This is a genomic window from Belliella alkalica (assembly GCF_022549785.1).
Taxonomy (GTDB): domain Bacteria; phylum Bacteroidota; class Bacteroidia; order Cytophagales; family Cyclobacteriaceae; genus Belliella; species Belliella alkalica.
Genome location: NZ_JAKZGO010000001.1, coordinates 1 through 115,343, shown reverse-complemented (window position 1 = coordinate 115,343; position 115,343 = coordinate 1). Strand labels below are relative to the sequence as shown.

Annotated in this window: 101 protein-coding genes and 4 tRNA genes (1 of these 105 running past the window's edge); 65 read left to right on the top strand and 40 right to left on the bottom strand. The window is 35.7% G+C overall.

From position 1 onward, the window contains the following. A protein-coding gene (gene gyrB / locus MM213_RS00525; RefSeq protein ID WP_241409331.1) for a DNA topoisomerase (ATP-hydrolyzing) subunit B crosses the window boundary here: on the top strand, positions 1 to 719 show its end. The gene continues 1,243 nt to the left of window position 1, outside the view; the window shows 719 of its 1,962 coding nt (coding positions 1,244-1,962); its start codon lies off the left edge, out of view; it ends in the stop codon at positions 717 to 719. Positions 720 to 885: 166 nt separating this feature from the next. After that, entirely contained in the window at positions 886 to 3,006 is a 2,121-nt protein-coding gene (gene ppk1 / locus MM213_RS00520; protein WP_241409329.1) for a polyphosphate kinase 1, read from the top strand. Positions 3,007 to 3,422: 416 nt separating this feature from the next. Here ppk1 and MM213_RS00515 read toward each other — a convergent pair whose 3' ends face one another. From MM213_RS00515 to MM213_RS00500, 4 genes are all read right to left on the bottom strand, one after another. Then, entirely contained in the window at positions 3,423 to 4,310 is an 888-nt protein-coding gene (locus MM213_RS00515; protein WP_241409327.1) for a Ppx/GppA phosphatase family protein, read from the bottom strand. A gap of 114 nt (positions 4,311 to 4,424) precedes the next feature. Then, positions 4,425 to 4,634, bottom strand: coding sequence for a hypothetical protein (locus tag MM213_RS00510; RefSeq protein WP_241273386.1), 210 nt, complete (start codon positions 4,632 to 4,634; stop codon positions 4,425 to 4,427). A gap of 56 nt (positions 4,635 to 4,690) precedes the next feature. Beyond that, the gene (locus MM213_RS00505; protein WP_241409326.1) at positions 4,691 to 5,671 is read right to left on the bottom strand and encodes a TerC family protein; all 981 of its coding nucleotides are present in this window, start codon (positions 5,669 to 5,671) and stop codon (positions 4,691 to 4,693) included. Positions 5,672 to 5,727: 56 nt separating this feature from the next. Next, entirely contained in the window at positions 5,728 to 6,009 is a 282-nt protein-coding gene (locus tag MM213_RS00500; RefSeq protein ID WP_241409324.1) for a YidH family protein, read from the bottom strand. 186 nt (positions 6,010 to 6,195) lie between these two features. On the opposite strand from MM213_RS00500, the gene MM213_RS00495 reads away from it, so the two are divergent. After that, positions 6,196 to 6,678 (top strand): deoxycytidylate deaminase, encoded by a 483-nt coding sequence (locus MM213_RS00495; RefSeq protein WP_241409322.1) that lies wholly within the window; start codon positions 6,196 to 6,198, stop codon positions 6,676 to 6,678. Here MM213_RS00495 and murB read toward each other — a convergent pair. Then, a complete protein-coding gene (murB, locus tag MM213_RS00490; protein ID WP_255806891.1) occupies positions 6,675 to 7,718 on the bottom strand; it encodes a UDP-N-acetylmuramate dehydrogenase in 1,044 nt (347 codons plus the stop codon). The two genes, MM213_RS00495 and murB, sit on opposite strands and share 4 nt — an antisense overlap. Before the next feature lie 59 nt (positions 7,719 to 7,777). On the opposite strand from murB, the gene MM213_RS00485 reads away from it, so the two are divergent. Next, a complete protein-coding gene (locus MM213_RS00485; protein ID WP_241409318.1) occupies positions 7,778 to 8,725 on the top strand; it encodes a succinylglutamate desuccinylase/aspartoacylase family protein in 948 nt (315 codons plus the stop codon). Here MM213_RS00485 and tamL read toward each other — a convergent pair. Beyond that, positions 8,722 to 11,139 (bottom strand): translocation and assembly module lipoprotein TamL, encoded by a 2,418-nt coding sequence (tamL, locus tag MM213_RS00480; protein ID WP_241409316.1) that lies wholly within the window; start codon positions 11,137 to 11,139, stop codon positions 8,722 to 8,724. The genes MM213_RS00485 and tamL overlap by 4 nt on opposite strands. 17 nt (positions 11,140 to 11,156) lie before the next feature. On the opposite strand from tamL, the gene MM213_RS00475 reads away from it, so the two are divergent. From MM213_RS00475 to MM213_RS00465, 3 genes are all read left to right on the top strand, one after another. Next, positions 11,157 to 11,897 carry a TrmH family RNA methyltransferase gene (locus MM213_RS00475; RefSeq protein ID WP_241409314.1) on the top strand — a complete coding sequence of 247 codons (741 nt, stop codon included), beginning with the start codon at positions 11,157 to 11,159 and terminating at the stop codon, positions 11,895 to 11,897. A 15-nt stretch (positions 11,898 to 11,912) separates the two neighbouring features. Continuing rightward, the gene (locus tag MM213_RS00470) at positions 11,913 to 12,908 is read left to right on the top strand and encodes a bile acid:sodium symporter family protein (RefSeq protein WP_241409312.1); all 996 of its coding nucleotides are present in this window, start codon (positions 11,913 to 11,915) and stop codon (positions 12,906 to 12,908) included. A 237-nt stretch (positions 12,909 to 13,145) separates the two neighbouring features. After that, a complete protein-coding gene (locus MM213_RS00465) occupies positions 13,146 to 13,934 on the top strand; it encodes a PhzF family phenazine biosynthesis protein (RefSeq protein WP_241409311.1) in 789 nt (262 codons plus the stop codon). Positions 13,935 to 14,200: 266 nt separating this feature from the next. Here the strand turns inward: MM213_RS00465 and MM213_RS00460 are convergent, their stop codons facing one another. Then, complete coding sequence (locus MM213_RS00460; protein WP_241409310.1) at positions 14,201 to 15,280, bottom strand: 3-oxoacyl-ACP synthase III family protein; 1,080 nt, start codon at positions 15,278 to 15,280, stop codon at positions 14,201 to 14,203. Between the two features lie 242 nt (positions 15,281 to 15,522). On the opposite strand from MM213_RS00460, the gene MM213_RS00455 reads away from it, so the two are divergent. The 8 genes from MM213_RS00455 to MM213_RS00420 all read left to right on the top strand — a co-directional run bounded on the left by MM213_RS00455 (position 15,523) and on the right by MM213_RS00420 (position 22,259). Further along, complete coding sequence (locus tag MM213_RS00455) at positions 15,523 to 15,855, top strand: arsenosugar biosynthesis-associated peroxidase-like protein (RefSeq protein WP_241273374.1); 333 nt, start codon at positions 15,523 to 15,525, stop codon at positions 15,853 to 15,855. 23 nt (positions 15,856 to 15,878) lie between these two features. After that, a complete protein-coding gene (gene arsS / locus MM213_RS00450; RefSeq protein WP_241409308.1) occupies positions 15,879 to 16,922 on the top strand; it encodes an arsenosugar biosynthesis radical SAM (seleno)protein ArsS in 1,044 nt (347 codons plus the stop codon). A 2-nt stretch (positions 16,923 to 16,924) separates the two neighbouring features. Next, on the top strand, positions 16,925 to 17,545 hold the full coding sequence (locus MM213_RS00445; protein WP_241409304.1) for a TIGR04282 family arsenosugar biosynthesis glycosyltransferase: 621 nt from the start codon (positions 16,925 to 16,927) through the stop codon (positions 17,543 to 17,545). After that, positions 17,542 to 18,513: an arsenosugar biosynthesis arsenite methyltransferase ArsM gene (arsM, locus tag MM213_RS00440; protein ID WP_241409301.1), complete on the top strand. Its 972-nt coding sequence runs from the start codon at positions 17,542 to 17,544 to the stop codon at positions 18,511 to 18,513. Before MM213_RS00445 ends, arsM begins: the two co-directional genes overlap by 4 nt. Positions 18,514 to 18,560: 47 nt before the next feature. After that, the gene (locus tag MM213_RS00435) at positions 18,561 to 19,151 is read left to right on the top strand and encodes a DUF6134 family protein (RefSeq protein ID WP_241409299.1); all 591 of its coding nucleotides are present in this window, start codon (positions 18,561 to 18,563) and stop codon (positions 19,149 to 19,151) included. A gap of 153 nt (positions 19,152 to 19,304) precedes the next feature. Continuing rightward, positions 19,305 to 19,994, top strand: a complete 690-nt coding sequence (locus MM213_RS00430; RefSeq protein WP_241409298.1) for a TIGR04283 family arsenosugar biosynthesis glycosyltransferase — start codon at positions 19,305 to 19,307, stop codon at positions 19,992 to 19,994. Between the two features lie 18 nt (positions 19,995 to 20,012). Next, positions 20,013 to 21,086 carry a VOC family protein gene (locus MM213_RS00425; RefSeq protein WP_241409297.1) on the top strand — a complete coding sequence of 358 codons (1,074 nt, stop codon included), beginning with the start codon at positions 20,013 to 20,015 and terminating at the stop codon, positions 21,084 to 21,086. A gap of 33 nt (positions 21,087 to 21,119) precedes the next feature. Then, a complete protein-coding gene (locus tag MM213_RS00420; protein WP_241409295.1) occupies positions 21,120 to 22,259 on the top strand; it encodes a cysteine desulfurase family protein in 1,140 nt (379 codons plus the stop codon). A gap of 112 nt (positions 22,260 to 22,371) precedes the next feature. On the opposite strand, the gene MM213_RS00415 is transcribed toward MM213_RS00420, so the two are convergent. Then, a complete protein-coding gene (locus MM213_RS00415; RefSeq protein WP_241409294.1) occupies positions 22,372 to 23,592 on the bottom strand; it encodes a serine hydrolase domain-containing protein in 1,221 nt (406 codons plus the stop codon). A gap of 169 nt (positions 23,593 to 23,761) precedes the next feature. On the opposite strand from MM213_RS00415, the gene MM213_RS00410 reads away from it, so the two are divergent. The 4 genes from MM213_RS00410 (at position 23,762) to MM213_RS00395 (ending at position 28,758) form a co-directional block, all read left to right on the top strand. Beyond that, entirely contained in the window at positions 23,762 to 25,003 is a 1,242-nt protein-coding gene (locus MM213_RS00410) for a protoporphyrinogen/coproporphyrinogen oxidase (protein ID WP_241409293.1), read from the top strand. Then, complete coding sequence (locus tag MM213_RS00405; RefSeq protein WP_241409292.1) at positions 25,004 to 26,386, top strand: NmrA family NAD(P)-binding protein; 1,383 nt, start codon at positions 25,004 to 25,006, stop codon at positions 26,384 to 26,386. It begins immediately after the preceding gene. A 71-nt stretch (positions 26,387 to 26,457) separates the two neighbouring features. After that, on the top strand, positions 26,458 to 27,414 hold the full coding sequence (locus MM213_RS00400; protein ID WP_241409290.1) for an aldo/keto reductase: 957 nt from the start codon (positions 26,458 to 26,460) through the stop codon (positions 27,412 to 27,414). A 414-nt stretch (positions 27,415 to 27,828) separates the two neighbouring features. After that, on the top strand, positions 27,829 to 28,758 hold the full coding sequence (locus tag MM213_RS00395; protein WP_241409783.1) for a YihY/virulence factor BrkB family protein: 930 nt from the start codon (positions 27,829 to 27,831) through the stop codon (positions 28,756 to 28,758). A 103-nt stretch (positions 28,759 to 28,861) separates the two neighbouring features. Here the strand turns inward: MM213_RS00395 and MM213_RS00390 are convergent, their stop codons facing one another. Together MM213_RS00390 and hppD are read right to left on the bottom strand one after the other, a co-directional pair. Beyond that, positions 28,862 to 30,595 carry a phospho-sugar mutase gene (locus MM213_RS00390; RefSeq protein WP_241409288.1) on the bottom strand — a complete coding sequence of 578 codons (1,734 nt, stop codon included), beginning with the start codon at positions 30,593 to 30,595 and terminating at the stop codon, positions 28,862 to 28,864. A 409-nt stretch (positions 30,596 to 31,004) separates the two neighbouring features. Continuing rightward, complete coding sequence (hppD, locus tag MM213_RS00385; RefSeq protein ID WP_241409287.1) at positions 31,005 to 32,099, bottom strand: 4-hydroxyphenylpyruvate dioxygenase; 1,095 nt, start codon at positions 32,097 to 32,099, stop codon at positions 31,005 to 31,007. A 576-nt stretch (positions 32,100 to 32,675) separates the two neighbouring features. Between hppD and MM213_RS00380 the strand changes: the two genes are divergently transcribed. The 5 genes from MM213_RS00380 (at position 32,676) to MM213_RS00360 (ending at position 35,767) form a co-directional block, all read left to right on the top strand. Beyond that, positions 32,676 to 33,140 carry a hypothetical protein gene (locus MM213_RS00380; RefSeq protein ID WP_241409286.1) on the top strand — a complete coding sequence of 155 codons (465 nt, stop codon included), beginning with the start codon at positions 32,676 to 32,678 and terminating at the stop codon, positions 33,138 to 33,140. Between the two features lie 361 nt (positions 33,141 to 33,501). Next, complete coding sequence (gene tnpA / locus MM213_RS00375) at positions 33,502 to 33,948, top strand: IS200/IS605 family transposase (protein ID WP_241409284.1); 447 nt, start codon at positions 33,502 to 33,504, stop codon at positions 33,946 to 33,948. 456 nt (positions 33,949 to 34,404) lie between these two features. Continuing rightward, the gene (locus MM213_RS00370) at positions 34,405 to 34,548 is read left to right on the top strand and encodes a DUF8810 domain-containing protein (protein ID WP_241409279.1); all 144 of its coding nucleotides are present in this window, start codon (positions 34,405 to 34,407) and stop codon (positions 34,546 to 34,548) included. Between the two features lie 33 nt (positions 34,549 to 34,581). Continuing rightward, positions 34,582 to 35,196 (top strand): hypothetical protein, encoded by a 615-nt coding sequence (locus MM213_RS00365; RefSeq protein WP_241409278.1) that lies wholly within the window; start codon positions 34,582 to 34,584, stop codon positions 35,194 to 35,196. Between the two features lie 154 nt (positions 35,197 to 35,350). Next, positions 35,351 to 35,767 carry a hypothetical protein gene (locus MM213_RS00360; protein ID WP_241409277.1) on the top strand — a complete coding sequence of 139 codons (417 nt, stop codon included), beginning with the start codon at positions 35,351 to 35,353 and terminating at the stop codon, positions 35,765 to 35,767. A 568-nt stretch (positions 35,768 to 36,335) separates the two neighbouring features. On the opposite strand, the gene MM213_RS00355 is transcribed toward MM213_RS00360, so the two are convergent. Beyond that, entirely contained in the window at positions 36,336 to 37,280 is a 945-nt protein-coding gene (locus MM213_RS00355) for a YihY/virulence factor BrkB family protein (RefSeq protein ID WP_241409275.1), read from the bottom strand. A gap of 170 nt (positions 37,281 to 37,450) precedes the next feature. Between MM213_RS00355 and MM213_RS00350 the strand changes: the two genes are divergently transcribed. Then, a complete protein-coding gene (locus tag MM213_RS00350) occupies positions 37,451 to 38,464 on the top strand; it encodes an LLM class flavin-dependent oxidoreductase (RefSeq protein ID WP_241409273.1) in 1,014 nt (337 codons plus the stop codon). Between the two features lie 255 nt (positions 38,465 to 38,719). Here the strand turns inward: MM213_RS00350 and lhgD are convergent, their stop codons facing one another. Further along, a complete protein-coding gene (lhgD, locus tag MM213_RS00345) occupies positions 38,720 to 39,919 on the bottom strand; it encodes an L-2-hydroxyglutarate dehydrogenase (protein ID WP_241409271.1) in 1,200 nt (399 codons plus the stop codon). Between the two features lie 90 nt (positions 39,920 to 40,009). On the opposite strand from lhgD, the gene MM213_RS00340 reads away from it, so the two are divergent. The 5 genes from MM213_RS00340 (at position 40,010) to rplT (ending at position 44,584) form a co-directional block, all read left to right on the top strand. Continuing rightward, positions 40,010 to 41,209, top strand: coding sequence for a DUF4934 domain-containing protein (locus MM213_RS00340; protein WP_241409269.1), 1,200 nt, complete (start codon positions 40,010 to 40,012; stop codon positions 41,207 to 41,209). 112 nt (positions 41,210 to 41,321) lie between these two features. Further along, positions 41,322 to 43,271: a threonine--tRNA ligase gene (gene thrS / locus MM213_RS00335; protein ID WP_241409268.1), complete on the top strand. Its 1,950-nt coding sequence runs from the start codon at positions 41,322 to 41,324 to the stop codon at positions 43,269 to 43,271. Positions 43,272 to 43,363: 92 nt separating this feature from the next. Continuing rightward, positions 43,364 to 43,915, top strand: coding sequence for a translation initiation factor IF-3 (gene infC / locus MM213_RS00330; protein WP_241273335.1), 552 nt, complete (start codon positions 43,364 to 43,366; stop codon positions 43,913 to 43,915). A 22-nt stretch (positions 43,916 to 43,937) separates the two neighbouring features. After that, on the top strand, positions 43,938 to 44,135 hold the full coding sequence (rpmI, locus tag MM213_RS00325; RefSeq protein WP_241409267.1) for a 50S ribosomal protein L35: 198 nt from the start codon (positions 43,938 to 43,940) through the stop codon (positions 44,133 to 44,135). Positions 44,136 to 44,239: 104 nt separating this feature from the next. Beyond that, a complete protein-coding gene (rplT, locus tag MM213_RS00320; protein WP_241273333.1) occupies positions 44,240 to 44,584 on the top strand; it encodes a 50S ribosomal protein L20 in 345 nt (114 codons plus the stop codon). A 321-nt stretch (positions 44,585 to 44,905) separates the two neighbouring features. Here rplT and MM213_RS00315 read toward each other — a convergent pair whose 3' ends face one another. Both MM213_RS00315 and MM213_RS00310 read right to left on the bottom strand, forming a co-directional pair. Continuing rightward, on the bottom strand, positions 44,906 to 45,163 hold the full coding sequence (locus MM213_RS00315) for a GIY-YIG nuclease family protein (RefSeq protein ID WP_255806889.1): 258 nt from the start codon (positions 45,161 to 45,163) through the stop codon (positions 44,906 to 44,908). Positions 45,164 to 45,217: 54 nt separating this feature from the next. Continuing rightward, positions 45,218 to 45,291: transfer RNA gene (locus MM213_RS00310), tRNA-Met, on the bottom strand. A gap of 189 nt (positions 45,292 to 45,480) precedes the next feature. Between MM213_RS00310 and MM213_RS00305 the strand changes: the two genes are divergently transcribed. From MM213_RS00305 to bshB1, 8 genes are all read left to right on the top strand, one after another. Continuing rightward, complete coding sequence (locus MM213_RS00305; protein ID WP_241409265.1) at positions 45,481 to 45,876, top strand: START-like domain-containing protein; 396 nt, start codon at positions 45,481 to 45,483, stop codon at positions 45,874 to 45,876. Positions 45,877 to 45,957: 81 nt separating this feature from the next. After that, positions 45,958 to 47,826 (top strand): LptF/LptG family permease, encoded by a 1,869-nt coding sequence (locus MM213_RS00300; RefSeq protein WP_241409263.1) that lies wholly within the window; start codon positions 45,958 to 45,960, stop codon positions 47,824 to 47,826. A 44-nt stretch (positions 47,827 to 47,870) separates the two neighbouring features. After that, positions 47,871 to 48,146 (top strand): 30S ribosomal protein S15, encoded by a 276-nt coding sequence (gene rpsO / locus MM213_RS00295; RefSeq protein WP_241409261.1) that lies wholly within the window; start codon positions 47,871 to 47,873, stop codon positions 48,144 to 48,146. A 105-nt stretch (positions 48,147 to 48,251) separates the two neighbouring features. Then, positions 48,252 to 50,387, top strand: coding sequence for a polyribonucleotide nucleotidyltransferase (pnp, locus tag MM213_RS00290; RefSeq protein ID WP_241409259.1), 2,136 nt, complete (start codon positions 48,252 to 48,254; stop codon positions 50,385 to 50,387). 99 nt (positions 50,388 to 50,486) lie between these two features. Then, complete coding sequence (locus tag MM213_RS00285) at positions 50,487 to 51,350, top strand: sigma-70 family RNA polymerase sigma factor (protein WP_014773234.1); 864 nt, start codon at positions 50,487 to 50,489, stop codon at positions 51,348 to 51,350. Positions 51,351 to 51,529: 179 nt separating this feature from the next. Next, a complete protein-coding gene (trxB, locus tag MM213_RS00280; RefSeq protein WP_241409257.1) occupies positions 51,530 to 52,468 on the top strand; it encodes a thioredoxin-disulfide reductase in 939 nt (312 codons plus the stop codon). Between the two features lie 15 nt (positions 52,469 to 52,483). Further along, positions 52,484 to 53,518: a M23 family metallopeptidase gene (locus MM213_RS00275; protein WP_241409256.1), complete on the top strand. Its 1,035-nt coding sequence runs from the start codon at positions 52,484 to 52,486 to the stop codon at positions 53,516 to 53,518. A gap of 50 nt (positions 53,519 to 53,568) precedes the next feature. Continuing rightward, on the top strand, positions 53,569 to 54,285 hold the full coding sequence (gene bshB1, locus MM213_RS00270; protein ID WP_241409255.1) for a bacillithiol biosynthesis deacetylase BshB1: 717 nt from the start codon (positions 53,569 to 53,571) through the stop codon (positions 54,283 to 54,285). 103 nt (positions 54,286 to 54,388) lie between these two features. Here the strand turns inward: bshB1 and pdxH are convergent, their stop codons facing one another. Further along, a complete protein-coding gene (pdxH, locus tag MM213_RS00265) occupies positions 54,389 to 55,024 on the bottom strand; it encodes a pyridoxamine 5'-phosphate oxidase (protein WP_241409253.1) in 636 nt (211 codons plus the stop codon). Between the two features lie 153 nt (positions 55,025 to 55,177). On the opposite strand from pdxH, the gene MM213_RS00260 reads away from it, so the two are divergent. From MM213_RS00260 to MM213_RS00250, 3 genes are all read left to right on the top strand, one after another. Further along, positions 55,178 to 55,747, top strand: coding sequence for a YqgE/AlgH family protein (locus MM213_RS00260; RefSeq protein WP_241409251.1), 570 nt, complete (start codon positions 55,178 to 55,180; stop codon positions 55,745 to 55,747). A 51-nt stretch (positions 55,748 to 55,798) separates the two neighbouring features. After that, positions 55,799 to 57,715 (top strand): DUF349 domain-containing protein, encoded by a 1,917-nt coding sequence (locus MM213_RS00255; protein ID WP_241409249.1) that lies wholly within the window; start codon positions 55,799 to 55,801, stop codon positions 57,713 to 57,715. A 127-nt stretch (positions 57,716 to 57,842) separates the two neighbouring features. Then, positions 57,843 to 57,915: transfer RNA gene (locus MM213_RS00250), tRNA-Thr, on the top strand. Positions 57,916 to 58,238: 323 nt separating this feature from the next. On the opposite strand, the gene MM213_RS00245 is transcribed toward MM213_RS00250, so the two are convergent. From MM213_RS00245 to MM213_RS00235, 3 genes are all read right to left on the bottom strand, one after another. Then, positions 58,239 to 59,702 (bottom strand): SLC13 family permease, encoded by a 1,464-nt coding sequence (locus tag MM213_RS00245; RefSeq protein WP_241409248.1) that lies wholly within the window; start codon positions 59,700 to 59,702, stop codon positions 58,239 to 58,241. A 154-nt stretch (positions 59,703 to 59,856) separates the two neighbouring features. After that, positions 59,857 to 60,339 carry a hypothetical protein gene (locus MM213_RS00240; protein ID WP_241409247.1) on the bottom strand — a complete coding sequence of 161 codons (483 nt, stop codon included), beginning with the start codon at positions 60,337 to 60,339 and terminating at the stop codon, positions 59,857 to 59,859. Then, a complete protein-coding gene (locus MM213_RS00235) occupies positions 60,336 to 60,794 on the bottom strand; it encodes a cold-shock protein (protein ID WP_241275738.1) in 459 nt (152 codons plus the stop codon). Before MM213_RS00235 ends, MM213_RS00240 begins: the two co-directional genes overlap by 4 nt. A 228-nt stretch (positions 60,795 to 61,022) precedes the next feature. On the opposite strand from MM213_RS00235, the gene MM213_RS00230 reads away from it, so the two are divergent. Both MM213_RS00230 and MM213_RS00225 read left to right on the top strand, forming a co-directional pair. Further along, positions 61,023 to 62,138 (top strand): XdhC family protein, encoded by a 1,116-nt coding sequence (locus tag MM213_RS00230; protein WP_241409246.1) that lies wholly within the window; start codon positions 61,023 to 61,025, stop codon positions 62,136 to 62,138. After that, a complete protein-coding gene (locus tag MM213_RS00225; protein ID WP_241409245.1) occupies positions 62,131 to 62,739 on the top strand; it encodes a nucleotidyltransferase family protein in 609 nt (202 codons plus the stop codon). Before MM213_RS00230 ends, MM213_RS00225 begins: the two co-directional genes overlap by 8 nt. Here MM213_RS00225 and MM213_RS00220 read toward each other — a convergent pair whose 3' ends face one another. Further along, complete coding sequence (locus tag MM213_RS00220; protein ID WP_241409244.1) at positions 62,740 to 63,498, bottom strand: 3-keto-disaccharide hydrolase; 759 nt, start codon at positions 63,496 to 63,498, stop codon at positions 62,740 to 62,742. 177 nt (positions 63,499 to 63,675) lie between these two features. Here MM213_RS00220 and MM213_RS00215 point away from each other — a divergent pair, with 177 nt between their 5' ends. After that, positions 63,676 to 65,880: a B12-binding domain-containing radical SAM protein gene (locus MM213_RS00215; RefSeq protein ID WP_241409243.1), complete on the top strand. Its 2,205-nt coding sequence runs from the start codon at positions 63,676 to 63,678 to the stop codon at positions 65,878 to 65,880. 133 nt (positions 65,881 to 66,013) lie between these two features. Here the strand turns inward: MM213_RS00215 and MM213_RS00210 are convergent. Both MM213_RS00210 and MM213_RS00205 read right to left on the bottom strand, forming a co-directional pair. Further along, positions 66,014 to 66,085, bottom strand: a tRNA-Glu gene (locus MM213_RS00210). Positions 66,086 to 66,113: 28 nt separating this feature from the next. Continuing rightward, positions 66,114 to 66,185 (bottom strand) — tRNA-Glu (locus MM213_RS00205). Between the two features lie 1,058 nt (positions 66,186 to 67,243). Here MM213_RS00205 and gap point away from each other — a divergent pair. After that, positions 67,244 to 68,245 (top strand): type I glyceraldehyde-3-phosphate dehydrogenase, encoded by a 1,002-nt coding sequence (gene gap, locus MM213_RS00200; RefSeq protein ID WP_241409242.1) that lies wholly within the window; start codon positions 67,244 to 67,246, stop codon positions 68,243 to 68,245. Between the two features lie 21 nt (positions 68,246 to 68,266). Here gap and MM213_RS00195 read toward each other — a convergent pair whose 3' ends face one another. The 5 genes from MM213_RS00195 to MM213_RS00175 form a co-directional block, all read right to left on the bottom strand. Then, complete coding sequence (locus MM213_RS00195; protein WP_241409241.1) at positions 68,267 to 68,620, bottom strand: hypothetical protein; 354 nt, start codon at positions 68,618 to 68,620, stop codon at positions 68,267 to 68,269. Further along, positions 68,613 to 69,836 carry a BaiN/RdsA family NAD(P)/FAD-dependent oxidoreductase gene (locus MM213_RS00190; protein WP_241409240.1) on the bottom strand — a complete coding sequence of 408 codons (1,224 nt, stop codon included), beginning with the start codon at positions 69,834 to 69,836 and terminating at the stop codon, positions 68,613 to 68,615. The genes MM213_RS00195 and MM213_RS00190 overlap by 8 nt, the downstream gene beginning before the upstream one ends. 30 nt (positions 69,837 to 69,866) lie before the next feature. Beyond that, positions 69,867 to 71,405 carry a helicase HerA-like domain-containing protein gene (locus tag MM213_RS00185; RefSeq protein WP_241409239.1) on the bottom strand — a complete coding sequence of 513 codons (1,539 nt, stop codon included), beginning with the start codon at positions 71,403 to 71,405 and terminating at the stop codon, positions 69,867 to 69,869. Positions 71,406 to 71,502: 97 nt separating this feature from the next. Then, positions 71,503 to 71,910: a DUF4332 domain-containing protein gene (locus MM213_RS00180; RefSeq protein WP_241409238.1), complete on the bottom strand. Its 408-nt coding sequence runs from the start codon at positions 71,908 to 71,910 to the stop codon at positions 71,503 to 71,505. A 26-nt stretch (positions 71,911 to 71,936) separates the two neighbouring features. Next, positions 71,937 to 72,389, bottom strand: coding sequence for a hypothetical protein (locus tag MM213_RS00175; protein WP_241409237.1), 453 nt, complete (start codon positions 72,387 to 72,389; stop codon positions 71,937 to 71,939). 314 nt (positions 72,390 to 72,703) lie between these two features. On the opposite strand from MM213_RS00175, the gene MM213_RS00170 reads away from it, so the two are divergent. Beyond that, positions 72,704 to 73,450, top strand: coding sequence for an outer membrane protein assembly factor BamD (locus MM213_RS00170; RefSeq protein ID WP_241409236.1), 747 nt, complete (start codon positions 72,704 to 72,706; stop codon positions 73,448 to 73,450). 235 nt (positions 73,451 to 73,685) lie between these two features. On the opposite strand, the gene MM213_RS00165 is transcribed toward MM213_RS00170, so the two are convergent. Continuing rightward, positions 73,686 to 74,285 carry a tetratricopeptide repeat protein gene (locus tag MM213_RS00165; protein WP_241409235.1) on the bottom strand — a complete coding sequence of 200 codons (600 nt, stop codon included), beginning with the start codon at positions 74,283 to 74,285 and terminating at the stop codon, positions 73,686 to 73,688. 21 nt (positions 74,286 to 74,306) lie between these two features. Continuing rightward, positions 74,307 to 75,122, bottom strand: a complete 816-nt coding sequence (locus MM213_RS00160; RefSeq protein ID WP_241409234.1) for a 2,3,4,5-tetrahydropyridine-2,6-dicarboxylate N-succinyltransferase — start codon at positions 75,120 to 75,122, stop codon at positions 74,307 to 74,309. A 35-nt stretch (positions 75,123 to 75,157) separates the two neighbouring features. Between MM213_RS00160 and MM213_RS00155 the strand changes: the two genes are divergently transcribed. After that, positions 75,158 to 76,282, top strand: coding sequence for a glycosyltransferase (locus tag MM213_RS00155; protein ID WP_241409233.1), 1,125 nt, complete (start codon positions 75,158 to 75,160; stop codon positions 76,280 to 76,282). A 109-nt stretch (positions 76,283 to 76,391) separates the two neighbouring features. Here MM213_RS00155 and MM213_RS00150 read toward each other — a convergent pair whose 3' ends face one another. Further along, the gene (locus tag MM213_RS00150) at positions 76,392 to 76,874 is read right to left on the bottom strand and encodes a hypothetical protein (protein WP_241409232.1); all 483 of its coding nucleotides are present in this window, start codon (positions 76,872 to 76,874) and stop codon (positions 76,392 to 76,394) included. Between the two features lie 585 nt (positions 76,875 to 77,459). Here MM213_RS00150 and MM213_RS00145 point away from each other — a divergent pair. From MM213_RS00145 to MM213_RS00100, 10 genes are all read left to right on the top strand, one after another. Then, complete coding sequence (locus MM213_RS00145; RefSeq protein ID WP_241409231.1) at positions 77,460 to 78,122, top strand: metal-dependent transcriptional regulator; 663 nt, start codon at positions 77,460 to 77,462, stop codon at positions 78,120 to 78,122. A 231-nt stretch (positions 78,123 to 78,353) separates the two neighbouring features. Beyond that, on the top strand, positions 78,354 to 78,803 hold the full coding sequence (locus MM213_RS00140) for a thioredoxin family protein (RefSeq protein WP_241409230.1): 450 nt from the start codon (positions 78,354 to 78,356) through the stop codon (positions 78,801 to 78,803). Positions 78,804 to 78,805: 2 nt separating this feature from the next. Continuing rightward, a complete protein-coding gene (gene mnmE / locus MM213_RS00135; RefSeq protein WP_241409229.1) occupies positions 78,806 to 80,185 on the top strand; it encodes a tRNA uridine-5-carboxymethylaminomethyl(34) synthesis GTPase MnmE in 1,380 nt (459 codons plus the stop codon). 177 nt (positions 80,186 to 80,362) lie between these two features. Further along, a complete protein-coding gene (locus tag MM213_RS00130) occupies positions 80,363 to 81,499 on the top strand; it encodes a tyrosine-type recombinase/integrase (RefSeq protein WP_241409228.1) in 1,137 nt (378 codons plus the stop codon). 8 nt (positions 81,500 to 81,507) lie between these two features. Next, positions 81,508 to 82,362: a hypothetical protein gene (locus MM213_RS00125; protein WP_241409227.1), complete on the top strand. Its 855-nt coding sequence runs from the start codon at positions 81,508 to 81,510 to the stop codon at positions 82,360 to 82,362. 79 nt (positions 82,363 to 82,441) lie between these two features. Then, on the top strand, positions 82,442 to 82,732 hold the full coding sequence (locus tag MM213_RS00120) for a helix-turn-helix transcriptional regulator (RefSeq protein ID WP_241409226.1): 291 nt from the start codon (positions 82,442 to 82,444) through the stop codon (positions 82,730 to 82,732). 352 nt (positions 82,733 to 83,084) lie between these two features. Next, the gene (locus MM213_RS00115; protein ID WP_241409225.1) at positions 83,085 to 83,963 is read left to right on the top strand and encodes a DUF8464 domain-containing protein; all 879 of its coding nucleotides are present in this window, start codon (positions 83,085 to 83,087) and stop codon (positions 83,961 to 83,963) included. A gap of 96 nt (positions 83,964 to 84,059) precedes the next feature. Beyond that, a complete protein-coding gene (gene mobC / locus MM213_RS00110; protein WP_255806888.1) occupies positions 84,060 to 84,404 on the top strand; it encodes a plasmid mobilization relaxosome protein MobC in 345 nt (114 codons plus the stop codon). Then, a complete protein-coding gene (locus MM213_RS00105; RefSeq protein ID WP_241409223.1) occupies positions 84,394 to 85,575 on the top strand; it encodes a relaxase/mobilization nuclease domain-containing protein in 1,182 nt (393 codons plus the stop codon). The genes mobC and MM213_RS00105 overlap by 11 nt, the downstream gene beginning before the upstream one ends. A 716-nt stretch (positions 85,576 to 86,291) precedes the next feature. Next, positions 86,292 to 86,762, top strand: coding sequence for a JAB domain-containing protein (locus MM213_RS00100; RefSeq protein WP_241409222.1), 471 nt, complete (start codon positions 86,292 to 86,294; stop codon positions 86,760 to 86,762). A 478-nt stretch (positions 86,763 to 87,240) separates the two neighbouring features. Here the strand turns inward: MM213_RS00100 and MM213_RS00095 are convergent, their stop codons facing one another. The 7 genes from MM213_RS00095 to MM213_RS00065 form a co-directional block, all read right to left on the bottom strand. Then, positions 87,241 to 87,723 (bottom strand): hypothetical protein, encoded by a 483-nt coding sequence (locus MM213_RS00095; protein ID WP_241409221.1) that lies wholly within the window; start codon positions 87,721 to 87,723, stop codon positions 87,241 to 87,243. Between the two features lie 5 nt (positions 87,724 to 87,728). Then, positions 87,729 to 92,249 carry a DUF6443 domain-containing protein gene (locus tag MM213_RS00090; protein ID WP_241409220.1) on the bottom strand — a complete coding sequence of 1,507 codons (4,521 nt, stop codon included), beginning with the start codon at positions 92,247 to 92,249 and terminating at the stop codon, positions 87,729 to 87,731. A gap of 2 nt (positions 92,250 to 92,251) precedes the next feature. Continuing rightward, positions 92,252 to 92,710 carry a lipocalin family protein gene (locus tag MM213_RS00085; RefSeq protein ID WP_241409219.1) on the bottom strand — a complete coding sequence of 153 codons (459 nt, stop codon included), beginning with the start codon at positions 92,708 to 92,710 and terminating at the stop codon, positions 92,252 to 92,254. 103 nt (positions 92,711 to 92,813) lie between these two features. Then, positions 92,814 to 96,389: a hypothetical protein gene (locus MM213_RS00080; RefSeq protein WP_241409218.1), complete on the bottom strand. Its 3,576-nt coding sequence runs from the start codon at positions 96,387 to 96,389 to the stop codon at positions 92,814 to 92,816. Between the two features lie 223 nt (positions 96,390 to 96,612). Then, positions 96,613 to 97,746 carry a hypothetical protein gene (locus MM213_RS00075; protein WP_241409217.1) on the bottom strand — a complete coding sequence of 378 codons (1,134 nt, stop codon included), beginning with the start codon at positions 97,744 to 97,746 and terminating at the stop codon, positions 96,613 to 96,615. 588 nt (positions 97,747 to 98,334) lie between these two features. After that, positions 98,335 to 98,805 (bottom strand): JAB domain-containing protein, encoded by a 471-nt coding sequence (locus MM213_RS00070; RefSeq protein ID WP_241298240.1) that lies wholly within the window; start codon positions 98,803 to 98,805, stop codon positions 98,335 to 98,337. A gap of 497 nt (positions 98,806 to 99,302) precedes the next feature. Continuing rightward, on the bottom strand, positions 99,303 to 99,983 hold the full coding sequence (locus MM213_RS00065; protein ID WP_241298238.1) for a Crp/Fnr family transcriptional regulator: 681 nt from the start codon (positions 99,981 to 99,983) through the stop codon (positions 99,303 to 99,305). Between the two features lie 144 nt (positions 99,984 to 100,127). Between MM213_RS00065 and MM213_RS00060 the strand changes: the two genes are divergently transcribed. The 5 genes from MM213_RS00060 (at position 100,128) to MM213_RS00040 (ending at position 103,510) form a co-directional block, all read left to right on the top strand. Then, positions 100,128 to 100,748, top strand: a complete 621-nt coding sequence (locus MM213_RS00060; protein ID WP_241298236.1) for a hypothetical protein — start codon at positions 100,128 to 100,130, stop codon at positions 100,746 to 100,748. Next, on the top strand, positions 100,745 to 101,359 hold the full coding sequence (locus MM213_RS00055; RefSeq protein ID WP_241298234.1) for a hypothetical protein: 615 nt from the start codon (positions 100,745 to 100,747) through the stop codon (positions 101,357 to 101,359). Before MM213_RS00060 ends, MM213_RS00055 begins: the two co-directional genes overlap by 4 nt. A 50-nt stretch (positions 101,360 to 101,409) precedes the next feature. Then, a complete protein-coding gene (locus tag MM213_RS00050) occupies positions 101,410 to 102,024 on the top strand; it encodes a hypothetical protein (RefSeq protein ID WP_241298232.1) in 615 nt (204 codons plus the stop codon). A gap of 528 nt (positions 102,025 to 102,552) precedes the next feature. After that, a complete protein-coding gene (locus tag MM213_RS00045; RefSeq protein WP_241298230.1) occupies positions 102,553 to 102,966 on the top strand; it encodes a MauE/DoxX family redox-associated membrane protein in 414 nt (137 codons plus the stop codon). 274 nt (positions 102,967 to 103,240) lie between these two features. Beyond that, a complete protein-coding gene (locus MM213_RS00040; protein ID WP_241298228.1) occupies positions 103,241 to 103,510 on the top strand; it encodes a DUF6520 family protein in 270 nt (89 codons plus the stop codon). Between the two features lie 42 nt (positions 103,511 to 103,552). Here MM213_RS00040 and MM213_RS00035 read toward each other — a convergent pair whose 3' ends face one another. The 4 genes from MM213_RS00035 to MM213_RS00020 all read right to left on the bottom strand — a co-directional run bounded on the left by MM213_RS00035 (position 103,553) and on the right by MM213_RS00020 (position 110,782). Next, positions 103,553 to 104,920, bottom strand: a complete 1,368-nt coding sequence (locus tag MM213_RS00035; protein WP_241298226.1) for a RagB/SusD family nutrient uptake outer membrane protein — start codon at positions 104,918 to 104,920, stop codon at positions 103,553 to 103,555. 43 nt (positions 104,921 to 104,963) lie between these two features. Then, positions 104,964 to 108,185, bottom strand: coding sequence for a SusC/RagA family TonB-linked outer membrane protein (locus MM213_RS00030; protein WP_241298224.1), 3,222 nt, complete (start codon positions 108,183 to 108,185; stop codon positions 104,964 to 104,966). Positions 108,186 to 108,200: 15 nt separating this feature from the next. Further along, a complete protein-coding gene (locus MM213_RS00025) occupies positions 108,201 to 109,493 on the bottom strand; it encodes a TlpA family protein disulfide reductase (RefSeq protein WP_241298222.1) in 1,293 nt (430 codons plus the stop codon). 1,082 nt (positions 109,494 to 110,575) lie between these two features. Then, entirely contained in the window at positions 110,576 to 110,782 is a 207-nt protein-coding gene (locus tag MM213_RS00020; RefSeq protein ID WP_241298220.1) for a hypothetical protein, read from the bottom strand. Between the two features lie 426 nt (positions 110,783 to 111,208). On the opposite strand from MM213_RS00020, the gene MM213_RS00015 reads away from it, so the two are divergent. The 3 genes from MM213_RS00015 (at position 111,209) to MM213_RS00005 (ending at position 114,677) form a co-directional block, all read left to right on the top strand. Further along, positions 111,209 to 111,469 carry a helix-turn-helix transcriptional regulator gene (locus tag MM213_RS00015; protein ID WP_241298218.1) on the top strand — a complete coding sequence of 87 codons (261 nt, stop codon included), beginning with the start codon at positions 111,209 to 111,211 and terminating at the stop codon, positions 111,467 to 111,469. A 557-nt stretch (positions 111,470 to 112,026) separates the two neighbouring features. Further along, positions 112,027 to 113,268, top strand: a complete 1,242-nt coding sequence (locus MM213_RS00010; protein WP_241298216.1) for a hypothetical protein — start codon at positions 112,027 to 112,029, stop codon at positions 113,266 to 113,268. A gap of 440 nt (positions 113,269 to 113,708) precedes the next feature. Further along, on the top strand, positions 113,709 to 114,677 hold the full coding sequence (locus MM213_RS00005) for a DUF4062 domain-containing protein (RefSeq protein ID WP_241298214.1): 969 nt from the start codon (positions 113,709 to 113,711) through the stop codon (positions 114,675 to 114,677). Positions 114,678 to 115,343: the final 666 nt, after the last annotated feature.

The following is a 115,343-nucleotide window of genomic DNA, read 5'->3' as shown; positions in this document are numbered from 1 at the left end:
CGGGTAAGCTTGCAGATTGTGCAAATTCAGATCCTACAGTATGTGAATTATATCTTGTCGAAGGTGACTCAGCAGGTGGGTCTGCTAAACAAGGTAGAGACAGGGATTTTCAGGCAATTTTGCCATTGAAGGGTAAAATTCTAAATGTTGAAAAAGCTCACGAGCATAAGATTTATGACAATGACGAAATAAAAAATATCCTTACTGCACTTGGAGTAAAGTTCGGAACTGTCAATGGTGATCGTGAACTTGATTTGACAAACTTAAGATATCATAAAATCATCATCATGACCGATGCTGACATCGATGGTTCTCATATTAGAACCTTGATTTTGACATTGTTCTTTAGGTATCTAAGATCCCTTATCGAAAATGGATATGTCTACATCGCCCAGCCACCACTTTACTTGTTGAAAAAAGGTAAGGATGAGCGATATGCTTACAATGAAGATGATAGAAAAGTAATCACAAGGGAAATGGTAGGTGATACTGGCAAAGAAGATAGTATCAATCTGCAGAGATACAAAGGTCTTGGAGAAATGAACCCCGAGCAACTTTGGACTACTACCATGGATCCAAACACAAGAACACTCAAACAGGTCACAATTGAATCAGCTGCTGAGGCAGATCATTTGTTCAGTATGTTGATGGGTGACGAGGTTCCTCCTAGGAGAGATTTTATCGAGAAAAATGCGAAATACGCAAAAATCGATACTTAATCTTTTCTTGAAAAAATCAGAAGGGGGCCAAAAGCTCCCTTTTTTTGTTCCAAAACTATTTGTAAAGAATCTAATGTTATTTTTTCATTATACTTTAAGATAGTTTGAGAACTCTTGGAAGGAACATAAAAAAAATAATTAGATTTGGTCAATACGTTTATATAAAATGAATATAGCAGCTAAAGATAAATTTGATGGAGTTATCAACTCCAGTGACTTGGTAAGTAGAGATCTGAGTTGGTTGAAATTCAACGAAAGAGTTTTTGATCAGTCTAAAAAAGAAAACAGATCAATTTTTGAGAAATTAAAATTTTTGGCAATAACAGCCTCTAATTTGGATGAGTTTTTTATGATCAGAGTAGGGTCATTATACAACTACCTTGATTATGACAAAGAGCGAGTTGATTACTCAGGTCTTAGAGAAGAGCCCTTCAAAATGAAACTGATGCTCGAATGCCAGGAATTTCACAAAAAGCAGCAGGAGCATTTTCAAAAGAATCTCTTACCAAACATGTCTGATTCAGGCTTTATCCTGAGTAATGTGAAAAACTTGACAGCAGACGAGCAAGAGTATATCCGATCATATTTCACAAAGGCTATTTATCCTATGCTTACGCCAATGGTGTATGACGGGTATCGAACTTTTCCAATTCTGATGAATAAACTATTGGTATTTGGAGTTGTGACACTTGCACCGGGAGAGAAAAAAGAAAATAGAAAATTGTCATTTGTACAGATTCCTGCCAACATCCCAAGGTTTTTCGAGGTTGAGAGAGAAGATGTTGTAATTTATATTCCAATTGAAGAAGTGATTAGGGAAAACTTAATCTCTTTGTTCCGAAATGTGAATATTGAATCGGTGAATCTATTTAGAATTACCAGAAATGGTGATTTTACACTTGAGGAAAGTGAAGATATGGATGCCAACTTTCTGGAAGAGGTGAAGCGTAAGCTCAACGAAAGGAAGACTGGTAGGGTAGTGCGAATAGAAATCGAAGAAGGCTATAGCAAATGGATGATTAACTTGCTAAAAGAGCGCTGGAATATTCAGGATGATAGTATTTTCAAAGTAGATAAAAGAAGCATGCTTGATTTTACTGGACTTTGGCAAGTGATTGGAAATAGAAGATTCAAAGACCGACTTCCTCAGATGCCTTCTCCAGTACACCCACTTTCTTATCCTGAAGAAGGTACTGAAGATATCTTCCAAGTTTTGAAGAATAGGGATATCTTGCTCCATCATCCGTACAATAACATTGACCCGATTTTAGACCTTGTAGAAAAGGCTGCTGAAGACAATAATGTCATGGCAATCAAGATGACAATCTACAGGTTGGCAAGTGATTCTAGAATCACTAAGGCATTGTTGAGAGCAGCTGAAAATGGCAAGCATGTTTCAGTTTTATTTGAAGTAAAAGCGAGATTTGATGAAGAAAATAACATCAGAGAGGCCAAAAAACTTCAGAAAGCTGGCTGTTTTGTTATTTATGGGATCTCAAATGTGAAAACCCACACCAAACTAATGCTCATTGTAAAGAAGGATGAAAACAAAATCACCCGATATGTGCATTTAGGTACTGGAAATTACAATGAGGACACAGCAAGACTCTATACTGATATAGGATTGTTGACAACCAATGAAATATTGGCAAATGATGTTTCAGAATTCTTTAATGTCATCACAGGACATTCCATGCCTGAGTCTTATGAAAGCTTGATCACTGCGCCTAGAGACATGCGTAATCAGCTGATAGATTTTATTGAACAAGAGTCAGAAAATGCTAGAAATGGACTACCTTCCGGAATTTTCATTAAAGTTAATTCCTTGGAAGATTCAGAGATAATCTATGCACTTTACAGAGCATCCCAATCAGGTGTTCCTGTAAAATTGATCATTAGAGGAATTTGCTGCTTGCGACCGGGAAGGGAAGGTTTAAGTGAAAACATTGAAGTGTTATCGATAGTAGGGGATTTCCTTGAGCATTCTAGAATTTACCATTTTCATAACAATGGCAAAACTAGAACTTATGCAGGAAGTGCAGATATGATGGTGAGAAGTTTCGATAAAAGACTTGAATCACTATTCAAAGTAGATTCACCACTGCTAGAAAAGCAATTGATGAACATAATTTCATTCAACCTAAGGGATAATGTCAATTCATATAGAATGCAAGAAGATGGATCATATGCTCCAAAAATCCCTAATGATAATGAAGATGAGTTTAACATACACAAAGAATTTTTCAACTTAAATGTTGATGAAGTGATGAATGTCAAATTAATTTAAGGTTTGAGCTGTAGCTAAACAAAGTGATTTTAAATCAATTGAAGCGCGCTGATAATTTATCTGCTCATAACTCGTGTGTGAGGTGACGTAAATAAGAATTGTCCGCTTGGGCCGGTCTTTTAATTTAGCTTCTGGCATTATTGTGAATTATAGTAATTTGAAAAATCAAAAAAGGCAGAGAACATACATTTTTGTATTTTCTCTGCCTTTCTGTATTAAAAAATATATACAATAAAAGTTTTAGAAGATTTTATTCTTTGTGATCATTGTACTTAAAGTCAAAATTCTCAACAATAAGATCGCTGAATTTTGTGGCAACTTAATCTTAATAAAACTCTCCTTTTCTAAGTGGAGCTTTTTTGGTTGATTTTCCAATTCCTGCAACTCTGATCACTTTAGACCATCTTCACCATTCATCATTGAGGTTTTTTGATTTTGTTTCTTTCATATAGCACATTCATTAACCCATCTTTTAATCCCACATCTGGTACGATCATTTTTTTGGAGGCTGCTGCTGTCATGGCTGCAAGATATATTTTGCTTGCTGGAATAATGACATCTGCTCTATCTGGGTTTAAATTAAGCTTGTTGATTCTATCTTCATAGGAAAAGGAAGCTAGATATTCTTGAATCTCTTTTATTTTGTCAGCATCAAGATATCTTTTGTTTTTACTTGGTTTTGACATCTCAAATATCTTATTGATATTTCCTCCCGTCCCAATACATGTTATTCTGTCTTTTTTTGAAATGTTTTCATGAATAAATTTATTCATGCTATTCCAAACAGCTGTAGGGATATTGTCATCTAAAGCCCTTACAGAACCAATTTTAAAGGATTTTGATGCAACTTTTACTTTATTGATATAAATATTCAATTCTGTACTTCCCCCACCTACATCTATATGCAGATATGATTTTTCATCAATGTATGACCATAGAGCAAGGTTAATTAATTCAGCCTCTCTGTTGCCATCGATAACCTGAATTTTCAATCCAATATCCTGCCTTACTTCTTCCACGATCTCTTTTCCGTTGGATGATTCCCGCATGGCAGATGTAGCGCAGACCATATAATCATCTACTTCATATAGATCTATCAAAAGCTTAAAAGCTTTCATCAATTTTACAAATTTCCGTCTATTCTTATCACTAATCTTCTGAACGTGAAATACATCCATCCCCAATCTTAAGGGAAAACGTAGATATTCTAACTTTTTGAAGGTGACTTTTCCTTCGTAGTGGGTGACGTTGGTGATTTGTAGTCTTATGGCGTTTGAGCCAATATCTACAGCTGCTAATTTCAAGGCTTAATATTTAGGTAGGTTAAAAGATGGGGACAAATGTCCCCATTATAAGATTAACTTCAACTATAATCTCAACTAAATTAACCAAAAACATTAACAATTGAGCTTAAAATTTTACTTTTTTCGTCCAGCAAGCAAAACGATAATGCCTGCAGCTACACTTATTCCACCGGCATAATTTGGCCAGCTAACATTGTTCTCTTTCTCTTTATTTACCTGAATAGGGCCTGCATCGATGATATTTTCTTCTGTGTTGAAGCTAAATCCTGAAAATACAAACATGGCTATACCGGCTACAATCAAAATTATTCCTAATGCTTTCATATAATTTACTTAGTTTGTTTGGTGAAAAATAAACAATAAGCTTACCAAAAAAGGTTTTACGCTTTTTGTTCTCTATACCTTTTCAATGATGCGAGAATACTAATCAACAAGATTCCAAAAACCACAGAAAGTGATATATAAGATGGAATATGGTACGCTGCAGAAAGTAACATTTTGAATCCAATAAAAGTCAAAATAAATGCTAGGCCATGTTGTAAGTAATGGAAAAGCTCAAAACTATTAGCAAGTAAAAAGTAAAGTGCCCTTAAACCTAATATTGCAAAAATGTTTGAAGTATAGAGAATTATGGGGTCATTGGAAATTGCGAAAATTGCAGGAATAGAATCGACAGCAAACAACAAATCTGTAAATTCAATTACTGCGACTACTACCAATAATTGGGTGGCAAACCGCTTCCCATTTATTCTCACAAAGAAATTGGAACCATGATATTGAGGATCCACCCTAAAGAGCTTATGAATTAATTTTGTACCCAATGATTTTGAAAAATCCTTAGATTCTTCATCCTCCTCATCTTGCTTCCAAGATTTGATGCCCGCATAGATTAGGAATATTCCAAATGCAGTCATTATTACATTTATATTTAACTCAATATCAGATATTTGAAATCTTGGAATGAAAGTCATTTCTATTAAAGTAACTCCAAAGAAAATGAAGATTCCTCTCATGATTATTGCACCCAATATTCCATAAAAAAGTACTTTGTGCTGATACTTTTCCGGAACTTTGAAAAACTTAAAAACCAAGATAAAAACAAAAAGATTGTCAACACTCAATGCTTTTTCTATTAGAAAAGCAGAGTAATATTGTGAGGATTTTTCCAGGCCAAATTCCCAATAAATATAACCTCCAAATAATAAACCTAAACCTATCCAGACGATAGACCAATTGAGGGCTTCTTTGGTACTTACTTTATGTGCTTCACGATTGAAAACATAAAGATCAATTGCCAACAACCCAAAAATAATTACTGCGAAAGCAATTAAAGCATAACCTTCTTCCTGTACAAATTCCAATGTGAAAAGCTTTAAAGAGTAATTTAAAATTGATTTTAGATAAATTGACTATCAATTTACATTCTGATGTAATTTCCTTTCTTCAGCCTTCTTTTTACTTTGAAATAATTGATAAAACCAATTACAACTAGCAAAACGCTCAAAGCAAAAGCTAGATAGCCTAGGTCACTTACATGACTCAAAACCTTCACTTCCATCAATGCAGTACCACTGACCAAAAAGTACAAAGATGTTCGAATATATGAAAGGAGGGTTCTGTCATTTGCTAGGGTAGTTCTTTGCCTGGCTAAATAATCTCTCACAATCATTTGGTCGTCCGTAAGATTTTCTTTTTCCATTTTTGATTTTGATTTCAGGCAAAAGTACAAATATTACTTTCGAATGAAAAGAAGAAGAAAAAATGCTTAAACCTTAATTTTGAAAAAATATCTTCAAAATGCATACAGCAATGCGGTTTTGTTTTATTTTCTTTGTCCTTTGAAAGAAGCGATAATCCTGCTGCAGCGATATAGGAACAAAGAATTATGATACGACCGAACTTTGATGATATTTTTATGGAATTGGCAGTGAATCTTGCCAAAAGATCTCACTGTATCAAAAAACACGTTGGAGCTGTATTGGCAAAAGACACAAGGATCATTTCAATTGGTTATAATGGCCCACCATCAGGTACTCACAATTGTGACGAGGAGTTCCCTATAGAAGGTTGCGCAAGAGATAGTAAAGGAAGTTGCACATTAGCACTTCATGCAGAGCAAAATGCTATTTTGTATGCAGTCAAAAACAATACTTCTGTAGAAGGTTCTACATTATACGTGACTTTAGCGCCATGTTTGGCATGTGCGAGAATTATCTTCTCAATGGGGATAGAAAGGGTGATTTATATGTATTCTTATGCAGAATACAAAGGTTTGCCTTTTGATGAAGGAGTGGAGTTCCTGAGAAAATTTGGGGTTCAAGTGGAAAAATACCAGAAGGTATTTATTGTAGATGATCCCTTAATCTAAAGAAAATTCACTTCTGCATGTAGATCCACATTGAATTTCTGTTTCACAGAATCTTGGATTTTTTTGCTAAGCTCAGCTATTTCTCTTCCATCGCCTCCGCCATAGTTCACAAGAACCAATGGTTGAAGTTTATGAACACCGATATTCCCCTGAGTATAGCCTTTCCAACCCGCTTGTTCTATTAGCCAAGCAGCAGGAACTTTGATTCCTTCTTCATTTGGATATCCAGGAATAGCAGGGTTTTCAATTTTCAGTCGTTCGAATTGAGGAATTGAAATAGTAGGGTTTTTGAAAAAACTTCCCGCATTTCCAATCACTTTGGGATCTGGAAGTTTGCTTTGTCTAATTTTGATAACAGCATCTGAAATTGCCTGAATACTCAGGTCTTTGATGTTCATTTCCTCCAAAGTTTGCGAAATCGCACCATATTCCGTGTGAAATGTAGGTTGCTTTTTTAATTTGAACACAACGTTGGTAATAACATACTTTCCTTTTAGCGTATTTTTAAAAACACTCTCTCTATAGCCAAATTTACAATCCTTCCAGCTAAAGTATTCACGATCAAGCGTTTCTCTATTTATGGCATACAAGCCTTCAAAAACCTCTTTGATTTCTATTCCATAAGCACCAATATTCTGCATTGGTGAAGCACCTACAGTTCCAGGTATCAATGATAAATTTTCTACTCCAGCCCAATTTTTTTGGATACAATGCAAGACGAACTCGTGCCAATTTTCACCTGCTCCAACTTCTATATATACCTCTTCATCAGATTCTTGGATCAACTTTATCCCTTTGATTTCTATTTTTAAGACCAATGCATGTATATCATCTGTCAATAGAATATTACTTCCTCCACCTAAGATAATCAAAGGTGTATTTTGGCTATTAGCATACTTCAAAGCTTCAATAACTTCATTTTCTGAAGATATTTGAGTAAAAAATTTGGCTTTTTTGTCAATGCCAAAGGTATTATATGGTTTTAAAGAAATGTTTTCTTGTATCTTCATGTTTTGAAATTCTACTTGCGAAGTAAGCAAGATTTTGAGTAAATAGGAAATTCAAAATTATAATTCACGATTCTAAATAGATAGTTTTTATGAAAGAAATGGTAATCAATGGAGTAAGGATAAGGCCAGGACAGACTTTGAACATAGAAATAGCAATCGCAAGACTTCCTACTCATACTTTGATTGATTTGCCTATTTTCATCAAAAGAGCCAAGGAAGATGGACCAGTAGTCTTGATTTCTGGAGGGGTTCATGGAGATGAAATCAATGGCATAGTGGCAGTAAAAAGAATGCTAGAGGAAGATTTGATAGCACCGACCAAAGGCACTATTATTTTTATTCCTTTGGTGAATGTTTATGGGTTTTTGAGTAATTCAAGGACCTTTCCTGATGGAAGAGATCTCAACAGAAGTTTTCCAGGAAGTAAAAAAGGGTCTTTGGCTTCCCAAATCGCTTTTATTTTGACTAATGACATTATTCCAATTATCGATTATGGAATTGATTTCCATACAGGTGGACGTATGCTGTCTAATTTCCCTCAAGTAAGGGTTGACTATAGGGATAAGAAAGTATTGGAACTAGCAAAAGCTTTTGGAACGCATTTTATTTTGAATTCTCCACATATCGATAAGTCATTTAGAAAGGAAGCTTATAAAAAGCGTAAACATATTATGGTATATGAAGGAGGTGAATCTATGCGCTTAGATGACTATGCTGTAGAAGAAGCTGTAGCAGGAACAAAAAGGCTATTGGTTTACCTTGGTATGATAGATGCTGATGTAAAGCCAAAAGAGACAATTATGATTTCAGAAAGCTCATGGATGAGGGCAAAAATCTCTGGGATTTTCACATCTACTGTAAAATTGGGCGATGCAGTCAAAAAAGGACAGATTTTGGCTAAAATCTCCGATCCTTATGGAAAAACCAAAGTTCCTGTCAAGTGTACCACTAATGGATTTGTAGTAGGATTGAACAACAACCCTGTAGTAAATGCAGGTGATGCACTCGTACATGTAGGTAAAGTAGAGAACCATTAGAAAGGATATCCAATACCAATATTGAACACTGTCTGACCGCGCTCTCCAAGAAAGCTGTTGAAGAAATTGCCCAATATAAATCTTTGCCCTTCAGGACGCGCAGGATCTACTGCTTTGACCCCCATATCTAATCTCAATACAAGAAAGTCAAAGTCCATTCTCAATCCAAGGCCTGTACCAACAGCCAATTCTTTATAAAATCTATCAAATTTAAAATCAGCACCAGGGCGAGTGGGATCGTCTTGGAAAGTCCAGCTATTTCCAAAGTCAACAAAAAACGCTCCATCAAAATACCCGTAGATTTTACTTCTCCACTCAAACATCCCTTCAAAAAGAATATCTCCAGGCTGCTCAAACCTATAATCAAAAGAACCATCTTCGTTAGTAGGAGGGGTGTATGATCCAGGCCCCAACCTTCTAGGTTGCCAAGCTCTAATCCCTGTGCTTCCACCAGCGAAAAAATACTTTTCATAAGGTAATATTCCATTGCTTATCCCGTAGGGCTTAGCTAGTCCTAAATTTAATCTATATGCAATTGTTTGTTTTGCAGAAATCGGAATGTACCTTCTGAAATCAGATTGAAATTTCAGAAACTGAAAATAGGCTAAGCTTCTATTTTCCACAAAATCTCTGTTGACAAAATTCAAGGTTGTCCCACCACTTTCTACAAAAATTCGCCACAAAGAAGCCCTATTTTTTTGGAATGCTCCATATTGGTTAAAGTTCACAATCACTTGACCGGAAATACTACTTACATAGGATGGTAGAAAGGAATTGATCAGGTTATTTCCTTGATTTTGAAGCCCTTCAAGTATTTCCCTAAAATCATTACTTAAATTTGATCTGATGAAATTAGCATCTAGTAAACTAAAAGAGAATTGCTGTCTCAGGTTTCTAGTATTCCAATTGTAAGCCAAAATTCCGTTAACACTCTCTCTAGTGTATTCTGGTCGATCTACATAATTGTACCCAATCAAAGTCCTTGTTCTAGGATTGTAGCGACCAAATCTTTCCAAAGAATATTTATTGAATGGGACTAGAAATTGAGGGAAAATAATTGATGCAGAAGTATTGAGTTCTCGAGACCTAAATACCCCACCTTCACCAGTTGCGGATACCACGCCTTCCAAGCCAGCACGAAAGTTGAACTCAAAGATCTCAGCTCCCCTAAACAGATTCCTATTTCTTAAAGAATGACTTAAAAATGGTCCAGGAACTTGCTCTGTAATACTTGCTCCAAGTTGATTGGTGATTAGATATTTTTGGTTTGGTTGTGTAAATATCCTCGGTCTTAGCACAGTCCCTAAAGTATCAAAAGAAATATTTACAAATCTAAATAGATCCAAGTTTGCGAGCTGCCGTTGTGTTTCCAGTACGTCAGTTTTATTGTACAATGCTCCCTTCTCCAAGAAAATCCTAGAAGAAATAATCTTTTCAGAATATCTATCTCTGTATATCGTAAAATTAATATCATTGTATGTCACCTTACTTTCCTCATCAAAAACCAAATCGGACGGTGCATCAATTGAAAAGAAAATGGAATCCAAGGTATATACTCTATGGAAATCATCATACTCAGGTTTCCTAATGATTTGTTCGACTACTACCGTTTTTTCCAATGTGTCCTTATAGACATTGTATTCTATATAAGATTTAGAAAATGTATAATAACCATTTGATTTCAAGAAATCCTCAACCCTTTGTCGTTCTCTAGAAATTTGAGATTGCTCATAACGGGATTTAGATTTAATTTCTGTGAGGTTTTTGTTTTTATCCAACAACAAGTAAATGTTTTCGTCATCTGATCTGGAATAAACAGAATCAATGATATATGGCTCTTTCTCTGTGATTTGATAAGTTACCTCAGCTTTTTTTCCTCTTTTCTTAACATCAAATTCTACATAAGCATCAAAAAAACCATTGTTGGCCAAATAAAAATTCATTTGCCTTTGGGAATCTGCCGTTTGAATACTGTCATAGACCACAAGAGGATTACCCGTTCTCATAAAGAAATTTCCGAATTCAAGCTTTTTCTCCAAAGAAGCCAATTGATTGTTGATCTTTGTATATCGCTTTACCTCTCTTCTAGAAAGTTCTTCTTCAGCTTTTTGTCTATCTATTAGAACCTGTCTTTCCTGCAGTAATTTTTCTCGTCTATTGATATGCTTTGTACTATCAAAAGTCCATTCACCAAATCTATAAATGGCTACTCCAATCGAGGTATTAAAAACTGGAATTCTTGTATTCGGATTTTGCCTTACTAAACCTGAAAGTGCATTTTTATCGCTTTTCTCTACACCTTCTAATTTTACTCTATAGAGAACGTATTCATTTTCTTTTAACCCTTTAGTCAAAGAACATGAGGAAATCAAAACAAGTAGAAACAGAAAGTTTATATATTTGGCCTTATTCACTATTTTATTATCACCGAATGTTGAGCAAAAATACGCTTAAGTTTATTAAATCCTTGCAACAGAAAAAATTCCGTAAACAAGAAAATGCTTTTTTTGTGGAAGGTAGCAAAAATGTAACGGAGTTATTGGACTCAGATTTTCATGTCACCCATTTATTATATACCGAAAAATTTGAAGAGGAAAATCCGCAACTAGTTTTAGGATTCAAAGGAGAAGCATATTTGGTAACCCAAAAGGTGTTGGAATCAGCTGGATCTTTTCAGACCAATGACAGTGCCTTGGCTGTAGCGAAAATCAAGCAAAATGCTATACCAAGTGATTTGGAACAGAGTTTGGTTTTGGCACTCGATGATGTGAGGGATCCGGGTAATTTGGGTACAATTATTCGGATTGCAGACTGGTACGGTATTAAGAATATCATTTGCTCAGAAGAATCTGCCGATTGTTACAATCCAAAAGTATTGAATTCAAGTATGGGAAGCTTTTCTAGAGTAAATATTTTGTACACAGATCTTTACGGATTTTTAGAAAAGTCAAAACTTCCTGTTTTTGGAGCTTTTTTGGAAGGTGAGAATATTTATAAAGCAAAATTACCAACTGCAGCAGTGATTTTGATGGGAAATGAATCGAATGGAATTTCAGAAAGAATAGGTTCACTTGTAAACCATAAAATCACTATTCCTAGATTTGGATTAGCAGAATCCCTTAATGTGGCAATTGCTACTGCCATTATTTGCGATAATTTCAAAAGATTCTAAAATCATAATTCAGAGATGTCAAAAATATTCAGCACCTTGAAAAAGGTTGGCCTCAATACTTTCTTTTTTTTATTAATAGGTGTGATTTTCTTAGCGAAAGCATTTCCTGAATGGGGTACCGATGCGAGTCCTATTCCTCTGGATATGATCACAGGAATTGGTATTACATTGATTTTCTTTTTTTATGGAGTCAAACTAAATCCAAAAAAGCTAATAGCCGAACTTTCGAACTGGAAACTTCATTTGGTAGTTCAAAGTACCACATTTTTGATTTTTCCATTGGTGATTTTGATTTTATATGCCATTTGGGGTGAAGAAAATTCCTATTTGTGGTTAGGTACTTTTTATTTAGCAGCATTGCCTTCCACAGTTTCTTCATCTGTAGTGATGGTCTCTTTGGCTGGTGGAAACTTGCCTGCAGCCATCTTCAATGCAAGTATATCGAGTATTGTAGGAATATTCATTACTCCAGTTTGGATGGAATTGATGTTGCCCGAATCACCTGTTGATTTTGAATTACTTGATACATTTATCAAATTGGGAATTCAGGTTCTCTTGCCATTGATACTTGGGCTATTACTTCATAAGTATTTGAATGTATATGTTGTGAAATATTCTAAAGCTTTGAAGAATTTCGATCAGTTCATTATTTTATTGATTGTTTTCTCAGCATTTGCAGAATCGTTTGAAGAAAGAATGTTTGAAGGAAAGACAGCGAGTGAATTGGTTTATCTTGGTTTCTTGATGCTTCTTTTCTTTTTGGGGATGATGGTTCTGATGCATCTCATTTCAAAAGCATTGAAATTCAGTGATCCAGACAGAATTACAGTGCTTTTTTGTGGAAGCAAAAAATCATTGGTTCAAGGCGCTGTGATGGGCCGAGTGATGTTTCCCGATCCCATTATTTTTGGGGTGATATTGTTGCCATTGATGATTTATCATGCTTTGCAGCTGATGGTAGGTTCTGCAATCGCACAAGCGATAGGAGAGAAAATGAAAAAGCTTGCTTAATAATCGAAATTATAACTTGCTATTAGAGGAAATAGAATTTATCTCTGAAAATCCAAAATCTGGAAAAGATTTCGGCTATATATGGAAAGGCGATTTTACGAACTCGTGTAAAATCACACTTTATTTTCAATGAGATTGTTCCGAGTAAAAATTTGATCAAAGTGATTAGGATACTTCATCAGAATATGGATCTTGACGCTAGGTTAATAGAATAAGTAATAGAAAATCTAGAATGTTATGAAATTAAAAATTTACCAAGTTGATGCTTTCGCCAATTATGTTTTTGGAGGAAATCCTGCTGCTATAATTCCTGTGGAGAGATGGCTACCTGATGATTTGATGCAAAAAATTGCTGCTGAGAATAATCTTTCTGAGACTGCATATATCATTAAGGAAAAGGATAAATACCTAATCCGATGGTTTACTCCTGCAGTAGAAGTAGATCTTTGTGGGCATGCCACACTTGCAGCTGCACATGTGATTTTTAGCCACGAAGGTTTTGAAGATGATGTGATAAGTTTCTATTCACCAAGATCTGGAGTTCTTGAAGTTGAAAGAGGTTCTGATGGGCTTTTGACTTTAGATTTTCCAAAAGATACAATTCACCAAATAGAAGTTTCAAAAAAGATTTCGGCTGGTTTTAGTATTGCACCAATTGAAATGTGGAAAGGTGGAAGTGATTATATTTTGGTGTACGAGAAGGAAGAGCACATCTTAGAAATGGAATTTGATTTGTTTGAATTGGCAAAAGTAGATACACGTGGTTTCATCATTACAGCGCCAGGAGTAAAAGTTGATTTTGTTTCACGATGGTTCGGCCCGAGGGTAGGAGTGGATGAAGACCCCGTTACAGGTTCAGCCCATACAAGCTTAACTCCTCTGTGGGCAGGTAAGCTAAAAAAAAACCAATTGAATGCGGTTCAACTATCGAAAAGATTGGGAAAATTGACCTGCGAACTTATAGGAGATAGAGTAAAGATTGGTGGAAAAGCAATTACATATTTGGTCGGGGAGATTTTTGTATGAATTAGGTCAAAATCAGCTTTTTTGTCACTAATAAAGTAATCAACCATCTTGTGAAGAAACGTAAACAGACTTCATTCATCGGTTAAATAAAACCGTTGTTCAAGCAACTTTTAGTGGCGAAGTAGTTTTAACTCTGAAATCTTCTTGAATTATAATTAAAAGGCTTTTTTAAACATTTAATGTTGCAATCTTGAAAGAAATGGTAAACAAATTGGAAAATTACATTTGAATTCAAATTTTTCAGAAAATCCAATTGGTATTTTTTCTTAAGGAACCAAATAAACAAAAGCATTAACATTCATCCCCGCCCCAACGGAAGCAAAAACAAGATGATCACCGGACTTGATTTCATGCCCATCCAATTCACCCTTCATTATTTTATCATAAAGAATAGGAACAGTTGCTACTGAATTATTCCCCAACTTAGAAATGGTCATTGGCATAATTTGGGAAGAATCAGCAAGTTCTACTTCAAACAATTTAAAAGTTCTCTGAATGATTGCTTCATCCATTTTTGCATTGGCCTGATGAATAAGTACTTTTTTGATGTCAAGCAATGGAACACCTGACTTTTCGATAGTTTCTTTAATCAACGAGGGAACAGTATTCAATGCATATTCATACAATTTTCTACCATTCATTTTCATAAATAGGGAATCATTACCAAAATCTGGATTGTATGAAATATCCATTTTAAGGAAATGGGCTTCATTCAATGTGTCAGTTCTAGTCTTATGACACAATACTCCAACTGGAGAATTTGATTCTTTTGCTTGAAGGATTACAGCTCCAGCACCATCTGAATAGATCATACTATCGACATCGTGAGGATCTGCTATTCTAGAAAGGTTTTCTGAGCCAATCACCAATATTGTTTTGGCATCACCCGATTTGATATAATAATTAGCTTGAATGACACCTTGAACCCAACCAGGACATCCAAAAGGTAAATCATAAGCTACACAATTAGGGTTAGCTATCTTCAGCAAGTGTTTTACCCTTGATGCCAAAGTAGGAACCATATCCGATTTGATATTATTATGTAGGATATCCCCAAAATTATGGGCTACAATTATATAGTCCAATGTTTCAGGATCTATTCGTGCAGATTCTATTGCTTTTTCTGCAGCAAAGAAAGCCATATCTGAAGTGTTGTATTCTGGACTGAGATATCTTCTTTCTTTTATATCTGTTATTTCTTGGAATTTGTTAACAACATCAGGGACAGGTTTTGAGAGCGTTACGCCATTTTCATTGATGAAGTGGTGATTGAAAAATTCCTCATTTTTAACTACGATATCAGGAATATATTTACCAGATCCTGTAATAATTGAGTAAATCTGCATATTAATCTTTAGGATTATTAAAATTTATGAATAACCGAAATTTATGAATTAAAACCCAATTTGATCAATAAAAGAGAAAATCAAAATCACATTAACGAAAATTAAACATACTATTTGGTAAACTGCCAATTGAATCTTGAAATGTTCTAATTTTTTAAAGAATTATCTTTAATTTCAGAAATTAAGTTTGAACATAAATCTGCCTCAAACTATTAATACGTATATCAATAAACTTAAAAAAAATGAAAACTTACTACAATCCCGACGACTTAAAGAATTTTGGAAAAATTGGAGAGTTCCAAAAGCCAATGGCTGACAAATTTTTTGAATATTACGGAGAAGTATTCAAAGAAGGTGCTTTGACCGCTAGGGAAAAATCATTAATTGCGCTCGCCGTAGCACATGCGATCCAATGTCCATATTGTATAGATGCATACACTGTAGATACTATGGAAAAAGGATGCGATGAAGAACAAATGATGGAAGCTGTTCATGTGGCTGCTGCCATTAGAGGCGGTGCATCCTTAGTACACAGCACACAAATGATGAACAAGGTAAAAGAGATCTCCATGTAATCTTAACACCATAAACTAAACCAATGAAGTCACTCAAAGCACAACAACACCCACTTTCAAAAATTGCTTACGAATTAGAAGTTTTAGACGCACCTGTAAAGGGTGTAAAATTTGAAGATAAATTAGCTGAATCTGATCTTTTCCCCCTAAAACCTACCCAAATTGATATCTTACAGATAAACATGGGCAAAATGTGCAATCAAGTTTGCAAACATTGCCATGTAGACGCTGGTCCTGATCGTAAAGAAATCATGACAAAAGAAACAATGAATCAGTGTCTGAATGTGATAAAAAACGGTACTATCAAAACTGTAGACTTAACAGGGGGAGCTCCAGAGATGAATCCGGATTTTAGGTGGTTTATAGAAGAAATCAGGAAAATCAGTGAAAGTATCGATATCATAGTTAGATGCAACCTCACGATCATTCTTGCTAATCCAAAGTATCATGATTTGCCTGATTTTTATAAGAAACACAGACTAGAAGTTGTTTCTTCTTTACCCTATTTCACAGCAACAAAAACTGATTCCCAAAGAGGGGATGGGGTATTTGAAAAATCTATCAAAGCATTAAAAATGCTCAATGATGTCGGTTACGGAAAAGAAGACTCTGAATTGAAATTGAATTTGGTTTATAATCCCTCTGGTGCCTTTCTACCTGCTGAGCAAAGTGGTTTGGAAAATGAATTTAAAAAACGCTTGAAAAATGGTTATGATATTGAATTCAATTCACTTTTTACCATTACAAACCTTCCAATTAGTCGATTCTTGGAGTATTTACTAAGATCTGAGAATTTTGATAACTACATGGAGAAGTTATTGGAAGCATACAATCCTGTAGCAGCAGCGAATGTAATGTGCAGAAATACCATTTCGGTAGGTTGGGATGGATTCCTATACGATTGTGATTTCAATCAAATGCTAGAATTGAAAGTAGATGCACCTGCAAGCCAACATATATCTGAATGGAGTCAAAAAGCCTTGGTTGAAAGAGAAATCATTTTGAAACAACATTGCTTTGGCTGTACGGCAGGAGCTGGATCTAGCTGCGGAGGAGCTACTGCTTAAAGATGGCTGAGAATAAATTAGCGCTTATTGTTTTTCAGAAAAATCCTGTTTTGGGTAAAGTGAAAACGAGACTTGCAGCAACCATTGGTGATCATCAAGCTTTAGATGTATATCTGCAATTGCTTCAGCATACGTACAAAATGATCAATGAATTGAATGGTATTGATACCTATATTTATTTCAGCGATTACCTTGAAAATAAGTTAGATGAAATATTTGTAGATGATGTGCATTTTCGGGTTCAAAATGGTCTTGACTTAGGTTCAAAGATGAAAAACGCATTCGAGGAAATGTTTGTCAAAGGTTATGATAAGGCATTGATAATCGGAACTGATTGTCCAGAGATTTCCTCGGCATTAATTAATAAAGCATACATTGAACTAGGTGCAGCAAATGTTGTATTTGGTCCGGCATTGGATGGAGGCTACTATCTTTTAGGGATGAATCAACCTACTCCAATTTTGTTTGACAATATGACTTGGAGTCATTCCAAAGTGATGGATGATTCTATAGAAAGATTGCAGCAAAAAAACCTAAGTTTCTCACTTCTTGATGAGTTATCTGACATCGATAATGAGAGAGATTGGGAAAGATTCAAAAATTTAACTTCACAAACTTTATGAGTAACTATTTAGATGCAACTGTTGACGTTTATAGAGATGCAGCACTCAAACCCGATGTAGGTTTATGTTGTACCACTACACCAATCTGGCAATTTCCAGGATTGAAGATTCCAAAGATCATGCAAGAAATGAATTATGGTTGTGGAAGCACTGTTCATTTCAGGGATTTAGTCAATGATCCCAATATCTTGTATGTAGGTGTAGGAGGCGGTATGGAGGTTCTTCAATTCTCTTATTTTTCCAGAAAAAAAGATGGGGTTATTGGAGTCGATGTAGTTGATGAAATGATCCAAGCTTGCAAAGACAATTTGGAAGTAGCAGAAAAAGAGAATGATTGGTTTGACAAATCTTTTGTTTCGATAAGAAAAGGATCAGCTTTAGCATTACCTATTGAAGATGCAAGCATAGATGTAGCCGCTCAAAATTGTCTTTTCAATATTTTTACCAAAGAAGATTTAGCACTCGCTCTAAAGGAAATGTATAGAGTTTTGAAACCTCACGGAAGATTAGTCTTAAGTGATCCTGTGACAGAGCAGCCTATGCCAGAATCATTGAGAAATGATGATAGATTGAGAGCATTGTGCCTCAGCGGATCACTTTCATTGAAGGAGTACTTAGAAATGATCACAAATGCAGGTTTTGGAACTGTTGAGATCAGAGCCAAAAGACCATATAGAGTTTTGGATCCTGGGCATTATGATACAGCAGAGATGATTTTCCTCGAAAGTGTAGAAGTATGTGCAATCAAAGATCCAATGCCAGCTGATGGCCCTTGTATATTTACTGGTAAAGCAGCAATTTACTATGGTTCTGAAGAGTATTTCGATGATAAAAAAGGTCATGTACTGATGCAAAACCAACCACTCTCTGTGTGTGACAAAACAGCTCAAGCTATCAAAAATCTTGGGAGATCAGATATTTATATTTCTGATTCAACATATTTTTATGATGGAGGGGGTTGTTGTTGAACTAAAAATTAGGAAATTGTAGGCTTAACTTTTGCTTATTTATTCCTATGAAGAAAAATAAACTTATTCTGATCGTCCTGCTATTTGTAACTTCACATTTAGCGATTGCCCAAGAAAAAATAAAATTTGATGTTACGGTAGCAGGATTTTCTATTGGAGAAATGGAAGCTATAAAGACAGTAAAAGGAGAAGAAACCTTTTATGACATTAGCAGCGAAGTAGGATTTTGGTTTTTCGGAAAGGTTAATGTTGATTATTCTATCAATTCCCATTTCAAAGGAACCCAATTAATGAAAGCAAAGGCTAAAACCAAATCTAACAAAGGTGATTTTGCCTCAGACATTCAATGGATTGACGATAAGTATGTCATAGAAGCGAATAGTTATAAATATGAAAAGGATACCGTTGTCAATCATCCACTTCATTATAGTTCAGCCATGTTGTATTTCGAAGAACCTACAAAACATAAGCTTTTTATGGCTGAAAATTATGGTCTACCATCTACCATCACTAAAATGAAGGATCATTATGAGGTCAATGTGAATGGCAATAAAAATAAGTTTTATTACGTCAATGGAAAATTCGAAAAGGCGGTAATGGAAAGCCCAATAAAGAATTATGTGATCAAAAGAAAGTAAACTTTAGTTATTCGGATCTTTCAGTATGCTTATCAAATTAGAAATTTGAAAGCATTGATATGATATTACAAATCCGTTTTTAAGAATTAAATGAGTTTCATGAATTTGGGTACCGAGAAAAGTTATGATAATTGCTAAACAAATTAAGAGAAAGTGAAAATCAGTATTATCATTCCTATTTATAATGAGGAAGAAAATTTAAGAAAGCTGGTCCCATCAATTTTTAAAAAGTCAAAAGGAGATCTGGAAATAATCGTTGTAGATGCTGGCAGTACTGACAAATCCGTTTTGATTTCAAAAACCTTAGGGGCAAAGGTCATTGAATCTCCAAAAAAAAGCAGGGCTGCTCAAATGAATTTGGGCGCAAAGTTTGCCACTGGTGGAATTTTTTATTTTGTCCATGCAGATACAAGTCTACATGATGATTTTGAAACAGATATTATTCAAGCAGTTAGCAAAGGAATAAATGCAGGTTGCTACAGATATCAGTTTGATTCCAAAAAAATCTTGCTAAAAATGAATGCATGGTTTACAAGATTTAATGGTATATTGGCAGGAGGAGGCGATCAGACGTTATTTATTGAAAGGGAAATTTTTGAATCTTTAGGTGGTTTTGACGAATACTTTACCATCATGGAAGATTTTGAATTTGTCGGCAGAATAAAGAAAAAATATAATTTTCAAGTATTACCAAAGAGAATTATAGTATCAGCTAGAAAATACGATACCAATTCTTGGTTGAGAGTTCAAATAGCTAATCTTACGGTTTTTACTCTGTTTTTTTTCAGAAAATCACCTGATTCGCTCAAATCTATTTATACAAAACTGTTAAAATATCGTTGAGTAATCGATAGTTTGAATATGAGTCAAAACAACAGGAATTTACCTATAGTCACAGGAATACAGCAAGTGGGTATTGGTGTAGCCAATGCAAAAGAGGCTTGGGCTTGGTACAGGAAATTTTTCAAAATGGATGTGCCGGTTTTTGAAGATGCAGCTACAGCCAATTTGATGACCAAATACACTTCAGGAAAAGCCCAAGAGCGTTATGCCATTTTGGCTTTGAATATGCAAGGCGGTGGTGGCTTTGAAATCTGGCAATACACCAAAAAGACGCCGGTTGCCTCAGATTTTAAATTGAGCTTAGGTGATTTGGGTATTTTTGCAGTAAAAATAAGAACTAAGGATATTCAAAAGACTTATGATTTCTTTGCTAAAGAAGGTGTAGAGGTATTGTCAAAACCTGTGAAATCACCATGTGGTAGATCCCATTTCTATGTCAAAGATCCTTATGGAAATATCTTTGAAATGATAGAAAGTAATTCTTGGTTCAAGTTAAATCAGGATAATACAGGGGGAGTAGCCGGAGTTGCTATCGGTGTTCGAGATATTGACAAAGCTTTAAAACTGTATCAGGGAATTTTGGGTTATACATCTATCAGATCAGACGAAACAGGGACTTTTGAAGATTTGGATCATCTGTCAGGAGGAAAAGAGAAATTTAGACGAGTATTGATCAATAGACTGGAAAATAGAGTTGGAGCTTTCAGTAAACTACTTTGTAAAACAGAAATAGAATTGTTTGAACTTAAAGATAAAGAACCAAAGAAAATTTTCGCAGATAGGGATTGGGGAGATTTAGGTTTTATCCATGTTTGCTTCGATATCACAGGAATGAAGCAATTGGAGAAAAAATGCAAAGAAGCTGGTTTTCCATTTACTGTGGATAGCAGCAATAGCTTTGATATGGGAAAAGCAGCAGGTCATTTTTCTTACTGTGAGGATCCGGATGGAACCCTGATAGAGTTTGTAGAAACACACAAAATCCCAATTATGGAAAAATGGGGTTGGTATCTAAATTTGAAAAAACGGAAAGCTGAAAAACCACTGCCTAATTGGATGTTTAGTTTCATGTCACTGAACAGAAAAAAGTGAAAAACTTGATTTAGAAGCTCAAGCAATGTTTAGATGAACTACCCAATTTACTTAGATTATAATTCCACTACTCCAGTGTTGAAAGAAGTGCTGGATAAGATGCTGCCTTATTATTTGGAACATTTTGGAAATGCTGCAAGTAAAAGCCACCCTTACGGATGGATGGTGGAAAATGCCGTAGAGCAGGCTAGAGAAAATGTTGCTAGGCTGATTGGAGCAAAAGCTAAGGAAATTATTTTTACCTCAGGCGCCACGGAGGCTATAAATCTTGCAATTAAAGGGATTTGTGAGCTTTATTCAAATGATAGGCCGCACATTATTTCATGTCAAACTGAGCACAAAGCAGTATTGGATACATTGAAGTCAGTTGAGAAAAAAGGTGCTGAAATAACCCTTTTACCAGTTGACAAAAATGGTCAGATCAGTTTAATTGAACTGGAGTCAAGCATTAAGCCTGAGACAAGAATGATAGTTTTAATGTGGGCTAATAATGAAACAGGCGTTATTTTTCCAATTGAATCAATAGCAGAAATAGCAGAAAGGCATAAAATCATTTTTTTTACAGATGCAGTTCAGGCAGTTGGAAAGATACCCGTTCATGTACATGGTGTACACATGATGGCTATTTCAGCACATAAGTTCTATGGACCAAAAGGAGTTGGTGCATTGTTTATTAGACACAACAATTTACTACCAAAACCAGTACCATTGATAGATGGAGGTGGTCACGAAAAAGGTTTTAGAAGTGGCACACTCAATGTACCGGGAATAGTAGGTATGGGAAAGGCTGCTGAACTAGCCTCAATAGATGGTTTTAACAAATCAGACAGATTAGAAAATTTAAGAAATAAGTTAGAAAAAGCCATTTTGGAGCTTCCAGAAACATCCTTGAACATAGGTCAATCACGGAGATTGTCACATGTTACCAATATCTCTTTTGGGGGAATAGAGGGAGAAGATCTACTGCGAGAGCTCAATAAAGAAATCGCAGTAAGTTCTGGATCAGCATGTACAAGTATTTCCCCAAAACCATCACATGTATTGGCAGCCATGGGCGTTGATTCTGATCTGGCAAGAGCCTCTGTAAGATTCAGTTTGGGTAAAATGACTACTGAGCTTGATATTGAAAAAGCCATTTCTGTAGTCAAAGAAGTATTGTCAAGATTGCGATGACCAATATTGAATAAAAGTACAAATAAAGTTTTTTCATGAACTTTCAGTTTTACACAGAAGCTTTCTGATTTTTTATTTCAAATTACAGACTTTTCATATTTCATATTTACATTCATTTCATAATTGCATTTAGTACTTTTTCCACCAATTCAGCTTTTTTATTGTTATCTATCCATCTTGTAACGATTACAAGATCATTTTCTGCATCAACATAGATCATATTAACACCTGCTCCAAGATGGAAAAATGCTGATTCAGGTGCTTCAGGAATCTCTTTTTTGTCAGTATTTAAAAAATAATTCATAAAACCATAATTTGTTTGAACTGAGGTCGGGCTTAGTGATTTCTCTATCCATGATTCAGAAATTATTTGTTCTCCATTCCATTTTCCCTTATTCAGAGTCAAATATCCAAATCTTGCTTGATCGAAGGCAGATATAAACATACCGCCACCCCAATGGGAACCACCACTCACAGACTGCATAATTTGTCCATCGATAATAACAAAAGAATTTTCATAACCAGTCCATCTCCATGTTGGTGAGGCACCTATTCTATCCATTACATGTTCTTTTAATACAATAGGTAGAGGTTTTCTCCAAACATTCATCGCTGCAAGTGCAAGTACATTTACCCTCGTGTCATTGTATTTGTAAACTGTTCCAGGTTCATTTCTTTCTCTATCTAGCCATGAAGAGGAGTTTCCTAGTGGTCGATCTGCCCAATCAGGCTTACCCCAAAGTGTCCCTTCCCAATCCGAAGTTTGACGCAGGAGATGTTCCCAAGTGATTTTTCTATTATGCTCAGTATCAAAAAGCTCAAATACATCTTCAGAAGTGAGGTGATCAGATTTATTCATCAAAACTTTGTAAGGCTCATATGGAATGATTGGTGCCATATAAGGAAATACCAAGTCTTTTTCTGATTTAATTAAACCTTTGTCAACAGCAAGCCCAACAGTTGTAGAAAGAATACTTTTTGCTACACTAAAGGTTAAGTCAACCCTGCTTGGATCTCCCCATTCTGCTATAATATAACCCTTATAAATCACTAAGCCATTGGCACTTCCTCTGTCTTTCATTGGACCAATTGGAAACCCAAAAGGTTCACGACCAAATGCACTTTGATAATGTGCCAGTTTTAGATTCTTATTAGCTTGACTTTCGCTACTAATTGCAAAATCAATTGCATTTTTCAGTTTAACGTTATCTACAAGCAACTCAGACGGATCTTTTCTCAACCATGTATCAGCAGTAGGGAAGTACCTTTCTTGTGCAAATGTGCATAGAGATACAAGGCAAAAAAAGATAATAAAACTAAGTTTTGATTTCATAATATGGCGTTTATTATGAAATGTAGGATGAATAGTAAGATTTACAAAAGATTTTTACAGGATAATCCTGACAAGTGTTTAATTGGTAGGAATTAAAAGTTAATTTAGAAATACGAAACAATTTGAGTTGAAATTGGTCTATTTGTTAAACAACAGCACTTAAAAACGTATGAAAGTTATTGTTATTGGAGCCGGCATATCCGGTCTTATTGCTGCTTATGAACTCGAACGATCTGGTATTAGTCCAATATTGCTAGAAGGTACTGATAGAGTTGGAGGAAGGGTTACTACAGACGAAGTTGATGGTTTTTTATTGGATAGAGGATTTCAGGTACTTCTCACAGCGTATCCAGAGGCAAAAAGATATTTAGACTTTGAGGAGTTAAAACTGAAAAAATTTGATTCTGGAGCTATTATACTGAATCCGGGAAGTTCATTTACCATTCAAGATCCTCTAAGACAACCATCTGCCATGTTGGGAATGGCTTTTTCACCAGTTGGGACTCTTCGAGATAAATTGAAAATTTACAAATTAACCAAACAGCTTTCAAAAAAGTCTATAGATGAAATTTTCGAGTCTAATGATATAAGTACATTGGCATATTTGAAGGGTTTTGGTTTTTCAGATAAAATCATTGACAACTTTTTCAAGCCATTTTTCAAAGGAATATTTTTGGAAAATGAGCTTAGTACGTCAGCCCGGATGTTTCAGTTTGTATTCAAAATGTTTGGAGAAGGTTTTGCAGCAGTCCCTGAAGGTGGAATGAGGATGATATCTGAGCATTTAAGATCCAAATTAAATCAGACTGATTTGAGACTAAATACTGTCGTAGAAAAAATTGAAGGAAATCAAGTATGGTTGAAAAATGGAGAAATAATTCAGGCCGATAAAATAATCATAGCAAGTAGACCTGATAGAATCCTAACACAGATGGAGGGACAGTTGAAGCCATATAGATTTGTATATAATTTGTATTTTTCTTTAGAGAAATCTTTTTTGGCAAGGCCTATAATTGGCTTGATACCTGATGATAAATTCCTGATAAACAACATAGTATTTATGACTGATGTAAGTAAAACTTACAGTTCAAATAAAAAAGCTTTACTGTCTGTTTCGGTTGTGAAAAAAGTAGAAAACCCGAGCAGTTTAGAGAAATTGGTAAGCATTGAATTGGAAGCACTTTCGGGAATAAGTTCAGAATATTTTAAGCATATAAAAACATACGAGATCAAAGAAGCTCTTCCCGATGTAGATGATATGAAGTCTAATTTGCCATTTACCAATTCAAAAGTATATGATCATATATTTTTGGCTGGAGATTATTTATTAAATGGTTCAATCAATGCCGCTATGACTTCAGGACGGAAAGCAGTAGAAGCGATGTTACTCACCATTCAAGACCCCCATTAATTGAAAAAGACAATAGCAATAGCTGGAGCAGGAGGATATATTGGTAGATGGTTTATCAACAAGTATAAGGATAAATACAATATCATCGCTTTGAGCAGGAGGGAAGCTGTCTCAAATCCTGACCCTGAAGTCGAGTGGAGAAGTGTGGAATTATATTCGATAACCTCAACTATCGAGGCTTTAAAAGATGTTGATTATGCAATTTACCTAATCCATTCCATGAGTGCGTCCACGAGACTGAATCAAGGGAGTTTTGAAGACACTGATTTACTCCTTGCAGATAACTTTTCAAGAGCAGCAGAAGCTAATGGTATAAAGCAAATAATCTATTTAGGAGGGATTTTACCTAAGGAAGTAGAGGAAATAGAAATGTCAAAACATTTGCGAAGCCGTTTAGAGGTTGAGCAGACTCTTGGGCAACGAGGTATACCAGTGACTGCTTTACGTGCAGGTATTGTAGTGGGTCCTGGAGGTTCATCATTTCAGATGATCTACAATCTTGTAAAAAGATTACCCGTCTTGGTGTGCCCAAAATGGACTCTCTCTAATACCCAAGCGATTTCTTTGAGAGATACCTTGACAATTATCGACATTTGCATTGGAAATCAAGAAGTATACGGTAAATCTTATGAGATAGGAAATCCAGAGATGCTGACCTACAAGACCATGATGGAACAGACTGCAGAGATTATGAATTTAAAACGTCTTGTTTTTTCAGTCCCAGTATTCTCTGTTGGTTTTTCAAAACTTTGGGTTAGTTATTTCGGTAAAAGTCCAAAAACCCTTGTCTATCCACTGGTTGAAAGCCTTAAGCATACATTGACAGTAGGAAAAGATTTAGAGTTTAACATCAAAAAGATTAACTATTTGAGTTACAAAGAAAGTGTTGCAATAGCAATAGATAAAACAATCACACTTCCACCCCTCCCAAAATTCAAATATAAACAAGAAGTAAAAAACACAGTAAGAAGCATTCAGCGTCTACCAAATACGCGTCATCATAGTGCACTTTGGGTTGCAAATAGGTATAAAATCTGGCTTCCTTTTTTCTTCAGGTTTTTGATAAAGGCCAAAGCAAATGAAAGGGGGGATATAGGTTTTCATTTGTTGAACTTCGAAAAACCTATGTTGCAATTGACATGGATACCAGATCGAAGCGATATCAAACGTCAGCTCTTCTACATTACAGGCGGATGGTTAGTGAAGCGTTTTGACTACGGTTGGTTGGAATTTAGAGAAGTGCTGGGCGGTAAATATATGATTTCTGCTATACATGAATTTGTGCCTAGACTTCCTTGGATACTTTACATAAACACTCAAGCAAAGGCTCATTTATTTGTGATGAATAATTTTAAAAAATATTTGGAAAAATTTAAAGGTTAATACTTTGGCCTTTGGCATCTTTATTTTGTGTAAATTACAATTGATTTAAGCTAATTTGATTTGTTAAAATTATGAAAACATTGATTTTTGAAAATGGTGACGAGATACCAGTCTTAGGTTTAGGGACATGGAAATCAAAACCTGGAGAAGTTTACCAAGCGGTATTGTGGGCAATAGAATCAGGTTATAGACATATCGACTGTGCAGCAATCTATAATAATGAAAAGGAAGTAGGAGAAGCTCTAACCAAAGCATTTGCAGATGGTCTTGTCAAAAGAGAAGAGCTATTTATTACTTCAAAACTTTGGAATGATTGTCACCGAAAGGAGGATGTCAAGAAAGGTTTACTCAAAAGTCTATCAGATCTGAATTTAGAATATCTTGATCTATATCTAATTCATTGGCCTGTTAGTTTTAAGAAGGGAGTGGGTTTTGCAGAAAACAGAGAACAGTATTTTACTTACTCAGACGTCCCTTTGAGTCAAACTTGGCAGGGGATGCAAAGTTTGAAGGCGGAGGGACTTGTTAAGCATATTGGGATGTCAAATTTCAATATTGCTAAGTTGAAAGAGGTATTGGCTATAGGTGGCGCTGCTCCTGAAATGAATCAGGTAGAGATGCATCCATATCTTAGACAAGATAAGCTTGTAGAATTTTGCAAAGCTAATGATATCCTGATGACCGCATATTCTCCTCTAGGTTCTGGTGATAGATCAAAATCAATCAAAAAAACAGATGAGCCAAATATGTTTGAGGATGATGTTGTCCTTTCAATAGCCTCAAAGTATAGAGTAAACGCTGCGGCTGTTTTACTGGCCTTTTCTATCAACAGAGGAATTGCAGTAATTCCCAAATCAGTAAATCAGGATAGAATTAGACAAAATCTGTTAGCGAGTGAATTAGTATTAGAAAAAGGAGATTTGGATCAATTATTGCAGATTCAAAGCCAGTATAGATTTATTGACGGTACTTTTTTCACAGGCTCCAAAAGTCCATATTCATTAAGTGATTTGTGGGAACCTGAATAATTTTGAGAAGTTTCATCATTAAATAAGCCTAAAATGTAAAAACAGGAAATTCTTCTTTTCAATTAATTTATAATATGACTCTAAGTCGGGGTTTAATAAATGATCTTAGTTTGTGATATTTATTTAAAAATTGAAGTAAATTCTTTTTTTTACATATTTCTGAATCAATTATATTATTCAGATATTTAATTGGTTTTTTATGATTATTATTAATGAAATCAGAAGGTGAAATTTCATATGAAATCATGCCAGTAATCGTTAAATACCCAATGCCTGTACGCCTAGGCGTAGCTTATACAGTTTAATAGTTGATTAGTTATCAGTACACAAATTGATTAAAAAAATATCATTTCAATGAGCTACTGATAAGAAAGCAGATAAACATATTGTTTTTAACTTATGAGTAGAAAAAGAATGATTAAGAAATTAAAAAAGTTGACTTTTTTTCAAATTATTGTTGATAGCGTAAAAGATTTTGGAAATAGCGACTCTATGAGTTTTGCAGCTAGTACTGCATTTTATACTATATTTAGTATGCCTGCATTGTTGATAATTATACTCAATATAGGAACAGCATTTTATCAAGAATCAGAAATTCAGGAAGAAATAATCTTACAAGTAGAAAATCTAGCTGGAAAAGAAAGTGCTGCGACATTAGCAGATATTATGTCAAATTTCACGATGCAAAGTGAAGGTGTACTATCAAATTTTATAGCATTTGGCATATTAGCATTTAGTGCAACAACAGTTTTTGTGAGTTTGCAAAATGCAATTAATCATATTTGGCATATTAAGGCTAAGCCAGAGAAAGGTCTTTTGAAATTTGTTATCAATAGGCTTTTAAGTTTTTCGATGGTTGCGTCAATAGGTTTTATACTTTTAGTTTCTTTGGTTTTGGATGCAGTGATCATCGTCATATTCAGCTATTTTAGTGAATTTCTAGAGTCCATAGCAGTTGTTCTTGCATCAATAGGCCATATTTTGATAGGGCAAGGTATTTTGGTTGCTGTGTTTGCATTGATGTACAAAATCCTTCCTGATGCAAAAGTACGCTGGAAGGACACATGGACCGGTGCATTTGTCACCATGCTACTTTTTGCACTTGGTAAGTATTTGATCGGAATTTATATGGGGAATTCAAACCTTGGGTCAGCTTACGGCACTGCAGGTTCACTTGTAGTTCTTTTGATTTGGGTATACTACTCAGTTGTGATTTTCCTATTTGGTGCTCAAATAACCTACTACATTGCTGAAAAAGTAGGTAAAGGTGTTGTTCCATATCCACAAGCTGTTCGAGTTGAATTGAGAGAAATTACCGAAGATGACAAATCTGACGAAGAATAAAATTAATAGGAGTTGAATTTTGTAACTAAAAAAAATGCGCCTTAGTTTATTTCAGACTAAGGCGCATTTATGATTTTTGCGCTAGAATTATCAATATGAAATTTTATCCAAAATAAGTCATCAATCCTTGAATCTTTTTATCCAAAGATTCCTCTACGGTACGATAAGCGTCACGGTTTGGAAGTTTTTCATTCACCGAAAAATAATACTTTATTTTTGGTTCTGTTCCCGAAGGTCTCGCAGATATTTTACTTCCATCTTCTAAATAAAATTGAATAACATTGGACTTGTCCATCTCAAGCGCAGTTTCCGTATTATTCACAAGGTCATATACCTTACTTTCTTTTACATCTACGATCTTGACTACTTTTACACCATTGATTTCACTTGGTTTATCATTGCGATAACCGGACATCAAAGCTTGAATTTGCTCTGCTCCATCTTTTCCTTTCTTGGTAACTGAAATCAAATGTTCTTTGTAGAAGCCATACTGTATATATATTTCAGCCAAAACATCTTGTATTGTTTGCCCTTTGGTTTTGTAGTAAGCTACCAATTCTGCAAAGATTGCTGCTGCTGAGTTTGCATCCTTATCTCTCACAAAATCTCCAACCATATAACCATAACTTTCTTCACCTCCGGCAATAAATTGCTTCTTTCCTTCAAGTTCTTTAATGATGGCTGCTATATTTTTGAATCCCGTCAGTACATTGTAACATGTTACATTAAATCCTGCACAGATCTCATTGATTAGTTCTGTCGTTACGATGGTATTTACCATAAACTGTTCACCTGTGAGTTGACCGTGTTCTCGCCACTTACTCAATAGGTAATATGTGATTAAAGATCCACCTTGATTTCCATTCAGTAGCTCAAAACCGCCTTCTCCATCAGGAACACATGCTGCATAGCGGTCTCCATCAGGATCACATGCCAACACCAATTCAGCATTTACTTTCTTTCCAAGTTCAATAGCCATATTTAGAGCCTCTTTTTCCTCAGGGTTTGGATAAATCACTGTTGGGAAATTCCCATCTGGTTCAGCTTGTTCTTTGACTATATGAATATTTTCAAATCCATAGATTTTCAAAGTAGCTGGAACAGTTTTCCCTGATGCTCCATGAATAGGAGAGAATACTATTGGCATATCTTTCTGCAACATGATTTCATTAGGAGAAAGACTCATTTTCTTTACCTCATTTAGGTAAATGAAATCAAAATCAGCTTCAATATATTCAATCAAAGCATCATTTTTATTCCAATTCACATCATCTACAGACGTTATTTTTTGAACTTCTGTGATGATATTTACATCGTGAGGTGCTACTACTTGACCACCATCTGACCAGTAAGCTTTATAACCATTGTATTCTTTAGGATTATGCGAAGCTGTCACCATTACTCCACTTTTGCAACCAAAATGTCTAATTGCAAAAGAAAGCATAGGCGTGGGCCTCATCTCCCTGTAATATTTCACTTTGATACCGTTCGCAGTGAATACATTCGCAGTGGTATCAGCAAAAAGCGTATTATTGATTCGACAGTCATGTGTAATTGCTACTGAAATTTCCTCTCCCGGAAAACATTTTAATAGGTAATTTGCCAATCCCTGAGTAGCCATTGCTATGGTATAGACATTCATCCTATTGGATCCAACACCCATGACACCTCGCAATCCACCGGTACCAAACTCCAAGTCACGATAAAAGGAATCAACTAATTCTGTTTTGTCAGGAGATGCTAGCAATGCCTGTATTTCGGACTTGCTTTTTTCATCAATATTACTTTGTAGCCAAGCTTCAGCTTTGGCAATGATCATTGGATCTGTGTTTGTCATTTTGGAAAAAGTTTGAATGAATTTTAAATTTAGAAATTAAAGCAGGAATGTAAAAGAATTAAAAGAAATTAACTTAGAAAAAGAGGTTCTGTCAATTTGAAGATGATATATATTAAGAGTACTTTTTTCCTGATAAGACAATTGAATAGCTTATGAAAATCAATAAAAAGTATCAACTATTTTCAAGACGTGACATAAACCGCGATTCTTATATTTAAAAACAAGCCTTATACTATAAAGTACCTGTCCATTTCTTAATATGGTCAAATTTACAATATCCTTGTTCAAAGTAGTATTATTTACCTCTGCCGGCTTTATATGTAAAGAATCCTTATGCTATCGGCACCTCGGTAACCCCAGCGAAAAACAAAAAAACTCCGAGAATTTACCATCCCCAGAGTTTCTAACATTATAAATTTCCTCTCAATTCCTGTTCTCTTTCGATTGCTTCGAATAACGCTTTGAAATTGCCTTTGCCAAATGATTTAGCACCTTTTCTCTGAATTATTTCAAAAAATAAGGTTGGCCTATCTTGAATTGGTTTGGTGAATATTTGAAGTAAATAGCCTTCATCATCTCTATCCACAAGAATATTAAGATCTTTCAACGGCTGTAGATCCTCATCAATTTCTCCAACTCGGTCCAATAAATCGTCATAGTAGGAGGAAGGGACTTCCAAAAATTCTACACCTCTTTTTCTTAATTCAGATACCGTATGGACGATGTCATCAGTTGCTATCGCCATGTGTTGTACACCTGATCCATTATAAAAATCCAAGTATTCTTCGATCTGCGACTTTTTCTTTCCTTCAGCAGGTTCGTTTATAGGGAATTTGATATAGCCATTTCCGTTCGAAACCACCTTTGACATCAATGCGGAGTACTCTGTTGAGATATCTTTGTCATCAAATGTGATCAAAAGTTTGAATCCCATCACATTTTCATAGAACTCAACCCATTTATTCATTTCTCCCCAACCTACATTTCCTACACAATGATCAATGTATTTTAATCCAATAGGAGTTGGGGTGTACTGACTTTTTCTTGGTTTGTATCCTGGCAGGAATATTCCTTTATAATTTTTTCTCTCTACAAAAGTATGAATAGTCTCGCCATATGTTCTTATGGACGCAACTTTCACTTCACCATGTTCATCTGAAATCGTTTTTGGCTCTTCATAAGAGACTGCACCCCTAGAGGTAGTTTCTTTCCATGATTGCTCTGCATCATCGACCCATAGAGCCAAAACCTTTACACCATCACCATGTTTTTTGATATGGTCAGCAATGGGATGGTTTTCATGTAGCTGTGTTGTCAATACTAAGCGAATTTTGTCTTGCTTGAGCACATAGGAAGCCCTGTCTTTGATGCCTGTTTCAGGGCCTGCATAGGCTATTAATTCATAACCAAAAGCATATTGATAATAAAGAGCTGATTGTTTTGCATTTCCTACATACAACTCTATGTAGTCTGTCCCTAAAAGTGGGAGAAAATCTTGTTCCATTTTTCTAAGAATTTGGGTTTATAACTTGTAAAGCAAAGATACAAAAATATACTTACTGCGGCGGAAAATGGAGTACAAGGTTAAAATTGTGGAGAAATATTAAAATCAATGGCAGGCACTTTAGGATTGTTAATTAGTGAAAAATTGATAACCATAAATTTACCAATCTTCTGACCACAAATTGACAAACCACCAATTTTCATAATTTTTCGATGATATTTTTCTACATCTATTTAAAAATTCAACCCCTCACGGGATTTTTGCCACGCATCATTATTCATCCTTTTCCCTAGGTTTCACCTAGGGCTATTGAGAAGTTAGATCCTTTCAGGATCGGAAATGCAAATCAACATTTTATCAAATTACCGACCACGAAGTGGTCTAACTTCTCAATAGCCGCGGGTGAAACCCGTGGTAAATGATGACAAATCCCATCCACCACCGACCCCAAGGGGGTCGAACTTCTCTGTGTGAAAAACACGTGGAAAATATATTTCATAATCTGAATTTTAAGTGTCGTTAGATTCAAATATCTTTAAGGATAGACAATAAAGGAGATAAGTAGATTAAAAAAAAATGCTTAAAAGAAAAGAATTTGAGCCGATGTTTCAACCCTTCAATCAAATGGGAACACAAATCTGGGTAATCACCCAAATCAAAGAATTGCCAATTGAAATTATTCGGTTTGCCCTCAGCCTTGCTGAATTGGATTTCATTAAATTTATTCGAATTGATGGGAGTGCAATTGCCGCTTCAAGTGAAAACTACCCTAAAAGACCCAAAGTGCCATTGACTAAAATGAGTCACCCAACTGCAATTGGTATAGAAGTTTTGTATGATTTGAAGTATAAAACAATTGATTTCTTTGACATCAATTCGCCTATCAAAGGACATGGTGGGAAAATGGCTGATGCTATCTTAAAAGAATTTCCAAAAGGATGGAAACCCTTAGTTTTTAATGATTGGAGTGATGGTTTTTGGCATAGAATAAAAGAAAAATACAAGCATTTGGATTGGATGAATAATCCATTTGAAGATTAATGTTCAACCCTTAATGGGATTTTTGCCATCAACATTCATCTTTTTCCCTAGGTTTCACTTAGGGCTCCGCCACGGCGGACACAGTATTGAAAAGTTCGACCACTTCGTGGTCATTATTCACAATATTCAATTCCCGATCCTGAAAGGATCAAACCTCTCAATATCTTGTCCGCCGTGGTGGAACCGCGGGTGAAACCCATGGAAAAACGATGAACAAAATCCCAACCATCACCGACCCTGTCTGCGCCAGGTAGACCTTAAAGGGTCGAACTTTCATGCCTGCACAATTAAAATATCGAACCAATTTGACATTAAGTTCTTTTTTCCCGAAATTACATTTTTACTTTTAACTTTCATTTTTATGGCCACTTACACACAGATTATTTACCACATTGTATTTTCAACAAAAAATAGAGAACATACACTTATACACCAAGAAAAAAAGAGGCTTTATGCCTACATCCATCATTTATTGACAAAGAAGAATTGCCATTTATACCGGATCAATGGTGTGGAAGACCATATCCATATTTTGACGCATGTGCATCCAACAATTGCAGTTTCAAATTTAATTAAAGACATTAAGCTTGCCTCAAGTGATTTTATTGTAAGAGAGGGAATCTTTCCTGATTTCAAAGGTTGGCAGGATGGTTATGGCGCTTTTACCGAATCAATTAAGGCTAAGGAGAGGCTGATCAAATACATCAAAAACCAGGAGGAGCATCACAAAAAAGTTAGATTTTTGGAGGAATATAAAAACCTCCTTGAAGAATATGAAATCAAATTTGATCCGAGGTTTTTGCTTTAGTTTGATGTTACAGAGAGAAAGTTCAACCCCTCACGGGGTTGTTGCCACGCATCATCATTCATCCTTTTCCCTAGGTTTCACCTAGGGCTATTGAGAGGTTCGACGGCTTCACCGTCGGATTTTATATTGAATTTTGCAGATTCCTTAGGGGCATTTCTCGACCACGAAGTGGTCTAACTTTTCAATACTTGGCCGTGGTGTATCCGCAGGTGAAACCAGCGGATAACAAGTCAACATCATTTCCCTCCGACCTTGAAAGGGTCAAACTTCTCAATAGCCGCGGGTGAAACCCGTGTAAAACGAAAAACCACCATCCCCCCACGACCCCGAAGGGTGTCGAACTTATTTTCAGCTAAAGCTTTTTCATCAACCAAACCAAAATTTCAGAATTTGAATTTTTAGTTTCAACAGATTCAAATATCTTTAAGGATTAGTAATTTTTAATCACTTCATTTTATGGCCTATTTCAACGAACAAAAATCCAAAGCCCAAGCCCTCCAATCCGACATCACCCGCCTCGATCGAGAGATTGATAATCTGGTTTATGAATTGTATGGTTTGACAGTGGAGGAGATTAGGATAGTGGAAGGGGGTAAATAAATTTAATGCAATTAATTATCTAAATAAATAAACATGAAGTTTAAAATTACATTGGTAATTGGCCTTATTTTAGTGTTTGGATGGTATTCTTACAATACAAAAATTCAGAATGAAGAAAAGGAAATTAAAGAATCGTATAAGAAAAGAAATCAATATGAAGAAAGGTATCGAGAAGTACAGGAGTCTAGAGTAAAAAAGCTAGGATCAGTTTTAAGCTTCACTCTTATTGAAATAAACGAAGAGTATTTTTCTATCAAAATTAAAAACAATACAAAACAAACAGTTCGTCATTTTAAGTTTAATGTTAGCTTGAGAAATTCATTTGGAGAATCAATTGGATTCAATAAAAGTGGTTCTGGTTTTTACCAATATGAATCAGTAGAACAAAATGATTTAATTCATCCAAATAAGAGTTATGAATTTTCTTTTTATACAAGAAATATAGAAGAGTTTAATCGCTATTATTCTACTCATGGACAGAATTTGAAAGCGGGTTTTTCAATTGAGTCTGTTAAATTTAATAATAATGAAGAATATGATTCTTTTATTTATTCAAATTTTGGATTTAGTAAGAAAACATTAGAAGAAATAGAGAAAATGATTGAAAAGGAAAAAAAGAAAGTTGATGATTTAAGTAACTACTTTTAAATTGATTCACTTGATGTATAGTGTTAATTTAAAGGCCGATTTGTCTAAACTTTTATATCTTTTGGTATTTGTAAATATTTACCCTTTTAAGATTAAAAAAGTCAGTTAAACAAATATTGTCCAATTATTACCAGAATATTTTAACCATTTAACAATGAAAAAATTTATACACCCATTTAAATATAGATCTAATGAACCCATTAATTTTGGTCAATATAAGGGGATTCAAATTGGAATTATATTTCTATATGATCCTGAATACTTGGAATGGTTAATTAGAGAGAAGGCTCATTTTTGTATTGATGATTTGGATTTAATATTAAAAAATGGAGTTATAAACCCAACAATTTGGGTTTCCAAATTTAAAGTTATGATTTTGCAAAAAGATAATATGAAAAGATTCTCTTCTTATACAAAACATATTGAAGAGTTTAAATCTTATTTGCAACAATGGGAAATAGATAACGATGTGATAAAAAAGAACCAAGAAAATTTGAAGTATGATGGAACATATAAGATTAATGTAGTGGGTTATATTAAAGATGGAAAAATGATTAAATATGATAAGTAGTTATTCTTTATTCTCTCCTGTGATCGAAATACAAAAATTTGACTGAGTTTAGTTATAATAGTATGCAATCTGGCCTAAAGCTAAAATGATCGGTCTGAGGTGGATCATTTTTTTAAGCGTCATCAGATTTAATATATTCAAGATTAAGTAATTCCATTTCTCACAAGTTCAACCCCTCACGGGATTTTTGCCACGCATCATTATTCATCCTTTTCCCTAGGTTTCACCTAGGGCTATTGAAAAGTTCGACCTCTTCGTGGTCATTATACCCAATATTCAATCACTCAATTCCCGATCCTGAAAGGATCAAACCTCTCAATAACCGCGGGTGAAACCCGTGGAAAACAATGACCCAAATCCCACCCACCACCGACCCTGTCTGCTACAGGCAGGCCCGAAGGATGTCGAACATATTTCCTATAATGTATTTGTATTTCCCTTTCCCAAATACTAATGAAAATTTTGGGCTAAAGCCTGGATCGCTTCTGTATTATTTCTAGCCTCCAGCTGAAGCAGCAGGCAATTAAACTGGAATTCAATTCTAAAATCTACAATCTAATATCAAAAATTAATCATCTCCCAATTCCTCACTTCCCTTTTCGATGATGATTTCTTTTTCCACGACTTTCATGGCAAAATCAGAGGGGTGGGTGTCTTCTTCATATTTCTCTGCATAGACTCTAGTAAATGCTGCTCCATAGAATAAAATAAGGCAAGAATAGGAAACCCAAAGCAAAATCAAGATGACAGAACCGGCTGCACCATAGGCAGAATCGGGGTTAGCTGCGCCAAAATAGAAGGTTATTAGAATTTTACCCAGATTGAATAGGATCGAGGTCATAAAGCCTCCAAGCCAGACGGATCTCCATTTGATCTTCATATCAGGCATAAATCTGAAGATCAACACAAACAAAATTCCCAACACAAAGGTGGACAGTCCAAACTCAAAAAACTTTGCCATAAACACCAAACCCGGCTCCCAAAGTCGTGCTAGAAAACTACTCAGCAAGGTCAAGGCAGCAGAAACCACAAAACTGACAATCAACAAAAATGCAATGACCATCACAAATCCTAAACTCAAAGCACGGTCTTTCACTACTTTCCAGATACTCGCATCTGGGTCTAGCTTGACACTCCAGATTTCATTCATAGAGATCTGTAACTGGTAGAAAACCCCTGTAGCTCCAAAAATCAAGATACCAACCCCCATGATGGTAGCAAAAAATGATTTATCACTATTTCTGGAATTTTCTATCATTTCTACTACTGAAAGGGCAGCTTCTGGACCAATTGCTTCTGAAATTTCCTCGGCGATTTCACCCTGTACAATTTCTGCACCCCAAAAAGTACCCACCAAACTGATTAAAACAATCAATAGTCCAGGTAAAGACAAAACGGCATAATAGGCAACCACAGCACCCAGTCGCCAAGGATTGTGAAGGTTCCAAAGTTTTGCGGCCTCCCATAAAAGTCTCGGAAGGTGTTTAATTTTGAATTTGTTTCTTTTGGCCATTTTTCGAATTCTTAATGCTGAGTAGTCAAAAATAAAGCCACTATATTCACATTGATGTTTACTTGCGGTATTTAAAAAGATCAACCTCCCAATTCTCGGAAAAGGCAGCTCTAGGGTAAATTATAAAGTCAGATGGAATTAATTTAGATGATATTTCCTTTATCATAGGAATGAAAAATCAAAATATAGCATATTCCATTTTAGAGCTGGCACTTGTTCCACAAAGTGCTACGATTAAGCAGACACTGAATAATTCCCTGGCATTAGCAAAAGAAGCTGAAGCTTTAAACTACAAGCGGTTTTGGTTTGCTGAGCATCATAATGCCGAACATATAGGAAGTAGTGCTACTTCCATTTTGATAGGCTTTGTGGCAGAAAACACCAATACCATAAAAGTAGGTTCGGGTGGTGTGATGCTTCCTAATCACTCACCTTTAATTATAGCCGAACAGTTTGGTACTTTAGCACATTTATATCCCAACAGGATAGATTTAGGTGTAGGTAGAGCTCCAGGTACAGATCAGCAAACAGCGCAGGCCATAAGATCTGATTTTATGAAGGCCGCTCACTCTTTTCCACAGGAAATAGATAAGATCCAAAATTACTTTTCCGTTGAAAATAAGCATTCAAAAGTAAGGGCTACCCTGGCCGAAGGCACAGGTGTACCACTTTACATATTAGGTTCCAGTACAGATAGTGCGCATCTGGCAGCCAAAAAAGGATTGCCTTATGCTTTTGCAAGTCATTTTGCCGCTACCCATTTATTCAATGCTTTTAAAATTTACCACGAAGAATTTCAGCCTTCTGAATTTCTAAAACACCCATACACCCTTGCAGGGATCAATGTTTTTGTTGCAGATACGGATGAAGAAGCTGAAAAGCTATTTACTACTTTGATTAGGATGTTTTATGGTGTTTTAACAGGTGCGAAGGAGCCAGTACAACCCCCAACAGAAATGACCCAGGAATTAAGGGAAATCAAGAATCATCCTTCCATGTATCAATTCCTGAAATATTCCTTTGTTGGAAGTAAACAAACCGTGAAAAAACAAATATTGGAATTTGTTGTAAATACTAGAGTGAACGAGCTGATAGCCGTATCCACCATGTATGCCCTAGAAGACCGAATAAAATCCACAAAATTATTTGCAGAAATTATGATGGAGATCAATGAGGATAGATAAGTTTAACCTCCCGATTATCAGGACATGCATTTCAGAGTTGATGCCTCCGTCTTTAGTCACCTTGGCCACAGATTTTATCTGGGGTTAATAAAAGGTTCGACCATTTCATGATCGCTCTCAAAAAAGTCGCCATCATTAAATTTACTGATCCTGAAGGGATCAAACTTCTCAATACCCGCAGGTAAAACCCGTGGATTGCGAAACAACAACACGATTCCACGACCCCGATAGGGGTCGAACTTACTTTTATAACTTCTAAAACCTCTTCAAAGCTAACTCACTTACCGCTTCACCGATAGACAAAGAACTTGTAGCAGCAGGAGAGGGGGCATTGAGGACATTGATGGCATATTGATTTTCTTTGATACTGAAATCATCCAAAAGACCACCGTTTCTGTCACATGCTTGTGCACGAACTCCAGCACCGCCGTCCACCAAATCTGTCTCTTGAATATCAGGAATCAATTCTTGCAAAGCTTTTGTAAATGCTGCTTTTGAAAATGACCTATACATTTCCCCAAAACCTGTTTTCCAGTATTTGGAAGCGACTTTTTGAAAACCTGGCCAAGCGAGTGTTTCTGACAATTCTCTCAAATTAACATCAGAACGTTTGTATCCTTCTCTTTTAAATGCTAAAACTGCATTAGGCCCAGCTTCTACACCGCCTTTCATCATTCGTGTAAAGTGAACACCCAAAAATGGGAAATTTGGATCTGGAACTGGATAAATCAGGTTTTTGACTAGATATTCACGCTCTTTCTTGAGTTTGTAATACTCTCCACGGAATGGAATGATTTTCACATCCAATTCCTGCTCTTGGTTCATTTGCGCTACTTTATCAGAATAGAGCCCACCACAATTGATGATTAATTTGGTGTCAAAATGTTGCTTTTTGGTTTCTACTACTGAAGACCCTTTCAGTGAATTTGTGCGAATGACTTTGTAACCTAGAAAAATTTCACCGCCCAGCTTTTTGAATTTTTCACCTATTGCAATAGCTACTTTTTTGTAATCAACGATTCCAGTTTGGGGAACATGAATAGCAGCTACACCTGCACAATATGGTTCGTATGTTTTCAATTCATCCAAGGTTATATGCCTTGTGCCTTCTAGGCCATTTTCCAAACCTCTTTGAAAAAGCCCATTTAAAATAGGTATCTGTTCTTTTCGGGTAGCGACCACGACTTTTCCTGTAATTTCAAAAGGTATATTCTCCTCTTCACAAAACTTGATAAGCTGATGGTACCCCTCAATACAGTTTGTTGCTTTCAGGGAACCTGGTTTGTAATATAGTCCAGAGTGGATTACACCGCTGTTATTCCCTGTTTGATGTTTGGCTAATTCATTTTCTTTTTCAAGAATGGCTACTTTAAGCTCAGGTTTCTGTTCCTTTATTTTTAATCCAGTGGCAAGGCCAACAATTCCCCCTCCGATGATGATGATGTCGTATAGCATGTAGTCAAAAGCTTTGTACAAATATACTGCTGTTTGCTAAATAATTTAAGAAAGAACTTTTAGATTTCGTTTAAATCATTAGTTTTGAATATGGGAAACAAGATCATTGGAATTTTTTTGCTATTTGTAATAGCTTGCAATAGTCAGCATGAAACTGCTACAGTTAGTGAAAAGAATGGAGTTACTACGATTCGGATTGACCCTAAAACCTCGAGAGACTCTAAGTTAACTGAATTTTTTGAGGATGAGATTACTTACCTCTTGCTAAAAGAAAATGATGAAAAGGATTCCCAAATTGGTGAGATTGATACAATCATTGAGTACAAGGACGAAATTTACATACTTGACTGGTGGATAGGTAAGTGTATTCAAGTCTTTGACAAAGAAGGAAACTTCAAAAGAAAGATCAGAAATTATGGGGATGGTGTTGGGATGTACACTGAACTTGCAGATTTTCAAATACAAAGAGATACAATTTATGTATTGGCACACCCTAGTAAAATAATGAAATATAGTATTAATGGAGAATATATAAATGAAGTCAAAATACCTGTTTTGGCAAGAAGATTTCGGTTTGACCCAAAACATGAGCAATTCTTTATTTACTCGGGTTCTAATGCAGAAAAATTAGTAACATCAGTTGATCACAATGGAAGTATAGTAGATGAATACTTTTCTACCCATTCAGATGTCTTTTATGGAAATATGGGTGATAGGGTAAATTTTTACCCAATTGACAATACCTTCTATTTTACCAGATCATATTCAGATACGCTTTATCAATTTTCAAATAACAAATTTATACCACTGTTTATTTATGATTTTGGTTCTTTTGGATTAAAACACGATGAATTATTAGAGAAACAAAGAGAGCTTGACCCTAGATCATTTAAATCATATTTTGATGAAAATGCTGGTATTTCATATTCTCCTTTTGGTTTTTCCAATTCAAAATACATTTTTAGCAGGCTTAGCTTTTCTGATATTGGAATTGTATCTATTTATGATAAAGTTAACAAAACACATGATTTGGTAAATTTTGACATAATCAATGACATTGATGAATCCTTCAATTTTTATCCTCCTATTTACCAATTAGAGAATGATAGAGTAGCGGTAGCTTATCGAGGGCCAACTCTATACAATAAAGCAGTAGCTAAAAAACAAACCATGTCGGATGATGACTGGAAAGCTTACCAAGAAGGGAAGGGAAAGGATTTCATTGAAGCTGCTTTTTATGCCAAAGAAACTGAAAACTATGTCTTGATGATTCTCAAAACAAAAAAATAAAAGAATCAAATTGGAATCAACCTTTAAAAACCGCCTACGAATTTGCATATTTGCAGGCTGTAAAGCATCTGTTTGTAAAGATGCGTTGTTTCATCAAATGATTAAAAGATAAATGTCTGATCAAAAAATCAACATTACCCTTCCAGATGGTTCTGTAAGGGCTTATGACAAAGGAGTTTCTGGATTACAAATTGCACTTAGTATCAGCGAGGGTTTAGCCAGAAACGTATTGGCAGCAAAAGTAAACGGTGAAGTTTGGGATGCCACAAGACCAATTGAACAAGATTCAAGTGTCCAATTGCTCACTTGGAATGACAAAGACGGCAAGTCAACATTTTGGCATTCTTCCGCACACTTGATGGCGGAAGCTTTGGAAGCGCTTTATCCTGGGGTAAAATTGGGAATCGGTCCTTCAATTGAAACAGGCTTCTATTACGATGTGGATTTTGGCGACAAGGTTTTCGAAGGTTCTGAATTGGAGAAGATTGAAGCCAAAATGGTTGAGTTGGCCAAAGAGAAAAATGAGTATATCAGAAAAGAAATATCAAAACCTGAAGCCGTAGCTTATTTTACGGAAAAAGGGGATGAATATAAATTAGACCTTTTGGAAGGTTTGGAAGATGGATCGATTACCTTCTATGAGCAAGGTAATTTTGTAGATCTATGTAGAGGGCCGCATATCCCAAATACAGGTTTCATCAAGGCAGTGAAGCTACTCAATATAGCAGGTGCATATTGGAGAGGAGATGAAAATAGGAAAATGCTTACCCGTATATATGGTGTGACATTCCCGAAAGCAAAGGAATTGACAGAATACCTTCACATGCTGGAGGAAGCCAAGAAACGTGATCACAGGAAACTGGGTCGTGAATTGGAACTCTTTACTTTCTCGGAAAAAGTAGGCATGGGCTTACCACTGTGGTTACCTAAAGGGACATTATTGAGGGAGCGTTTGGTAAACTTCTTGAAGCGAGCACAAGACAAATCAGGGTACCAACAAGTAATTACACCACATATTGGACATAAGGCTTTGTACGAGACTTCTGGTCATTATGAAAAATACGGAAAGGATTCATTTCAGCCAATAGCCACTCCGAATGAAGGAGAGGAATTCCTGTTGAAGCCAATGAACTGTCCTCACCATTGTGAGATTTATAAGCACAAACCAAGGTCATATAAGGATCTTCCAATCAGATATGCTGAGTTTGGTACTGTTTATCGCTATGAGCAAAGCGGTGAATTGCACGGATTGACCAGAGTTCGAGGTTTTACCCAAGATGATGCACATATTTTCTGCCGACCTGAGCAGGTTAAAGAAGAATTTATTAAAGTAATTGATTTGGTATTGTATGTTTTCAAGGCATTGGGTTTTGAAGATTATACAGCTCAGATTTCTTTGAGAGATCCTGCAAAAGCGGAAAAATATATTGGTTCAGACGAAGCTTGGGACAAAGCTGAGTCTGCGATCATCGAGGCAGCAGCCGAAAAAGGTTTGGTGACTGTCACTGAGTTGGGAGAAGCCGCTTTCTATGGTCCTAAGCTTGACTTCATGGTGAAGGATGCTTTGGGAAGAAAATGGCAATTGGGAACGATTCAGGTCGATTATCAACTACCAGATAGATTTGAATTGGAGTATATTGGTTCTGACAATCAGAAACACAGACCTGTAATGATCCACCGTGCACCATTTGGCTCATTAGAGAGATTTGTAGCTGTACTGATTGAGCATTGCGCTGGCAATTTCCCATTGTGGTTAGCTCCAGAGCAAATGACTATTTTACCTATTTCAGAGAAATTCACTGCTTATGCTGAAGAAGTGAAAAACTTACTTGATGAGCAAGATATCACTGGAGCGATAGATAATAGAGATGAGAAGATCGGTAGAAAGATTAGAGATGCAGAGATGAAAAAGATTCCATTTATGCTGATTGTTGGAGAAAAGGAAATGGCGGAAGGAAAGCTGTCTGTGAGAAAGCACGGCGAAGGAGATCTTGGTAGTTTTACACCAGAGGAGTTTGCTGCTTTTTTCAAAAACATAATTTCTACATCAATTCAACATTAAATTTTACTTTAAAAAAGAATGGGATTTTTTAAATCCCAAAAATATTACGATATTTGCAGGCAATTTCATTAACAAAACCATAAATAAATATTTTGAGAGGAAGAACACCGTTTAGACAGAGACAAGAAGAGCCTTATAAAATAAATGATAAAATCAGGGCACGTGAAGTAAGGATTGTAGGAGACTATGTAGAAGGAGGGAATGCTGTTTTATCATTATCAGAGGCTATCAAACTTGCTGAGGCGAATGAACTTGATCTTGTAGAGATTTCCCCGACTGCTAGTCCGCCTGTTTGTAAGATCATAGACTATGCTAAATTCAAATATGAGCAGAAGAAGAAGCAAAAGGAAATCAAAGCCAATGCTGCCAAGACTGTTCTGAAAGAAATTAGATTTGGGCCTAATACGGATGATCACGATTTCAATTTCAAATTAAAGCATGCAATCAATTTCCTTAAAGAAGGATCGAAAGTAAAAGCTTACGTTCATTTCGTAGGTAGGACGATCGTATTTAAAGAAAGAGGGGAGATGCTTCTTTTGAAATTTGCGCAAGCACTCGAAGAGTATGGAGCTGTTGAGCAAATGCCAAAGATGGAAGGAAAGAGAATGTTTCTCTTTTTGGCTCCAAAAGCAACAAAGAAATAATTTTCAACAAACAAATACAGTTATGCCAAAAGTAAAAACCAAATCAAGTGCAAAAAAGAGGTTCAAGCTTTCTGGAACCGGTAAGATCAGAAGAAAGCATGCTTTCAAAAGCCACATTTTGACAAAGAAAGAGACCAAAAGGAAGAGAAATCTGACTAAAATGGGAATGGTTCATGAGTCAGATGAAGGAAGAGTAAAAGCAATGTTGAGAATCGGTTAATTCAGAGATCAACAAAATCAATTAAAGGTTAATTATTCACCAGACGCTTAGGTACAAAAGTTCTTGCGAAAGCAAAGGCACCAAGAGTCAAAAAATTTATTACTATGCCTAGATCAGTAAACGCGGTAGCGTCAAGAGCAAGAAGGAAAAAAGTTTTAAAAGCAACCAAAGGTTACTTCGGAAGAGGTAAAAACGTTTGGACAGTAGCTAAAAACAAATATGAAAAAGGTTTACAGTACGCTTACAGGGACAGAAAAGCTAAGAAAAGAGAATTCAGAGCTTTATGGATCCAGCGTATCAATGCCGGTGCCAGATTACACGGCATGTCATATTCACAATTAATGGGATTATTGAAGAAGGGTGAAATCGATTTGAACAGAAAAGTTCTTGCTGATTTAGCCATGAATCACCCTGAGGCATTCAAAGCTGTAGTTGAAAAAGTTAAATAAGTTCGCACTAACTTATTTATTTAAGAACCCCGATATCTCGGGGTTTTTTTTATGCCATTTTTTTTTGAAATATGCGTGAAGTGCTCAAATTTTAGTATCTTACAGAAGATCAAAAGAAACCAATATTTAAAAGCTTCAAATGCAATGCTTTTAGAATTGGTTTTTTCTTTAAACACAATGCATGCTTAAATCAATTAAAAAGGCTTGAACAAAAAAAAAAGCCCCAAAAGAGGGGCTTGAAGTCCCGAAAGCTTTCGGGAGGAGTTGAACTGGTGTCCGCTACGCCAAGGCGCACAGGCGCGGCGGATATGAATCCTTCGCTCAGGTAGTATAGACGGGGAGAATGTGTTTATTGATCCATTCCCTTCCTTTTCCTGACTTGAGCATCTTCTCTCTTTTGAGAGCTGAGGTTTTGTCATCAAAGAATTCAACATGAATACAATACCAGGGTCTGTACCTTATCGTAAACCCTTTCGTTGATTTGTGATTATGGAATTGAAATCTAGTAATGAGGTCGGAAGTCATTCCTGTATATGACTTTTGATACTTAAAGGAGTATAAAACGTAAATACAAAACATGCTTAAATTAATTAAAAAGATTTGAACAAAAAAAAGCCCCAAAAGAGGGGCTTGTAGCGAGGACGGGAGTTGAACCCGTGACCTCAGGGTTATGAATCCTGCGCTCTAACCAACTGAGCTACCTCGCCAGGTTTAATGTAACGATTTCAATATATTCGGGAGTAGAACCCTTGTCCGCCGCGGCGGATATGAATCCTGCGCTCTAACCAACTGAGCTACCTCGCCAAATCGGAATGCAAATATGCTAGGTTGTATCGTTAAAAACAAATGAAAAAGAGTAAAAAATTATATTTTTTATAAATCAAAATGTCATAATTATGGTAAAGAACAAGTTTGTTGCTGACTATCAAATAAATACTTCGAGAAAAATATTATTCCCATATTTGAGTACAGCAAGTGGTTTGACCGAGTGGTTTGCTGATGATGTGAAAATCACAGAAGACAAGAATTATATCTTCACCTATGATGGTGAAGACCATCATGCAAAGATCGTTGCTATGAGAAGTAATCTCCATGTGAAATTTGATTTTTACAATCCTGATGAAGAAGAAGAATCCGATCATTCATATATCGAGTTTAAGCTAGAAGAAAATGAACTTACACAGACAATGTTTCTTAGAGTGATTGATTATAGCGATTCTTATGATGATGAAGAGCAAGAATCTATATGGGATAGTTTGATTTCATCTTTAAAAGAAATAATAGGAGGGTAAATTGATTATGATTTCCTATTTTTGAAATCTTAATCATAACCAATGTCGTAAAACACCTAGGACATTGGGGATTATTACTTCATGAAAAAACTTGATAAATTGATTTTAGGGTCTTTCATTGGCCCATTTTTATTAACCTTTATTGTAGTAGACTTTATTCTACTTACAGTGAATATGCTCAAGTATTTCGATGAAATATTTGGGAAGGGATTAGAATTCATGGTTTACATGGAGTTGATAAGTTATTTTTTGATCAGTATCTCACCTATGGCATTGCCTTTGGCTGTTTTGCTTTCTTCTTTGATGACTTTTGGTAATTTGGGTGAGCATTTCGAACTCACTGCAATCAAAAGTAGTGGGATCTCTTTATTGAGAGCATTGCGTCCAATTGGAGTATTTGTTGTCATTCTATCATTTTTAGCATATTTATCAAATAATTATCTTGTTCCTAAAGTCAATTTGAAGACATTCAGTCTACTTTATGATATAAGAATGAAGTCGCCAGCCTTAGACATCAAAGAAGGAGTCTTTTATAGTGGGATCCCAAATTATAGTATTAAAGTCAACAAAAAAATAGATGATATTCGTCTAGTTGATTTGATTATTTATGATCATTCTGAAGGTCAAGGCAATACAAATATCATTTTGGCTGACTCGGGAAGAATGGAGCCTTTTTTCAATGAATCTTACATGAGTATGACTCTTTATAATGGTATTAGCTATAAAGAGTCTAGGGATAAACGAGCATCTTACAACAAACCGCAAGACTTCACTCGTACAAAATTTTCAGAGAATCAAATTATTTTTAATCTTGAATCATTCCAAATGAATAGGACCTCCGAAGACCAATGGTCTAATAATCGCTCCATAAAAAACATTTCAGAGCTAAAAGTAGGTCTCGATTCCATGAATAGCGAAATAAACAGAATGCTCTTCACGAATTATGTTTCTAATGAGTCTTCCTATCCATTTTATATAAGAAATAGAAAGTTTAGAGTACCTGATGAAATAGCACAGAAAAAAGCTATTGATGATTCCATACGACTTCAAAGGAAAATAGAAAAAGATAAACTTGATTCGATTCAAAACGCTAGATTACTTGTAGAATCAAGTTCAAAAGACTCTCTATTTACTGAAAAAGATTCACAGGATTTAAAGAGCCTCACTACTACACAATTTTATGCAAATATGGAATTGGATAGTTCTTTTGAAGAAAGTGGGAATACGCTTGCCAAACCTTTGGTTGAAAACATGATAAATGATACTGTAAGCACATTACAAAAAAAATCGGATGTTTCACAAAAGAAGTACAAGACCAAACCCAACATATCCGCAGTAACCCCTAATTTGGATTATTCAGATTCTTCACTAACAAAACCAAATTTGCTAGCCCCAATAAAACCGACAGAATTTACCGAAGCTCAAAGAATAAGAATCGATTCGATTATAGAAAAAGGGAATTACCGATCTCGAGCTGCAACAGTTGCATTAAATAACTCCCGTACTTTAAAAAATGCATTTAGCAGGAAAGTCTTGGAGATAGATGATATAGAAAGAGAATATAGAAGATATCAAATAGCATGGTATCAAAAATACACAACTGCTTTCGCATGTATCGTTATGTTTATGATTGGAGCCCCATTAGGCGCAATTATCAAAAAAGGTGGCTTGGGAATGCCTGTACTAATCTCAATTATATTTTTTATAGTTTATTACATGCTAACAATCACTGGAGAAAAATGGGCCAAAGAAGGTATGGCTAATCCACTTTTTGGGACATGGTTCTCAATAATGGTATTAATTCCCATCGGTTTGTTTTTTCTAAAACAAGCTCGAAAAGATGCGAGACTTTTCGAACCGGATACTTATGTTGAAATATTTAAAAAGTCAAAGAAATGGATGCAAACTAAGTTTATCAAAAAAAATAAGGTTCTTTTAAATTCAAAATAATACTCGTACATTTGTAACTGTTTATAATTAAAATTTAACTAAGCATGTATTTAACTACAGAGAAAAAATCGGAGTTGTTTAAAAATCATGGTAGGTTAAAGTCTGAAACTGATACTGGTTCTCCAGAGTCTCAGATCGCTTTGTTCACATTTAGAATCAAGCATTTAACTGACCATTTGAAAACTAACAAAAAAGACCATTCATCAAGATTAGGTCTTTTGAAACTAGTAGGTAAGAGAAGAAGTTTGTTGAACTATCTATACAAAAATGATATTGAAAGATATAGAGCTGTTCTTACTGACCTAGGAATACGTAAATAATTATTTCTGTAAGGTTCTCAATTAGAGAACCTTACTTTTTTGCTTTCCCCCAGATATTAAACCTTACTTTTAAAACTATTAAAGATTTATTCTTAAAAAATTTGTATGTTACCAAACGTTATTTCTAAAACTATCACCCTTGAGGACGGTAGAGAAATCATCATTGAAACAGGGGCATTGGCAAAACAAGCCGATGGTTCTGTAGTAGTTAGAATGGGCAATGCTATGCTTTTAGCAACTGCAATGTCTAAAAAAGAGGCTGGTGAAGGAGTAGATTTCTTGCCCATGTCTGTAGATTACCAAGAAAAATTTGCTGCATCAGGCAAAATCCCAGGAGGATTCCTTAAAAGAGAAGGAAGACTTTCTGATTACGAAATTTTGATCAGTCGAATTGTTGATAGAGCAATTAGACCTATTTTTCCAGATGATTACCATGCTGACACCCAGATTTCAATCACCCTAATGTCATCTGACGCTGAAGTTTTACCTGATTGCTTAGCAGGACTGGCAGCTTCTGCTGCCCTTGCAGTATCAGATATTCCTTTCAATGGACCCATTTCTGAAGTACGAGTAGCTAAAATTGACGGTAAATTAGTCATCAATCCTACACCTTCACAACTTGAGAAAGCTTCTATGGAGTTTATTGTGGCAGGTTCTGAGGAATACATACTAATGGTGGAAGGTGAAGCAAACGAAATCTCAGAAGATGAGATGGTAGAAGCTATGCAACTTGCACATGAAGAAATCAAAAGGCATTGTCAAGTACAAAAAGAATTGACAATAGCTGTAGGAAAAGAAGTGAAGCGTGAATATAGCCACGAAAAGTCTGACCCAGCATTGTTTGAAAAAATGCATGCTGAGCTTTATCAGAAATGTTATGATGTTGTAGGAAAATTGATCGCCAACAAATCTGAGAGATCAGAATTGATTAAAGCCATCAAAGAAGGATTTATCGAAAGTCTAGGTGAAGAACACGAGTTCGAGGCTAGTTTGATAGGACCCTATTTTTCAAAAATCCACAAGGAAGCAGCAAGAAATCTTACTTTGAATGAAAAGAAAAGATTGGATGGCAGAAAGCTCGACGAAGTAAGACCAATATGGTCAGTTGTAGATTATTTACCATCAGCACATGGTTCAGCGGTATTTACCAGAGGAGAAACTCAATCAATCACAACTTGTACTCTTGGTACAAAGATGGATGAACAGATGATAGACGGAGCCGTTATCTCTGGGTATAACAAGTTTTTCTTACACTATAATTTCCCAGGGTTTTCTACAGGAGAAGTGAAAATCAACAGAGGACCAGGTAGAAGAGAAGTAGGACATGGTAACTTGGCAATGAGAGCTTTGAAAAAAGTATTGCCTACAGATGACCAAAATCCATATACAATCAGGATTGTTTCTGATATCTTGGAATCAAACGGTTCATCTTCAATGGCGACAGTTTGTGCGGGGTCATTGGCATTGATGGATGCAGGTATCCCAATCAAAGCACCTGTAACTGGTATTGCAATGGGGATGATTTCAGATTCAAAAACAGGAAATTATTCTATCCTATCAGATATTCTAGGTGACGAGGATCATTTGGGTGATATGGATTTCAAGGTGACTGGTACTGAAAAAGGAATCACTGCCTGTCAAATGGATCTTAAAGTAGAAGGTCTTGATTACAACGTATTGAAAGAAGCATTGTATCAAGCAAAAGAAGGTAGACTTCATATTTTGAAAGAAATAAGTAAAACACTAGCTGCACCAAAACCAGAATTGAAACCGCACACACCAAGATCATTCATCATGTCTATTCCAAAAGAATTGATTGGTGCAGTGATTGGCCCAGGTGGAAAAGTGATTCAGGAAATTCAAAAAGATACAGGAGCAACAATCGTTATTGAAGAAAAAGACAATCTTGGAAAGATCAATATTTTCTCAAATGATGAAGTTTCAATGAATGCTGCTATTTCAAGAATTAAAGGAATTGTGGCTCAACCAGAAATAGGGGAGACTTATACAGGGAAAGTCAAAAACATTATGCCTTTTGGTGCGTTTGTAGAGTTCATGCCAGGTAAAGACGGTTTACTTCATATCTCTGAAATCAAATGGGAAAGATTAGAAACTATGGATGGTGTGTTAGAACCTGGAGAAGAAATTCAGGTGAAACTTATCGATGTAGATAAGAAAACTGGTAAGTTTAAGCTTTCTAGAAAAGTATTGATACCAAAGCCAGAGAAGTCAGATAATTAAGATAAAGGTTCAATTTATTCTCTTTGAATAAATTGAACCTTATCACCACATTTTTCTGTTATTAACAGAATCCTAAATTGTAATTAAATATATTCTTGAATGAGGCAGCTAAAAATTAGCAAACAGATAACCAATAGAGAAAGTCAATCTTTAGACAAATATCTGCAAGAAATTGGTAAAGTTGATCTACTTACCGCAGACGAGGAAGTAGTATTGGCAAAAAGAATTAGGGAAGGTGACCAACTTGCGTTAGAAAAGTTGACAAAAGCTAACCTTAGATTCGTAGTGTCTGTAGCCAAACAATATCAAAATCAAGGCCTTTCATTGGGGGATTTGATCAACGAGGGTAATCTTGGTTTGATCAAAGCAGCTCAAAGATTTGACGAGACTAGAGGTTTTAAGTTTATCTCATATGCCGTATGGTGGATTAGACAATCTATTTTACAAGCTCTAGCTGAACAATCTAGGATAGTAAGGCTTCCTTTGAATAGGGTTGGTTCCTTAAATAAAATCAGCAAAACTTTCAGTGAACTAGAACAAAAATTCGAGAGAGAGCCTTCGCCGGAAGAATTGGCGGAAGTACTTGAAGTGACTGCAAGCGAAGTTGTAGACACCATGAAAATCTCCGGAAGACATGTATCTATGGATGCTCCTTTTGTTCAAGGAGAAGAAAACAGTCTACTAGATGTGTTAGAAAACGATGGGGAAGAAAAGCCTGATGATGGATTGATGAATGATTCTTTGAGAAAAGAAGTTCAAAGAGCCCTTTCTACTTTGACCCAAAGAGAAGCTGATGTGATCACACTATACTTCGGATTGAATGGCGAACATGCTATGACTCTCGAAGAAATTGGTGAAAAATTCAACCTCACTAGAGAAAGAGTTAGACAAATTAAAGAAAAGGCTATCAGGAGATTAAGACATACTTCTAGAAGTAAAACTTTAAAACCATACTTAGGTTAAATATCCTAATTTATGAAATATTTAAAAGGGGATTTATCCCCTTTTTTTTTTATACATGTTATAATTTTATTTGAAATAAAATAGAAATTATGACTTGATGATTTATGGAATTTTAACAACTTTAAACTTTGTTGTATAATATAAATTAACAAAATTTGCCAACCTTAAAAGCAACAGCAATGTCAACTGGTATTGAAAAAGTAAAAGTATTGATTATTGGCTCTGGACCCGCAGGTTACACTGCGGCAATATATGCAGCAAGAGCAGGATTAAACCCAGTTTTGTATACAGGTGGTCAGCCTGGTGGACAACTAACAATTACTACAGACGTAGAAAATTATCCTGGATATCCAAATGGTATAATGGGTCCAGAAATGATGGAAGACTTTAGAAAGCAAGCTGAGAGATTTGGAACCCAAGTCAGATATGGTTTGGTTACTAAAGTAGATTTCAGTTCAACACCACATAAAGTTATAGTGGACGAGCAAAAAGAAATCCATGCAGAGACTGTTTTGATATCTACTGGAGCATCTGCAAAATGGCTAGGATTGGAGAGTGAAGAAAGGTTGAACGGAAAAGGAGTTTCAGCTTGCGCTGTATGTGATGGTTTTTTCTTTAGAGGACAGGACGTAGCAATAGTAGGGGCAGGAGATACAGCTTGTGAAGAAGCTTCATATTTAGCCAATATTTGTAATAAAGTATACATGATCGTGAGAAGAGAAGAAATGAGAGCTTCTCAAATCATGCAAAAAAGAGTAATGAATAATCCTAAGATAGAAATCCTTTGGAACACTGAAACTGAGGAGATTCTGGGAGATGATGAAGTAACAGGCGCAAGGGTAGTCAATAACGTAACAAAAGAAATTTCAGAATTGAAAATTTCTGGCTTCTTTGTTGCTATTGGACATCAGCCAAACACTGGAATATTCAAAGACTTTATAAATATGGATGAAGCTGGCTACATCAAAACGATAGCCGGAAGCACCAAGACAAATGTAGAAGGAGTATTTGCCTGTGGTGATGCGCAAGATCATATTTATCGTCAGGCAGTTACGGCTGCAGGAACAGGTTGTATGGCAGCATTAGATGCCGAAAGATATTTGGCATCTATAGAATAGCCTTAAGATTAGCTAATGAATTATAGAATTTTAGTATTATTGATATTAGTCTTGGGTATGAGTTTTATAGAAACTCATGCCCAAGTTTTTCCCAAAATAATTAAAAAACCAAAGGAGCAAGTGAATGCTCCAAATAATCCTCTTTTGCGGGATGTTAGACTTTTTGATTCACAGAAGTATTTACAGAATATTTCAAGACAAACTGATTCTCTTCTCTACAAGGATATAGTTGACCTTAGAAATAGACTAAGTATAGTTTCGGAAGACACCCTTTCATTGATTTGGGCACCGACCAATCAACTTGTACGTGTATCAGAACAAATTCAGATTGATAGTATTTGGATTACAGCGTTTGAATATTTTTCATCTTGGGATAGTCAAAAAATCAATATATATGATTTTAATCCCAAAGACTTCAAAGATACTGTTTATATAAAATTGTACGATCAATTTTTTGGCACAAATTGGTCTTTACCACTAGATGAAACTAGAATAACATCTGAATTTGGATTTAGAAGATATAGATGGCATCACGGCACAGATCTTAAACTAAACACTGGTGACCCGATTTACAGCACTTTTGATGGCATCATACGAATCAAGTCATATGATAGAAATGGGTATGGCTATTATGTTGTCGTAAGGCATAAGAATGGTTTAGAGACGTTGTATGGACACATGTCAAAAATCCTTGTCGAAATTGGACAGGAAGTTAAAGCCGGTGATCCTATAGGTCTCGGAGGTAGTACGGGTAGGAGTACTGGACCACATCTTCACTATGAAGTCAGATATCAAGGTTTGTCTATCAATCCTACACAACTTTACGATTTTAATTTAGGCAAATTGAAAAGTGATGTATATGTATTGACTTCATCAAGTTTTGATCATGTGATAGAAACACAAAAGTCAGTATATCACAAAGTTAGGAGCGGAGAGAACTTAAGTGTTATTGCAAGAAAATATGGTGTAAAAGTCAGCACGTTGACAAGACTCAATGGACTTACTACGAGAAGTGTATTAAGAGTGGGTCAAAATCTTAAAATCAGGTAAACTTTTTTTGACTTCAATTGTGTTGTAAAATCAAAATTTGAAAAATTTCCATGAAATTAGATATACTAGTATTTGCTGCTCATCCTGATGATGCAGAATTAGCCTGCTCAGGAACAATAGCTTCTCAAATATCAAAAGGAAAAAAAGTAGGGATAGTTGATTTTACTAAAGGTGAAATGGGAACTAGAGGTACACCCGAAATTAGAATCGAGGAAGCAACAAAATCCGCAGAAATTTTAGGTTTAAGTGCAAGAGAAAATCTAGGGTTTGAGGATATTTATTTTTTGAATGATCACAAGCACCAACTAGAAATAGTAAAAATGATCAGAAAATATCAGCCTGAGATAGTACTTGCAAATGCAGTTACAGATCGACATCCTGATCATGGAAAAGGATCAAGTGTAGCTTCAACTGCTTGTTTTATGAGTGGATTAATAAAGATAGAAACAGAAATAGATGGTGAACCACAATCGCCTTGGCGACCAAAATTAGTTTATCACTACATCCAAAACAACTATATTCAACCGGATTTTGTAGTAGATATTTCCGATTTTTGGGAAATGAAATTGGCTAGTATAAAAGCTTTTAAGTCACAATTTTATGATCCTGAAAACAAAGAGCCACAAAGTTTCATTTCATCCGAAAACTTTATTCAATTTATTGAAGCAAGAGCCAGAGAGTTTGGACACAGTATTAATACCAAGTATGGTGAAGGCTTTACGAAAGAAAGAATGATTGGTGTTGATGATTTGTTTGACTTGAAGTAAGGAAAATGATGTTTTGACAAAATGACAATTTTAAAAATGAACAATCTTCTCCAAAGATAAATCAGCGGAGAAGATTATTTTCAAAATTAATTGAGTGTCATATTTATGGTGCTATCCTAGATTTTTTCCATATACCATCTTCTTGGATTTTATACAAAACCCTATCATGAAGTCTGCTTGGTCTTCCTTGCCAAAACTCGGCTTCAGAAATGATAACCCTATAGCCACCCCAATGATCTGGTCTGCTTATTGTTTCTGGAGTAAATTCTTGCCTTAATTGCTTTTCTCTTTCCTCCAAAAATTCCCTACTATCTATTTCAGCGCTTTGTGGGGATACCCATGCACCAATTTGCGAGGAATAAGGTCTGGAGAAAAAATACTCATCAGAGTCCTTTTTACTGACTTTTTCTACTTTTCCAGAGAACCTCACTTGCCTTTCAAGTTCTGGCCAAAAAAATGTAACCGCTATATTTTGGTTTAACTCAAGTTCTTGTCCCTTTGCACTATTATAATTTGTGAAAAAAATCAATCCTTTATCTATACCTTTTAATAAGACAATTCTTGAGTTTGGAGTTCCGTCAGGTCTAATGGTAGCTATGTTCATTGCATTTGGCTCCATCACCTCCGAAGCCAAAGCTTCAGTAAACCAAACTTCAAACTGTTCTAGAGGATCTTCCAAAACCTCTTTTATAGTTAAGGATTTAAGGGAATAATCAATTCTGATATCTGATATTTTCATTATTATGCTGATATTTAAATGCTTAACCTAGAAATTTCAAAAGAGTTAAGTGAATGTTATTTTATTTCACTTTTAATTGATAAAATTACTAATCTTATTGCATTTAAAAAATTTAGATTTATATTGAAATCGATGAACCAAAAGTGATTTTTAATGGAAGAAAATTCTAATATTGATCCGAAATCTGGATATTTATTGATATCAGAGCCATTTTTGCAAGATGAAAATTTTGTTAGGTCAGTTGTGTTATTATGTGAAAATAATGAAAATGGAGCTTTTGGACTCGTGTTGAACAAGCTTTCAATTTTAAAGCTTGGAGAGCTGATAGATGAATTGAGTTTTCTTGATTGCGAAGTGTATGTAGGGGGACCAGTAGAGCAGAATACTTTGCATTATATATATTATGGTGACAAATTACTGGAAGGAAGTATAAAATTAGGAGAACAACTCTGGTGGGGAGGAAACTTTGAACAATTAGTAAACAAATTACAACTATCGGAAATTGATTTGGACAAAATTCGATTTTTCATAGGTTACTCCGGTTGGTCAGAAGGCCAACTAAAAAGTGAAATTGAAGAAAAAACATGGATTGTAAGTGATTCGACTGATACAAATTATATTTTAAACTCCTCTCCAGAAGAACTATGGAGGATTATTTTGAAAAATATGGGTGGAGAATATCAGGTATTGGCAAATTATCCTATAGACCCAAGATTAAATTAAACAATTTTGTTACTTTTGTTTTAACAGTTTTTCAAAAGTACTGATTATATTATGAGCACAGACAAAGAAATGTCCGATGAGGACAAGGTGACCCAAGCAACTCAAAGTCAAGAAGCACAGGGTAGTGAAGAGATTTCAAACGAAGCAAAACAGGAATCCACAGTGGAAGGTACTGAAAATACTTCGAACGAAGTAAGTCAGGATTCCAAAGTGGAAGTTGATGATGAGGAATTGAATCAAGAGGAGGGAGAACCTGAAGAAGAGATAGATTATACCTCACTTTCCAAAGAAGAGTTATTGACTGCTTTAAAAAATGTTTTGGCTTCGGCGAATTTTGCGAAATCAGATTCCAAAATAAATGAAATCAAATTGCACTTTGATGAATACTTTCACAAAGAAAAAGATGAGGCGCTACAGCAGTTTTTAGCTGATGGGGGAGAAGAGGATAATTTTCAATTCAAAAAATCAACTTTGGATTCCGAATTTTATGTCTTGATCCACGATTTCAAAGTCAAAAAATCAGAATTTTTCAAAGATCAGGAAAAACAAAAAGAAAGAAATCTAACGGCAAAAAATGCCATTTTGGATAGATTGAGAGATTTGGTGGATGGTGAGGAGACCACCCTCAGCATCAATGCCATCAAGTCAATCCAAGAAGAATGGAAAAAAATAGGACAAGTTCCTTCTGCTCAAAACAAAAATTTATGGGCTTCATATAATGCTTTAATGGATAGATTCTATGATAACAGAAGTATCTATTTTGAGCTAAAAGAGTTGGATAGAAAAAAGAACCTTGAGCATAAAACAGAAATCTGTGAAAAGGCAGAAGAATTGGTTAAAGTTGAGGATCTTAACGATGCTATCAAGTCTTTAAACGATTTACACGAAGAGTTTAAGCATATTGGTCCAGTACCTAGGGATGAGCAAGAAAGTCTATGGACGAGATTTAAAACAGCTTCTGATGCAGTCTATGATAGACGTAAGGAATATTACGATAGTCAAAAAGAAGTTTATAAAGGTAATCTAGAGCTAAAAGAAAAGTTAATCATCAAACTTGATGAATACACGAATTTTAGCGCTTCTAAAATAAAAGAGTGGAATGTTAAGACCAAGGAGGTTTTGGCAATTCAGAAAGAATGGGAAGCCGTTGGTCCAGTTCCAAAGGAATTGGGAAAAGAAATCAACAAGAAGTTCTGGAGTTCTTTTAAGCATTTCTTCCAAAATAAAAACCAATTCTTCAAGGAATTGGACGAAGTGAGACTGACTAATAAGAACAAAGCTGAGGAATTGATTTCTCAAGCAGAAAGCTTAATAGAAAGTACAGAATGGCAAGATACAGCCAACAAACTGATTTCACTGCAGCAGGAGTGGAGAAACCTTGGGCCAACACCTGAGAAGGTTCGTGATGATTTGTATAGCCGATTCAAGAAGGCTTGTGATACTTTCTTTGAAAATAGAAGGAATGCAAACAAAGCTGTCAACAAAGAGTTTGATGAAAACCTTAATACAAAACTTTCCCTAATTGATATAATCACCAAAGAAGCAGAGTCGGATAAATTATCTGAAGAAAGTTTAGAAGCTAAAATCCTACAGTTTAATGAAATTGGATTTGTACCAAGAAAGAATATGAAAGAAGTCTTGGCAAAGTTCAATGAAGCGGTAGACCACTATGTCGAAAAGCTAGGGATCCAAGGTGGCAACAAGGATGAGTTTTTGTTTAGATTAAACCTAAACAAACTTCAATCTGATCCAAATGGCAATAGAGTTCTAAATAAAAAAGAACATGGAATCCGAAAACAAATTTCTGATTTAGAAAATAACATTACTTTATGGAAAAATAACTTGGAGTTTTTTGCTGCTTCCAAGACTGCCGATAAGTTAAAAGACCAATTTGATGACAAAATCAGAAAGGCAGAACAGGAAATTGATAAGCTAAAGAAAAAACTTTCAATTATTCGAGAATTTTAATTGACTCATAAATAGGGAGATAGTTTAATCTCCCTATTTTTTTTTCGAATGAGTTTTGGAGGTAAAAATTAACCTACTATATTTGCAGAGTCTTAAGGGCAAAACAGCTCTAAAAGATACAAAAAAGGCCTCTTTAGCTCAGCTGGTAGAGCAACTGACTTGTAATCAGTAGGTCATTGGTTCGATCCCGATAAGAGGCTCAAAAGGATAACGGAAACGTTATCCTTTTTTGTTTTTAAGCCTTTTTTTAAGCCTTTTTGCGGATCAGTCCGAATATCTGGGGAGCTAAAAATTTCAACCATAGATTTTAGCGAGTCTCAAGAGGAAGAATCGATGTTTGACACTTATCTTAACTAAGCCCTGAAAGCTATTATTTTCGCATTGAATGATTCAGCAGAAGCATTCGTCCTTCTGTTTTCGAGAAAGCTCTGGATGGTTGGGATCAGTACTAAAACTTCCAAAGCAGTTGCTAAAAAAACTATTTCGTCATCAATATTTTTGTAAATCAAAATTTTCCCAACTATTAAAAAGGATAGTACAACAAATCAATCTTCCAAACAGCAGGAAGGTAGTAGCGGGTAAAAGCTGCAATCACTATGATCGAAAGGATATTCAGCCAAAATCCAGCTTTGATCATATCCTTCATTTCCAAATAGCCTGAACCAAACACCACTGCATTTGGAGGAGTTGCTACCGGAAGCATAAAAGCACAGCTAGAGGCCATGGTGGCACCGACCATCAAACCGAATGGATGAACGCCCATAGAGTAGGAGATCGCAGCCAAAATAGGGAGTAACATCGAAGCTGTAGCCATATTGGAGGTGATTTCGGTAAGGAAGTTTACAGAAACGATGATAATCAATAAAAACAGACCAAATGCAATGAAATCCAAAAAGACAAATTGATGTCCAATCCATTCAGCAAGTCCTGTAGAGCTGAAACCTTCTGCTAAAGATAAGCCGCCCCCAAAAAGCAATAAAACTCCCCACGGGATTTTCTCTGCCGTTTTCCAATCCAATAACTTGATATTAGGCTTGGAGGATGGGATTACAAACAAAAAAAGAACTCCGGATAGAGCAATTATGGTATCATCAAGTGCTGGGATCAACTTTTGTAAATATTCTGTTCGAGTAATCCAAGCCAGACTTACGGCACCAAAAACCCATGAAACTCGCTTTTCCTCGATAGTCATCAAACCAATCTTCTCTAATTGTTGGTCAATTTCTTTTTTGCCAGATAGAAAATTCTGATTTGAGTCAAATTTGAAAGCTAAATGAGTTAAGTAATACCAAGTCAAAAGTAACATTATCAATGAAATAGGGAGGCCAAATAACATCCATTGGTTGAAAGAAATCTCATATTGGTAGATTTCTTTAATAACGCTCGCTAAAATTATATTCGTTGGAGTTCCTATCAAAGTAGCTAAACCTCCGATAGACGCACTATAGGCAACACCAAGCAGCAATGCTTTGCCAAATTTATTTTCAGTACGTGATCTTACAGTATCACCGGTAAGCTGTGTAGATACTGCGATGGCAATAGGAAGCATCATCAAAGAAGTTGCAGTATTGGAAATCCACATGGATAAGAACGCTGTAGCTACCATAAAGCCTAAGATGATTAACCTGGTATTTGAACCAATGAAACGGATTGTATGCAATGCTATTCGCTTATGCAGATTCCATTTCTCTATAGACATTGCTATCATAAATCCACCCATATACAGTAACACCATTGGATGCGAATATGATTTGGCTGTATCTTGAATAGAAAGCGCTCCCAAAATAGGTAAAAGCACCAAAGGCAACAGCGATGTCGCTGCAATTGGAATTGCTTCAGTAATCCACCAGGTCGCAACCCAAGCAGTCACAGCCAACATTGACAAAGCTTCAGGACTCATGCCGTCAGGCTTAGCGAAATAATAGATCAGCAAAAACATAACAGGACCAAGGATCCTTCCGATAAGAGCAGCGTTTACTTGAGGCATTGTAGCTTTATAATAATTTATAAGCTTAATCAAAAAACTCTATAAATACAATTTTTGAAGTCGTTAGGGTATATTAGTTAATTCTATTTAACATAATATAAATTATATAACAAAAATATGTGTTTCTGAGACTCCCCGAATTATAGAAGAAATATCAACGTACTTCAGGAAGCTCTTCTACCAATTGTAAATAATCATATTGCAAGTCTTCATGAAGCTTTTCAACAAGCTTAAGCGCCTTGCCAACTTGAACTTGATAAAGATTAGAAATAACTGGATGATTGAATTGCAAGTATCCATAATCCTTAAGATTTTGACAGAAAAAAATGATCAACTCAATATGAGCGGTTTTGTCTTTGCTAACCTTAAGGTTTTTGTTTAGCTTTCGCCTAATCAATTGGGCGGACTTTTTGGCGAAATGGTAATTTCTGGTATTGGCTTTCTGAAACTCAGTTTCCAATTCCTCTTTAACCATTTCGACAAATATCCTAGGATTCTCTTTTTCAAAGAGTTTGAAAAATAAATATGCTTTGTTATCAGTGCTAAACTTACTTAGATCAACGATCAAATCATGAAGTTCCTTTTCATTTAAGTACTTCAATTCTTTTTTTATTTCAGCTAGACTGGCAATTTTCATTTTTCAACTAACTTCACTTGTATAGCGCTTAGTCCTTTTGCAGTTTTTTCTGTTTCAAAAGTAACTTTATCGTTTTCTTGTATTTGGTCTATGCAACCATTAACATGGACGAAGATACTTTCTTGCGTCTGCTCATCTTTGATAAAGCCGTAGCCTTTTGAATCATTGAAAAAAGTAACTTTTCCTTTCCTACCTGCACCATCATCTTCAGTTTCTATGGTTTTAGAAACACCGATTTCGATACTATCTACGTCGATCTCTTTTCTTTTCTTGGTAGGATCAGGTGGTGTTGAGGTGATATTACCGAATTCATCCACGTATGCTATCATATCTTCAAAATCTGTCGATTTATCATTTGACTTACGTGCTTCTTTCTTATCTACCTTTTCCTGTTTCTTTTTTTGTCTTAATTTTTCCTTCTCTTTCTTGTTAAAGGTTTCTCTTGATTTTGCCATATCTGCAAAATACCAAGTTTTTTTGAAGAATTCCTATTTTATTTAAATAAGTATTTTCAAAATTTTGCATAGTATTTCTATAAGAATATGGCTTTGTACCCTTTAAAGGTGTGATATGTAGTTTTCTCTAGCGCTAGTTTCCATCTTGATTATAACCTTTTATAAAATATTCGGTTCTATAAGTCCATTTTTTTATAGTTTGGTATTAGAATTTATCAAATCAACAGAATGAAAGAATTTCAACTGATAATTGCAGCTTATAAGAAATATGAAAATAAGAATCTTAAGACAGCTTTGGCGACAGTCGTCAAAGTAGATGGTTCTGCTTATCGAAGACCTGGTGCTAGGATGCTAATATGTGAAAATGGGGAATTGACAGGAGCTATCAGCGGTGGATGTTTGGAGGGTGATGCACTGAGAAAAGCCCAAGCAGTAATGTTTCAAAATCAATCAATGATCGTAACCTATGATACCACTGATGAAGATGATCAGAAGTTTGGAATTGGCCTAGGTTGCAATGGCATCATTCATATTTTGATAGAACCTATCGATTTTCAAGATAAATTAAATCCTGTTCAACTACTTAAGATAGCATTGGAGAAAAGGGTTTCATGTACTTTGGTTACGGTTTTTTCATTGAAAAATTCCCGTGAAAAACAGATTGGAACTTCGATTTTACATAAAGAAAATGAAGTTATTGGCAATTTTGAGGATGATAATCCGCAATTGGAAGAATTGATTTTGGGAGAAATAAAGGTGAAAAGCTCGCAAGATGATTCAGAAATAGTAGCTTATTCACTTCAGGAGCAGGATTTTCATGTCTTTTACGAAAAAATAAAACCACCTACACAAGTATTGCTTTTTGGTGCTGGCAATGATACAGTTCCATTTTGCAAAATAGCTGACATTTTGGGTTGGGAAGTAATTTTGATTGATGGAAGAAAGCAATATGCCACTTCAGAACGGTTTCCTACAGTATCTCAAATTGTGATTGGGTCTGCTGAGGAGGTTTTAGAAAAATTGAAAATTGATGAAAGTACAGTTGCTTTGTTGATGACACATAATTTTGATTATGAAATGGTCATTTTGGAGAGGCTTCTCCCCTTCTCCCTTCCTTACATTGGCATTTTGGGTCCAAAGAAGAAGTCTGAAAAGCTGTTTGAAAGAATCAAATTGTCAGAAAAAGGATTTGGAAAATCGAATATTTTTGGACCTACGGGCTTAAATCTAGGTGCTGAGAACTCAGAGGAAATAGCTTTGTCCATAGCTGCCGAAATCAAATCTGTTGAAGCTCGCAAAAGTCCAATATCCTTGAGAGAGAAAACAGGTCCAATCCATGATTAAAGAATCTAGACCATCCACAGGACTTATTATCCTAGCAGCAGGTAGCTCTTCAAGATTAGGCCAAGCAAAACAGCTATTGGAATTTAAAGGCATCAATTTGCTACAAAACGCGATTAATGTTGGAAAGGAATCCTGTGTAGATCATGTAGTTGTAGTGCTGGGTGCGAATATGGATGAAATCAAAGCTAATATTGACTTCCGTTCAACGATAGTGACAGTAAATGATAATTGGAAGAAAGGTATGGCAAGTAGCATGCAGATAGGTTTGAAAAAATTGATGGAAACCGAATATCCTGATCAGATAATCATCATGCTTTGTGATCAACCTTTTGTGGATTCCAAATTGATTGATTCGATCATTAGCGTTCAATCAGAATCTGATAAGGGCATTGTGGCTTGTCAATACAATGACACTTTAGGTGTTCCTGCACTGTTTACCAAAAAATACTATGATCAATTACTCAATCTAAGTACTTCTGAAGGTGCCAAAAAATTGATATACAAGTATTTGGAAGATTGTGAAATAATTAGTTTTGAACTTGGTTCAATTGATATTGATACAGAAGAAGATTACAAAAATTTAATTGGAAAGAAGACTTGATCAAAGTCTTCTTACCCAAATATTTCTAAAACTCACTAAATCTCCATGATCTTGGAGTACGAATGGCAATTCTGCCTCGTGTGCCCTATAGTTTGGGATTCCAATGTATTCTGTAGGACCTTTCAGTTCCACTGCATTTTGAACCAATATCCCATTGTGAATTACTGTAACTTTTGCAGGAGAGGTCAACATTCCATCTTTGTTGAATCTAGGTGCTGTAAAGAAAATATCATAAGTGTTCCATTCTCCAGGTGCCTTTGTAGCGTTTACCAAAGGCGGATATTGTTTATACACACTTGCTGCTTGGCCGTTTGAATAAGTTCTGCTTTCATAAGAATCCAAAACTTGGATTTCATACATTCCCATTATAATAACGCCAGAATTTCCTCTTCCTTGCCCTTCACCTTTTACTACCGTAGGTGAAGCCCACTCAATATGAAGCTGCATATCTCCAAATGCTTCTTTTGTTTTGATGTCACCTTTTTGCGGAGTGACAGTCATAGATCCGTTTTCTACTTTCCATGCAGCGGGACTATTATCTCTTACACTGACAAAGTTATTCAAATTTGAACCATCAAATAATACAATCGCATCACTTGGTGCGTCGTGATTTTGTGCACCTACGCTTACTTTTCTTGGAACAGGCTCCCAAAATTCAGTAGCTTCAGGTGGTAGTTTGATGTCTTTTTGCTGTCCAAAGGATTCTGATATAAACGAAACAACAGCGATCAGCACTAAAATTCTTTTAAGGGTTATCATAGGTTTTATTTAAGGTTAAATAGTTTTTTCCAAATTAAGTCAATAATTATCAAATCGAAAGCTATGCAAGTTTTTTTGGACATAATTCTGCGTTTTTAATAAAAAATTGTGAAAGACATGATGGATAAAGTTTAAAAATCAGAGAATTTGCCGAAATTCGAAACAAATTAAATTCCCGTGTCAAAATCGATTCTTCTTCTTACTCCCCCATTTACACAACTCAACACCCCCTACCCGGCTACAGCTTACATCAAGGGCTATCTTAATTTGTTGGAAAGAACTTCTTTTCAATATGATCTAGGTTTAAATGTTATTTTGAAAATATTTTCAAAAAAAGGTTTAACTGAATTATTTCAAAAAATTGAAAAACAGGATGTTAAGAAACTTTCGAAAAATAGTCAAAGAATAGTCAAGCTTCAAGATGACTACCTCCATACTATAACTCCAGTCATCACTTTTCTACAGTTTAAGAACCCTACCATTGCTTACAACATCTGTGATGGTGATTTTCTTCCACAAGCTTCAAGATTTGAACTATTGGATGAAATGGATTGGGCTTTTGGTACCATGGGAATTCAAGACAAAGCTAGACACCTAGCCACCTTGTACCTAGAAGACTTGAGTGATTTGATCCAAGAAGCATTGGACCCTAATTTTGGATTTAGTAGGTATGCTGAAAGATTGGGAAGGTCTGCTGTATCTTTTGATCCATTACATGACACATTACAAGGCAGCCCATCATTTGTAGATCAATACTTGTTCGAAGAATTGGAAATAGCCATTCAGAAATCAAGCCCTTATGTAGTTTGTCTTTCTGTACCTTTTCCAGGCAATCTTTATGGATCCCTTAGATGTGGTCAGTATATCAAAAAGCATCATCCGCAAATCAAAGTAATCATGGGTGGTGGCTATCCAAATACAGAACTTCGTTCCTTAAAAGAGCCAAGAGTTTTTGAATATGTTGATTTTATCACCTTAGATGATGGTGAGAGACCATTGACAAATTTGTTGGAATATTTTGACGGAAATCGTCAGCTCAAGGATTTGAAGCGCACATTTACACTTGTAGATCAGGAAGTAGTCTATTGCAATGGATCCAAAGAAAGCGATGTTCCCTTTAGCAAAACTGGAACTCCTGATTATAGAGGTTTGCCATTGGATAAGTATTTGTCAGTAATCGAAATTGTCAATCCCATGCATAGGCTTTGGTCTGATGGTAGGTGGAACAAATTGACGATGGCACATGGATGTTATTGGAGAAAATGCTCTTTTTGTGATATTTCTTTGGACTATATCAAAAATTACGAGCCGGTATCTGCCTCTTTGATCTGTGATAGAATAGAAGAGTTGATAGAACAAACTGGCCAAACAGGGTTTCATTTTGTGGATGAAGCTGCTCCTCCTGCTTTGATGAGAGAGATGGCCATTGAAATAATTCGAAGAAACCTTAAAATCACGTGGTGGACCAATATCCGATTTGAAGAACGTTTTACATTTGATCTTTGCAGGTTGTTGAAAGCTTCGGGTTGTATAGCTGTTTCAGGAGGTTTGGAAGTAGCCTCAGACAGACTTCTGGAAATGATGCAAAAAGGTGTCAATGTTGCACAGGTAGCAAGAGTAGCGCACCATTTTACAGAATCAGGGATAATGGTCCATGCATACCTGATGTATGGGTTTCCTACTCAGACAGCACAAGAGACAATCGACAGCTTGGAAATGGTACGTCAGCTATTTGAAAATAATGTGATCCAATCTGGATTCTGGCATCTTTTTGCAATGACCTCACACGCCCCTATTGGCATTGATCCTTCGAAATTTAGAGTAGTGAAGGTTGGTCCTGAGAAAGGACTATTTGCAGATAATGACCTAAGCCATGAAGATCCTGAAGGTACAGAGCATGAGATGTTCAGTGCAGGACTAAAGAAAGCATTGTTCAATTATATGCATGGAATCTGTTTTGATTTTCCATTGCAAGAATGGTTTGATTTTATAATCCCTAGGACAACTGTTTCCCCTAGTTTTATTTACAAATCTATTACTGATGCTACTAGCAACGGTTATAAACCATCGGCGAAAATGATTTGGCTCGGAAATAAGCCTGAATTGAGAAAAACCGCATTCAGTAAAAAAGGGAAAGTTGTAGAAGGGGTTGTCTTATACGTAGAAAATAAAGTACAGGAAACTGAAATTAAAGTAAATACGAAAGAAGGAAGGTGGTTGATTAAAATTTTGGAAGAAATGCGTCTCAAATCTTCGAAGTCAGAAATGACATTTTCTCAATTTGAAGAATCATATCAAGAAGCTGGTTTGGGAAGTATTGAAAAATTAATTCGTGAAAAGCTATGGATAGATTTACTTGATGCTGGTTTGGTGGTGGTATAAAAATAAAAAACCTGGTCTACAAGACCAGGTTTTTACTCACTTTAACCACTAACAACCATAAAACAAATTCTTCATGCAAGTAATTTTATAAAAAATCTCTGCAATCAGAATGATGAAAAACATCAATTTGTAGTAGTCCGTACGGGAATCGAACCCGTGTTTTATCCGTGAAAGGGATACGTCCTAACCCCTAGACGAACGGACCATAAATGGAAAAAAGGTTAATTGATTAGTAGTCCGTACGGGAATCGAACCCGTGTTTTATCCGTGAAAGGGATACGTCCTAACCCCTAGACGAACGGACCATTTTAGAATCGAATTAACCTCTTTTCCGTAAGGTGATGCAAATATAGAGGGTTAAATTCATAATGCAAAACCTCACCAAAAAATATTTGGTAATCGATGCCAATACCTTGAATATTAGCGAAAAAAATTTTCATCATTATTTTTTGGGAGAGGTTATTGGTTAATTAAATCAACTGTTGTTTAGTTATCCGTTATTAAGTTATCGGTTAATTAAAGTGATACAATTTATACTTGTTTATAAAATTTGTTAATTAAGTTTTCGGAGAATTGGGATTTGGCACGAATAACTTCCTAAACTTCTAAACTCCTAATTCTCTAAATTTGAGTTATCAGTTAATAAGTTATTGGTTAATTAAGGTGATACTATTTTTAGTTCTTTCTACTTAGTAAAATAATTGATTAGGTTATCGGAAATTTTGGGGTTTGGGATTTGGCATGAATCTTCTGCTAAACTTCTAAACTCCCTAAACTTGAGTTATCAGTTAATAAGTTATTGGTTAATTAAAGTGCTACAATTTATACTTCTTTCTAATTAGTAAAAATAGTTGATTAGGTTATCGGAGAATTGGGATTTGGCATGAATCTTCTCCCAAACTCCTAACCCTCTCAATTTGTGTTATCAGTTAATAAGTTATCGGTTAATTAAAGTGCTACAATTTATACTTCTTTCTAATTAGTAAAAATAGTTGATTAGGTTATCGGAGAATTGGGATTTGGCATGAATCTTCTCCCAAACTCCTAACACTCTCAATTTGTGTTATCAGTTAATAAGTTATTGGTTAATTAAGGTGATACTATTTTTAGTTCTTTCTACTTAGTAAAATAGTTGATTAGGATATAGGAGATTTGAGTTTGGGATTTGGCATGAATCTTCTGCTAAACTTCTAAACTCCTAACCATCTAAACTTTTTTTGAGGATTGAGTTATTAGTATTCATTTTGAAACTTCTTAGGTATTATCAATTTTTGAAAAAAAATAAAAACTCCATTGCCATATGCTTTTGTAGTTAATAAACAGCTGGTTTATTAACTTCGCATTCTAAAATATAACACCCGAAATGATTAAAAAGAGAGTAGCTGTAAATGGCTGTGGTCGAATTGGAAGACTCACTATCAAATTACTATTAGAACAAGAAGATATTGAGTTGGTCGCTGTCAATGATTTAACTGATCCCTCTACCCTTGCCCATTTGTTGCAATACGATTCTATTCACGGCAAATACCATCATAAAGTCGAGGAGATGAATGGTGATTTATTGATTAATGGAAAACTGATCAAAATTTTTGCAGAGAAAGATCCTTCTCAGATTCCTTGGAAAGATATGAATGTGGACATTGTGTTGGAATCTACGGGCAAATTTACAGACAAAGAAGGAGCTGCTGCGCACTTGACTGCAGGTGCAAAAAAAGTCATCATCACAGCACCTTCTAAAAGCGAAGAAGTACCAACAATTGTCTTGGGTGTGAATGATGGCATACTAACTGGGGAGGAGCAAATAATCTCAAATGCATCCTGTACTACAAATTGCTTGGCTCCAATGGTGAAAATACTACACGAGCACTTTGGGATTGACAAAGGATATGTATCCACGGTACATTCATATACTAATGATCAAAATCTCCATGATGCACCACATAGAGACTTGAGAAGAGCTAGGGCTGCTGCCTATTCAATCATTCCAACTACGACGCATGCTGCCTTGGCTATGGAAATCGTTTTACCTGAAGTAAAAGGAAAAATCGAAGCTTCTGCAATGCGTGTACCTGTACCAGATGGATCACTGACAGATTTGATTGTGGTTCTTGAAAAAGAAACTACAGCTGAAGAAATCAATTCGATTTTTGAAAATGAATCAAAAGGAAGAATGAAAGGGATTGTAGAATACACAAAAGATCCAATAGTATCTATAGACATCATTGGTAACCCACATTCTTGTATTTTTGACTCAGGTTTAACTTCAGCAAAAGGCAACTTAGTAAAAGTAGTAGGTTGGTATGATAATGAATCGGGCTATGCGAATCGACTTGTGGATTTGGTTTTAAAAATAAGTATGACTTGAAATTGAGTTTTTTCTATTTGCTTATTTCTTATTCATTTCTTTGGAAACAAAGTCAAAAACTTCCTGCCAAGCATCTAGAAATTCTTCAAGGTGTTCTAAAAATTCTGCCTTAAAGCCTTTTTCTTCAATTATTTCCTTTCCATCCTGTATTGATTTTCTTAACCTTTCGATTTCAAACAATGACATAGTTGGCTTTACTTTATGTCTGATATGGTGAATTGCTTCGCTGTTTTCATTCTCAGCCCCTTCAAGATATTTTTCTTTTAATTCTGTCAATGAAGTATGAATAGCAACGATCAATTCATACCTGAAATCAGAATCACCATCAGCCATTTCCTCTATTCTTTCTAGATTTATTGGTGGAATATTATACATTGTTTAATGATTTAATAGAGTTAATACCTGCTAAATAACCTGTTGACCAAGCTGATTGAAAATTGAATCCTCCAGTAATACCATCGATATCAAGGACTTCACCGGCGAAAAACAAACCAGGATACAACCTACTTTCCAAGGTATCTGGATTCACATCCTCTAATGTTACACCACCGGCGGTAACAAACTCCTCTTTGAAAGTTGTCTTTCCTTCAATCGACACAATATAGCAAAAAAGATTTTGTATCAATTTGTTCAAGTTCTTTTTTGATATCTCGTGCCAAAGTACTGATGGTTCTATTTCAGCTTTTTCCACAAGATGCTCCCATAATCGCCCTGGCAATCCTAATAGAGGGTTTGAAATAATTTTCTTTTTGGGATGTTCAGTCCTAAACTTCCCAAGGTGGGATTGCAAATCATACTCTGACCAATTTGTATTCCATCTGATATGCGCTTTCGCAGTATACTTTTTATCGTAGAGCCAAGGTGCCCCAAAAGCGGATAACTTGAGCACAGCGGGGCCGCTTAAGCCCCAATGCGTAATAAGTAATGGACCTTGATATGCTAATTTAGTTCCTTCTAACTTTATGTAAGCATCAGGTACAGAAATACCCATAAGCTCACGAATTGACTCTTGAGGCGTGTTGAATGTGAAAAGCGATGGGATTGGCTCGGAAACATGATGACCTAGACCCTGAATAAAGTTAAACCCTGATATTTTCGGTGAGCCTCCTGTACAGATAATTAATTTGTCAAAGGTCTCACTTTTATCCTTTGCAAATACAGTAAATTGATTTTTTTCATACTTTATTGTATCAATAGCAAAATTATATCGAATATTTACTCTTTTCAGATTAGCCTCCTTGGTTAAAGCTTGAATAATTGACTCTGAATCATCTGAAACAGGAAACATTCTTCCGTCTGCTTCACGTTTGAGTTTTATTCCTCTGGATTCAAACCAATTCACAGTATCACCAACAGAAAAGTGCCTAAATGTTTTTTTCAGGAACTTTTCGCCTCTCGGGTAATTTTTTATCAATTGCGCAACTTCAAAAGCTGCATGAGTCACATTACATCTCCCCCCGCCTGAAACCTTCACCTTAGCTAATGATTTTGAGGTTTTTTCTAATATAGTAACTTCTGATTTCGAACTAGACGCATGGATAGCTGCAAAATAACCTGCAGCTCCTGCTCCTATAACTCCTATTTTTAACATTATATTCTTGAAAGTAGACCCAAATATGGATCATCGTTTTTTTCTTGAAATAGAACCCATTATTCCACGTGTTAATTCCCTGAAAATAGTTCTACCTATTTGTCTGATCATCGTATTTTTACTCAAATCATCTAACAAACTTGCTTCTTTGGCAGTGCTTCTTGGCTTAGGTGGTACTTTTGCTTTAGTTTGTGCTTCATTTTCAGCTATTTGTTCTGCCCTTGTGATTTTCATATCCAAAATCTCAAAAGCACTCTCTCTGTCAATAGCTCTAGAATATTTCTTTACAAGGTCTGATTTTTGTACCAAAATGTTGATTTCTGAATCATCCAAAATATCCATTCGGGATACTGGAGCCCTCAATAGCGTATGGACCAAGGGAGTTGGAATTCCTTTTTCATTGAGGACAGTAACAAAAGCCTCTCCTATTCCCATGGAAGTCAATACATCAGATGTTTTGTAAAATGGAGAAATAGGATAATTTTCTGCAGTTTTAGTTATTGCTTTTCGATCTTTGGCTGTAAATGCTCTCAATGAATGTTGGATTTTCAGACCCAACTGACCCAGGACTGCATCAGGAATATCAGTTGGCGATTGGGTACAAAAATATATCCCCACACCTTTTGATCGAATTAGTTTAATGATAGATTCTATTTTATTTATCAAGTCCTTGCTTGCATTAGAAAATACCAAATGCGCTTCATCGATAAATAGACAAAGCTTTGGTTTGTCAGAGTCTCCTTGCTCAGGAAATGTTTCATAAATCTCTGATAATAAACTAAGCATAAAAGTAGAAAAAAGCTTAGGCCTATTTTGAATATCAGTCAAACGAATGATAGATACTACACCTTTTCCATCCTTAATTTTCACAAAATCATCAACTTCAAAAGACAATTCCCCAAAAAACTGCTCTGCTCCTTGCTGCTCTAGCTCAATAATCTTACGCATTATAGTATTGACAGAGGCGGGTGATACAGATCCATATTCTTTAGTGATCGATTCTTTTCCTTCATTTGTAATATATTGAAGAACTTTATTCAAGTCTTTCAAATCCAATAAAGGTAAATGTTGGGTATCACAAAATCTAAATACTAAAGCCATTACACCTCTTTGAGTATCATTCAACTCCATTATTTGTGACATAAGAACCGGGCCAAACTCTGAAACTGTAGCTTTTAGCTTGACTCCTTTTTCTTGACTTATTGACATTAATTCAGCCGGTAATCCCGTAGGATCATAATCTACTCCAATTGCACTGCTTCTTTTTTCAATATGAGCATTAATTGAACCTGGCATTGCCAAACCAGAAAGATCCCCTTTCAAATCCATCAAAACAGAAGGAATGCCTTTCAATGACAATTGTTCTGCTATCACTTGGAGGGTTTTGGTTTTCCCTGTCCCTGTAGCACCTGCAATCAAACCGTGTCTATTGAGTGTTTTTAGAGGGACTTTTACTTGGGCATGATGGATTGGTTCTTGATCAAGGATGCCAGTCCCTAGGATAAAATAATCATTTTTGAAAGTGTATCCTTCTTCTATATGGGATTTAAATAGTTCTTTTTGACTCATTACAAAATTTTGATTTTTAAACGGACAATCTATAAACAAAAAACCTTAATACATAAGAATGGATTAAGGTTTTTTTTGAAATATGTAAGTTATTTTCTTAGTGTGTCACCACAGGATCGAGTTCTTTTGCTTGGTTAATAAAGCCTTCTACCATAGCAAGAGATGGTACTACTCTTGTTAATTTCTTTTCTGCATTTTTTTCAGTCAACGCTTTATGAAGATTTTCAGGATTTCTGTTTCTCAATTCCTTTACTGTATCTACTCCGGTTGCCTTAAGTAGTTCAGCAAATTGACTTGCAACACCTTTAATTCTAAAAAGATCCGCCATGTTTACCCAGTCTAAGATTTTACCCTCATCTATTCCCGATGCACTGGCAATTTCTTTTCTTCCTTTTTTGCTAGCACCTTTTTCCAAAAGAGCACCAACAGTTGCAATACCCGCATGACTTAGCTTTTCCTTAAAAACAGGTCCTATACCTTCGATTTCTGTAATGGTTTGTGACATTTTAATTGAGTTTTATGTTGATTTTATTAACTAAAGAAATTTCCTAATCCTTTTTTGAGCATATCTGAGGCTTTCCCTTTGAGCGCATCACCTGCAGAAGATCCGAGCATAGTCAAAATATCGGACTTTCCAAAATCTCCACTTTTACTACCAGAAATTGAAGAAATCACCTTTGGGAGTACAAATGAAGCAATTGAATCTGCCTTTTCTTCGCTAATTCCAAGTTTGGTTCCATAATCAGCTACCAATTTTCCGATCATACTTTTGAATATTGGATTTGAGGTAATTGCTGAAGATTGGTTCAGAAGATTTGCAAGTCCTTCAAAATTACCTGATGCTACTTCTTTGCTGATATATCCTGACAAGCTCTCTTTTGTTATAGAAAGAGTACTTGATGCCTGTTCATTGCCCATTCCAAACTTATTTTTAAATTCTCCCAGTAATTGAGGTGACAATGAATCAATAATATTTTGTATCATCTTTTTTGTATTTCGAGCAAAGTAATTTGTATAAAAATAAATTACAAATTATCATAAATAAATTTTTTAGAGAAATAATAAAAATTCAATATGTGTATCAGCGTTGGGTAAGAAGCACCTTTGTAAGTTGCGGATACTCGTCAGCAGATAATAGGTCAAAGTCAACAGAACCACAATTCGTTTATCCGACAATCTATTGTTTGACTAAGTGGAAGAAAGCGGATAGTCATAAAATTCAATTCATAAGCATTCATTTAATTGATTTATGAATCAAACCTGATTAATTTGTGATTTCAAAATCCAAAATAAATAAAATGACATTGAACCAAATCAATTTTACTAAAAAAATCGTTTTTCAAATTTTCTTGATTTTCAGCATAAATTCTGCAGTTGCACAAGTACAGCCTAGTCTAGGGGGCTCATCTAGGTTGATGAATAGTGCAATGCAAGAAATGGAAAATGGGAATTATGAAAAAGCCAATATATTTTTTAGGCAGATTATTGATTCCAACCTTCCTATTCCGCCAGAAATGCCGTATTTCTTTGCAGAAACGCTTTACCAACTAGAGCAGTATGACAACAGTGCCAATTTTTTAAATAAATACTTGGAATTGAATGGTTTTAAAGGAGACAATTACGAGAAAGCTAAAGCTTTGGAAAAACTTTTAGACGTTCCATTGAATGCAATCAAGTCATGTGAATTATGTGATAGAAGGGGATATAGATTTCAAGAGTGCTTTACTTGTGAAGGCTCCAAACACCTAGAGCAAGATTGTGGATATTGTAAGGCAAAGGGGATAGTCGGCTGTAGCAAATGTGTTGGGTCGGGCTTAATTACCAAAAGAAATGTATTCAATATCATAGAGTATTTTGAATGTGAAAGATGCTCTGGTCAAGGAAGATTGACTTGTCCTACTTGCGATGGAAGCAAAGTTGAAACTAGCGCTTGCCGAACTTGCCAAGGTAGCGGTCGCTTACAGTCTGATAAAGTTTGTGATCACAAAGATGAGAATCCAAGGCACTTATCACTTTTATTTAACAGGATAAAAAGCCATAATTGAAGTAATGAACTCAAAATATCCATGTGATTTTTAAAGGCTTTTTCTTATTTGAAGTTTATATTACTATTTAAATATAGTTATTAAACTATTAGTCTATAAGTGATTTGCTTTTAAAAAGGATTTAAAACTCAAAGGTTATTCGCTTCATAAAAAATTTAACTTCGATTAACTAGCTATGAAAAAAAAAGAGGAACTAAAACTAGCTCCTCTTTTTACTTTGTGTTATTTTGATATATTATTTGCAATACTTTTCGATAGCTGCTGAAGCTTGACTATAGTTCAACTTAAGTGCCAAATTCAAATCCTCACAGCCAGATTTTTTCTTATTAGTAGCCAATTTCAACAAACCTCTATTGTAGTAAGCCTGTCCAAATTCTTTGTCCATTTTGATCGCAGCGCTATATTCCTTCATAGCATCATCCGTATTTCCTAACTGATGAAGCGCTCTAGCTTTCATAAAATAGGCCATGGCAGGAGCTCCTGGGGTTTCTACAGCACGATCAGCATAAAGCAATGCTGAGCTATGATTTTTCTGTTTTTGAAAATGATTGGATAAGCTAAGCATTACCTGAACATTGTTTGCTTCATATTCCAAGGCCGTAATAAAATCTTTTTCCGCTAAATCTGAATTTCCAATCTCTTCATGTGAGCGACCTCTATTATACAGCGCTTTTACATTTTTCGGATTTGTTGAGAGAAATTTATCGTAAGCTTGAATAGCTTCTTCATATTTTTCGGCAGCAAAAAGATCATCTCCATCATTAGAGGCGCTCCCACATGCAAAGAGAGAAATTAATAATAATAAGCTTGAATAAAATCGAATTTGAGTACGCATAATCTTTTTTGAAATTAATAATTAAACCGCTACGTTGTTTTCACGTAAGGCATCATTTAATGAAGTCTTCAAGTCTGTAGAAGCTTTTCTCTGACCGATGATCAAAGCACAAGGAACTTGAAATTCTCCAGCAGGGAATTTTTTTGTCAAGGAACCAGGAATAACAACCGATCTTGGTGGTACATAACCTTTGTATTCTACAGGTTCGGATCCAGTCACATCAATGATTTTTGAGCTAGCTGTAAGGGTAACTCCCGCTCCTACTACTGCCTCTTTACCAATTCTTACACCTTCTACAATGATCGCCCTAGAACCAATAAAAGCACCATCCTCGATAATTACCGGTGCAGCCTGAACAGGTTCCAAAACTCCACCAATACCTACTCCACCACTTAAATGTACATTTTTGCCGATTTGAGCACATGAACCAACAGTAGCCCAAGTATCAACCATCGTGCCACTGTCCACAAATGCACCGATGTTGACATAAGAAGGCATCATAACCACGCCAGATGCCAAATAAGCACCATATCTCGCGACTGCATGTGGTACCACACGAACACCTTGCTTGGCATAATTGGTCTTTAGTGCCATTTTATCATGAAATTCAAATGGGCCAACTTCTATTGTCTGCATTTTTTGAATCGGGAAATATAAAATCACAGCCTTTTTGATCCAGTCATTTACTTTCCAAGAACCATCTTCAAGAGGCTCAGCAACTCTCAATTTCCCAACATCCAAATCTGAAATAACAGATTTGATTGCTATTTCTACATCTTTTTCCTTTAACAGCTCTCTGTTGTCCCATGCGTTTTCAATGATTGTCTGTAAATCCATATTTTTTGTTAGTTTCGCTTTAATTAAATTTTGTGATGATTAAGCCAAAGATTGCCATAGCTTCTGTCCTAAAACCACTGCATGATGCACGTAGTTTTTACCGCCTTGGTCTTTCATTGCGTGAAACAAATAAATACCACCTTAACATCATAGGATTTTCATTAAAAAATGTCCCTAGAGAAGAAGATATAGACTTTTTTACGCTTTTTGGCAGTAATAGAGACAATCCAAGAAGGCTTTTTGTTTCAATAAATTTTATATCAATCCTTAAAAAAATCAAACCAAAGGTTTTAATCATCACTACTTATGAGCTCTTGCCGGCAGCTGTTCTGATGAAATTCTTTTTGAAATACCGACTTGTTTATGATGTTCAAGAAAACTATAAGCTCAATATTAAAGAAAACAAAACTATTTCAGGATGGAAAAAATGGTTGGCTATTTCTTGGGTTGGTTTTGTTCAAAACATAAGCAAACCATTTATTGATAAATATATTTTTGCTGAAGCTTGCTATCAAGAAGAAATGCCAACAATTAAAAACTTTGTCGTTCTTGAGAACAAGTTTTTTGGAAAAATCAAGAAGATACAAACTGTCAAATTTGCCGCCGATAAACCATTGACATTCCTGATTTCGGGTACACTAACAGAAGTATATGGGACTATAGATGCCATCCTTTGGTTTGGGGAACTTGTCAAGTATAATCCAAACTACAAACTCAACATAATAGGACATGTCACTATCGATGATTATGGAAAAAAGATCGAAGAAATCGCTTCTAAAATACCGCAAATCAGATTGGAAATATCTCCATCTCCGATCGATTATAAAAAGATATTGAGATCCTATGATGATTGTGACATAGTGTTGCTTCCATACCATCAGCTGCCAAGTATACATCCAAAAATCCCTAGTAAATTGTATGAATCTTTGGCTATGGGCAAACCATTTGTTTTTTCATCAAATATGAATTGGGAAATGATTGCAAAAAGATATGGAGCAGGCCAATCCGTTAATTTTTTTGAACTTGAGTATGCTAAAATGGAAATAGAAAAAATACTAAAACAGGAATTTTATTCTCACGGAATGGATAAGTTTCCTTATTGGAAAAGTAAGGAAGAAGAGAAATTACAGGAATTGCTAAATTATTTATCGAAAAATTGATTGAAATAATCGCTTTTTTTTCGGTTGTATATTTTTTAAAAGACCCCCTTAAAGAATTAATGCCTTTAAGGGTTGATTTGATTTCAAGTCAGGGGTTATTCTTTTGCTATCAAAAATTAAGAGCAAGTCCAAAGCCATTTTTTTGTACTCCAATTGCCAATTCTACTGGTGTTTTTATAGACCCATAAGGCATGTTTGCATTAAATACTTCAGTAGCAAGCTGGGCTTTTTTACTGAAAGAATTTTGGAATAAAAGATCAAGTCCAATCAAACCAACACCCGCTCCTATCCACCCCCATTCAATTGGAGCACCTGCAATTGCACCACCGATTCCCCATCCGATTGCAAAGGAACCAGAATAACCCATAATATCCCCTACCACTTTGTTGGTTCTAGCTTTTCTGACAAGCTCATTAGCTTCTTCATTTACTTGGGTAATTCGTATGACGTCAGTCATCTTGATACGCATTCCATTTTGGAAAAATTCACCGTTTCCAAAGCTAAGCAACCCTTCAGTATAACTTGCGGTTTGTTGCGCCTGAACACTGAAAGCAAAAACAAATGTAACGAGTAAAAGGAGTGTTTTTTTCATATTTTTTCCATAAAAATAAACCAAAAAACTAAATTGTCAATAGTAGAGAAAATTCAATTTTAAGAAGTGTCAAAAGCTTATAAAAATCTAATTTAGATTACGCGATTTGAAAATTGTTTTCAAGGGATTCAAATTTTAAAATCTAATGCGCTAGGTTGAACTTATCTGTTTTGTAAAGATTTTTTTTATGCTCTTATTAAATCGTTAGAACTCTCTTTGATGAAGTAACTATCTCAATTAAATAGTCTTTAAACTTTATATTTTTTGTCAACTCGCAAATCAAAGCTTATCCACAAGCAGCAAAAAACTTATCCACTTTTACCCCATTTTGGAAACTAATCATTGAAAAGAGGAAACTCTATTGATTTTGATGATTTTGGCTTTTCAAGCATTTATTAATTCATTTAAATACTTATAAATCAATGATTAATGTATTTTTAAAGAGTGCACTAAATATTTTTTTAGACATACCTAAAACACTAAACACATTTGAAATTGACTTATCCACACGAGTTTTAGATTAGGGTAAATTATTTTTTAGTGTCGGCTAAAAGTCTATATTTGTGTTTTAAACAGAAAAGTCGAATGATGCAATTGACACACGCAGAGGAGAATTATTTGAAAGCAATCTATCAGCTGTCAGAGGCCGGAAAGAAGGGCGTTTCGACAAATGATATCTCAGCTGAAATGAAAACCAAGCCTGCTTCCGTAAGTGACATGCTTCGGAAATTGGGGGAAAAAGAAGTGATAGAATACCGAAAATATTATGGAGTTCACATTACAGAAGAGGGTAAAAAATTTGCTTTGAGAACCATCCGTAAGCAAAGATTATGGGAAGTGTTTTTGGTAGAAAAACTACGCTTTGCATGGGATGAGGTAGCAGAGGTAGCAGATGAATTAGAGCATGTACAATCGACCATTTTGATTCAGCGATTGGATGAGTATTTGGGTTTTCCAAAGTTTGATCCGCATGGCGATCCTATTCCAGATGAGTATGGAGATGTCCGCTCCCGCCCTCGCCTACCGATCAATGAAATCGATATCAATGGCACAGGTCAAATCGTAGCTGTGAAAGATAGTAGTGCTGCATTTTTGAGATACTTGGACAAGGTTGGCGCTTACATAGGCGCAAGGATAAAAGTGTTGGAAAAAGTAGAGTTTGATGGCTCGATAGAAATCCTTGTTGACAACAAAAAAACCATCTTTATGTCCAAGGATGTCGCAGCAAATATTTTGGTGATGGTGTAGGATTTTAAATTTAGATTTTAAATTGGGAAATATATGGGGTGATTAGTAATTGGAAGAATGCAAGATTAGGAAAAACTTGAGCTTAATCTTTAATTAAATCATGACCTAATAAAGTTGAGCACATACTTCGTTCGTATCTAATACATGATACTTTGTACATTGAAGTATGAACTTACTGCAATAGGTATGGGTTTTGAAGGGTGATTGGTTGGAATTTTATAAATTTGAATTATGAAAAGATTTAGTGCACTCTTATTCCTTGGACTTGTATTGTCCATCCCTACTTATGCCCAAGAAAAAATCAATTGGATGACTTTTGATGAAGCCTCTAAAGCAACGCAAGAAAGCCCAAAAATGATTTTAGTGGATGTTTATACCGATTGGTGTGGTTGGTGCAAAAAGATGGATAAAGAAACTTTCACTGATGACAAGGTAATTGCCTATGTGAATGATAATTTTTATGCAGTGAAATTGCATGCTGAAAGAGACGACCAAAAATTCACTTTCAAAGGCAAGGAATATTCCGAAGCAAGTATGGCAAAGACAATGAGGGTCACCTCCTACCCTAACTTTGTGATAATGGATGCAACGATGGAAAACATCACCCAATTACCAGGCTACAGACAGCCTGCACCATTTATCGAAGGTTTGGAAGGAATAGTGAAGCGTTTTACAAAATAAGCATGTTCAGTTTACACGAAAAAGAAGATACCATTGTCGCTTTGGCTACCCCTCAGGGAGTTGGAGCGATCGCAGTCATAAGATTATCTGGCAAGGATGCAATTAAAATTTGTAATCAAGTCTTCAAAGGAAAAAATCTTGAAAAACAAGAATCCCACACCATTCACTTTGGAACAATTAGGGATGGGGAAAAGATAATCGATGAGGTTTTGGTATCTCTTTTTGTAGCTCCCAAATCATTTACAAAGGAAAACGCAGTGGAAATTTCCACTCACGGTTCATCCTATATAGTCAATCAAGTAATCAAACTGTTGGTTAGAAATGGTGCAAGACCAGCCAAACCTGGAGAGTTCACCCAAAGAGCATTCTTAAATGGTCAGTTTGATTTGGCACAGGCTGAAGCTGTTGCGGATTTGATCCATGCAGATTCAGAAACTTCCCATCAAGCAGCGCTAAACCAAATGCGAGGTGGTTTTAGTGGGGAAATTTCAAAGCTGAGAGCCGAGTTGATCCACTTTGCCTCTATGATAGAGTTAGAATTGGATTTCACCGAAGAAGATGTGGAATTTGCCAGTAGGGATGATTTAAGAATTCTAGTTGAAAAATTGCTTCGTGTTGTGGAGCAATTGATCGGTAGTTTTGACTTGGGAAATGTCATCAAAAACGGTGTGCCGACTGTTATAGCTGGAAAACCAAATGCAGGAAAATCCACCCTTCTCAATGCTTTACTCAATGAAGAAAAAGCTATAGTATCAGATATCGCTGGTACCACCCGTGATTTTATTGAAGATGAAATCAATATTGGCGGAGTGATATTTAGATTCATAGATACTGCAGGTCTAAGAGAAACTACTGACGTGATCGAATCAATTGGTGTCAGCAGAACGCAGGAGAAAATGAAGACCGCTTCATTGATTCTTTATCTTTTTGATTTGGGAGATACGGATATGATTGAGATCAATAGAGATATCAACAAGCTCGAAAATCTAGGTGTTCCTTTTGTTAAAGTAGCCAATAAGATTGATAAGGGTAATCCACAATTTATCAGTGATTTAAAGAAAAATCATCCTGATACTATTTTTATATCTGCAGGGCAGAAAGAGAATTTGGATGCCTTGAAAAACAGGGTTTTGGAATTAGTAAATTTGGATAAATTTAGAACTGGAAATACCATAGTTACCAATATCAGGCACTATGATTCTTTGGTGAAAACACGTCAATCTTTACTTGATGTATTGGAAGGTTTGGACAATGAAATCACGAATGATTTCTTGGCGATGGATATCCGAAGATCCCTGCACTATCTCGGTGAAATCACAGGAGAAATCACAACTGATGACCTTTTAGATAACATTTTCAGTAAGTTCTGTATCGGGAAGTAGATGTCCTTTTCTTTACTTTCCTATACTTTACTTTAGTCTGTTAATCAGGTATTTATAAATTTTTTTCTTGACTTTAATTTTCGTTTATGCTACATTAGTGACAAGATTGTACAACTCAAGTACACTGAATTTTGTCAGAGTTGTACAGATGTACAACTATTAAGCGATAAAGGAAAAATGAAAATCACATTAAAAAAGAAAAAATTAAAGAATGGTGACCTAAGTCTTTATATAGAATACTATAAAGGATCCACAACTGATGAAAACGGAAAGAGAACTCACTTAAGAGATTTTGAATTCTTGAAACTTATTCTTCATGGTAGTCCAAGCTCTGCTGGTGAAAGGAAAGAGAACAAGGAAAATCTCCAATTGGCAGAAAACGTCTTGTCCATCAGAAAAAGCGACTACATTCAAGGAAAATTTGAGGTCAAGAATATGTCTAAACTCAAAAGGCCTTTTCTTGATTATTTTAAAGAGAAGATGGAAGAAAAATCTAATTCAGAGAAAAATTATGGAGTCTGGACTTCTACATTTGCTCATCTGAAAAACTGCGTCAGCCCAGGTCTAATCTTTGAGGAAGTCGATGATATCTTTACCAAAAAGGTAAGACTATATTTTGAACAAGTAGCCTATACAAAAAGTGATCTTCCCCTTTCCTTAAATTCCAAATACTCCTATTTCAATAAATTCAAGGCTTGCTTGAGAAGTGCATTTGAAGAAGGCTACTTAAATATCAACTACGCTGGCAGAGTTAAATCTTTTGAACAAGCTGAAAGCCAAAGAGAGTATTTGACTTTTTCTGAACTTCAATCTCTCACTATTACGCCGTGTAAATATAAAGTTCTTAAAAGAGCATTTTTATTTTCATGCCTGACTGGACTAAGGTGGTCAGATGTCAATAGTCTTACCTGGTCCAAGGTTCGGGATGAGGATAACAATATCTTCAGGGTAAATTTTCGACAGAAAAAAACAGCTGCAATGGAATACCTCTATATATCCAAACAGGCAAGGGATTTATTGGGAGAACGTCAACTACCACAGGAAAGAGTGTTTTTAGGTCTAAAGTATGGTGCTGTTTTTAACAATGAAATTGTAAGGTGGTGTAACAGGGCTGGAATATCCAAACACATTACATTTCACAGCGCAAGGCACACAAATGCCGTACTTTTGTTGGAAAATGGTGCAGACCTATTTACAGTGCAGAAAAGATTAGGCCATAAAGAGATTAGGACAACTGCAATTTATGCCAAGATCGTCGATGAAAAAATGAAAGAATCTGCCAATATCATACCTGTTCTTAATGTTGAATTTTAACTTGAATTATGCGGGGATCAAATTTAAAGATTATTGTTTTTGCTGCCTTGATTTTTCTTGCGGTAACGATCTATACGTATTTGTTTATGAATTCCAGTTCCCTTCATTTCGAATGGGTTACTGGAATTTGTATGATTAGCTTACTCCTATTTTACACATGGAAGTTGGTTAGAAGATATCCTAATTGGTATGCTGCATATATGTTTGATAAAAATGTGGTTGGCTTAAGAAAGAAAGTAGAAAAGCCTAGGCTATTTTTTTATTCTATTTTTCTTCCTGTTATGGTCTTATGTATTTATATCATTTTAAAAGCACCATCTACTGGAAGGTTCTTGAATGATATCCTATTAAATAGTCTTTTCATTACCCTTTATATTATCGGATTAGTATTTCTCGATTTAACCTGGAAGAATGATTTTGAAAGTAGATTTATTCCATTTGCAAGAGAGATTGTGGCAAAAAGAGGATATGAATTCAAATCCCTAATTAATGATGATTCGTTGGGTAGTATTTTTGACAGCCTAATAAGATGTGGCTTTTTGGAGTATTTAGATGATGCGATTAGAAGAAATGATCGCCAAAAATTTATTCTGGTATTCAAAAATGGATATTATCCGGAGGTGCCATTATTTAAAATGAAAATGGACAATATCCAAACTCATTATTTTTTTGATTGCTTAAAGGAAAACATTAGTGGTTTGGATTTAAGGGGATATCTGAAAATCTTTTTTCATGACCGAAGAAATAAACAGCCCACAGAAGAATCAATAAGAGCTTCAAAATCAAAAGCTACCAATGAACCTAAAAGAAAGGATGAACTGGATTTAATTTTTAATAAATTGGTTAAGATTTCAGATAAATAAGTTAATAGAACTTAACCTTTTCAAACTTTTTATTAACCTTTTTATTCTTTTGCTGCATGTACCAAAACAAATGACAGCAATGGAAAACGAATTAATCTTAAACAAACTCAATCGTATTGAAAAATTCATTTTTGGACTGAAAAACATTTTAAATGTGGAGGAACTTTGCGAATACACTGGTTTCAAAAAGTCCTTTATCTATAAGCTCGTGCATCAGCGAAAGATCCCCTACTCAAAGCCAAATGGTAAGGTTTTATTTTTTGAACGTAAAAAAATTGATAACTGGCTTCTTCAAAATTCCCATAAAACACAAGCCGAGATCAAACAAGAAGCATTTTCCTTTAAAAGGAAAAATAAGGAGAAATTCTAATAGACATCGTAGATCTAAAAATATCTAAAAACCTGAACTTGACCATTGGTCAAATTCAGGTTTTTAAAGCTGAAAATTTCATTTAATAGACAATCATTAAAGTTTAAAAAGGACTTGAAATAATGGTCTTTAATATATTATAGTGTATTGAAATAGAATTGATTATAATCATTATAGAAAATTTACTTTAACCAATTACAAAATCGGCAATACTTTCAAACCAGTATTTAATCGAGAATTAACTCTGATTTATTTTAGTATAAATATTTGATCTAATTAGCCCATTATTAAGTCAAAAAAAAACAAGTAGCGAAACTGTAACCCAATTTAGTTTAGATAAATCATCATTCACATGAACTGTTTGCAAGCCAATAATATCAGTATTTCAGAATACCTTGCTTCAATTGGAATCTATCCCAAAAGAAACTTAAGTTATTACTCATTTTACCTATCTCCTTTTCGCGAAGAGAGAACAGCTTCCTTTAAAGTTGACCATAAACTTAATTTATGGATCGATTTCGGAGACAGCCATTCAGGCGGGACACTGGTAGACCTTATACTAAAATTGAATCCAGGCTTTGCTGTAGAAGATGCCCTCTCCCATCTTTCTGATTTGAACCTTGGGTCATTTTCATCTCACCAGCATACTCCCCTTCATGAAGAAAACATTAAACCGAAAATAATTGTAACAAGCACCAAACCGATTGGTACCAACAAGTTTATTTCTGACTATCTAATCTCAAGAAAAATTTCACCTTCCACGGCCTCGCATTTCTGCAAGGAAGTCTATTTTGAAATTAATGACAAAAACTATTATGGTGTAGGAAATGAAAACACTAATGGATGGTCAATCCGAAACAAATATTGGAAAGGTTGCTCAGGCCAGGGCATAAGTTTTTACAAAGGATTAAATGAAAAAAATGTAGCAACACTTTCTGTTTTTGAAGGAATATTTGACCTGATGAGTTATGTACAGCTAAACAAGACTTATGAAAAAGCTCAATCATTTATAGTACTCAATTCCTTATCAAATATTAAAGAAGCACTCCCAATCATAAAGGATTTTGGGACAGTTAATCTATACCTTGACAGGGATGTCGCAGGTATGAAAGCGACTAAAAGGATTATGGAAACCAATTGCAATTGTATAGATAAAAGTAAGCTTTATACTCCTCATAAGGATCTCAACGAAAAGCTTGTCAAAGAGAGGAAGCCGGGGCTACGTAGATAGGATCGCTTTGCGAAGCAAGCCATGTTTCCGTCCGACGGAAACGCTTGCTTCGCTTCGGTCAGATTTTGAAAATTCACTTTGTTCATTTGAAAAAAGATGGCACGACCTAAGAAACAAATCGGAGAAAAAAGATCAACCAGATTCAGTTTTAGGATGAATGATGAAGAAGTAAGACAATTGGCCAGTTTATGTGAACTGTCCAATTTACCTGCAGCTGATGTTATTCGTTCCTGTGTTTTCAAGAATAAGATTCCAAAAGCAAAAGTACCAAGGTTGGATTTGCAAACCTATGTTGAATTAAAGAGGATCGGCAACAATATCAATCAGATAGCCAAACAATATAATTCAAAGCTTGAGGTTCCCCTTGAACGGTTGAAAGCTTTAGCCAGCCTTTCGGATAAATTGGATTACATCATAAAACATTTGATAAATGATCGCTAAGCAAGCCATAGGGAAATCATTTATGGGAGCATACGAATACAATTACAAGAAGCTCCATGAAAAGGATACGACTAAAAGAGCTGAGCTTCTATCCACTAACTTTAGCAGTACTGAAAGAGAGATAGTTAAAAAGGAATTGGATTTGATGAAGAGCCTTAATCCAAGATTGACCAGAAATACTTATCACACAAGCTTAAACTTTGGAAAGGAAGAAATTCTATCCAATGAAAAAATGCAGGCAATAGCTGAAGAATATCTGAATAAAATGGGCTTTGACAATAATGCCTATTTCATTTTCCGGCATCATGATACTGAGCATCCACATTGCCATGTTTTGGCTCTTAGAAATCGATTTGATGGTAAAGTAGTCTCAGATAGCAATAACTTCAAAAGAAGTGAAAAGTTGATCAGGGAGCTTGAAAAGAAATATGGTTTACAGGAAGTACGAAACAGTAAGGAAGCTCATTCTAAAGCTCCAAATAAGGATGAAATTGAAATGGTTCTGAGAACTGGAGAACCATCAAAAAGAATGATTCTCCAGGAAAGGGTAAGTGAAGCATTAAACCAAACTAAAGAGCTCCATTCATTTATCAGGCTTTTGGAAAAAAATGGTATAAACGTCTTGTTCAACCAAGCGAGTACAGGAAGGGTATCTGGGATATCCTATGTGTTTGATGGCTTTACAGCAAAGGGACAAGCGCTGGGAAATAAATTCAAATGGGGAAACGTATCAAAAACACTAAACTATGAGCAAATTAGAGACAGCAAGGAAATTAGCAAGGCAAATCAGCGAACAAAATCAAGATACCCTACATCAGGAGAACCAAAAGTCCAGAATGGAATTTCAGGAACTAGTTCAAGGAATACAAGAACTTTTGAAAAATCAAGTGGAGCTATTAAAGAGTCAAAAGACCTTGCACAATCAAATCATCAGCATTCAAATGAATCAACAGGATTCAGATCCCAGAATAAACCAACTGATCAAAGGACTGAATGGGTTGAAAGAATCCCATTCTCTGATGATAAAAGTAGTAAGGATAGCCTTTCTAGTGCTATCGATGCCATTGCTAGTCTTAGTCATATTCTTGCTCCTATTCAGTCTAATGGGAATTTAGAGGATAATTCTCAAATGAGAAGAAAAAAGAAGAAAAAGAAAAGACGGATAAGATAATTTTATCAGGCCTTATTCCGTCATATAAATCACTTTTTATTATAAGCTTAACTAGATGTATTTAAAGATAAAATATCTCTGAAAGTTTAAGAATACAATAATTGACCATAGTTCAAAGTTAAGTTTTGACGTTAAAACTAAATTCAGACTGATAGACTGAATTCTTTTTAATATTTGTAATTCAATAAATTAACCTCGATGTATCTGTGATTTGAACTATAAAAAGTATCATACTTAGCTCACATTATATTAATTGACCGATATTCAAAAAAAAAAAAAAACTATTCACTTTATGATAGATTTGGAATGTTAATCAGGTATTGACAGCATAAATTGATTCAACCAATTTTATCTATTGAAACATTCTTTTCAATCTAAGCAAATTGTGTAATCCCTTTTAAAAAGGAAATCTCTTAGAAATACCAAAAGATTTCAGTCCATACATTTTAAAATTTTGACAAACTTTCTGTCTTAATTCAATAGGATATCGATTATTGACCAGCGTTCAATCGTGATGATTTTAAAGCAATAGGTTTAAATAGAATTCCATTACAGTACAAATTTAGCCTTTTGCCTGCTGTAGCGCCCAAGAGCTTCCGGCATAAACACATGCCCTCCCTCCTAGGCCTTCATTTATTCCTTTGCCTCTTGGTCTTGATTGGCAAAAAGGCTGATGCCGCACCATAATCAAATTCAAAAACTTAAATGAACATGTTATGGAAACGGAAATCAGAAATTTTCAAGACAATCAAGTGGCAGAAATCAAACTGTCTTACAGCCACATGGTAAAACCTTCTTTGAGACCTAGGATCAATAGTTCAGAAGATGCCAGTAAGCTATTAAGGGAAAACTGGGATGAAGATAATCTTGGGTTTATAGAAGAATTTAAGGTGATGCTTTTAAGCAGGTGTAACAAAGTGATCGGGATTTGTAACATTGCAAAAGGTGGTACAACCTGTGTTACTGTAGATTTAAAACTTTTGATGGCAACTGCGATTAAAGGTGTAGCGATGGGAATAATTCTAGCACATAACCATCCAAGTGGAAATTTGAAAAGCTCAGACCAGGATAAAAGGTTAACAGCAAAAATCAAAGAGGCCTGCAAAATCTTTGATATAACCGTGTTGGACCATATAATCCTGACAGAGGAAAGTTACTATTCATTTGCAGACGAGGGGTTGATATAACCTCTCTTTTTTGGTCATTTTTAGTATGGGGTTGCTCGGACGGATTCAAATAAACTGAATTTTTATGTTTTTCGACTAAAACCTGCAATGTGGGTTAAAGGGGTTGTTTTGGCTCTGTTTTCCGCTCAAATTCGGGGGCTTTTTTCTCGTTTTTCGACTCCCTTAAAACAGGCTAAAAACGGCATGGATTGGGGCAAGGAAAAAAGAAGGAAAAAAAGTGATGAACGGTAGGCAGGGCAAGGGTTTTAAGCGATTATGTATAATGTTGATAACTTTTTTGTTTCGACCTATTTTTGAGGACGGAAAAGGACGATTTGAACGGATAAAGACAAATTTTGCGAAGCAATTATAATTTAATCGTGCTTTCAGCACCCCATTTTTTGCCCCTCTTTTTTGGTTCTGCGGAGCAGAACAGGACAGAAAAAAAGCCCTGCGATTTTGCAGAGCTTTGATATTACCTTTTTGCAGAGCTTTGATATTACCTTTTTCTAATTCTTATCATTTGTCCTTCGGAAGTTTCTAAATCAAAAGTGTAATTTTTGTCTTTTGATAAAGGGTATAATCTTTTCTTATACTTCTTTTTGTCCAAATTGTAAATTTTAAGAATAACAAACGTCTTTTCAAACCAATTCTTTCCTATTTCGATTTCATAATTATAAATTTCCTGTTTCCCTTTAGATGAATATTGATAATAATCAAATTGAAGAAACAAGGTAATTTCTTGCTCTGAAAAAAGCATATTATAATCTTCGGAACTCAATGATAAATTACCTGCGTGGTAACTTATATCTATTCTTTTCAAAACATTCGTACCTTGTTTAGCTATAATTACAGGTTTAGTTAATGAGGTTGCAATTTCTTCATCAACACAAACTATAAAATCAAAACTTTTTCTATTTTCTTGAGCCATAGAAACTTGATATACAAATAGACATAAAATCCAAAACACACACTTTTTCATAACCTTTAATTTTTTATTATGTTTTGAATAGCTTTTCTTGTAAGCTCTACTTGGGGTGTTGTATTCCTATCATAAATAACCGCTCCATTTGTTCTGTTTGGAACGTTTAAAGTACCATTAGGATTTTTAGTAACATTATTCGGATTAACTGTTCCCAAAGGTCCAACTATAATATTTGTATTATATTGGCTGAAAGTTCCTCTATCTATTCCTGAAGGAGTGTTTGCCGATTGTGGATATATCATATTATCTACTTGCTGTACTGTTGTAGGGTGGGAATGGATTATAGCTTCTGCGTCTGCGGGTGTCGTTCCTGCTGGTAAGTTTGGCAAACTTGCATCAGCTGTCTGAACTCCATTAACAATAGTAGGCAAAGAGCCTGTTTGTCCCTGAACAACAGTACCGTCATTCATAACTATTGAAGATTCCTCTCTTAATCCACCATTCGCAACAGTCCTATCTAAAACATTTACACTTTCCTGTAAGGTGGCATCACTTGGTAAGGTTACTCCTGACTGAACAGTACTTAAATCAACATTCCCTTTTGTTTTTGATATTTGCCTTGCTTCCTTATTATCACTAACAACCATTTTAACCCCATTGTCAACCCCATCAGTTCCAATCTTTTTTCCACTTGTATTATAAAGGTTGGTCGGTGGTATCACATCCACCGCCATTCTGCCGTCTGGGTCGATGAATCGTATCGGGTTATTGAAAGCGTAATTGTATGGCGAATGCCTACGCATCTTCTCTGCCATTGGATCAACAACACTCCATCTCCCTATACTAGGATCATACATCCTTGCCCCATAATCATAATACCTTAGCCCGTTATCTTCTATATACTCTTTCCCGTTGTAGAGGTACTTATTCACCTTCATACCACTAGCTTGAAAACCTAGCCCCGTAAGTTCTAAACCCCAAGGATCATAATGGGTTTCCTGAACTATTGGCGAACCACTGCTCATAATACTGAAATCATCGAACCATACGTTTTCGTCTGTTTCGTTGACCAGGAAGGTCTCCATATATCCGTCCTGCGGAATATAGAGATTATTTTCCAAAACCTCATGATCATTGGCTGCATTTTTACTCAAAACATGCTTCCCTACTTCGTAAAGAGTGCTATCTGCATCATAAAGAGCATAACCCATATATGCATCAGGAGCATCTTTCTTTTGGAGGTCTTTGGCTATGATATCGACTATATTCATGACTGTTATGGCATTTACTCCGCCTGCCCTTGAAGTGACGTTACTGAATTCCAGCAAGTCATTTATTAGTCTATCTTTTCCTCCCGAAGCTAAAAAGGAAGCCTTGTTCATTTTGGAAGAATTCTGCTCCTCGTATTTGGCAAAGACTTTCAGGTTTATGCTATCTCCTGCTGCCAAGGGAACCGTTGTCGATGGGCCCAAAGTCCTTCCTCTAGCAGAATTAAGCCAAGCAACTCGATTTCCACCTTCCGTCACATTGTGTTCCAGCCCACTTTGTCGGCTTTCGCTTAGCATCGTGAAGTTTGTTTCTTCCTCTTCCGCATTGAAATCTTCCATCGTAGCCATGAAAACTTGACCTGTAGGGACTCTCAACACTTGTCTAACATTACCCAAATGATCCTTTATATTGTATTCATATATAGGTGAATTGGATTCATAAACCACTCTACCTTCTTCATGAAGAATATAATCTATGGCCGTGTTATTGAATACAAATTCCCCAATATAATTAGTTATTGTGCTTGGGTCACTAGAATTTGTATATACGCGTTGTCTTACTTTTGTGCCTTCGGCATCATAATCATACAATATTTTTGTGTTGGAGCTTGTGAACACTATCTCTTTTGGAAGGTTCAAGTGGTTGTAGATGATATTGGAGATTCCCTTGTCAGAATTTGTCTTTTGATTGCCATTCACGTCATAGGCATAATTAGCACCTCCAGGAACCGGCTTAAAATCCTTTGAGTTATAGTTGGTCGCCGTCAATCCATCTGTAACTTTCAGCAACCTATTGGAATATCGTGAAAAGTCGGAGTTGCTTTCATATGTATATGTCAAATTATCCACTGGATCATAGTCATTGACAAACCGCTGCCCTCTTCTGTTCAAGGTGATGATATTACCATTGGCATCATAAGTGATGGCATTGACGGTATATCTGTTATCTTCAGCCGTTGTCCCGGGTACAGTGTAGTTTGCGGAGTTCAGCCTATGTGCATTGTCATAGGAATAGCTATACCTCCTCCATTTGTTGTCTTCCCCTTTCCAATTTATAGCTGAAATATTTCCATTCCACCTATCTTCTCCTCCCTCTTCTTGATAGTATAATTTTTGGTGAAACACCCTGCTGTCAGGACTATTGATATCTGTCAGCCATCCCCTAATATTGTATTGATAGCCAAGACTTGCTGCAGGATTGGATTTACCAATCAGTTCCCCCACTTCGCTATAGGTGTTTTGGATAATTATCCGCTCTGCATCCGTATTGATTTTATGCTTTACCTGTGCCAAAGAGCCATTGTTGTTATAAACATAGGTTCTCAAAACCTTGTTTGCATTTCCATTATATTGCGAGAGCGTCTGAACAGGCTTGTTTTCAAAGTTGTATTGCGTCGATAATCTTATGCTGTTACCTAAATGGTTTTGTGAGACTGATTGAATTTCCCTTCCTTTACTATCATAAAAAAACATTGTAGTCAAGAGGGTATTTGTCACATCGTTTCTTACTTTCTTTCCTGCCAAAAGACCGTGGATGTTTGTGTCATGATCATGAAAGTTTAAATAAGGATTTTCTGGTTTTTCATAGCCGAAAGTAGAAAGGCCAGCATAACTATCATAATAATAAGCTGACAAGGTTTCTAATGATGAACTTGGCCATCCTCCTGTCGTCGTTGGGGTAGCAGCGGTGGACAATACTGAATTGTTGTTTCCCGTAACCAACGCTTGTACAGCGGTCCTACTTCCCGTTTGGGTGGTGATTCCGGTCAGGATTACCCTTCCCAAAGCATCGTATTTATTAAAAAGCCATTTAGAGCTTGCTCTTAACAGCCCATCCTGTGTGGCTACGAGTCTGTCTTGTCTGTCATAGATCATAAACTCAACGTCTTTACCGGGTAGCTTTTTTTCTACCAGCCTTCTCCTTGAATCATAGGTATACCTATAATATTGAGCATTCGCCAAAATTAGGCTGGTGCTGGTTGCAGTTAGCCAGTTCCTTGCCACCAATATCTCTACCGCCCTTGGAGGGATTACAACCCTCAGATCACCAAAATCGTCATACACATAATAGGTACACAACCAGCCTGTATAACCCGATCCTGTTGGAGAGGCCGTGTTTTGGATTTTCTTGAGGATCACCCTGTCCATTTTGTCAGTGTATGTCACCGTACGTTTGTTATCCTCGTCATCAACTATCTCTACCCACAGCATATTTGCAGCAAAGACAGAAGAGATTTCGGGCAACCCATTTGAATTCACAGTCAGGATCCTGACTGCATCGGCAGTAGTATTTGGTCGTCTGCTAAACTTCACTTCCCTTTCTGTTCCCATACTCCAAGATGCACCCTGAGCAGCCTGTTTGTCTACCCTGTTGAGCGGCGAAGGCTCATATTGCTTCTCGGAATAACCACAGGTATCCGAAAATTTGTTTTGATAATATGAACTTTGTCTTGTTATGGCATTTGCTCTAAATCTACCATCAGTAAAACCATCAGACTCTGCATATACTAAATGCTCTTTTGCTTGGCGGCCATAGGCATCATAGACAATAGGTTTAATCATATCTCTACCATTGGTTGCACCTTGTCTTATAACTTGCTGTTTTGGCCTTCCTAACCCATCAAAGTATGTAAAGTTTTTGTAAGATTGGGCTGAGGTTCCTGATTTTACGGTTAAATGGTTTAATATAGGAGTTTTGGCAGTATAGGTTTTTACATAATTTTCATCTTGAATAATTGCCTGTACAGCGACTTTGGCGGTGATACATCCTGATGCATTGTGTATATATGCCAAATAGTAAGTTTTGGACGCAGTTAGGTTTACTGTGGTATAACTCTGGCTCGTAGACAACTGGGTTGTCTGGTTTGAATCAAACCATCTATAACCAAAACCTGATGGAGCTGTATTGGCTACCAATGTTAAAGTACCGGGACCTGATCTTGAAGTATTGTTCGCCGAAGGGGCAACTCCAACACATGGACTGCCGACTTGTACATTTATATTTTGAAAAAAATAATCATCGAAAGTGGCTAGCTCGTATGAAACTTGAAAAGCTCCAGAGCTGTTGAAATTTAATTGAAGCTGAGATATAGTTTCGTAAATTTCAGTGCCTCCTGAGTAACTCCAATTATAATCTCCAAATGAAGGAGGGGCTTGCTGCTGGGAATTATCCCAAAAAGTAACTTCATATGTTGCATTTGCGCCTAAATTTACAGATGTTGGGCCAGACAATTGTATATGGGTAATGTTTTGTGCACTTGTATGTCCCATTTCAAAACTAAGAGCCAGAAATAAAGCAAATTTTAAAAATCTCATAATTAATTGGATCTAGTGAAAAATAATTTATGAAACAATCCTTCGGTAGGGATATGTGGAGTCAATTCCAAACTTTCGTCATCAATGATGACATAATATTTTTTCTCTTCATTTGGAAAAATGATTCTCAAAGAACCATCCCCTAAAATTTCCCATTTACCAGAAACACTTTGTGCCTTACCCTTGAAATCCCAAGTTGCCAAAAATGATTTATCTCTGTTAAAGCGATACACCCTACTTTGTACAGAATTGTCAAAATCTGCTTTTACAGATTCGGACATTTCATCAATTTTTATTTTGTCATTAGCCTTAACGTTCATGATTGTCTTGGTTTTATCCATTCTCCATACGCCCTCTACTTTTTGATAAATACTTTCTGATTGTGTCTGTGAAAAACCAATTCCATATAGAAAAATAAGCTCTAAAATTGCCATGGTTATTATTAATGTAAACTTTTTCATGTATTTTATATTTTGTCTTTCAAAGATTTTATGGAATTTTGCATTACGGATAACCCTTTCAGTATCTGATTTTCTGGTCATATTCAAGTTCATATGTGTCCAATTAATTTGACCCTTTGTAATTGTATTCATATGTTTCAATTACTTCCTTATTTTCATTTTTAATATTTAAAAGGCGGTTTGTATTGTCATATTCATAATATGTTATCTTGTTTCTTTGGTCATTAACAGTAGTAATTCCTACCATAGGCTTGTAAGTATAGGTTGTCATCATTGCGTTGGTAGGATGCATCCTTAACTCATCAATAAATATATTGGAATTGGATCCATTCATCGAAATCTCCAATTCTGCAGATGTAACAGTTCTCTGGATCAGCTTCCATGCTGTGGTGAGGTTTTCCGTCTGTCCCATAAAGCTCCAAGTACCGGTTCCTGAAGCCCTCCTTGCCCAAAAAGTAAGCTTGAATGGTAAAGATGGATTTGCGCCAGTTGTAGCCTTGCTTATTGATCCTGTATTTAGATTGTAATACTTTGAACCAGTCTTGGAAATAGGACTTGTTACTGGCGATCCAGAATATATCCACCCCCCTTTTTCAGTAGTTTCAAATGAGGTATATGAAATTTGGGCAATTGATGCATTAGTTGAAATTGCTATAGGGTACTTCAAGTTATACCCCCAAATTTGAGCTGTAGTAATCCCGTTGGTCACCTTATGTTCAGTCAGATTGCCTAGATTGTCATAAGCAGAAAAAGTATCAACTTCTTCATATCTACTATCCATGGAAAGATTCCCAATTGTTGGATTTGTTGGGAGTACCCCAATACTACGATTGCTGAACTTAAAGGAAGTATTACCTATTGGAGAACTAGTGCTAAGTGTGTAACGTTTATCGGGTTGTGCTTTTGCGTTATTTTTATAAAGAGTGATTGAACCAGAAAGTATATCAAAATTATCCCCTTTTTTGATGTACTTTACTTGCTCAATAGGAAACGCAATTTGATGGTTGTCTTTCATCGCTTTGATGAATCCAGTTATATTGGCATAGTCTGTTGGGTAGGAATAGTATTCGAATATACTGTCTTCTGTACTGTTTTTTGTACCCGTTCGAGTAAGTTGTGCGTTAATTGGGCTGTCATAATAAAAATCAATTTCCTTGATCATCGAAACAGATCCATTTTCATTGTAAACCTGTTCAACTGTTTTGTTTTTGTAATACCATGCTGAAATAAGTTTATACGAAGTTATATTAAATCTTGCGGGTACCCTCTTATTTAAATTGTGCTGATATACTCTAAATTCAGGAGCTAACAATTGAATATTCACACCTATCGCATGTGTTTCATTTGGTTGTTCAGCTGGGGTATAATGTGCAAACACCTCTGAGTTGGTCGCCGAAGAAGGTGGGGTATATAAGAAAGTATAAGAATTTACAATTTTCCTTACCTGAATGTATTGGTTTGAACCCCCATTGAACTTGAATTCACTGGTTTCTATTGGTAAACCTCTTTGCCAGTCATAACTTGTAGGTAAAGTGGATGGGTAGGAAACATAATTCATTAAGTCTTTTACAAAAGAAAATTTGTTTAAAGTCATTCCCATTTGACCATTATCGTCCCTAAATTCCTGAACCTCTTTATACATCACATGATAGCCTTGCAGTCCTGTCAGCGGGTCTATACTGTAAGAGTTTTGTACCCAATAATCACCTTGGACTTCTTCCATTCCTAATTCAGTGTGATATCTTCTCATATATTTTGTAAAGCTAGTTGTGTATTTAGGTTTATTTGAAATCATTCCACTTGAAATGGCACTGTTACCATAAAGAGTATACTTATAATCTTGTCTAAGGGCAGGTATAGGATTGCCATCATCGAAGTGCTTTATGGTTTTAACCCTCAAACCACCTAATGGATAATTCCCAATTTGTTGAGAACTGCTCGTCGTTGATTCAGCCCATATTACCCTAACGTATCCTTCTTCAAATTGCCCCACCTGCTCAACATGCAAGGTGTAATTGCCTGGTGTTAATGAAATAAATTGATTTTCAAAACCATTGATTGATTGGAAGTACATATTAACTCCGTTTCCAGTCAAGAATGCATCAAATCTTAAGTTAGCTAAAGCAGGGGCAGGAGTAGTGTTGTAATCCACCCGAATGCTAGCCGGACTCACATTTGAGGGTATTGTAAATGGAATTGATTGATTATTTTGATCTGCTGAATAGTAAATTGAGACCGCTTTATTTTGAATACTATTATTCACCAAGTTTAGTGTATCTCTAGCGACATTCAGTTCATATTCAAATTCGGTATAGCCTTGTGTGGGGTGTCTTACCTTATGAATAGTACCAAACCGGGTTAAGCTTAAATTGGGTTCTCTACTTCCTCCATCAGTAAACCCAAATTGAGGTTCTCTTAAATATTTCCCGCCATTATTTGTGTAATATCCCCAATGGTCTGATTGTGTTTCAGACAACCTATTTGGCAGTGCATTATTGCCGTAATATTCAAAGACATGTGGTTCTTCACCGTTTTTGATTATTGAATTGAGTTTTAACCTGTAAAGAGAAGCGTTTTCAACTGTTTGGCAAGGATTATAATTGGCCAAATTAAAATAACTTTGTTGAAATTGAAATGTATTCACAACCCCAGAATTTCTAACCTGAATTTCTTTGAGAGCTTTAGCCCCAGTTTGACTCCCGCTCTTTTTCATATCAATCCTTGGGCATGATTCATAATTAAACAAAACGGTATCTCCCAATGAAGATATAATAGAACGCAAGATTTTCCCATTGACTATGGTGTTGCTTTCCACCCTTGTTTCAACGTTGATCGGCATTCCATTTGCAGTTGGTTGCTTGTTTCTATATCTTGAATAGGTTTTGGGATTATCAAGACCGTATTGGACATTGTCATAAGAAAGATCGATGGTTTGACCACTGGGTGTTTCAACTTTTGTCAGGTAATAAGAAAAATTTGTGGATGTTGAAGACCCACCTCCAAACTCCACATGACCAGAAAACTCAGAAGATGTAGTGGTACTTGTTTCCACTGCACCAAAAGTAAACTTATTTCCCATTTCATCCTTGATCAAAAAATTCTGAGCCTTGGTTATTGATATTGGTGTATATGGAATAGTCCTGACCTGTCCGTTTTTAGCGAAAAAAAATTTCCCTTGCCTACCTCCGAAAGAATAATAGAATATATCAGGCTGAGAATCTATAGGAACTGATGAAGGTATAGACTCAGGAACACCATAAGAATAATTTGAAATTTGATTGCCAGTGATTTGCTGTGCTAAGATATAATCACTATTTGCAACAGAATTACCTATCGATACAAGTGTAAGTGTAGGATTCATTGCTCTATCATCGGGGATAGAGTCTACGGTATACAGATAACCGTTGCCTCCCAAATCGGGGAGACCAACAACAGTACTGGAAATCATACCACCAGCAGAAAGGCTCCAGCCCAAACCCACATTGCTTGAAGTTTCACTTGTCCTTATTCCTGATGAATTGTAGTTTATGGATATTGGAAGGTTAAACCCATTTAACTCAATATTATGAATAGGGATTTGTAAATTTGGAATACCTGTTGTAAGACTAACAGGTATATTTACACTTTTGAATAATGCAGATGCTTCTGGCGGAGGTGGGGTTGCATTAGTTTTAGGCATTGATGAATTTTGGGCATTTCCAAAAAAAGGAAGCGAAATCATAAGAATTTTCATAGTAAAAGCAAAAAATGCTTTTTCTTTAAAAAAATTATTGAGGCCAACTTGACTCAAAGATTTAATGTTATTGCATTTTTCTAAGAGATTCATTATCAACGATGTTATTTTCATTTCTTCTTAAATTAATTTCTTGAATAATTCCCAAATTCTAATCAGATATTTGCAACTAGTTGGTGTTAAAAGTGAAGCCCATTTTTATGAGAAAAGCCGATCCCTGTAAACTTTTTCTATTTCTAAAGAGTGGATTCCAATCCATTTGGACAGTTGAATTAACTTTCGAAAACAATGTTATTTCTTTACCAGCGCTTAAATTGAATTCGTTTACAAAACCGATATACTCTAAATCATTTCTTTTCGAATCAGGTATAAATTCTAGATAATTCCTTTCATACAATCCTTGAACATACCAATTTGAAAAGATGTATTTCCTCAATCCGAAGTTGCCTCCGTAACCCTTTCTTAAGACGTGTGGTTTCTTAGGATTTCCTCCTCTATAACTGACTCCTAAGAGACTGTAAAAATTGGGGAGTATTCGATATGAAATAGAACCTTGAATAAGTGATGATATTGAAATACCATCATTTAAATTATACATGAATCCAAGCTTAATTCTTTCTTTTTCTGGAGTTGATTTTAAAGTAGGTTTAGCTTGAACAATCACCTCTTTAAACTCGATGTTCTCAAAGCCGACTTTCCTGTTTATCCTACTCAAAACAGCTTCTTTTGATTCCTTTGTGGTTTCTTCAAAATAAGCTGCTGATCCTTCAAAATTTTCAAAAAAGGATGTATGGCTTTCTCCATTTTCATGAATCAATTTATTGCTCGACAAATTTCCTATTTGAAGCTCTTCTGATAGAGTTGACATTTTTTCCTTAAAAGCAGAATTGAAACTTGCTTGGGTACCGTTTAAAAAACCATTAAGATCTTCTTTTGTGAAATCACTCTCAAGGCCCATTTTTGCCTGTTCAAAAATCTGTGGATGGACAAAGTTTCCATCTCCGGAATTATCGATATTTCCCGACAACCCATCAAGAAACTTTTGCTGGGTATCGAGTTGGTTTTTGAGAAGAACCCTAATACTGTCTTTGTTATATTGCTGGAATGAACTGTCAGAAGCAATTTCCAAGAAATTGTTTAGTCTATTGTTGATATGCTCATATTCAGATTTTACCTTATCAAAATCAGTTATCCTGTCAGCAATAGAAGTTTTGTTTGGAGCTTTGTTTAAAAGATCAGGGGCGTAGTTGGCCCCTTTTGATTTGAGTTTATCAAGTTGACCGTAACATCTTTCTGAATTCAAAAAGCTTGATACAAGAAACAAAATAAAAAACCATTTTATCAGTCTGTGTTTTGTGAAATAAAAGTAAAAGTGATCCATATCAAGTGATGCTAATTGACTATGCTTATTCTGGACCCATAAGACAAACCATAAGCAGTATTTATAAAATATTTTATTGTATAAAATAATAAATAGCAACCCAAATTTGGATCATATAGATAACAACCAAATTTTATAAAAATCTGGAAATAAAAAAATACCTACTAGTAGGTATTTTTTAAATCAAAAAAATTCCGTAACTATCTGAATTTTAGCAACTAAAGTAATTTAACTTTTGAATACATTAAATTGTATTTTAAATAAATAAGAAATTATTTCATTTTTCCGTGAAAAAAGTGTAAAATTTTTATTTGGAAAAAGACCTTAAAAAAAGTTTAAAATTTTTTCAAAATATATTTTTTTCAAAGAAATCAACTGGAGTTTCGAAGAATCTGATCCCACTTTTTTAATAGATATGAACGAGTTTGCTTCAAATTGATTGTGTTAATTAAAACTAATTTTTTTCATTAAAAAGTAATCCTTCATTTAAGTAACGACCAAAAAGAGAGGTCATATCAACCCCTCGTCTGCAAATGAATAGTAGCTTTCTGCTGTCAGGATTATATGGTCTAAGACAGTTATGTCAAAGAGTTTGCAGGCCTCCTTGATCTTTCCTGTCAACCTCCTATCCTGCTCTGAACTTTTCAGGTTTCCACTCGGGTGGTTATGTGCTAATATCACTCCGGCACAGTTTCCTTTGATCACTGCTGCCATCAACAGTTTGACATCTACGGTTACACAGCTTGTTCCGCCTTTTGCAATGTTGCAGATCCCGATCACCTTGTTACACCTGCTTACCAGCATTAACTTGAATTCTTCTATAAACCCAAGGTTATCCTCATCCCAGTTTTCACGAAGCAACCTGCTTGCATCCTGTGAACTGTTGATTTTAGGCATTAATGAAGGTTTTACCTTGTGGCTGTATGATAGTTTGATTTCTGCCACCTGATTGTCTTGAAATTTTCTGATTACCGTTTCCATAACATGTTCATTAAAGTTTTGAATTTGATTATGGTGCGGCATCAGCCTTTTTGCCAATCAAGACCAAGGGGCAAAGGAATAAATGAAGGGATGGCGGTAAGGCAAGTGTTTATGCCGGAAGCTCTTGGGCGCTACAGCAGGCAAAAGGCTAAACTTGTACTTTAATGGAATGCTTTCTTAAATTGATTTTTTAATCATTCGAATCCTCAAAAATCAAAACTGATCATCAAATCCTGTCACAAATTTTCACAATATTTGTGACTAACAATTTAAAAATTGTCAAAACAAAACACTTAAAACTAACTGGATGCATTCCAAAATCAATCTTGCATAGAGTATAGGAATTCCCCAATGATTACGTAAAATAATATACCCTTCTCCTCTATCTTAGAAAATGGAAAGGGTGAAAAAAAATCATAACAGACCGCTCTTGTTAGCATTTCACATTAGAAAATAGAACAACTACATAAAACACCTATACTGCTTATTTGAAAAAATCAAAACACCTCTTTTTTCCTTTTGGCAATATTTGCTTGGCTAGTTTTAAAAATATATGCCAAATCTTTGTTGGAAAGGTGCATCATCTCATTGGCATATTGTGACTTTAGTTTTTTAAGACTTTCATCCAAGGGAAGTTCTGCGAGCTTGTTCCATGCCACTGTATCCTCAAAAGAAATCCTGGTCAATTTACTTGCCAATTCTTTAAATACAGGAAGGTCTTTCAACAACTTATCTTCTATATCCTTTTTGAGCTCAAATACACAAACATAGGTGATTGCCTTGATGTAAAAGCCGGATTTTTCCCCATTGAAGTAGGCATCCATATCGGAAGCTATTTTACCTGGTCCAAAAACCCTTATCCTGAAATCCCTACCTGAATTGGCAGGCCACTGTTGTGCAACCCAGCCTTTGCTTACATACCTTGCAAACAGTTCCTGTTCTCCCACATCCCTAATGATTGTTCCCTTTTTATAATTACAGATCCTGATATAAGGAAGGAGAAGTTCATAGTCCTTCTCTTTAAGATCAATCAAATGATCAAACTCTTTTTTAAGCGATTTTGTCCATATAACTTTCCCCATGTTTCTTCCTCTATAAAGGACTTGCCTCCAACCCAAAAGCAATCCAAATTTTTCTCCATAAGGTTTTAAATTTATCCTGTTTGATATATTTTCCAAATTTAAAACCAACTAATTATCATAATTTACCAAATAAACTCCGTGGAAAGCTTATTAGGTAAATGACAGTAAAACCCGATCCGATAATTTTCATCTAAAAATCTGCTTTTCTATTTTAGTCCTGGAAGCAAATCCCACTAAAAAATGAAAAACTTGAATACAGGACTTTCTGAAAAGGTTTTTATGGATGATAGTTGGTATCAAATCCTTGAAAGTCACACCGGAAACACTCATTTCAGTATGGAAAAATATCAGAACGGATACTTTTTCTATACCTATGAATACAAAAAATCTTTCTTTTTAGATGAATCCTTATTGCAAGACTATGAATGTAGGATTTCATTGATTCCCCATCCTGACGTCAAACTTCAAAAAAACCATCCTTTAGAGGAACTCAGAGATGCTTCCATTGAAATGTCCCTACATGGTAAATTCATTTGGCACGAATTGGAATCACCTCCTGGCCTTTTAGCGTATTGGAATACTTCATGCAAATACTTTCTGGAAGACAAAGGCAAACATGGGTATGTGTTGAGGTTCTTTTGGATTGTTGACAAATTCAGATATGATTATGGACTACTTTTCTTGGGTATCCCCCGTTCAAATTTTGACTTGACCTTATCCCAATTGGTAAAGTTTTTATTGTTCACCAAAGCCGAAAGTTTGGAGGATATCACCTCAATCGGTAAAAAATCCATAAAGGAATTCTATTCAGTTTTCTCCGAAGCCGGCATTACCCTTGATCCAAAAAATTATACCCTATGAAAACTCCCAATTATCACCCTATGCTTCTTTTGAGATACGAGGCCTGTAAATTCAACTTCGATTCATTTGAGAATGATCAGTTTACCTATTCCATAGATCATCAAGACTATTCTTTTTCCGATGAATCTGTATCCTTTACAGCAAAAGAGGGACAAGAAGTTTTAAAATCAATTTCACTCAATGACCTTTTCGAAATAAGCAGGGAATACCCAAAATTCCATGTGGATTATGAATTCCTAATCAATCCAGTCACCGAGTTCTCACATTACTGGAAAGATTCTTTTGTCGATTTTCTTCGGCTAAAAGAAAAGGAAATGGGCTTTGAGGTTGCATGTTCACTCAGGAGGTTGGTAGCTGCTAGTCGAAGACTAGAAAAGATTAAATCAATCTACGATTTAAAACTATACCAAGCTCTTTTCATTATTTGCGAAAGTGGCACTGATTCATTGAAGGCAGTATCAGGAGAATGTTTTCAGGAAGCACTCCAATTTCTCAACAACCATAAAATCTATATAATAGGACAAAGCAATGCCACCGAAATCTGGTCTAGAACCAAAATCAGCCGTGCTTTACCTAAAAAACAAAAAAAGGAAACCAAAAATAACAAATAGAAAATTCCAGTCAAACCAAAAATTCCAACTCAAAAAAACACGATCACGCCATGCAAAAGCCAGCAACAAAACCTTTACCAATGACCCTGTTGGATGATAAAAAATACAAAATCGTACTCAGTAATACACGAGATAAATACCTTCAATTCGAAAGATACTACAATGGCGTTTTTGAATATTCATTTAGCAAGTGTTTGACATGGGAAAGTAAACAGACCAAGCAAGAGCCGCTATGCCTGATATCCATTATACCGGTTATTGGTACCAAATTGAATCAAAGGCACTCGCTTGCAGAACTGAAACAACAATCCATGAAATTGTTTATTTGTGACAGGGTTAACTGGAAAACGGCTACACCACAACAACATTTATCACGATACTGGAATTCACCATGTATTCACTTTCTTGGAGATCGCTTGATTGACAGATACTCATATATGATTTTAAATACAATATCCAGTTTGGGATATGATGGAAAACGGCTCGTCTTGGGCATTCCCAACAATGGGTCTAAGATTACGCTTGGTGACTTGGTTAAATTACTCTCCTTCACAAACCCCAAGGAACTTCTTGGGTTCAGGAATGTTGGCCCAAAAAAAACAGCCCATCTATACTCAATATTTTCAAAGGCCGGTATTTCTTTGGATCCGAAGAATTACCTATGACCAAGAAAATCGGTATTTTATCACTGCATCTATAAACAATCCATTCTAGGTAGAAGACATTAAGAAAACACCAAGAGCAAGATTTCCATTGTTTATTTTCTGATGTAACACCTGAAATTTTTCGATTATCAAAAAGGTAGGAAAACCAATCCCTCCAATACCCATTGGCTTCAATGGCAATCTTCCAGATTGGCAGCTCTATTCCCCACGACATCCCAATAATTAAGTCCCACTTTTAGGTTTCTGGAGAAAACGTATAAAAAACATCCAAAGCATTTCAAAGTCAGGAAAAAAAGAACAAACAAAATTTTATTCCTTCTTATAAAAAAATATGTAGAAATCAACTCTATTTCTATCATTTCCGAAATAAGCTTCTAGCTAAGTCTATTTTGAAATTGAAAAAAATTTCCTTCCAAAATATTTTCATCCGAGCAGCCAAGGTTCTAAATTCAATTAAATATCTCAAAAACAAAACCAATTATCTTATTAAAAATGAACTATTTAACCCACATTAAACCAAAGACATTAATGCTACTGACTATAATATCAGTCCTTGTTTTGGTTTGGGTTTATACAGGCATTGGCAAATTGACAGACTTCAACAGTTTCCGGGGAGCGATCCTAAACCAACCATTCCCAAATGACATTGGCGAATATGTAAGTATCCTTATTCCAATCATTGAAGTGGTCTTGGCTATCCTCTTAATCAACACAAGAACCAGAGTTATTGGCTTAGTCGGATCGATTGCCTTGTTGAGTGCATTTTCAACGTATGTGGGTTTGGTTTGGGTAGGTTCATTTGAAAGGGTTCCCTGTGGATGCGCCGGCATCATTGAGCAACTTGGCTGGAAAGCACATTTCATTCTGAACCTAAGTTTATTGATTTTGGCAATGATCGGAATTTTAATGATGACAAGAACAGCGATGTCACCAAAACAATAAAAACCATAATTCAAGAATTTAAAAAAGAGCAGACCTATCAGCTTTGCCTCCAATTGAAGGAAGAAAACACCAAATAAAGAAACTAAAAAAAACAAAAGTAAAAATAAAAAAAACTTAAAAACGCTGCCCGATCCTACGGGGATGATGTACTGGATAGGATCAGCACCAAACCCTGGCAGCAAAAAGGGGAAAGCCGAAAACCCTAATCAGAGTAGGCATTTTAACCACAAACGTTTTTACTGTCTTTTTTGATTGTCAAAAAAAGGAGAGCATCATGAATAATTTAGTAAAACGATTACCCTTGTTTGCCTTCATAGTAGCTGCTGTATTTGCATTTGCTTTTACACAGCCAACTTTGGAATCCCAGAACTCTAAATGGGCAAATGACCCTAACGAGCTTGAGCCTGTTAATATCACAGGTTTACAACTTGGTACACACTACCTTTGTGACGAGGAGCCAGAGGTTGTTTGTACCTATGAAGAGTTCCCGAATGGAATGCGTGTTCCTGATTCAGAAATAGAGGGAATTTACACTCCCCTTTAATCTTTAGAGCGATAAAGGTCTGGCTTAATGCCAGACCTTTTTTCATCTTGGATTTTGTTCCAATCCATAAACTTCAATCTCGTCCAATGGTATTTCAAATGCAAACCTTAAATCCCCCGGTGATAACGTCAGAACTTTTCCATTATGGGTTCTTGTAAGTGTCTCTGCAAATTCGGGCTCAAACGATAAACGTTTCAAATCTGACCATCTAATCCCTCGATGCATGAGACTTTTTCTTCTTTCCATTAATATCACCCTAACCAATTCGGTTTGGTTTGATTCTGAAATAGACTGGAAAGTACCTGTAAGGTATCGATTACCCAAAAATTCATTCATCAATCCCTTGGCCTTATCCAAATCCCCGAGCCTCGCATGGCATTCTGCGGCAATCAGATACAACTCATCATTTGCCAACCCTGTAAATAGCCTTGCATCCCCCATATAAGATCCTCTGAAATTAACCAGACCATGGTTAGGGTTAGGATTGTTGAAATAAAGTCTTTTACGCAAGTCATTTGTTTCAAAGGAGTCATAAAGTTCTGGATTGATTAAGGCATTTGCTGTCACCAGACTTGCTAAAGTCAACATATAGGCATTGAAGACAACTTCTTCATTAAGCCTGACAAAAGGTCTTGTCAATGCTGGGTTAATTTGGTTGTAATCCAAAAGTGTTCTGTTCAAGCCCAAAGCCATTTCTGCATTGTCCAATGCTTCCTGATATAATCCCACATAAAGATAGACTCGTGAAAGCAAGGCATAGGATGCGTTTTTTGAAGGTCTGGTCTTGACAATAGCAAAATCAGGAAGCAATTCCAATGAAGTTTCAAGGTCTGAAATTATTGCTTCCAAATTTTCGATCAATCGTGCCCTTGAAGAAATAAGGTTTACATTGGATGAATTCCTTATTGGAATTCCCAAGCCTTGGTCATTTACACCTGCTCTGTATGGTTGGCAAAAAACCCTCATCAGGTTAAAATGGTTGTAAGCCCTATAAAAAAGTGCAGATCCCTTAAGGTCATTGAATTCTTCGGACTGAAACTGTTGTACTGAAATCAATTCAAGTTGATCCAAAACTACGTTTGAATAGAATATCTGTTCATATGGCCTTCTCCAATCCGGATTTGAAGCCCCTTCAAAAATATCATTTTCCCAAAGATAGGCATTCCTTACAGCGATAGGAAGGTTATTGACAACCTGTTCCAAAACAATAAAATTGTCTGCTGTCACCTCATGATACGCAGGGTCTTGGGACATAACATTTACATCATTGTCCAAAAGTGCCCTTAAATCCTCAATAGATTCGGGAACTACCATATTGAGATCAGGCTTTTCATCCAAAAAACCTGAGCATCCCATTGCCAACCATCCAAATATCAACAAGTAGTTAATTGTATTTTTAATTTTATCCATTTGATTTTCCTTTTGTTTAATGATTCTCTCTTTATAATGGCTCTTAGAGGTCTATGACCAAACCTAGGGCAACTGACCTCGGAGGACTTATGGTTCTGAAGTCAGGGTCCAATGGATCATTTGATGCCTTCCATAAAAGTCCAATATTGTTGATATAAGCATAAACTTGTGCTCTTTTGAAAGCAAGTTTATTGAATTGTGGTATGGAGTATGCCAATCGTAAATCCTGCAACCTTACATGATCCCCCCTCTCTACCAGGGCTGAGGAAAAATTGTATGCATAATCCCTGTTAATATTGGCCACCATAGGCATTGAAGGTACATCAGTAAACAACTCATCCCCTTCAGTTTGCCATCTCATTGTATAGTCGGGATGACCTCCAGATGCGTTCAAAATAGAATTATAGTAAACAGACTCCCTTCTGTAATAATACCCAAGTCTATAAGTGATATTTGCAGAAAGGCTCCAATTATTAAAATTGAATTCATTCCTGAACGAGCCAAAATGAGTAGGCCTGGCCGAACCATGGAAAGTCAAATCCTCAATCTGACTTTGGTTGATAATGGCAGCGTACTCTTTGCTTGGTTCACCATCTACAAATACCATCGGATCACCATTCCCAGGATCCAACCCTGCCCATGGGAAGCTATAGATGGCATACATTGGCCTTCCCGTAACAGGTATGGGCAATTCCTGTCCAAATCCCGCACCATGTCTAAGGATTGATACCAAATTCCCCTGAATCTCATATTCTCCAACTTTTTCGGATACATGGGAATGGAATGCTACTAAATTCCATTTCAGTTTCCGATCCATTATCTTGAAATTGAGGTTCAAATCAAAACCTTTTGTATCTGTATCAGCTGTATTCCCCCGAAACCTGATGATACCCGAAGAACCGGGGAATGGAGTTTCGCCAATCAGGTCAAGACCTGTTTTTTGAAAGAACTCAATTGAACCGGATAAAAAATCATTTTTTGTATTGAAGTCAAGTGAGAAATTGTTGATTCTGATCCTCTCCCACCTAAGTTCTGGGTTTGGAGGATTGGTAATCACACCATAAAGAAGGTTTGAAATATTGCTGACCCCCAGCCTACGTGCCGTTGTAAATGCAGAAAGGCTTTTTTCTATATTCCCATTGTATCCAAAGGTATATCTAAGCCTTAGAAAGGGAAGGGCATCCTTGAATGGATAAAAGGGTTCTTCCGAAATGTTATAGGAAACCCCGGCGGAATACAAAGGAACTCCCCTTAGGTTTGACTCAACACCAAAGATGTTTGATTGGTCTTTTCTCGCACTCCCAGTGATGGTAAACCTATTGTCATAAGAGTAGGCAAAATTCCCGAAATAACTAAAAAACCTATCTGTCAAACCCTGAATAAAATCACCTGTGGGAATTGACTGTAATTGAAAGGGAAAATGATACATTGGAAATTGCGTCAAATGGTCCACTGGCTGGGAAACACCAATCCTATCACTGTAGCCGTAGTAAGTGAATCCATTTGAAATGGAACCCAAAGACTTTACCTCTGTTCCTGCAAGGGCGCTAACATGGGACTTTCCCAATGAACGGTCATACCGTACCTGTGTTCTGAATTGGTGCGAATGGGATGTTTGCAATCCCCCATTGAAAACACCACCAAATGGGATGTTCCTTAAGATCGAACCATCGGGCTGCAATTCAGAAAACCTATTGACCAAATCTCTGGCAAAGTAACTATCTGGGCTATAATGGGTATTGCTTTTTCCAAATGCTGTCCAATATTGATATTGGATTTCAGCATTAAATCCTGTAAAGAATTCATAGCCCGAATTGAAGTTCAGCCTAATATCCCTATTCACAGAATTATTTTCCTGAAGAGTCCTGTCCAATAAGGGAATATAAGACCAATCCAACAAGCCCAATTCCCCACTCTGCCGAACAAAAGATTGGCGGTAGTCCTTGGTAATGGCAATCGGGTTACCTTGTTCATCTACCAGTCTGGTATAAGGAAGTATTGGTGTACCAGCTTCCATCCGTAAGCTTTGAAGGTTCAAGTCTTGCCTATTTTGGCTTGTCTGAACATAATACAACCCCAAAGAGGTTTTCCATCGGTTTTTTGCCAAACTCCAATCCTGTTTTGCCGATAATGAAAATCTATTCCGATCCCTTCCCACCAATTCTTCGCTATTCTGATCCCATCCTGCTGAAACCAAATACCTTTGAAGCTCATTTCCACCTGAAACCTGTAGGTAATATTGAGCATCCATTCTACCTCTGTACAGATAGTTGGCCATATCTTCCCTGACATCATTTCCTTCCAAACTTTGGATTCTTTGGTTGGCTTCACCAGATGTAATCACCCCGTCCCTTTCCTGAACCAATGTCTCTACCACCGGTGACAAAGGCCTATTGTCAAATGAATTCTCCCTGCCAATATAAAATCCATTTTCAAACAACTGTCTTTCAATAGCTATGTAATCGGAAGCTGCCATGGTGGGCTGATAGAATAAATCAGGTTTTTCTGAAAAAGTATGGTTTGCCCTGAAAGTTACACTTGGACTCGGTTGGGTCTTGCCCTTTTTGGTGGTTATAACAATGACTCCATTACCTGCTCTCGCTCCCCATATAGATGCTGCGGCAGCATCCCTCAAAACAGTAATGGATTCAACATCATTTGGGTTTAGCAATTCGATAGGCCCATCGTATGGGAAATTATCAATAATTATCAATGGTGAGGTATTGGCAAAAAGTGTACTTCTTCCCCTAATACTGATCTGTTCGGCATCGGGACCCACACGGTTAAAAATCAAACCCGGTGTCACATCTGCCAGTCTGGAAAGGATATCTGGAGCCACTGGACGGTCAACCATCTCTTGGTCTAAAGAGACAAATGAGCCTGTTGCCCTTTCTTTTGAAATTTCTTGATATCCCGTGGCATAAACCTCCACTCCATCAAGTTGCATTTCCTTTGTTTTTAATTCAAATTCAAGAACGCCTGACATCGGAACAGAAAATTCCAAATACCTTACCTCATACCCCATAAAGTTGGCTTCCAACTCATAATTTCCATCAGGAAGTGTCAATTCGAATTTACCTTCAGCATTGCTTAGTGTTCTTATTTCCGTATCCAGCACAGCAATCAATACGCCAGGTAAAGTCTCTTTGGACTCTGAGTCAACAACAATACCAATTAGCTTACTGCCAATGTTTGTTTGGGCTTGAATAGTAAATACAATACCCCAACAAAGCAAACATAATATTATTCGTAAATTTTTCATCATAAATAGATTTTGGGGTTAAGGGTTCTTTGGTTTATCCATAATGGTCAAAACCTCTAAATTTCTTTTTTCCCTGACCAAGGCCAAACCATAAGCTTTAAGTGCTTGGTTGATTTGGTCAGGATCAGATGCAGAAGTTTCCAAAGTCATTGTAATTGGATAATCAATGCCTGTTTCATCAATCAATGGCATTTCCAAATGCTGAAGCCATTTGGCCTCCAAAGCATGCGTAAAGGCATACAGATAGCTATTTTCCAAAGCAAACCCACCATGGCTTTGCTCGAAGATATAGTCACCGGAAGATTCTTTGGGAATAGCTTGTCCCTCTACCCTCTTGAGTACCCAAACTTCCCTCTCTTTTTCAAGTAGTCTGGCTTCAAATTCAGGGAATGCCCTTGATATATCGTCTCTCATAAAGGCGAATGCATCTTCTTTTTGTGCAACAGGAACAGCCAATTCATAACAGTAGGTATTTCCTTTATCCACCCAGTCTTTGGCTGACAATTCAGAATATTTTGGTGATACATTATGGGCATTTTTGGAAATCACTTCCACCCTTGAATGGGCTATATAACCTCCCAGATCCCTATATGCCAATTTAAAAATAGAAGCCAAGGTTAGATTGGTCACAGATATTCTATAATGGTGACCTTCTTCAACAATCTTATATCCAGACCTGATGCCAACAATCCTGGGAGCCCAGACAGAAAAAAGCATTGGCGCTTTGCCATTAATCTGTTCATTTTCAAAAAATAAAGATCTAGCATCATCATATTCTTGATAAGCCACTTTATTGGGTAATGGAACTTCCATATTTTGTAGGTAAAGACCGATTCTCTCAGCGGTAACCATTTCGCCGTTGGTCGAAGTGAGATAATTTCCTTTTGCATCTAACCAGACATAGTGTGGCAATGTCTTGTGTGGAAAAATGTGTCGCAACACTTCATCTCCATAAATCATGGGCTTTTTGATATTCTTGAGCTTGGGAATCCTTGAAAACACCTTTTCAACATCCTCTTTACTTTGATACGTCACAGGTAGAATCACCAAGTCTTCCCCAAATGCCTTGTCCAAGCTATCCAACTTCGGAAAACTTGCCACACATGGAGCACACCAAGTCGCCCAAAAGTCCAGGATCAAAAGCTTGCCCCTGTAATCAGAAAGCAATATTTCACCTGAAGGATGGTTCAATACATTTTCAAACTTCAGGTTGGGAATCTGATCCCCAATATCGAGAGGCTCAAGTTTCTCCTGCCCGAAAGCATAAAAAGACAGCAGCATTATAATCAGTAATGTTATTTGTTTCTTCATCTTTTTAATCAATTAGTTGTCAGTTAGTTTAGTCGTTTGATCAAATCCCTTTATGATCATAATATTGATAAAAGGTCTTGGGTCAGAATCATGATCTGTTGAAATATCTGTCTTCATAGTTACTTTGGGTTATTTGTTATTAGTAGATTGAGTTATCAGTGGATTGGTGTATTGGAGTAATTGGTTGATTTGTCTTATCAGTTTTAAATCTTTTAGCGAACTTTCTAATTTCCTTAAGAAAAGGAGGCCGGCAGTTTAGAGAGTGGAATCAGAGCCAGCCTGGGGAGCTATGGAGAGCACTCCCCCACTCCGCCGTCCAGTAGCATCGTCACCTTCTGTGTCTCCGTACTACTTGGGTTTATATTCATCGCTTAACCTTATGAAGAAAGTTGGACGGGGAGGCCCTGGGGATTGTAGATTTAAGATTTAAAATCTCAGATTTTAGATTGGGGGTCTGGTGTATTTCATAGGGAACTGAGATTTGAAGATTGGAATATTGAAAGATTAGGTTATTGGTTGAATAGGTTATCAGTTTTAGGGGCAGTCACATCGACCAAAGGGGCCTGTCCCGCAGACTTGTGGGAAGATGTCTCGTACTAGTATTCTTTACTAAAGCACTTTATTATTGTCTTTCTTCTCGTCTCTCGCATCTCAAGAAAAACCCCAGCGCAGTGCGCAGCAATGTGGACCGCTGCCAACCAGTTTAGCATCACTTGTTTTTAGGGTTAGAAATTGAAGACACTGGCCGGGGTTGTGACTTTAAATCTTTGATCTAAAATTTTAAATTTTAGATTTGACATACAAGTATCCTTTGATCATCTTGGGGATGAATGAGGCTTTACTTTTCACTTCGTTCTTGGTCTATGAATCCTTTCTTGTAAAAAGGGCATAGTTGTATCACGCTAGAAAAACTTTAGTTTTTTCCAGCTGGTACGGGAACAAGGAAAAATTCCTGATGACTATTAAATGGGGATCTTTCCGGTGGTGCTTCTGCAGTAGCTATAGGATCGGAAAGGTGGAGAGCATATCCATGGTGTATTGACCTTGGAAAAATGTGCCCAAAAGATATGGAAATAATAGGTTTAGATAGGGTTCTTTGGCTTGCGCTCAAAAAGGATGTCGAAGGCTGAGAGGCCTAAGTCTCTATTTGGTTTGAGGGATTGTGTCTGATCAAACTGATAGATTTTTCCTGACTCTGATTGCAAAGTTAACAGGCACACCCCTACCATTCCAAAAATGTCGGAATAGGTTATGATGATCAGGTGGCTGTATATTTTGCTCGCTTTCATGAAAGTAATATTCGTGCAAGCCTTTTAAAAAAAAGTAAAATCTAACCTAAAAAGGGTTAGCAGCTCACTTTCATCTATGCCATAGAGGTTCTGGTAAACCTATTTGTATGCAAGACACAAACTCCCGCAGAGATATTAAGTAAGCGCCAACCCTATAAATACAAATATAGGAGTTTGGCGCATCACTCACACTCGCGGGGATGAAATTTACCAGATTTCTATGGCGAGGCTCGTATGCAATTCATTCCTAGGAATGAATCCAAATTCTGACTTTAATAATTAATTCAAAGATAATAAAATTTAACTATTAGACAAATTAATTTAACTATTAATTACATTTTTATAATCAATGATTTTATAATTACTTGTTTTTCAGTTTTTTACAATTTGTATATTTGAATATCGTATCGTTTAATTTTGTAAGAAGTGGATAAAAAAATATACAGGATTGCAAGTTTACTAGCGGATCATGGTCTTGATAATAAGGATTTGGCAGAATTGATAAAAGTGTCTGATACTACAGTGACTAAATGGTGTAAGCATCATGCTCAACCATCACGGGATAATATATACAAAATATGTAAAGTCTTAAAAGTAAATCCAAAAGATCTGGTTGTCACTTTCAAGTGGCCTGATGGCCCTTCAGAAGCTGAAATTTTTCTTAGTGAGAAGAAGAAAAATAGGTAATGGTAGAAGTTATCACTTATTTAAATGACGCCAATAAACAAGATATCAAAGGAAATGACAGGAGAGTTGTTTATAATCACCAATTACTTTTTAAACCCCTTTTAAATGGGGCTTTTCTGTTTGAGAGAGAATGTATGTATAGGATGCCTTTTACTTTTTGTCTTAACAAAAAAAGTAACAAAAAAGTCAAGATAGAAATATCTTAGCCGCCCACATGGGAGGAAATTCCGGATCTCCGTCGTCCTGCCCGCATCAGGCGGTTTGTAGTAGAAGAGGAAGGTGCAGAAAGTTGTTATTATTACCGTGAATTTTTTGAAAGCTTCTTTTGGGACTGCTTCTTTTCTTGAAAAATATCCTGTTGTCGGTATTTTATGTTTGAGGGGGATTTGGTAAGTTTGGAGAAATACTTATACGTTTTACTACATTTATGTCCTAAGTGTGGTTTATCTGAATGATATCAGAGATGTAAACAATGATAGAACTTCTTTTTTTAAAGTGATAAACCTAAATTAACGACTACAATTGCAGGATATATTGTAAAACTAGATAAAAACAGAATGCATTCTTTTAATGGTAGAAACACTGAGAGATTTGCAGAACCTGTGTCAGAATTTTCACACTCAAGAAATGTTCCTTTGGTTTGCTTTATCATAAATGTAGAAGGTGATATTACTCATATTGGACTTGGGAAAAGAGGGGTTCGTGCAGGAACTGACCTTCGAAGGTTGAATATTTATGATATATTCGAATTAGAGAATGAAATCTCAGCACAATCAATTGCAGAATCTACACCTTCTAGATTTAAAAGTTATCTTTTAAATCGTACTGAAAATGGTGGCTTAATTGCCACAAAAAGTTTCGAGGAATTTCTAAGTATTTTCTTAGAAAAAGCAGAAGATGCTAAATACATACTAAATAAATATTCAAAGGAAAGAAAAATCAGAATAGCACAATTATCTAAGTTAGCAAAAAGAAATTTAGCAGAACAAAAAGAGGCTGTTTTAACTGCAATGAACATTGCTGGTATAAATAAAGAAGAGCTTCAAGGTTGGGATTTCATTGAAACTGAATCCAGCTCATTTTTAGATGGTATTAATAACCCTAAAATTAGAGAAGACTCTATGATTATAAATGATTTAACTAATTTACCAGGGTTTGACCTGATGAAAAGTTCGAAATTTTCATCATCGGTATTTAAAAATGACAAGACTAAGCTAACTGTTCTATTAGCAAATAGATTACCTCTAGAAGAGCTTTTGGGAACTGATTTTATTTATTATAATGAAGATTTTAAGTGCTTTGTAATGGTTCAATATAAGGTGATGGAAAAGGAAAATGAAAAATTTGTATTTCGACTACCTAATGAACAGTTTACTGAAGAAATAAAAAGGATGGATTCAGTCATGGACATCTTAAGTAAAACGTTAGGAACCGAAGATATTCATGATTACCGAATTAACAATATTCCTTTTTATATTAAAATTTGTCCAAGAATTGAATTTCATCCAGATAATGTGGGCTTAAGCTCCGGCTTGTACCTTCCAATTGACTATTTAAAATTATTACAGTCAGATAATTCCATATTAGGTAGTAGAGGTGGAAGAGCTATCACCTTTGATAATGTCGGAAGATATATGGACAACACTTCATTTAAATCAATAATTGAAGGTGGCTGGATTGGTACGAATCACAATCAATCACAAGTTCTAGAGCAAATTATTCGAAAGATCTTGGAGAATGGCAGAACAGCAGTTTTTGCAATTAAAAAGGAGATGCAGAGAAATCATGAAATTAATTAAGGAGAAATTAATGATGAAAACGAAATGGATTTTAATAATGAAAAAAAACACTGATTACAGTCAAATAGGTAATAGGAAATTCCAACTACTCTCACATCCTTTTCCGTCATACAGGAGAACTGTATCCAGATACGAAAGAAAGTATGAGCTTCACTCCCACTCCTTAAGGTGCTCTTAGTATTACAGTCGCTTCTGATGGTTTATAGTATAAAAGAGAGGAACAGGAAGTTGTTTGTAATTACCGTGTATTTTCAAAAGCCTCTTTAAAGGGGCTTTTTTTGTTTTTACCTTGAAAAATACCCTGTTGTTGGTATTTTATGTTAAGATCGGAATGGTTATGTTTGGGAAATAAGAAATACCCCCATTATGCAATAGATATGCTATACAGTGCAATAGTTGCAGAGAGTACCCCGTTTGTGGTAATTTGAATAAAAAATAAAATGGCGAAACCTAGAATATTTATTAGCTCCACATTTTACGACTTAAGACAAGTCAGAGCAGATTTAGATTTTTTCATTGAACAAATGGGCTATGACCCAGTGAGAAATGAAGAAGGCGATATACCTTACGGTAAAGAAGAGGCTCTAGAAGAGTATTGCTACAAGGAAATCAAGAATATTGATATTCTAGTTTGTATTATCGGTGGACGATTTGGAAGCGAATCGAAAAGTAATAATAAGTCTTCAATTACCCAGATGGAATTAAAAGCTGCTCTTAGTGAAGGTAAACAAGTTTACACTTTTATAGACTCTAATGTTCTTTCTGAATATGAAACATATTTAATAAATAAAGAAGGGGAAACTAAATATAGATATGTTGATGACAAACGTGTGTATGAATTCATTGAGGAGATAAAATTGCTGAAGGCAAATAACATAATTAAAGGTTTTGAAACTGCATCTGACATAGTCAAATATCTCCGAGAGCAGATGGCGGGTTTGTTTCAACGGTTTTTGGAAGAACAGACAAGAGTTAAAGAAGTAAGTTTGATTAGAGGACTTGAAAAAACTGCTAATACTCTTAATAAATTGGTCAATTTTCTTAGTGATGAAAATAAAGACCAAACAGACGAGATAAATAAGATACTCATGATTAATCATCCTTTAGTAGAGGAATTAAAGGTCAAATTAGACGTAACCTATAACTTTTATTTTGAAGGTCTTGGGGACGTAAAACAACTACTAAAAGCCAGAGGATATGCATATGAAGAGGGATTGCCATTTGGAGAACCCGAACCTTTTCATGAATGGACTAAAAACCAGAACAGAAAGGATCACAAATTGACAATATCAAAAGAAATATTCGAAAGTGATGATCGATTGAAATTCATCAGAAAATCTGATTGGAGTGATGAATATGTATCCCTTGTGGTTATAGAAAAAGAAGAAGATAATGATTTACCTTTTTAAAGAAAAAACTACCACCAGTCGAGGCAAAGGGGAATCCCACCCTAATCCTCTCACAGAGCTGTAGTCTATTTATAAGAAGATATGTTTCACACAATAAACGGGACAGGATCTTCCCGCCTTTGGCCACCACTGGCATCCAGAAAAGTGAGACAAACCAGCTCAAAATTAGTTCCTGCCCGCTTTAAGAGGCTTGTATTAGAGTAGGAAGGAGCAGAAAGTTGTTATAATCACCGTGAACTTTTTGAAAGCCTCTTATATGGAGCTTTTTTTTTGTTTTTACCTTAAAAAATACCCTGTTGTTGGTATTTTATGTTAAGATCTGAATGTTTATGTTTGGAGATAATTCGGATATAGACGCCATCATGGCATCTATCACTCCGAATTGGAATGCTATACGCCATAATGGCGTAGAGAAATCGTTGAACTAAACCTCCTTCGTCGGTAGTATTTACATTATCTTCAAGTGGTTGATTTTTTGGTATTTATCGTAAATTTACACCATGTTAAATCATTAATTTATATCATCATGGAAAAAAAAGTTTGCGTCAAAGGATGTATGAAGAGATGTCTTATCGGCATTACTCTCCAAGAAGTATCAAGACATATCTAAGTCTTGTAAGTGTTGTTTCAGGTCACTTCGGAAAGAGTCCCGATTTGATCAGTATT

Excerpts from the sequence above, each read along its gene's own strand:
- ppk1 (WP_241409329.1), top strand. The coding sequence starts at position 886 with ATGAATATAGCAGCTAAAGATAAATTTGATGGAGTTATCAACTCCAGT.
- MM213_RS00510 (WP_241273386.1), bottom strand. The coding sequence starts at position 4,634 with ATGAAAGCATTAGGAATAATTTTGATTGTAGCCGGTATAGCCATGTTT.
- MM213_RS00500 (WP_241409324.1), bottom strand. The coding sequence starts at position 6,009 with ATGGAAAAAGAAAATCTTACGGACGACCAAATGATTGTGAGAGATTAT.
- MM213_RS00495 (WP_241409322.1), top strand. The coding sequence starts at position 6,196 with ATGATACGACCGAACTTTGATGATATTTTTATGGAATTGGCAGTGAAT.
- MM213_RS00485 (WP_241409318.1), top strand. The coding sequence starts at position 7,778 with ATGAAAGAAATGGTAATCAATGGAGTAAGGATAAGGCCAGGACAGACT.
- MM213_RS00475 (WP_241409314.1), top strand. The coding sequence starts at position 11,157 with ATGTTGAGCAAAAATACGCTTAAGTTTATTAAATCCTTGCAACAGAAA.
- MM213_RS00470 (WP_241409312.1), top strand. The coding sequence starts at position 11,913 with ATGTCAAAAATATTCAGCACCTTGAAAAAGGTTGGCCTCAATACTTTC.
- MM213_RS00465 (WP_241409311.1), top strand. The coding sequence starts at position 13,146 with ATGAAATTAAAAATTTACCAAGTTGATGCTTTCGCCAATTATGTTTTT.
- MM213_RS00460 (WP_241409310.1), bottom strand. The coding sequence starts at position 15,280 with ATGCAGATTTACTCAATTATTACAGGATCTGGTAAATATATTCCTGAT.
- MM213_RS00455 (WP_241273374.1), top strand. The coding sequence starts at position 15,523 with ATGAAAACTTACTACAATCCCGACGACTTAAAGAATTTTGGAAAAATT.
- arsS (WP_241409308.1), top strand. The coding sequence starts at position 15,879 with ATGAAGTCACTCAAAGCACAACAACACCCACTTTCAAAAATTGCTTAC.
- MM213_RS00445 (WP_241409304.1), top strand. The coding sequence starts at position 16,925 with ATGGCTGAGAATAAATTAGCGCTTATTGTTTTTCAGAAAAATCCTGTT.
- arsM (WP_241409301.1), top strand. The coding sequence starts at position 17,542 with ATGAGTAACTATTTAGATGCAACTGTTGACGTTTATAGAGATGCAGCA.
- MM213_RS00435 (WP_241409299.1), top strand. The coding sequence starts at position 18,561 with ATGAAGAAAAATAAACTTATTCTGATCGTCCTGCTATTTGTAACTTCA.
- MM213_RS00425 (WP_241409297.1), top strand. The coding sequence starts at position 20,013 with ATGAGTCAAAACAACAGGAATTTACCTATAGTCACAGGAATACAGCAA.
- MM213_RS00420 (WP_241409295.1), top strand. The coding sequence starts at position 21,120 with ATGAACTACCCAATTTACTTAGATTATAATTCCACTACTCCAGTGTTG.
- MM213_RS00415 (WP_241409294.1), bottom strand. The coding sequence starts at position 23,592 with ATGAAATCAAAACTTAGTTTTATTATCTTTTTTTGCCTTGTATCTCTA.
- MM213_RS00410 (WP_241409293.1), top strand. The coding sequence starts at position 23,762 with ATGAAAGTTATTGTTATTGGAGCCGGCATATCCGGTCTTATTGCTGCT.
- MM213_RS00400 (WP_241409290.1), top strand. The coding sequence starts at position 26,458 with ATGAAAACATTGATTTTTGAAAATGGTGACGAGATACCAGTCTTAGGT.
- MM213_RS00395 (WP_241409783.1), top strand. The coding sequence starts at position 27,829 with ATGATTAAGAAATTAAAAAAGTTGACTTTTTTTCAAATTATTGTTGAT.
- MM213_RS00390 (WP_241409288.1), bottom strand. The coding sequence starts at position 30,595 with ATGACAAACACAGATCCAATGATCATTGCCAAAGCTGAAGCTTGGCTA.
- hppD (WP_241409287.1), bottom strand. The coding sequence starts at position 32,099 with ATGGAACAAGATTTTCTCCCACTTTTAGGGACAGACTACATAGAGTTG.
- MM213_RS00380 (WP_241409286.1), top strand. The coding sequence starts at position 32,676 with ATGCTTAAAAGAAAAGAATTTGAGCCGATGTTTCAACCCTTCAATCAA.
- tnpA (WP_241409284.1), top strand. The coding sequence starts at position 33,502 with ATGGCCACTTACACACAGATTATTTACCACATTGTATTTTCAACAAAA.
- MM213_RS00370 (WP_241409279.1), top strand. The coding sequence starts at position 34,405 with ATGGCCTATTTCAACGAACAAAAATCCAAAGCCCAAGCCCTCCAATCC.
- MM213_RS00365 (WP_241409278.1), top strand. The coding sequence starts at position 34,582 with ATGAAGTTTAAAATTACATTGGTAATTGGCCTTATTTTAGTGTTTGGA.
- MM213_RS00360 (WP_241409277.1), top strand. The coding sequence starts at position 35,351 with ATGAAAAAATTTATACACCCATTTAAATATAGATCTAATGAACCCATT.
- MM213_RS00355 (WP_241409275.1), bottom strand. The coding sequence starts at position 37,280 with ATGGCCAAAAGAAACAAATTCAAAATTAAACACCTTCCGAGACTTTTA.
- MM213_RS00350 (WP_241409273.1), top strand. The coding sequence starts at position 37,451 with ATGAAAAATCAAAATATAGCATATTCCATTTTAGAGCTGGCACTTGTT.
- lhgD (WP_241409271.1), bottom strand. The coding sequence starts at position 39,919 with ATGCTATACGACATCATCATCATCGGAGGGGGAATTGTTGGCCTTGCC.
- MM213_RS00340 (WP_241409269.1), top strand. The coding sequence starts at position 40,010 with ATGGGAAACAAGATCATTGGAATTTTTTTGCTATTTGTAATAGCTTGC.
- thrS (WP_241409268.1), top strand. The coding sequence starts at position 41,322 with ATGTCTGATCAAAAAATCAACATTACCCTTCCAGATGGTTCTGTAAGG.
- rpmI (WP_241409267.1), top strand. The coding sequence starts at position 43,938 with ATGCCAAAAGTAAAAACCAAATCAAGTGCAAAAAAGAGGTTCAAGCTT.
- rplT (WP_241273333.1), top strand. The coding sequence starts at position 44,240 with ATGCCTAGATCAGTAAACGCGGTAGCGTCAAGAGCAAGAAGGAAAAAA.
- MM213_RS00315 (WP_255806889.1), bottom strand. The coding sequence starts at position 45,163 with ATGTTTTGTATTTACGTTTTATACTCCTTTAAGTATCAAAAGTCATAT.
- MM213_RS00305 (WP_241409265.1), top strand. The coding sequence starts at position 45,481 with ATGGTAAAGAACAAGTTTGTTGCTGACTATCAAATAAATACTTCGAGA.
- MM213_RS00300 (WP_241409263.1), top strand. The coding sequence starts at position 45,958 with ATGAAAAAACTTGATAAATTGATTTTAGGGTCTTTCATTGGCCCATTT.
- rpsO (WP_241409261.1), top strand. The coding sequence starts at position 47,871 with ATGTATTTAACTACAGAGAAAAAATCGGAGTTGTTTAAAAATCATGGT.
- pnp (WP_241409259.1), top strand. The coding sequence starts at position 48,252 with ATGTTACCAAACGTTATTTCTAAAACTATCACCCTTGAGGACGGTAGA.
- MM213_RS00285 (WP_014773234.1), top strand. The coding sequence starts at position 50,487 with ATGAGGCAGCTAAAAATTAGCAAACAGATAACCAATAGAGAAAGTCAA.
- trxB (WP_241409257.1), top strand. The coding sequence starts at position 51,530 with ATGTCAACTGGTATTGAAAAAGTAAAAGTATTGATTATTGGCTCTGGA.
- MM213_RS00275 (WP_241409256.1), top strand. The coding sequence starts at position 52,484 with ATGAATTATAGAATTTTAGTATTATTGATATTAGTCTTGGGTATGAGT.
- bshB1 (WP_241409255.1), top strand. The coding sequence starts at position 53,569 with ATGAAATTAGATATACTAGTATTTGCTGCTCATCCTGATGATGCAGAA.
- pdxH (WP_241409253.1), bottom strand. The coding sequence starts at position 55,024 with ATGAAAATATCAGATATCAGAATTGATTATTCCCTTAAATCCTTAACT.
- MM213_RS00260 (WP_241409251.1), top strand. The coding sequence starts at position 55,178 with ATGGAAGAAAATTCTAATATTGATCCGAAATCTGGATATTTATTGATA.
- MM213_RS00255 (WP_241409249.1), top strand. The coding sequence starts at position 55,799 with ATGAGCACAGACAAAGAAATGTCCGATGAGGACAAGGTGACCCAAGCA.
- MM213_RS00245 (WP_241409248.1), bottom strand. The coding sequence starts at position 59,702 with ATGCCTCAAGTAAACGCTGCTCTTATCGGAAGGATCCTTGGTCCTGTT.
- MM213_RS00240 (WP_241409247.1), bottom strand. The coding sequence starts at position 60,339 with ATGAAAATTGCCAGTCTAGCTGAAATAAAAAAAGAATTGAAGTACTTA.
- MM213_RS00235 (WP_241275738.1), bottom strand. The coding sequence starts at position 60,794 with ATGGCAAAATCAAGAGAAACCTTTAACAAGAAAGAGAAGGAAAAATTA.
- MM213_RS00230 (WP_241409246.1), top strand. The coding sequence starts at position 61,023 with ATGAAAGAATTTCAACTGATAATTGCAGCTTATAAGAAATATGAAAAT.
- MM213_RS00225 (WP_241409245.1), top strand. The coding sequence starts at position 62,131 with ATGATTAAAGAATCTAGACCATCCACAGGACTTATTATCCTAGCAGCA.
- MM213_RS00220 (WP_241409244.1), bottom strand. The coding sequence starts at position 63,498 with ATGATAACCCTTAAAAGAATTTTAGTGCTGATCGCTGTTGTTTCGTTT.
- gap (WP_241409242.1), top strand. The coding sequence starts at position 67,244 with ATGATTAAAAAGAGAGTAGCTGTAAATGGCTGTGGTCGAATTGGAAGA.
- MM213_RS00195 (WP_241409241.1), bottom strand. The coding sequence starts at position 68,620 with ATGTATAATATTCCACCAATAAATCTAGAAAGAATAGAGGAAATGGCT.
- MM213_RS00190 (WP_241409240.1), bottom strand. The coding sequence starts at position 69,836 with ATGTTAAAAATAGGAGTTATAGGAGCAGGAGCTGCAGGTTATTTTGCA.
- MM213_RS00185 (WP_241409239.1), bottom strand. The coding sequence starts at position 71,405 with ATGAGTCAAAAAGAACTATTTAAATCCCATATAGAAGAAGGATACACT.
- MM213_RS00180 (WP_241409238.1), bottom strand. The coding sequence starts at position 71,910 with ATGTCACAAACCATTACAGAAATCGAAGGTATAGGACCTGTTTTTAAG.
- MM213_RS00175 (WP_241409237.1), bottom strand. The coding sequence starts at position 72,389 with ATGATACAAAATATTATTGATTCATTGTCACCTCAATTACTGGGAGAA.
- MM213_RS00170 (WP_241409236.1), top strand. The coding sequence starts at position 72,704 with ATGACATTGAACCAAATCAATTTTACTAAAAAAATCGTTTTTCAAATT.
- MM213_RS00165 (WP_241409235.1), bottom strand. The coding sequence starts at position 74,285 with ATGCGTACTCAAATTCGATTTTATTCAAGCTTATTATTATTAATTTCT.
- MM213_RS00160 (WP_241409234.1), bottom strand. The coding sequence starts at position 75,122 with ATGGATTTACAGACAATCATTGAAAACGCATGGGACAACAGAGAGCTG.
- MM213_RS00155 (WP_241409233.1), top strand. The coding sequence starts at position 75,158 with ATGATTAAGCCAAAGATTGCCATAGCTTCTGTCCTAAAACCACTGCAT.
- MM213_RS00150 (WP_241409232.1), bottom strand. The coding sequence starts at position 76,874 with ATGAAAAAAACACTCCTTTTACTCGTTACATTTGTTTTTGCTTTCAGT.
- MM213_RS00145 (WP_241409231.1), top strand. The coding sequence starts at position 77,460 with ATGATGCAATTGACACACGCAGAGGAGAATTATTTGAAAGCAATCTAT.
- MM213_RS00140 (WP_241409230.1), top strand. The coding sequence starts at position 78,354 with ATGAAAAGATTTAGTGCACTCTTATTCCTTGGACTTGTATTGTCCATC.
- mnmE (WP_241409229.1), top strand. The coding sequence starts at position 78,806 with ATGTTCAGTTTACACGAAAAAGAAGATACCATTGTCGCTTTGGCTACC.
- MM213_RS00130 (WP_241409228.1), top strand. The coding sequence starts at position 80,363 with ATGAAAATCACATTAAAAAAGAAAAAATTAAAGAATGGTGACCTAAGT.
- MM213_RS00125 (WP_241409227.1), top strand. The coding sequence starts at position 81,508 with ATGCGGGGATCAAATTTAAAGATTATTGTTTTTGCTGCCTTGATTTTT.
- MM213_RS00120 (WP_241409226.1), top strand. The coding sequence starts at position 82,442 with ATGGAAAACGAATTAATCTTAAACAAACTCAATCGTATTGAAAAATTC.
- MM213_RS00115 (WP_241409225.1), top strand. The coding sequence starts at position 83,085 with ATGAACTGTTTGCAAGCCAATAATATCAGTATTTCAGAATACCTTGCT.
- mobC (WP_255806888.1), top strand. The coding sequence starts at position 84,060 with ATGGCACGACCTAAGAAACAAATCGGAGAAAAAAGATCAACCAGATTC.
- MM213_RS00105 (WP_241409223.1), top strand. The coding sequence starts at position 84,394 with ATGATCGCTAAGCAAGCCATAGGGAAATCATTTATGGGAGCATACGAA.
- MM213_RS00100 (WP_241409222.1), top strand. The coding sequence starts at position 86,292 with ATGGAAACGGAAATCAGAAATTTTCAAGACAATCAAGTGGCAGAAATC.
- MM213_RS00095 (WP_241409221.1), bottom strand. The coding sequence starts at position 87,723 with ATGAAAAAGTGTGTGTTTTGGATTTTATGTCTATTTGTATATCAAGTT.
- MM213_RS00090 (WP_241409220.1), bottom strand. The coding sequence starts at position 92,249 with ATGAGATTTTTAAAATTTGCTTTATTTCTGGCTCTTAGTTTTGAAATG.
- MM213_RS00085 (WP_241409219.1), bottom strand. The coding sequence starts at position 92,710 with ATGAAAAAGTTTACATTAATAATAACCATGGCAATTTTAGAGCTTATT.
- MM213_RS00080 (WP_241409218.1), bottom strand. The coding sequence starts at position 96,389 with ATGCCTAAAACTAATGCAACCCCACCTCCGCCAGAAGCATCTGCATTA.
- MM213_RS00070 (WP_241298240.1), bottom strand. The coding sequence starts at position 98,805 with ATGGAAACGGTAATCAGAAAATTTCAAGACAATCAGGTGGCAGAAATC.
- MM213_RS00060 (WP_241298236.1), top strand. The coding sequence starts at position 100,128 with ATGAAAAACTTGAATACAGGACTTTCTGAAAAGGTTTTTATGGATGAT.
- MM213_RS00055 (WP_241298234.1), top strand. The coding sequence starts at position 100,745 with ATGAAAACTCCCAATTATCACCCTATGCTTCTTTTGAGATACGAGGCC.
- MM213_RS00050 (WP_241298232.1), top strand. The coding sequence starts at position 101,410 with ATGCAAAAGCCAGCAACAAAACCTTTACCAATGACCCTGTTGGATGAT.
- MM213_RS00045 (WP_241298230.1), top strand. The coding sequence starts at position 102,553 with ATGCTACTGACTATAATATCAGTCCTTGTTTTGGTTTGGGTTTATACA.
- MM213_RS00040 (WP_241298228.1), top strand. The coding sequence starts at position 103,241 with ATGAATAATTTAGTAAAACGATTACCCTTGTTTGCCTTCATAGTAGCT.
- MM213_RS00035 (WP_241298226.1), bottom strand. The coding sequence starts at position 104,920 with ATGGATAAAATTAAAAATACAATTAACTACTTGTTGATATTTGGATGG.
- MM213_RS00030 (WP_241298224.1), bottom strand. The coding sequence starts at position 108,185 with ATGATGAAAAATTTACGAATAATATTATGTTTGCTTTGTTGGGGTATT.
- MM213_RS00025 (WP_241298222.1), bottom strand. The coding sequence starts at position 109,493 with ATGAAGAAACAAATAACATTACTGATTATAATGCTGCTGTCTTTTTAT.
- MM213_RS00020 (WP_241298220.1), bottom strand. The coding sequence starts at position 110,782 with ATGAAAGCGAGCAAAATATACAGCCACCTGATCATCATAACCTATTCC.
- MM213_RS00010 (WP_241298216.1), top strand. The coding sequence starts at position 112,027 with ATGCATTCTTTTAATGGTAGAAACACTGAGAGATTTGCAGAACCTGTG.
- MM213_RS00005 (WP_241298214.1), top strand. The coding sequence starts at position 113,709 with ATGGCGAAACCTAGAATATTTATTAGCTCCACATTTTACGACTTAAGA.